At 63.1% G+C, this 112,848-nt stretch carries 102 protein-coding genes, 2 tRNA genes, 13 pseudogenes and 1 riboswitch (2 of these 118 running past the window's edge); of the genes and pseudogenes, 39 read left to right on the forward strand and 78 right to left on the reverse strand.

The window, feature by feature from the left end; all coding sequences use genetic code 11:
- Positions 1-649 carry the 5' portion of an EAL and HDOD domain-containing protein gene (locus ACHMW6_RS23270; RefSeq protein ID WP_395400297.1) on the reverse strand. Its footprint begins 296 nt before the window's first position, so the window shows 649 of its 945 coding nt (coding positions 1-649); it begins with the start codon at positions 647-649; its stop codon lies beyond the left edge, outside the window.
- A gap of 61 nt (positions 650-710) precedes the next feature.
- Positions 711-1,655, reverse strand: coding sequence for a LysR substrate-binding domain-containing protein (locus ACHMW6_RS23275; protein WP_395400299.1), 945 nt, complete (start codon positions 1,653-1,655; stop codon positions 711-713).
- Positions 1,656-1,762: 107 nt separating this feature from the next.
- Here ACHMW6_RS23275 and ACHMW6_RS23280 point away from each other — a divergent pair, with 107 nt between their 5' ends.
- From ACHMW6_RS23280 to ACHMW6_RS23295, 4 genes are all read left to right on the forward strand, one after another.
- Positions 1,763-2,464, forward strand: coding sequence for a pirin family protein (locus tag ACHMW6_RS23280; RefSeq protein ID WP_395400301.1), 702 nt, complete (start codon positions 1,763-1,765; stop codon positions 2,462-2,464).
- Between the two features lie 73 nt (positions 2,465-2,537).
- Entirely contained in the window at positions 2,538-3,182 is a 645-nt protein-coding gene (gene ribA, locus ACHMW6_RS23285) for a GTP cyclohydrolase II (protein WP_395400303.1), read from the forward strand.
- Between the two features lie 3 nt (positions 3,183-3,185).
- A complete protein-coding gene (locus ACHMW6_RS23290; RefSeq protein WP_395400305.1) occupies positions 3,186-4,544 on the forward strand; it encodes a serine protease in 1,359 nt (452 codons plus the stop codon).
- Positions 4,541-5,515, forward strand: coding sequence for an FHA domain-containing protein (locus ACHMW6_RS23295; RefSeq protein ID WP_395400307.1), 975 nt, complete (start codon positions 4,541-4,543; stop codon positions 5,513-5,515). The genes ACHMW6_RS23290 and ACHMW6_RS23295 overlap by 4 nt, the downstream gene beginning before the upstream one ends.
- A gap of 62 nt (positions 5,516-5,577) precedes the next feature.
- Here the strand turns inward: ACHMW6_RS23295 and ACHMW6_RS23300 are convergent, their stop codons facing one another.
- The 4 genes from ACHMW6_RS23300 to ACHMW6_RS23315 are packed head-to-tail and all read right to left on the reverse strand — an operon-like array spanning position 5,578 to position 7,632.
- Positions 5,578-5,988, reverse strand: coding sequence for a VOC family protein (locus ACHMW6_RS23300; RefSeq protein WP_395400309.1), 411 nt, complete (start codon positions 5,986-5,988; stop codon positions 5,578-5,580).
- Positions 5,989-6,001: 13 nt separating this feature from the next.
- Positions 6,002-6,883: a hypothetical protein gene (locus ACHMW6_RS23305; RefSeq protein ID WP_395400311.1), complete on the reverse strand. Its 882-nt coding sequence runs from the start codon at positions 6,881-6,883 to the stop codon at positions 6,002-6,004.
- Between the two features lie 13 nt (positions 6,884-6,896).
- The gene (locus ACHMW6_RS23310) at positions 6,897-7,193 is read right to left on the reverse strand and encodes a hypothetical protein (protein WP_395400313.1); all 297 of its coding nucleotides are present in this window, start codon (positions 7,191-7,193) and stop codon (positions 6,897-6,899) included.
- Between the two features lie 13 nt (positions 7,194-7,206).
- The gene (locus ACHMW6_RS23315) at positions 7,207-7,632 is read right to left on the reverse strand and encodes a MarR family winged helix-turn-helix transcriptional regulator (RefSeq protein ID WP_395400315.1); all 426 of its coding nucleotides are present in this window, start codon (positions 7,630-7,632) and stop codon (positions 7,207-7,209) included.
- 42 nt (positions 7,633-7,674) lie between these two features.
- On the opposite strand from ACHMW6_RS23315, the gene ACHMW6_RS23320 reads away from it, so the two are divergent.
- Positions 7,675-8,199 (forward strand): PaaI family thioesterase, encoded by a 525-nt coding sequence (locus ACHMW6_RS23320; RefSeq protein ID WP_395400317.1) that lies wholly within the window; start codon positions 7,675-7,677, stop codon positions 8,197-8,199.
- A gap of 101 nt (positions 8,200-8,300) precedes the next feature.
- Here ACHMW6_RS23320 and ispF read toward each other — a convergent pair.
- From ispF to ACHMW6_RS23455, 27 genes and pseudogenes are all read right to left on the reverse strand, one after another.
- Positions 8,301-8,793, reverse strand: a pseudogene (gene ispF / locus ACHMW6_RS23325) (2-C-methyl-D-erythritol 2,4-cyclodiphosphate synthase).
- Entirely contained in the window at positions 8,790-9,482 is a 693-nt protein-coding gene (gene ispD, locus ACHMW6_RS23330) for a 2-C-methyl-D-erythritol 4-phosphate cytidylyltransferase (protein WP_395400318.1), read from the reverse strand. Before ispD ends, ispF begins: the two are co-directional and overlap by 4 nt.
- Positions 9,483-9,484: 2 nt before the next feature.
- Entirely contained in the window at positions 9,485-10,198 is a 714-nt protein-coding gene (locus ACHMW6_RS23335) for a hypothetical protein (protein WP_395400320.1), read from the reverse strand.
- A 4-nt stretch (positions 10,199-10,202) separates the two neighbouring features.
- Complete coding sequence (locus ACHMW6_RS23340; RefSeq protein ID WP_395400321.1) at positions 10,203-10,760, reverse strand: NUDIX domain-containing protein; 558 nt, start codon at positions 10,758-10,760, stop codon at positions 10,203-10,205.
- 67 nt (positions 10,761-10,827) lie between these two features.
- Positions 10,828-11,129 (reverse strand): annotated as a pseudogene (locus ACHMW6_RS23345) (DUF2818 family protein).
- Positions 11,129-12,613, reverse strand: a complete 1,485-nt coding sequence (nuoN, locus tag ACHMW6_RS23350) for an NADH-quinone oxidoreductase subunit NuoN (RefSeq protein ID WP_395400323.1) — start codon at positions 12,611-12,613, stop codon at positions 11,129-11,131. Before nuoN ends, ACHMW6_RS23345 begins: the two are co-directional and overlap by 1 nt.
- 22 nt (positions 12,614-12,635) lie before the next feature.
- Positions 12,636-14,147 carry an NADH-quinone oxidoreductase subunit M gene (locus ACHMW6_RS23355; protein WP_395400325.1) on the reverse strand — a complete coding sequence of 504 codons (1,512 nt, stop codon included), beginning with the start codon at positions 14,145-14,147 and terminating at the stop codon, positions 12,636-12,638.
- A 23-nt stretch (positions 14,148-14,170) separates the two neighbouring features.
- Positions 14,171-16,220: pseudogene (nuoL, locus tag ACHMW6_RS23360) on the reverse strand (NADH-quinone oxidoreductase subunit L).
- 35 nt (positions 16,221-16,255) lie between these two features.
- A complete protein-coding gene (gene nuoK, locus ACHMW6_RS23365) occupies positions 16,256-16,564 on the reverse strand; it encodes an NADH-quinone oxidoreductase subunit NuoK (RefSeq protein WP_135200508.1) in 309 nt (102 codons plus the stop codon).
- Positions 16,561-17,190, reverse strand: coding sequence for an NADH-quinone oxidoreductase subunit J (locus ACHMW6_RS23370; protein WP_395400327.1), 630 nt, complete (start codon positions 17,188-17,190; stop codon positions 16,561-16,563). The genes nuoK and ACHMW6_RS23370 overlap by 4 nt, the downstream gene beginning before the upstream one ends.
- Positions 17,191-17,207: 17 nt before the next feature.
- A complete protein-coding gene (gene nuoI, locus ACHMW6_RS23375) occupies positions 17,208-17,696 on the reverse strand; it encodes an NADH-quinone oxidoreductase subunit NuoI (RefSeq protein ID WP_395400329.1) in 489 nt (162 codons plus the stop codon).
- Between the two features lie 15 nt (positions 17,697-17,711).
- Positions 17,712-18,794 (reverse strand): NADH-quinone oxidoreductase subunit NuoH, encoded by a 1,083-nt coding sequence (nuoH, locus tag ACHMW6_RS23380; RefSeq protein WP_395400331.1) that lies wholly within the window; start codon positions 18,792-18,794, stop codon positions 17,712-17,714.
- A complete protein-coding gene (gene nuoG, locus ACHMW6_RS23385; RefSeq protein WP_395400333.1) occupies positions 18,794-21,127 on the reverse strand; it encodes an NADH-quinone oxidoreductase subunit NuoG in 2,334 nt (777 codons plus the stop codon). Before nuoG ends, nuoH begins: the two co-directional genes overlap by 1 nt.
- Before the next feature lie 12 nt (positions 21,128-21,139).
- Complete coding sequence (nuoF, locus tag ACHMW6_RS23390; RefSeq protein WP_395400335.1) at positions 21,140-22,438, reverse strand: NADH-quinone oxidoreductase subunit NuoF; 1,299 nt, start codon at positions 22,436-22,438, stop codon at positions 21,140-21,142.
- Positions 22,435-22,914 carry an NADH-quinone oxidoreductase subunit NuoE gene (gene nuoE, locus ACHMW6_RS23395; RefSeq protein WP_395400337.1) on the reverse strand — a complete coding sequence of 160 codons (480 nt, stop codon included), beginning with the start codon at positions 22,912-22,914 and terminating at the stop codon, positions 22,435-22,437. Before nuoE ends, nuoF begins: the two co-directional genes overlap by 4 nt.
- 10 nt (positions 22,915-22,924) lie before the next feature.
- Positions 22,925-24,180: pseudogene (locus ACHMW6_RS23400) on the reverse strand (NADH-quinone oxidoreductase subunit D).
- A complete protein-coding gene (locus ACHMW6_RS23405; protein WP_395400339.1) occupies positions 24,180-24,773 on the reverse strand; it encodes an NADH-quinone oxidoreductase subunit C in 594 nt (197 codons plus the stop codon). Before ACHMW6_RS23405 ends, ACHMW6_RS23400 begins: the two are co-directional and overlap by 1 nt.
- A 14-nt stretch (positions 24,774-24,787) precedes the next feature.
- Positions 24,788-25,264: a NuoB/complex I 20 kDa subunit family protein gene (locus ACHMW6_RS23410; RefSeq protein ID WP_395400341.1), complete on the reverse strand. Its 477-nt coding sequence runs from the start codon at positions 25,262-25,264 to the stop codon at positions 24,788-24,790.
- A gap of 3 nt (positions 25,265-25,267) precedes the next feature.
- Positions 25,268-25,627: an NADH-quinone oxidoreductase subunit A gene (locus ACHMW6_RS23415; protein ID WP_161025933.1), complete on the reverse strand. Its 360-nt coding sequence runs from the start codon at positions 25,625-25,627 to the stop codon at positions 25,268-25,270.
- A 182-nt stretch (positions 25,628-25,809) separates the two neighbouring features.
- A tRNA-Leu gene (locus tag ACHMW6_RS23420) sits at positions 25,810-25,894 on the reverse strand.
- 95 nt (positions 25,895-25,989) lie between these two features.
- Positions 25,990-26,418, reverse strand: a complete 429-nt coding sequence (gene secG / locus ACHMW6_RS23425; protein ID WP_395400343.1) for a preprotein translocase subunit SecG — start codon at positions 26,416-26,418, stop codon at positions 25,990-25,992.
- 309 nt (positions 26,419-26,727) lie between these two features.
- Entirely contained in the window at positions 26,728-27,474 is a 747-nt protein-coding gene (gene tpiA / locus ACHMW6_RS23430) for a triose-phosphate isomerase (RefSeq protein WP_395400345.1), read from the reverse strand.
- A gap of 52 nt (positions 27,475-27,526) precedes the next feature.
- A complete protein-coding gene (locus ACHMW6_RS23435; RefSeq protein WP_395408695.1) occupies positions 27,527-28,507 on the reverse strand; it encodes an NAD(P)H-quinone oxidoreductase in 981 nt (326 codons plus the stop codon).
- Positions 28,508-28,549: 42 nt separating this feature from the next.
- Complete coding sequence (locus ACHMW6_RS23440; protein WP_395400347.1) at positions 28,550-29,131, reverse strand: TMEM165/GDT1 family protein; 582 nt, start codon at positions 29,129-29,131, stop codon at positions 28,550-28,552.
- 4 nt (positions 29,132-29,135) lie between these two features.
- Positions 29,136-29,314: riboswitch (yybP-ykoY riboswitch) on the reverse strand.
- A gap of 100 nt (positions 29,315-29,414) precedes the next feature.
- Positions 29,415-29,969, reverse strand: a complete 555-nt coding sequence (locus tag ACHMW6_RS23445; RefSeq protein WP_395408696.1) for a tetratricopeptide repeat protein — start codon at positions 29,967-29,969, stop codon at positions 29,415-29,417.
- Between the two features lie 124 nt (positions 29,970-30,093).
- Positions 30,094-30,861, reverse strand: a complete 768-nt coding sequence (locus ACHMW6_RS23450) for a GIN domain-containing protein (RefSeq protein WP_395400349.1) — start codon at positions 30,859-30,861, stop codon at positions 30,094-30,096.
- Between the two features lie 263 nt (positions 30,862-31,124).
- Entirely contained in the window at positions 31,125-32,414 is a 1,290-nt protein-coding gene (locus ACHMW6_RS23455) for a cellulase family glycosylhydrolase (RefSeq protein ID WP_395400351.1), read from the reverse strand.
- A gap of 58 nt (positions 32,415-32,472) precedes the next feature.
- Between ACHMW6_RS23455 and ACHMW6_RS23460 the strand changes: the two genes are divergently transcribed.
- From ACHMW6_RS23460 to ACHMW6_RS23475, 4 genes are all read left to right on the forward strand, one after another.
- Positions 32,473-33,846, forward strand: coding sequence for a c-type cytochrome (locus tag ACHMW6_RS23460; RefSeq protein WP_395400353.1), 1,374 nt, complete (start codon positions 32,473-32,475; stop codon positions 33,844-33,846).
- A 75-nt stretch (positions 33,847-33,921) separates the two neighbouring features.
- Positions 33,922-34,317 (forward strand): OsmC family protein, encoded by a 396-nt coding sequence (locus tag ACHMW6_RS23465; RefSeq protein ID WP_395400355.1) that lies wholly within the window; start codon positions 33,922-33,924, stop codon positions 34,315-34,317.
- Between the two features lie 145 nt (positions 34,318-34,462).
- Positions 34,463-34,885 carry a hypothetical protein gene (locus ACHMW6_RS23470; protein ID WP_395400357.1) on the forward strand — a complete coding sequence of 141 codons (423 nt, stop codon included), beginning with the start codon at positions 34,463-34,465 and terminating at the stop codon, positions 34,883-34,885.
- Positions 34,886-34,893: 8 nt separating this feature from the next.
- On the forward strand, positions 34,894-35,292 hold the full coding sequence (locus ACHMW6_RS23475) for a hypothetical protein (protein ID WP_395400359.1): 399 nt from the start codon (positions 34,894-34,896) through the stop codon (positions 35,290-35,292).
- A gap of 64 nt (positions 35,293-35,356) precedes the next feature.
- Here ACHMW6_RS23475 and pnp read toward each other — a convergent pair whose 3' ends face one another.
- The gene (gene pnp / locus ACHMW6_RS23480) at positions 35,357-37,480 is read right to left on the reverse strand and encodes a polyribonucleotide nucleotidyltransferase (protein ID WP_395400361.1); all 2,124 of its coding nucleotides are present in this window, start codon (positions 37,478-37,480) and stop codon (positions 35,357-35,359) included.
- 171 nt (positions 37,481-37,651) lie between these two features.
- Positions 37,652-37,918, reverse strand: a complete 267-nt coding sequence (rpsO, locus tag ACHMW6_RS23485; protein ID WP_395400363.1) for a 30S ribosomal protein S15 — start codon at positions 37,916-37,918, stop codon at positions 37,652-37,654.
- Positions 37,919-38,061: 143 nt separating this feature from the next.
- Here rpsO and ACHMW6_RS23490 point away from each other — a divergent pair, with 143 nt between their 5' ends.
- The 3 genes from ACHMW6_RS23490 to ACHMW6_RS23500 all read left to right on the forward strand — a co-directional run bounded on the left by ACHMW6_RS23490 (position 38,062) and on the right by ACHMW6_RS23500 (position 39,868).
- On the forward strand, positions 38,062-38,394 hold the full coding sequence (locus ACHMW6_RS23490; RefSeq protein WP_395400364.1) for a hypothetical protein: 333 nt from the start codon (positions 38,062-38,064) through the stop codon (positions 38,392-38,394).
- Positions 38,395-38,577: 183 nt separating this feature from the next.
- Positions 38,578-39,033 (forward strand): hypothetical protein, encoded by a 456-nt coding sequence (locus ACHMW6_RS23495; RefSeq protein WP_395400366.1) that lies wholly within the window; start codon positions 38,578-38,580, stop codon positions 39,031-39,033.
- 22 nt (positions 39,034-39,055) lie between these two features.
- A complete protein-coding gene (locus tag ACHMW6_RS23500; protein WP_395400368.1) occupies positions 39,056-39,868 on the forward strand; it encodes a vanadium-dependent haloperoxidase in 813 nt (270 codons plus the stop codon).
- 86 nt (positions 39,869-39,954) lie between these two features.
- Here ACHMW6_RS23500 and ACHMW6_RS23505 read toward each other — a convergent pair whose 3' ends face one another.
- The 6 genes from ACHMW6_RS23505 to ACHMW6_RS23530 form a co-directional block, all read right to left on the reverse strand.
- Positions 39,955-40,266, reverse strand: coding sequence for a hypothetical protein (locus ACHMW6_RS23505; protein WP_395400370.1), 312 nt, complete (start codon positions 40,264-40,266; stop codon positions 39,955-39,957).
- Positions 40,267-40,362: 96 nt separating this feature from the next.
- Entirely contained in the window at positions 40,363-41,523 is a 1,161-nt protein-coding gene (locus tag ACHMW6_RS23510; protein ID WP_395400372.1) for a hypothetical protein, read from the reverse strand.
- A gap of 1 nt (position 41,524) precedes the next feature.
- Entirely contained in the window at positions 41,525-42,928 is a 1,404-nt protein-coding gene (locus ACHMW6_RS23515) for an MBOAT family O-acyltransferase (protein WP_395400374.1), read from the reverse strand.
- Between the two features lie 84 nt (positions 42,929-43,012).
- On the reverse strand, positions 43,013-44,551 hold the full coding sequence (locus ACHMW6_RS23520) for a 2-isopropylmalate synthase (RefSeq protein ID WP_395400376.1): 1,539 nt from the start codon (positions 44,549-44,551) through the stop codon (positions 43,013-43,015).
- A gap of 39 nt (positions 44,552-44,590) precedes the next feature.
- Positions 44,591-45,442 (reverse strand): CDP-diacylglycerol--serine O-phosphatidyltransferase, encoded by an 852-nt coding sequence (pssA, locus tag ACHMW6_RS23525; RefSeq protein WP_395400378.1) that lies wholly within the window; start codon positions 45,440-45,442, stop codon positions 44,591-44,593.
- 157 nt (positions 45,443-45,599) lie between these two features.
- Positions 45,600-46,355 carry an SIMPL domain-containing protein gene (locus ACHMW6_RS23530; RefSeq protein WP_395400380.1) on the reverse strand — a complete coding sequence of 252 codons (756 nt, stop codon included), beginning with the start codon at positions 46,353-46,355 and terminating at the stop codon, positions 45,600-45,602.
- A gap of 149 nt (positions 46,356-46,504) precedes the next feature.
- Between ACHMW6_RS23530 and ACHMW6_RS23535 the strand changes: the two genes are divergently transcribed.
- Positions 46,505-48,124: an alkaline phosphatase family protein gene (locus ACHMW6_RS23535; protein ID WP_395400382.1), complete on the forward strand. Its 1,620-nt coding sequence runs from the start codon at positions 46,505-46,507 to the stop codon at positions 48,122-48,124.
- A gap of 134 nt (positions 48,125-48,258) precedes the next feature.
- Here the strand turns inward: ACHMW6_RS23535 and ilvC are convergent, their stop codons facing one another.
- Genes ilvC through ACHMW6_RS23550 form a run of 3 tightly spaced genes read right to left on the reverse strand, consistent with a single transcriptional unit; the run spans position 48,259 to position 51,520 of the window.
- Complete coding sequence (ilvC, locus tag ACHMW6_RS23540; protein ID WP_395400384.1) at positions 48,259-49,275, reverse strand: ketol-acid reductoisomerase; 1,017 nt, start codon at positions 49,273-49,275, stop codon at positions 48,259-48,261.
- Positions 49,276-49,304: 29 nt separating this feature from the next.
- On the reverse strand, positions 49,305-49,796 hold the full coding sequence (ilvN, locus tag ACHMW6_RS23545; protein WP_395400386.1) for an acetolactate synthase small subunit: 492 nt from the start codon (positions 49,794-49,796) through the stop codon (positions 49,305-49,307).
- 2 nt (positions 49,797-49,798) lie between these two features.
- A complete protein-coding gene (locus tag ACHMW6_RS23550; protein ID WP_395400388.1) occupies positions 49,799-51,520 on the reverse strand; it encodes an acetolactate synthase 3 catalytic subunit in 1,722 nt (573 codons plus the stop codon).
- A gap of 472 nt (positions 51,521-51,992) precedes the next feature.
- Between ACHMW6_RS23550 and ACHMW6_RS23555 the strand changes: the two genes are divergently transcribed.
- From ACHMW6_RS23555 to ACHMW6_RS23575, 5 genes are all read left to right on the forward strand, one after another.
- Positions 51,993-52,562 carry an RNA polymerase sigma factor gene (locus ACHMW6_RS23555; RefSeq protein WP_395400390.1) on the forward strand — a complete coding sequence of 190 codons (570 nt, stop codon included), beginning with the start codon at positions 51,993-51,995 and terminating at the stop codon, positions 52,560-52,562.
- Positions 52,559-52,966, forward strand: coding sequence for a DUF3619 family protein (locus ACHMW6_RS23560; protein ID WP_395400392.1), 408 nt, complete (start codon positions 52,559-52,561; stop codon positions 52,964-52,966). Before ACHMW6_RS23555 ends, ACHMW6_RS23560 begins: the two co-directional genes overlap by 4 nt.
- Positions 52,967-53,788 carry a DUF3106 domain-containing protein gene (locus tag ACHMW6_RS23565; RefSeq protein WP_395400394.1) on the forward strand — a complete coding sequence of 274 codons (822 nt, stop codon included), beginning with the start codon at positions 52,967-52,969 and terminating at the stop codon, positions 53,786-53,788. It begins immediately after the preceding gene.
- Positions 53,775-54,305, forward strand: a complete 531-nt coding sequence (locus ACHMW6_RS23570) for an RDD family protein (RefSeq protein ID WP_395400396.1) — start codon at positions 53,775-53,777, stop codon at positions 54,303-54,305. The genes ACHMW6_RS23565 and ACHMW6_RS23570 overlap by 14 nt, the downstream gene beginning before the upstream one ends.
- 121 nt (positions 54,306-54,426) lie before the next feature.
- Positions 54,427-55,230 carry a class I SAM-dependent methyltransferase gene (locus tag ACHMW6_RS23575; RefSeq protein WP_395400398.1) on the forward strand — a complete coding sequence of 268 codons (804 nt, stop codon included), beginning with the start codon at positions 54,427-54,429 and terminating at the stop codon, positions 55,228-55,230.
- Here ACHMW6_RS23575 and ACHMW6_RS23580 read toward each other — a convergent pair.
- The 13 genes and pseudogenes from ACHMW6_RS23580 to ACHMW6_RS23640 all read right to left on the reverse strand — a co-directional run bounded on the left by ACHMW6_RS23580 (position 55,214) and on the right by ACHMW6_RS23640 (position 65,015).
- Positions 55,214-55,504, reverse strand: coding sequence for a DUF2007 domain-containing protein (locus ACHMW6_RS23580; protein WP_395400400.1), 291 nt, complete (start codon positions 55,502-55,504; stop codon positions 55,214-55,216). The two genes, ACHMW6_RS23575 and ACHMW6_RS23580, sit on opposite strands and share 17 nt — an antisense overlap.
- A gap of 39 nt (positions 55,505-55,543) precedes the next feature.
- Positions 55,544-56,638: a DUF4214 domain-containing protein gene (locus tag ACHMW6_RS23585; RefSeq protein ID WP_395400402.1), complete on the reverse strand. Its 1,095-nt coding sequence runs from the start codon at positions 56,636-56,638 to the stop codon at positions 55,544-55,546.
- An 89-nt stretch (positions 56,639-56,727) separates the two neighbouring features.
- Entirely contained in the window at positions 56,728-57,408 is a 681-nt protein-coding gene (locus ACHMW6_RS23590) for an RNA pseudouridine synthase (RefSeq protein ID WP_395400404.1), read from the reverse strand.
- Positions 57,405-58,478, reverse strand: a complete 1,074-nt coding sequence (ltaE, locus tag ACHMW6_RS23595) for a low-specificity L-threonine aldolase (protein WP_395400406.1) — start codon at positions 58,476-58,478, stop codon at positions 57,405-57,407. Before ltaE ends, ACHMW6_RS23590 begins: the two co-directional genes overlap by 4 nt.
- Positions 58,475-59,458, reverse strand: a complete 984-nt coding sequence (locus ACHMW6_RS23600) for a class I SAM-dependent methyltransferase (RefSeq protein WP_395400408.1) — start codon at positions 59,456-59,458, stop codon at positions 58,475-58,477. The genes ltaE and ACHMW6_RS23600 overlap by 4 nt, the downstream gene beginning before the upstream one ends.
- On the reverse strand, positions 59,445-59,639 hold the full coding sequence (gene iscX / locus ACHMW6_RS23605) for a Fe-S cluster assembly protein IscX (protein WP_395408697.1): 195 nt from the start codon (positions 59,637-59,639) through the stop codon (positions 59,445-59,447). The genes ACHMW6_RS23600 and iscX overlap by 14 nt, the downstream gene beginning before the upstream one ends.
- Positions 59,640-59,656: 17 nt before the next feature.
- Complete coding sequence (gene fdx, locus ACHMW6_RS23610) at positions 59,657-59,998, reverse strand: ISC system 2Fe-2S type ferredoxin (protein ID WP_395400410.1); 342 nt, start codon at positions 59,996-59,998, stop codon at positions 59,657-59,659.
- A gap of 79 nt (positions 59,999-60,077) precedes the next feature.
- Complete coding sequence (gene hscA, locus ACHMW6_RS23615; protein ID WP_395400412.1) at positions 60,078-61,979, reverse strand: Fe-S protein assembly chaperone HscA; 1,902 nt, start codon at positions 61,977-61,979, stop codon at positions 60,078-60,080.
- A gap of 34 nt (positions 61,980-62,013) precedes the next feature.
- Positions 62,014-62,529, reverse strand: coding sequence for a Fe-S protein assembly co-chaperone HscB (gene hscB / locus ACHMW6_RS23620; RefSeq protein WP_395400414.1), 516 nt, complete (start codon positions 62,527-62,529; stop codon positions 62,014-62,016).
- A gap of 5 nt (positions 62,530-62,534) precedes the next feature.
- The gene (iscA, locus tag ACHMW6_RS23625) at positions 62,535-62,858 is read right to left on the reverse strand and encodes an iron-sulfur cluster assembly protein IscA (RefSeq protein WP_395400416.1); all 324 of its coding nucleotides are present in this window, start codon (positions 62,856-62,858) and stop codon (positions 62,535-62,537) included.
- Positions 62,859-62,885: 27 nt separating this feature from the next.
- A complete protein-coding gene (gene iscU, locus ACHMW6_RS23630) occupies positions 62,886-63,269 on the reverse strand; it encodes a Fe-S cluster assembly scaffold IscU (RefSeq protein ID WP_395400418.1) in 384 nt (127 codons plus the stop codon).
- A gap of 35 nt (positions 63,270-63,304) precedes the next feature.
- Positions 63,305-64,570 (reverse strand): IscS subfamily cysteine desulfurase, encoded by a 1,266-nt coding sequence (locus ACHMW6_RS23635; protein WP_395400420.1) that lies wholly within the window; start codon positions 64,568-64,570, stop codon positions 63,305-63,307.
- Between the two features lie 18 nt (positions 64,571-64,588).
- A pseudogene (locus ACHMW6_RS23640) lies at positions 64,589-65,015 on the reverse strand (Rrf2 family transcriptional regulator).
- Between ACHMW6_RS23640 and ACHMW6_RS23645 the strand changes: the two are divergent.
- Positions 64,914-65,135, forward strand: a complete 222-nt coding sequence (locus tag ACHMW6_RS23645; protein WP_395408795.1) for a hypothetical protein — start codon at positions 64,914-64,916, stop codon at positions 65,133-65,135. The pseudogene ACHMW6_RS23640 and the gene ACHMW6_RS23645 sit on opposite strands and share 102 nt — an antisense overlap.
- Before the next feature lie 142 nt (positions 65,136-65,277).
- Here the strand turns inward: ACHMW6_RS23645 and ACHMW6_RS23650 are convergent.
- The 4 genes and pseudogenes from ACHMW6_RS23650 to ACHMW6_RS23665 form a co-directional block, all read right to left on the reverse strand.
- Positions 65,278-66,033 (reverse strand): annotated as a pseudogene (locus ACHMW6_RS23650) (uracil-DNA glycosylase); the annotation flags it as partial.
- 129 nt (positions 66,034-66,162) lie between these two features.
- Positions 66,163-66,474: a c-type cytochrome gene (locus tag ACHMW6_RS23655; protein WP_395400422.1), complete on the reverse strand. Its 312-nt coding sequence runs from the start codon at positions 66,472-66,474 to the stop codon at positions 66,163-66,165.
- Between the two features lie 10 nt (positions 66,475-66,484).
- A complete protein-coding gene (locus ACHMW6_RS23660; RefSeq protein ID WP_395400424.1) occupies positions 66,485-67,705 on the reverse strand; it encodes a molybdopterin-dependent oxidoreductase in 1,221 nt (406 codons plus the stop codon).
- A gap of 34 nt (positions 67,706-67,739) precedes the next feature.
- Positions 67,740-68,177, reverse strand: coding sequence for a hypothetical protein (locus ACHMW6_RS23665; RefSeq protein ID WP_395400426.1), 438 nt, complete (start codon positions 68,175-68,177; stop codon positions 67,740-67,742).
- Positions 68,178-68,493: 316 nt separating this feature from the next.
- Between ACHMW6_RS23665 and ACHMW6_RS23670 the strand changes: the two genes are divergently transcribed.
- From ACHMW6_RS23670 to ACHMW6_RS23695, 6 genes and pseudogenes are all read left to right on the forward strand, one after another.
- Positions 68,494-71,994, forward strand: a complete 3,501-nt coding sequence (locus ACHMW6_RS23670; RefSeq protein ID WP_395400428.1) for an ATP-binding protein — start codon at positions 68,494-68,496, stop codon at positions 71,992-71,994.
- A gap of 87 nt (positions 71,995-72,081) precedes the next feature.
- The gene (locus tag ACHMW6_RS23675; RefSeq protein WP_395400430.1) at positions 72,082-73,296 is read left to right on the forward strand and encodes an efflux RND transporter periplasmic adaptor subunit; all 1,215 of its coding nucleotides are present in this window, start codon (positions 72,082-72,084) and stop codon (positions 73,294-73,296) included.
- Positions 73,293-73,977, forward strand: a pseudogene (locus tag ACHMW6_RS23680) (ABC transporter ATP-binding protein). The gene ACHMW6_RS23675 and the pseudogene ACHMW6_RS23680 overlap by 4 nt, the downstream one beginning before the upstream one ends.
- Before the next feature lie 8 nt (positions 73,978-73,985).
- Complete coding sequence (locus ACHMW6_RS23685) at positions 73,986-75,143, forward strand: ABC transporter permease (protein ID WP_395400432.1); 1,158 nt, start codon at positions 73,986-73,988, stop codon at positions 75,141-75,143.
- Complete coding sequence (locus ACHMW6_RS23690; protein ID WP_395400434.1) at positions 75,143-76,309, forward strand: ABC transporter permease; 1,167 nt, start codon at positions 75,143-75,145, stop codon at positions 76,307-76,309. Before ACHMW6_RS23685 ends, ACHMW6_RS23690 begins: the two co-directional genes overlap by 1 nt.
- Before the next feature lie 60 nt (positions 76,310-76,369).
- Positions 76,370-78,088, forward strand: coding sequence for a diguanylate cyclase (locus ACHMW6_RS23695; RefSeq protein ID WP_395400436.1), 1,719 nt, complete (start codon positions 76,370-76,372; stop codon positions 78,086-78,088).
- 84 nt (positions 78,089-78,172) lie between these two features.
- Here the strand turns inward: ACHMW6_RS23695 and maiA are convergent, their stop codons facing one another.
- Genes maiA through ACHMW6_RS23710 form a run of 3 tightly spaced genes read right to left on the reverse strand, consistent with a single transcriptional unit; the run spans position 78,173 to position 80,382 of the window.
- Positions 78,173-78,820: a maleylacetoacetate isomerase gene (gene maiA, locus ACHMW6_RS23700; RefSeq protein WP_395400438.1), complete on the reverse strand. Its 648-nt coding sequence runs from the start codon at positions 78,818-78,820 to the stop codon at positions 78,173-78,175.
- Positions 78,817-79,839, reverse strand: coding sequence for a fumarylacetoacetate hydrolase family protein (locus ACHMW6_RS23705; RefSeq protein ID WP_395400440.1), 1,023 nt, complete (start codon positions 79,837-79,839; stop codon positions 78,817-78,819). The genes maiA and ACHMW6_RS23705 overlap by 4 nt, the downstream gene beginning before the upstream one ends.
- Before the next feature lie 12 nt (positions 79,840-79,851).
- Positions 79,852-80,382, reverse strand: a complete 531-nt coding sequence (locus tag ACHMW6_RS23710) for a VOC family protein (protein WP_395400442.1) — start codon at positions 80,380-80,382, stop codon at positions 79,852-79,854.
- A gap of 121 nt (positions 80,383-80,503) precedes the next feature.
- Between ACHMW6_RS23710 and ACHMW6_RS23715 the strand changes: the two genes are divergently transcribed.
- Together ACHMW6_RS23715 and ACHMW6_RS23720 are read left to right on the forward strand one after the other, a co-directional pair.
- Positions 80,504-81,340 carry a LysR family transcriptional regulator gene (locus ACHMW6_RS23715; protein WP_395400444.1) on the forward strand — a complete coding sequence of 279 codons (837 nt, stop codon included), beginning with the start codon at positions 80,504-80,506 and terminating at the stop codon, positions 81,338-81,340.
- Positions 81,341-81,348: 8 nt separating this feature from the next.
- Positions 81,349-81,927, forward strand: a complete 579-nt coding sequence (locus ACHMW6_RS23720) for a gamma-glutamylcyclotransferase (protein ID WP_395400446.1) — start codon at positions 81,349-81,351, stop codon at positions 81,925-81,927.
- A 23-nt stretch (positions 81,928-81,950) separates the two neighbouring features.
- On the opposite strand, the pseudogene ACHMW6_RS23725 reads toward ACHMW6_RS23720, so the two are convergent.
- Positions 81,951-83,104, reverse strand: a pseudogene (locus tag ACHMW6_RS23725) (PA0069 family radical SAM protein).
- Between the two features lie 130 nt (positions 83,105-83,234).
- Between ACHMW6_RS23725 and ACHMW6_RS23730 the strand changes: the two are divergent.
- The 3 genes and pseudogenes from ACHMW6_RS23730 to ACHMW6_RS23740 all read left to right on the forward strand — a co-directional run bounded on the left by ACHMW6_RS23730 (position 83,235) and on the right by ACHMW6_RS23740 (position 88,436).
- A pseudogene (locus tag ACHMW6_RS23730) lies at positions 83,235-83,817 on the forward strand (DUF2760 domain-containing protein).
- Complete coding sequence (locus ACHMW6_RS23735; RefSeq protein WP_395400448.1) at positions 83,814-85,655, forward strand: Hsp70 family protein; 1,842 nt, start codon at positions 83,814-83,816, stop codon at positions 85,653-85,655. Before ACHMW6_RS23730 ends, ACHMW6_RS23735 begins: the two are co-directional and overlap by 4 nt.
- A pseudogene (locus ACHMW6_RS23740) lies at positions 85,652-88,436 on the forward strand (Hsp70 family protein). Before ACHMW6_RS23735 ends, ACHMW6_RS23740 begins: the two are co-directional and overlap by 4 nt.
- On the opposite strand, the gene ACHMW6_RS23745 reads toward ACHMW6_RS23740, so the two are convergent.
- Entirely contained in the window at positions 88,420-89,031 is a 612-nt protein-coding gene (locus ACHMW6_RS23745) for a tRNA-uridine aminocarboxypropyltransferase (protein WP_395400450.1), read from the reverse strand. The pseudogene ACHMW6_RS23740 and the gene ACHMW6_RS23745 sit on opposite strands and share 17 nt — an antisense overlap.
- 124 nt (positions 89,032-89,155) lie before the next feature.
- On the opposite strand from ACHMW6_RS23745, the gene ACHMW6_RS23750 reads away from it, so the two are divergent.
- A complete protein-coding gene (locus tag ACHMW6_RS23750; protein ID WP_395400452.1) occupies positions 89,156-89,494 on the forward strand; it encodes a hypothetical protein in 339 nt (112 codons plus the stop codon).
- Positions 89,463-90,293 carry a hypothetical protein gene (locus tag ACHMW6_RS23755; protein WP_395400454.1) on the forward strand — a complete coding sequence of 277 codons (831 nt, stop codon included), beginning with the start codon at positions 89,463-89,465 and terminating at the stop codon, positions 90,291-90,293. The genes ACHMW6_RS23750 and ACHMW6_RS23755 overlap by 32 nt, the downstream gene beginning before the upstream one ends.
- A gap of 5 nt (positions 90,294-90,298) precedes the next feature.
- Here the strand turns inward: ACHMW6_RS23755 and ACHMW6_RS23760 are convergent, their stop codons facing one another.
- The 4 genes and pseudogenes from ACHMW6_RS23760 to ACHMW6_RS23775 form a co-directional block, all read right to left on the reverse strand.
- Positions 90,299-90,721, reverse strand: coding sequence for a hypothetical protein (locus tag ACHMW6_RS23760; RefSeq protein ID WP_395400456.1), 423 nt, complete (start codon positions 90,719-90,721; stop codon positions 90,299-90,301).
- On the reverse strand, positions 90,687-91,352 hold the full coding sequence (gene tssA, locus ACHMW6_RS23765; RefSeq protein WP_395400458.1) for a type VI secretion system protein TssA: 666 nt from the start codon (positions 91,350-91,352) through the stop codon (positions 90,687-90,689). The genes ACHMW6_RS23760 and tssA overlap by 35 nt, the downstream gene beginning before the upstream one ends.
- 10 nt (positions 91,353-91,362) lie before the next feature.
- Positions 91,363-91,899 (reverse strand): annotated as a pseudogene (locus tag ACHMW6_RS23770) (AAA family ATPase); the annotation flags it as partial.
- A 432-nt stretch (positions 91,900-92,331) separates the two neighbouring features.
- A complete protein-coding gene (locus tag ACHMW6_RS23775) occupies positions 92,332-93,078 on the reverse strand; it encodes a M15 family metallopeptidase (RefSeq protein ID WP_395400460.1) in 747 nt (248 codons plus the stop codon).
- 166 nt (positions 93,079-93,244) lie between these two features.
- Between ACHMW6_RS23775 and ACHMW6_RS23780 the strand changes: the two genes are divergently transcribed.
- Positions 93,245-93,859 carry a hypothetical protein gene (locus tag ACHMW6_RS23780; protein WP_395400462.1) on the forward strand — a complete coding sequence of 205 codons (615 nt, stop codon included), beginning with the start codon at positions 93,245-93,247 and terminating at the stop codon, positions 93,857-93,859.
- Here the strand turns inward: ACHMW6_RS23780 and ACHMW6_RS23785 are convergent.
- A complete protein-coding gene (locus tag ACHMW6_RS23785) occupies positions 93,843-94,598 on the reverse strand; it encodes an alpha/beta fold hydrolase (protein WP_395400464.1) in 756 nt (251 codons plus the stop codon). The genes ACHMW6_RS23780 and ACHMW6_RS23785 overlap by 17 nt on opposite strands.
- A gap of 263 nt (positions 94,599-94,861) precedes the next feature.
- On the opposite strand from ACHMW6_RS23785, the gene ACHMW6_RS23790 reads away from it, so the two are divergent.
- Entirely contained in the window at positions 94,862-95,182 is a 321-nt protein-coding gene (locus ACHMW6_RS23790; RefSeq protein ID WP_395400466.1) for a DJ-1/PfpI family protein, read from the forward strand.
- Here the strand turns inward: ACHMW6_RS23790 and ACHMW6_RS23795 are convergent.
- Positions 95,179-98,382 (reverse strand): DUF748 domain-containing protein, encoded by a 3,204-nt coding sequence (locus ACHMW6_RS23795; RefSeq protein ID WP_395400468.1) that lies wholly within the window; start codon positions 98,380-98,382, stop codon positions 95,179-95,181. The two genes, ACHMW6_RS23790 and ACHMW6_RS23795, sit on opposite strands and share 4 nt — an antisense overlap.
- A gap of 82 nt (positions 98,383-98,464) precedes the next feature.
- Between ACHMW6_RS23795 and ACHMW6_RS23800 the strand changes: the two genes are divergently transcribed.
- Entirely contained in the window at positions 98,465-100,006 is a 1,542-nt protein-coding gene (locus tag ACHMW6_RS23800) for a methyl-accepting chemotaxis protein (RefSeq protein WP_395400470.1), read from the forward strand.
- Here ACHMW6_RS23800 and ACHMW6_RS23805 read toward each other — a convergent pair.
- Positions 99,993-100,307: a glycoside hydrolase family 95-like protein gene (locus ACHMW6_RS23805; RefSeq protein WP_395408698.1), complete on the reverse strand. Its 315-nt coding sequence runs from the start codon at positions 100,305-100,307 to the stop codon at positions 99,993-99,995. The genes ACHMW6_RS23800 and ACHMW6_RS23805 overlap by 14 nt on opposite strands.
- Positions 100,299-102,454: pseudogene (locus tag ACHMW6_RS23810) on the reverse strand (glycosyl hydrolase family 95 catalytic domain-containing protein); the annotation flags it as partial. The pseudogene ACHMW6_RS23810 and the gene ACHMW6_RS23805, both read right to left, overlap by 9 nt.
- A gap of 228 nt (positions 102,455-102,682) precedes the next feature.
- On the opposite strand from ACHMW6_RS23810, the gene ACHMW6_RS23815 reads away from it, so the two are divergent.
- Positions 102,683-104,524: a tetratricopeptide repeat protein gene (locus ACHMW6_RS23815; protein WP_395400472.1), complete on the forward strand. Its 1,842-nt coding sequence runs from the start codon at positions 102,683-102,685 to the stop codon at positions 104,522-104,524.
- Between the two features lie 3 nt (positions 104,525-104,527).
- Here the strand turns inward: ACHMW6_RS23815 and ACHMW6_RS23820 are convergent, their stop codons facing one another.
- Entirely contained in the window at positions 104,528-105,700 is a 1,173-nt protein-coding gene (locus ACHMW6_RS23820) for a hypothetical protein (RefSeq protein WP_395400474.1), read from the reverse strand.
- 84 nt (positions 105,701-105,784) lie between these two features.
- Positions 105,785-106,435: a hypothetical protein gene (locus ACHMW6_RS23825; RefSeq protein ID WP_395400476.1), complete on the reverse strand. Its 651-nt coding sequence runs from the start codon at positions 106,433-106,435 to the stop codon at positions 105,785-105,787.
- A 526-nt stretch (positions 106,436-106,961) separates the two neighbouring features.
- Between ACHMW6_RS23825 and ACHMW6_RS23830 the strand changes: the two are divergent.
- Both ACHMW6_RS23830 and ACHMW6_RS23835 read left to right on the forward strand, forming a co-directional pair.
- Positions 106,962-108,184: pseudogene (locus ACHMW6_RS23830) on the forward strand (IS110 family transposase).
- A gap of 240 nt (positions 108,185-108,424) precedes the next feature.
- Positions 108,425-109,894, forward strand: a complete 1,470-nt coding sequence (locus tag ACHMW6_RS23835; protein WP_395400478.1) for a serine hydrolase — start codon at positions 108,425-108,427, stop codon at positions 109,892-109,894.
- A 37-nt stretch (positions 109,895-109,931) separates the two neighbouring features.
- Here ACHMW6_RS23835 and ACHMW6_RS23840 read toward each other — a convergent pair.
- Both ACHMW6_RS23840 and ACHMW6_RS23845 read right to left on the reverse strand, forming a co-directional pair.
- Positions 109,932-110,007: transfer RNA gene (locus ACHMW6_RS23840), tRNA-Asn, on the reverse strand.
- Between the two features lie 59 nt (positions 110,008-110,066).
- Entirely contained in the window at positions 110,067-112,253 is a 2,187-nt protein-coding gene (locus ACHMW6_RS23845; RefSeq protein ID WP_395400480.1) for a TonB-dependent receptor, read from the reverse strand.
- 342 nt (positions 112,254-112,595) lie between these two features.
- On the opposite strand from ACHMW6_RS23845, the gene ACHMW6_RS23850 reads away from it, so the two are divergent.
- Positions 112,596-112,848, forward strand: the beginning of a protein-coding gene (locus ACHMW6_RS23850) for a TonB-dependent receptor plug domain-containing protein (protein ID WP_395400482.1). It continues 371 nt past the right edge of the window; the window shows 253 of its 624 coding nt (coding positions 1-253); it begins with the start codon at positions 112,596-112,598; its stop codon lies beyond the right edge, outside the window.

A 112,848-nucleotide genomic window follows, 5' to 3' on the forward strand; every position in this document is an offset into this window, starting at 1 on the left:
CCTGGGCCGCCTTGCCCTGCCCCGTCGCGCGCGCCAGCAGCTCCAGCATGCGCGCCCGCACGGACACGCGCGCCAGCAGCATGGCCGAGCGCAAGTCGCCGTCGCGCGCCGCGAACAGCATCAGGTTCAGCCAGCGCCGCAGCTGGGCGCGGCCGAGGATGAGGATGGCCTGGTTGAAGCTGGTGATCCTGCGTCCCGTGCCCATGCCCAGCGAATTGACCAGCTTGAGCAGATGGTAGGACAACGTGGGGTCGCGCCGCAGCAGCGCCTCGATTTCATGGTTTTCCGCGTCGTTGCCGACCAGCTGGACCAACTGCAGCGCCAGCGCGCGCGAAGCGGCCTGCGATCCGCTTGGACGCTCCGGCGGCTGCAGGGCCCAGTCGCCCTCGATCCAGTCGATTTCCGGCGCCGGCAGCAGCACGCTGTCGTCGGTGCGCAGCACGCGCTGCGCCGGCAGTGGCTGCCACCCGGCGGCAGCCAGCGAGGCCGCCTCACCGCGGTAATAGCAGGGCAATTTCTGCGCCAGCTCGGCCAGCGCTTGCGGCAAGCCATCCTGCGGCGCACCGGAAAACACCAGCGCTGCGGGTTTGCCCTGGCGGTTCGCCAACAGGTTCAGGAAAACGGGAGACACGGCCAGGGAAGCATTCATCCCGGTATGGTACTCCGAAACAGTTGGCACTCGTCAACACTACTCTGGGTAGATGCACAGCTCAGACAACAGCACCTTGACTAAAAGCAATACCTGGCAAGTGCAGGCAGAGACGTTCGAACAGGCCCGGTCCCTGCATGCGGCTCAGCCACCACTCCAGCGCGGCGCCCGTTTCGCCCGTGCGCCAGGCCAGGTAGAAGGTTTCGTCCGGCTTCGGTTCCTCCACCTGCTTTTCGACCAGCAGCCCGGCAAGTATCGCGGCGCGCGCGCATTGCTCGGGCAGGAAGCCGAAGCCCAGGCCGCCGATCTGGTAATCGAACTTGGCCTGCATGGTGGGCACGGTCAGGCTGTCCTGCCCCATCAGCACGCCCACGGTGCGCGCCGCGGACTGGCGCGAGGAGTCCGCCATCACGACGGCGCGGTGGTATTGCAGCTGCTCGCGCCCCAGCACGCCCTGCTCCTTCGCCAGCGGATGGGAAGGCGCCACGCAGAAGTTCCATTTCAGGCTGCCGATCGGCTGCGAGATATAGCCGCCGCCGGCCGGGCCGTCGCCGGGCGCGCCCACGATCAGGTCCACGCGCCGGTCCAGCAGGGCTTCCCAGCTGCCGGACAAGGCTTCCTGCACCACACGCAGGCGCGTCTGCTGGGCCACCTGGTAGAAGGCCTTGACGTCCTCGCGCAGCACGGCGGCCGTGAACATGGAATCGATGCCGACGGCGATTTCCGTTTCCCAGCCCGAAGCGACGCGGCGCACGCGCGATTCCAGGTCCTGCGCCGCCTTCAGCAGGTAGCGCCCCTCCTTCAGCAGCTCGCGTCCGGCCCGGGTCAATTCAACGCGCGGGCCGATGCGCTCGAACAGCTGCACGCCCATATCGTCTTCCAGCTTGGCGACAGTATAGGAAATGGTCGAAGGCACACGGTGCATCTCCTTGGCGGCGGCGGAAAAGGACCCGCGGCGGTCGATGGCGTCCATGATCAGCAGGGCATCCAGGCTCAGTCTCAGCATGTTCGATTTTTTCGATGATAGCTCGGCAAATTTTCCGTTTTTTAATCTCGGAAGGGGCACATATACTGTGAATCATCCATTCGAAATTATCGCACAAGGAGCTGATCATGTTGCAAATTCGTAAAAGTGAAGAACGCGGTATCGCCAACTTTGGCTGGCTCGACTCCCGCCACACCTTTTCCTTCGGCCATTACTATGACCCGAAGCACACCGGGTTCGGCCCCCTGCTCGTCATCAATGAAGACAAGGTGACTCCGGCCCAGGGCTTCGGCACGCACGGCCACCGCGACATGGAAATCATTTCCTACGTGCTGAGCGGCGCGCTGGAGCACAAGGACAGCATGGGCAACGGTTCGGTGCTGCACTACGGCGACGTGCAGCGCATGAGCGCGGGTACCGGCGTGCGCCACAGCGAGTTCAATCACTCGCACGATGAAGGCGTGCACTTCCTGCAGATCTGGATCCAGCCGGACCAGGTCGGCATCCAGCCTTCGTATGAGGAAAAGCACTTCACGCCGGAGAGCAAGACCAATACGCTGCGCCTGATCGCCTCCAGCGACGGCCGTGGAGGCTCGGTGCTGATCCACCAGAATGCGTCGATCTACGCCGCCATCCTGGATGGTTCGACCGATCTGGAACACAAGCTGGAAACGGGACGCCAGGCTTATGTGCACGTGATCCGCGGCACGGTGAATGTCAACGGCACGCCGCTGCGGGGTGGCGATGCCTTGAAAATCACCGATGACAACCTCATAACGCTGAAAGAGGGCAAGGCTGTAGAGCTCCTGCTCTTCGACCTGCCGAGCTAAGAAATGCTATGATCGCAGGGCGTACCAGTCTGTAAAGATTGGTACGCCCTTTACTCGTTTTGGAAAGATACTCATGCTGCCCGCCGTAGAAAAAGAAGAACTGGACTATGTGACCTCCTGCGCGCTGCCTACGCCATGGGCCCAGTTCACGCTGCACGCCTTCGTTGAGCATGCAACGGGCAAGGAACACCTGGCCATGGTGCTCGGCGATATCGGCAACGGCCAGCCGGTGCTGGCGCGCGTCCATTCCGAATGCCTGACCGGCGACGTGCTGTTCTCGCAGCGCTGCGACTGCGGCGCCCAGCTGGAAGGCGCGCTGAAACGCATTGCGGACGAAGGCCGCGGCGTGCTGCTCTACCTGCGCCAGGAAGGCCGCGGCATTGGCCTGATCAACAAGATGCGCGCCTACCGCCTGCAGGAAGCGGGCCTGGACACCGTGCAGGCCAACGAACAACTGGGCTTCAAGCCGGACCAGCGCAACTACGCGCTGGTGGAACCGATGCTGAAGCAGTTCGGCGTGACGGCCCTGCGCCTGATGACCAACAACCCACGCAAGATCGCCGCCATGGGCAACCTGGGTGTCGATGTGGTCGAACGTGTGCCGCTGCTGGTCAATCGCAATGCCTTCAATCAGCGCTATCTCGATACCAAGGCGCTCAAGCTGGGGCATATGATGCATGCCACCACTCCACCTGCTGCCGAAGACGGCGAACTCTAAGGCATGAACTTCACCAAGCTTGCTTTATCACTGACTTTGACCTGGGGCTGCGCCAGCGCACTGGCCGCCCCGCCTCCCCTCCCCGGCCAGCCGCCGCAAGCGCCGCGCCCGCAGCAGCAAGCCGGTGACGAAGCTGCGCTTCCAACGCCTTCCAGCTCAGCCCAGAAACTGTATTCCAGCGCCAAGGCCGACCTGCTGCAGGTGCGCTCGCTGCTGAAAAGCGGCCGCACCCAGTCCTCCGTCGGCTCCGGCTTCCTGGTCGGCACCTCGAATCTGGTGCTCACCAATTACCACGTGGTCTCGCAATTCGCCCTCGATCCGGAAACCTACATCGGCGAATGGGTGGACACGGCAGGCCAGCGCGGCAATATCGAACTGCTGGCGGTGGACGTGCTGCACGACCTGGCCGTGGTGCGCGTGAACCGCTACGGCACCGGCGTGTTCTCGGTGCCGGAGAAGCCGGTGCAGCTGTCGCAGGGCCAGTACCTCTACTCGCTGGGCAATCCGCTGGACCTGGGCTTCGCCATCTCCGAAGGCGCTTACAACGGCGTGATCACGCGCAGTTTCTACGACCAGCTGCTGTTCACGGGCCCGATCAACGCGGGCATGAGCGGCGGCCCGAGCGTGACGGCCAATGGCGAAGTGGTCGGCGTGAACGTGTCCAAGCGTCTCGACGGGGAGCTGGTGAGCTTCCTGGTGCCGGCCCGCTACGCGCAGGAATTGCTGAAGAAGGTCACGCCGGACCTGAAGCCGCCCAAGGATTTCACGGCCGTCGTGGCGCAGCAGCTGCTGGCGCACCAGAAGGCCATGATCGACCAGCTGTTCTCCACGCCGCTGACCATGAAGGCCATGGGGCCTTATGAAGTGCCGGTGCGCGAATCGGAACAGATGCGCTGCTGGGGGCGCTCCAACGTGCGCGGCGACAAGCCCTTCTCGGTGGACATCACCAACTGCTCGATGGAGTCGGCCATCTTCGTCTCCGGTTCGCTGCAGACGGGCGCCGTCTCCATCCAGCACCAGTACATGCGCAGCGCCGGCCTTGACCCGATCCGCTTCGCCCAGCTTTCTTCCGCATCGTTCAAGAACGAAGCCTTCGGCAGCCACCGGGACAGCCGCCTGACCGGTCCCACCTGCACCGAAGAATTCATCCGCAACGACACCCTTCCCATGCGCGCCGTGCTGTGCGTGAAGGCTTACCGCAAGTTCGAAGGCTTGTACGACTTTTCCCTGCTGATCGGCAGCACGGATGACAGCATGATGAACCTGCAGAGCCGGATGGATGCGCGTGGCGTATCCTACGAAAACGGCATGCGTGCCTCGCGCGCCTTCCTCAAATCGGTGGCGCGCGGAGGCAAGAAATGAAGGGGCCGTACTTCATCGAGACGCTGGCCCGTAACGGCGATGTGCTGCACCGGCATCGCGTGGCCGAACTGCCGATCACGCTGGGCCGCGGCTACAACAATGATTTCATCCTGGACGATGCCCACACGGCGGCGCGCCACGCGGTAGTGGATGTGGGTGAAGACGGCGGTCTCGTGATGCGCGACCTGGGCAGCGAAAATGGCATCGTCGTCCAGGGCAAGAAATACCGCATTTCGCCGATCGACGGCACGACCGTCGTCCGCCTGGGCCATACCCGCCTGCGCATCCGCGATGCCGATTATCCGGTGGAGCCGGAAGTCACCGACACCACGATGCACGCCTGGGAAGGCGGCGTGCCCGCCATTGCGGGCCTGGCGCTGATCGCCCTGTTCACCAGCGCCGAAGAAGCGCTGTCGGACGCGGGCAATTTCCAGGCCGTGAATTATCTGCTGGTCATCGCCAGCGCGCTGGGCGTGGGCCTGGTGTGGAGCGGCCTGTGGGCTCTGGCCAACCGCCTGTTCGGCGGCCATGCGCGCCTGGGACGCCACCTGTTCATCCTCGGCTCAGGCCTGATTGCGCTGGGCGCGTGGAAAGCCATCAGCAGCGTGCTGGCCTATGCCTGGTCGGCGGAGGTCTTCACGCGCTTCGGCAACCATGTCGCGATCCTGATCCTGTGCATCATGATCTGGTTCCACGTGGGGACCATACGCCCGCACCGCCGGCGCAGCTTCGTGCGCACCATCGGCATCATGATGGCGCTGGGCTCGGGCGTGGTCCTGATGAGCAATTACCAGTCGACCGGACGGCTGTCGGACGAGTTGTATATGTCCGTTCTGCTGCCGCCGTCGCTGCGCCAGAGCCCCGACCACAGCTTGGATGAATTCATGGGCAACGCGGCCCGGCTGAAGGCGGAAGCGGATGCGGACCGCAGACGCTCGGTCAAGAACGACGATAACGACGACGAGGATTAAAACCCACGGCGTGAACCCGGTGTCAGGCACATCGTGCCTGACACCTGCTTTTTGCCGTTGGTTTAAGGATGCACCGGCGGCCCTTTGAGTTCGACCGTATTCCCTTCCGGGTCGTTGACGTAGATCGACGGCCCCTCCCCTTCGGCGCCGTAGCGCGATTCGGCCGGCCCATGCGGCACGTCGTGCTGCGTCAGGTGCGCGCTGATCGCCGCCTCATCGAACGGTTCAACGCGGAAGCAGAAATGGTCGACGTTGCGGCCTTCCTTGCCGGGCGGAGCGCCGCCCATGCGGCCCAGTTTCTGGTCCACCGGCACCAGGTCCACCAATGAGCTGCCGGCACGCAGCTGGACCAGGCCAATCGCATCCTGGCGGCGCTCGATGGTGCAGCCGAGGACTTCGGTGTAGAAGCGGATCATCCTGTCCAGGTCCACTACGCGCAGCACGATGTGGTCGATTTCGCGGATCTTGATCAATGCAGTCTCCTTTTCAGATTTTCGGCACCGGGTTGACCCCGGAGCCCGGTTCATATCTGGTGCCGCGCCACTGGTAACGCAAGCGCTCGAATATGCGCTGTGCGGGATTGTCCCTGGCGCTGTGGGCGCCGCTGAAGTCGACGATAAAGGCGCCCGGCATCGCCTGCGCTTCCTCGATGTTCCAATGGCCCTCGATCTTGAAGCAGTCGCCCGGCGGCGCCATGACGGCGTTCGCCGCCGGATCACCGGGACGCAGGCCGGGCAGCTCGGGCCGCAGGCGCTGCACGCAGTCGGGGCGGGCATAGACATTGTCCGCCGCCAGCGGCATGTCGGCGATGCCGGCCGGCTTCACGCCATCCTTGCTCACTTCGTAGACGGAAATCCAGCGTCCGCAATAGCCCTGCCAGCAACTGCCGTATTCCGCCACCAGCCCCTGCACAGCGGCCGACAGACGCACCGGCTCCATATGGGCTGCGCCCTCGAAGCCCTTCAGGTCGAAGGGTTCCTGGCGCTTCAGCAGCTTCCAGCCGGAGGGGGTGGTGCTGAAGGTATAGGCGGCCAGCCCGGCGGGCGTGGCATGCGACCACTGCGCCATGCCATCGTCGGCTGCCGGCTGCATCGTGGCCAGCAGCACGTAGCGCCCGGGCGCGGCGCGCAGCACCAGCGTGGGCGCGACGATGACCTTGCGCTGCTTTGCTTTCGATGGCGTATCGGACGTCCAGCGCTGGGTGAGTTTTGTCAGCGGAATGGTCTGCACGCGCCCCTCGGTATCGTCCGCCCATTTCGGGAAGGCGACCGCAATCAGGTCGCCCATCGAAGGCATGTCCTCCTCCGGCGCTTGCGCCGCGGCGGGAATGGCGACAGCGAGGACGGCGGAGGCAAGCATGCGAAGCATAAGGGCTCCTTGATCAGATGCGGACGCGGCGGCGGTCGTCGAGGAAGGTCTGGGTCTGCTGCGGCGTGAGCACCTTGAACGGATCGCCGTGGTACACGTAAAGATATTGCTGGCCGCCGAGGCGGTCGGTCAGCTTGGCTGAAACGAGGAATTGCGTGCCCGCCGGATAGTCCTCGCGCAGCGCCCGCGGGCATTGCACGCGCAGCTCGGAACTGTAGGCCTGGCCATTGAGCGGGCGCACGCGCACCTGCCCATCGTCGTCAAGAAAGGATTCAACCGCGATGTCGCGGTAAGCATAGATGTCGCGCATGGCGACAATGTTATCACTGCTGCAGCAGAGGCGCGACGCGCGCCATGGCGAAACCAATTTCGGCGTGCAGGGATTTCGTGCCCTCGTCGCCCAGCGCCTGCTCCAGCTCCGCCTGCGCCTTGCGCCAGGCCGCCTTCGCCTCGCGGATCTTCGACCGGCCCTCTGCCGTGATCGTGATGACGCGCACGCGCGCATCCTTGCCCGCAGCTTGCGCCACCCAACCGGCATCGGCCAGCGGCCGCAGGTTGCGCGTCAGCGTCGTGCGTTCCATGCCCATCAGGGTAGCCAGATGGGTGATCGGCAACGCTTCGTGCTCGACGTGGCGCAGCAGCGCGAACTGCGTGGCCTTGATGCCGGCAGCGGCCAGGTGCTGGTCGTACAGGCGCGTGACCGAGCGGGCCAGTTTGCGCAATGCATAGCAGGTGCAGGTAGGGTCCATTGCTGTAGTATAGTGTAATTACACGTATTTTAGGAGCCGGGCATGGAAGGCAAGAGCACACTGGAAAACTGGATGGATGAAGAAGCGGCGATGCGCCAGCGCGTGGCGCCGGCCGGCGTGGCGGACCGCGAACAGTTGCGCGGCAACGCGGGCCTGGACTTCCTGCAGAAGATCGGCGACGGCGAACTGCCTCCGCCCCCGATCGCGGAGCTGATGGGCTTTGTGCCGATCGAGGTGGAACACGGCCGCATCATTTTCCAGGGCACGCCGGGCCCGCAGCATTACAACCCGAGCGGCGCGGTGCACGGCGGCTACGCGGCCACCTTGCTCGATTCGGCCGTCGGCTGCGCGGTGCACAGCACGCTACCCGCCGGCATGGGCTTTACCACGCTGGAGCTGAAGGTGAACTATGTGCGCGCGATGACGGACAAGACCGGGCCGGTGCGCGCCGAGGGCAAGGTGATCACGGCCGGTAAGCAGGTGGCCGTGGCCGAAGGCCGCATCACGGATGCCAACGGCAAGCTGTATGCCCATGCTACGACTACCTGCCTGATTTTTCCTATCTAGAACCCAAGGCAGAAGCTGGTGTCAGGCACAACGTGCCTGACACCTATCCGGGGCCGCGTGCCAGGGTGTCAGGCACATCGTGCCTGACACCAGCTTTTGCATCAGGTTTTCAGCACCAGCAGCGCCACCGCTTCCCGCGTTGATCCCCTCCTCCCGCCCCAGGTACCCCAATTTCTCATTGGTCTTGGCCTTCACATTCACATGACCCACCGGCACGCCCAGGTCGGCGGCGATGTTGGCGGCCATGGTCGCGATATGCGGCGCCATCTTCGGCCGCTGGGCGATGATGGTGCAGTCGATATTACCGATGTCATAGCCGGTGGCCCGCACGCGCTTGGCCGCTTCGCGCAGCAGCACGCGCGAATCGGCGCCGCGGAATTCCTCGGCGGTGTCCGGGAAATGCTTGCCGATATCGCCCAGGGCAGCGGCGCCGAGGATGGCGTCGGTGATGGCGTGCAGCAGCGCATCGGCATCCGAGTGGCCGAGCAGGCCGCGCTCGTGCGGGATGTCGACGCCGCCGAGAATCAGCTTGCGGCCTTCGACCAGGCGGTGGCTGTCATAGCCCTGGCCGATGCGGAATGGCAGTTGGGTCATTGTTCTTCTTCCTTCAGATACATTTCAGCGATACGGATGTCCGACGGCAGCGTGACCTTCAGGTTACGCGGGTGGCCTTCGACCAGCTGCGGCGACAGGCCAAGCATTTCGACGGCGCTGGCATCGTCGGTAATGGCGTTCGGATCGGGCGCCGAGCCGAGGGCGCGCAGCAGCAGCTCATAGCTGAACATCTGCGGCGTCTGCGCCAGCCACAGGCCGTCTCGCGGCGTGGTCTGGACCTTGCCGCCGCGCGTGGTCTTCACCGTGTCCACCACCGGCAGCGCGAGCAGGCCGCCGGCTGGATTGTTGCCCACCTCCCCGATCAGCTTGCGGATCAGGGCCGGCGTGAGGCCGGGACGCGCTGCGTCGTGCACCAGCACCATGTCCTGATCGCCCACCTGCCCCGCCAATGCGCGCAGGCCGTTCAGGATGGAATCCATGCGCGTGGCGCCGCCGCAGCGCAATACGGTCACGCGCGGCGGCAGCGTGATTGCGCCAACGTAGCCGTCGTCGGGGCTGACGACGATGTACGTATGCGCCACCAGCTCGCTGGCGGCAAACGCCGCGGCGGTGTGTTGCAGCATCGGCTTGCCGAGCAGCGGCAGGTACTGCTTCGGGCTGGCCGCCGCCATGCGTGCGCCGACGCCGGCGGCAGGGATCAGGGCGATATAGCGTGGTGTCTCTGTCATTCTCAGTTGGCGCGCCCGCCGGGGCGGCGCGTCTTTTTCAGGATGGTTTGAATCTCGCCGTTGCAGGCCTTGCTCAGCCGCGCATATTCGGCCGGCGAATCGATCTGCGCCTGCAGCAGTTCGACCTTGTTCATTTCGGCCTTGATGAAGGGCATCCAGCCGCTGTCGATTTCATGGGCCAGCGCCGAACGCGCCGTGCCGGACGGTGCATACAAGGGCTTGCCCTCGAAACGTTTGGCCAGCGCATCGCGCACAACCTTTTCGACCTTGGGCAGCTGGTCCATATAAGTCTGCATATGCCGCATCTCGTGCGCCAGGATCACCTCATAGCCGCAAGTCCCCGGCGGGAACTCGTTGCCGACATACACGCGCACCGGCGCATAAGTGAGCTCCACCTTGATCTGCGGCGCCACGCATTCGTAGCCACTGGCGGGGTCCTGCAGCATGGGGCCATCGAGGCCGATCTGCACGCGCGATTCGGTCTTGGTCAGGCCCAGCACATAACCGTTAGGCGGCAGCACGCCGCCTTTCATGCGGCTCAGGGCCTTGTAGGACAGCTGGGTGTTGACGGAGTAGCCGTTCTGGCGGGCGGACAGCACGGAGACGGTCTTGCTGATGGTGTCCTCGCAGCGAACCTGGAAGGGCGTGCGCTCGGCCGCCCCTGCGCTGCCCGTTGCGAGCAGCGCCGCAAGCAGCAGCAGGCGCCACGGCTTCATCGCCTCAGTCCAGTTTCCAGCTTCCGGTGCGCAGCTTGTCCAGCCAGAAGGCGCCGATGACGGTCTTGACGTCGGTGATCTTGCCGCTGCGGACCCAGTCCAGCATGTCGTCCACGCTGGCCGTAATCAGTTCGATGAATTCGCCGTCGTCCAGTTTCGTCTTGCCTTCGGTCAGGCCGCGCGCCAGGTAGATGTCCAGGTGCTCGTCCGAATAGGCGATGGCGTTGTGGATGGTGGCGACGAATTGCCAGTCGTTGGCGGTATAGCCGGTTTCCTCTTCCAGCTCGCGGATGGCGCAGGCCAGCGGGTCCTCGCCCGGATCGATCTTGCCGGCCGGGAGTTCGATGAACACGCGGTCCAGCGGGTAGCGGAACTGGCGCTCCAGCAGCACGTGGCCGTTATCCAGCACTGGCAGCACGACCACGGCGCCGGGATGCTTGATGTATTCGCGCGAAGTGATTTCGCCGTCCGGCAGCGACACGCGGTCGCGGTGGACTTTCAGGAAGCCGCCGTCATAGGCGAGCTGGCCGTCGATTCTGGTTTCTTCGAGGTGTTTATCCACGCTGACTCCAATTAATGCCACAACCGCAAACCCAAGTGGCTGCCACGGCGTGGCAGCCACCAGATTTTCAGGTCTTGTGGTGTTTACGCAGGTAGCGTACCACGAAGCCGGGGAAAGCCAGGACGAGGAAGACGAAGGCGCCGATCCAGTAGAACTCCCACGTTTGCGGGAAACCGGTGCCGATGCGGGATCGAGGGCCATGCCGATCGCGCCGACGATCAGGTAGTAGACCGCCAGCTCACCCAGGCGCACCACGAACAGCTTGCGGGACACCGGGATGAGGGCGAATACCTTTTCGTTCACGAAAGGCAGGTTGGCGGCCACCACTGCGAGCAGGATGACCAGCCAGCTTGAAGCATTTACATCCATTACGAAGCCAGGGTCTTGGCCATGGCGGTCATGCAGGCGTTCAGCAGCGGACCAGGGATCATACCCAGTGCCACCACGGCCAGGCCGTTCAGTCCCAGCACGATTGCCTTGTCGCCGTAGACGATGATCGGCGCATTCTCGGACGGCTCATCGAACCACATATTCTTCACCACGCGGATGTAGTAGAACGCACCCACCAGCGAGAACATCACGGCGAACACGGTCAGCCACACCTGGCCGGTGGCCAGCACGGACTGCAGCACGGCGAACTTGGCGGCAAAGCCCATCATCGGCGGCACGCCGGCCAGCGAGAACATCAGCACGGACATCAGCAGTGCATAGCCCGGGCTGCGCTTGGACAGGCCCTTGAAGTCTTCCAGTTCTTCCGCTTCGAAGCCCTGGCGCGCCAGCACCATGATCAGGCCGAAGGTGCCGACGGTGGTCAGCACATAGGTGATCGAGTAGTACATGGCGGCGCTGTAAGCCGCGGCGGCGTTGGCCGGGGACTGGCCCACCACGCCGGCCATCAGGCCGAGCAGCACGAAGCCCATCTGCGCGATGGTGGAGTAAGCCAGCATGCGCTTCAGGTTGGTCTGGGCGATTGCGGTCAGGTTGCCGATGGCCAGGGACAGCACGGCCAGGATCATCAGCATCTGCTGCCAGTCGAATGCCATCGGCAGCATGCCTTCCACCAGCAGGCGCACGCAGATGGCGAAGGTCGCCAGCTTCGGCGCGCCGCCCAGCAGCAGGGTCACGCCGGTCGGCGAACCCTGGTAGACGTCAGGCACCCACATGTGGAAGGGCACGGCGCCCAGCTTGAAGGCCAGGCCGGCCACCAGGAACACCAGGCCGAACACCAGGATGGTCGGGTTCACGGTGCCGGAGCCGATCTTCTTGGCCACCTCGGTGATTTCCAGCGTGCCGGTCGCGCCGTACAGCATGGACATGCCGTACAGTAGGAAGCCGGAAGCCAGCGCACCCAGGATGAAGTACTTCATTGCCGCTTCGGTAGCGCGGGCATTGTCGCGGCGCAGAGCCACCAGGGCGTACAGGGCCAGCGACATCAGTTCCAGGCCGAGGTAGACCGACAGGAAGCTGTTCGCCGAGATCATGACCATCTGCCCCATCACGGAGAACAGGGCCAGCACGTAGAACTCGCCGCCCAGGGTGCCGCCCAGCATGCCGCGGTCATGCGCGTACTGGCGGGAATACACCAGGGTCATGCCGGTCACCAGGTAGGTGAACAGCTTGAGCAGGTTGCCCATCGGGTCGTTGATGAACATGTTCGAGAACGCGTACACCGTGGTGCCTGCGCTGAAATCAGCGAAGGTGAAGAAGGCGCAGCCAAGCAGCGTCGCCAGCGACAGGCCGTAGGTGATCGCGCGTTTGCTCTCGTTCAGGAACATATCGATCAGCAGGATCGCCGAAGCGGCGACCAGCAGAAAGACCTCTGCGGAGAGCGGGATCAGGTTAGTGTTATTCATGAAAACTTGGTCCTATTTGCAATCAGTGTGCTGCGACGGCAGCCAGCTTGCTCTGTGCGACATGCTGCAGCAGGTCGGCCACGGAAACTTGCATCACGTCGGTGAACGGCGCCGGGTAGAGGCCCATGTACAGGGTGGCCACCGCAAGGATGCCCAGCATCAGGAATTCGCGGCCATTCAGGTCGGTCATTTCTTCCACATGCGGGTTGGTGATGGCGCCGAAGATCACGCGCTTGGCCATCCACAGCGAGTAAGCCGCGCCCAGGATCAGGGCGGTGGCGGCCAGGATGCCGGTCACGAAGTTGAACTGCACGGCGCCCAGGATGACCATGAATTCGCCGACGAAGCCGGAAGTGGCCGGCAGGCCGCAGTTGGCCATCGAGAACAGGATGAACAGGGCTGCGAACTTCGGCATCTTGTTCACCACGCCACCGTAGTCGGCGATCTGGCGCGAGTGCATGCGGTCGTACATCACGCCGATGCAAAGGAACATTGCGCCGGACACGAAGCCGTGCGACACCATTTGCATGATACCGCCCTGCATCGACATGTCGTTGAACATGAAGAAGCCCAGGGTCACGAAGCCCATGTGGGCGATGGACGAATATGCCACCAGTTTCTTCATGTCCTTCTGCACCATGGCCACAAGGCCAACGTAGATCACGGCGATCAGGGACAGCACGATCACGAAGCCGGCCAGGTCTTTCGACGCGTCAGGCACGATCGGCAGCGAGAATCGCAGGAAACCGTAGGCGCCCAGCTTCAGCATGATCGCGGCCAGCACGGCGGAGCCGCCGGTCGGCGCTTCCACGTGCACGTCCGGCAGCCAAGTGTGGACCGGGAACATCGGCACCTTCACGGCGAAGGCCATGAAGAAGGCGAAGAAGATGGCTACCTGCTCGGTCATGTTCAGCGGCAGCTTGTGCCACGCCAGGATGTCCCAACTGCCGGACTTGTTGTACAGGTAGATCAGTGCGACCAGCGTCAGCAGCGAGCCGAAGAAGGTGTAGAGGAAGAACTTGAACGCTGCGTAAATGCGGTTCGAACCACCCCAGACGCCGATGATGATGTACATCGGGATCAGGGTCGCTTCAAAGAAGAAGTAGAACAGCAGGCCGTCCATGGCGGCGAACACGCCGATCATCAGGCCGGACAGGATCAGGAACGCGCCCATGTACTGGGCCACGCGCTCGGTAATCACTTCCCAGGCGGAGATCACCACGATAATGGTGATGAAAGCCGTCAGCGGGATGAACCACATCGACAGGCCATCGATGCCCAGCGTGTAGTAAATGTTGAAGCGCTCGATCCAGGCCGATTTTTCGACGAACTGCAGGCCGTGCGCCGTCTTGTCGAACTGCGTGAACAGCGGAATGGTCGGCAGCAGGGAAACCACCGAGCCGACCAGCGACAGCACGCGCACCATGCCGGCACGGGAATCGCGGCCGATCGCCAGCACGATCAGGCCGAACAATACCGGCAGCCAGATGGACAGGCTGAGGTAAGGAGGAAGATTATTAATCGTTGACTGCATCTTTTATCTCTTTGCGTCAGCTGTTAAGCGTGCCAAAACGGCAGGAAGTACACCAGGAAGCCCAGGATACCGATGATCATCACGAACGCGTAGTGATAGATGTAACCGGTCTGCAGCACCCGGGTCAGCGAGGAGAACCAGCCCACCACTTTCGCCGAGCCGTTCACCACCAGGCCGTCGATCAGGGTGCGGTCGCCCACATTCCACAGGCCCTCACCCAGCAGGCGTGCGCCGCGGGCGAAGAAGGCTTCGTTGAACTTGTCCATGTAGTACTTGTTGTCCAGCAGCGTGTGCAGCGGCTTCAGCGCGTTGTAGAACGCTTCCGGTACTTTCGGATTGATCATGTAGCAGTAGTAAGCCGAAGCCACGCCAGCAATCGCCAGCCACAGCGGCAGCGAAGTCAGCGAGTGGATCGCCATCTGCAGCGCGCCAGGGAATTCTTCCGCCAGTTCGTGCATCGCATGGTGGTTTTCACCAATGAAGATCACGCCCTTGAAGAAGTCGCCGTACAGCATCGGGCCGATGGTCAGGTAGCCGATGATCACGGAAGGAATCGCCAGCAGGATCAGCGGCAGCGTCACCACCCATGGCGACTCGTGCGGCTTCTCGCCCGGCGCCAGGCCGTGGTGATGGTCCGGATCTTCATCCGCTTCGTCCCGCGTGGTGCGACTCGTGCGCGTGGTGGTGTTCCTGGCCGAAGCGCTCCTTGCCGTGGAAGACCAGGAAGTACATGCGGAAGGAATAGAAGGCGGTCACGAACACGCCGGCCAGCACGGCAAACTTGGCGAAGCCGGCGCCCGGCAGGTGGCTCAGCATCGTGGCTTCGATGATCGAATCCTTCGAGTAGAAGCCGGAGAAGAACGGCGTACCGATCAGCGCCAGGGAACCCAGCAGCGAGGTGATCCAGGTGATCTTCATGTACTTCGACAGGCCGCCCATATTGCGGATGTCCTGGTCGTGGTGCATGCCGATGATGACGGAGCCTGCGCCCAGGAACAGCAGCGCCTTGAAGAAGGCGTGGGTCATCAGGTGGAACACGGCCACCGAGTAGGCCGAAGCGCCCAGCGCCACGGTCATGTAGCCCAGCTGCGACAGAGTCGAGTAAGCGACCACGCGCTTGATGTCATTCTGGATAATGCCCAGGAAGCCCATGAACAGCGCGGTGATGGCGCCGATCACCATCACGAAGGACAGTGCGGTATCGGACAGTTCGAACAGCGGCGACATGCGGGTCACCATGAAGATGCCGGCGGTCACCATGGTCGCCGCGTGGATCAGTGCGGAGATCGGGGTCGGGCCTTCCATCGAGTCCGGCAGCCAGACGTGCAGCGGGAACTGGGCCGACTTGCCCATTGCGCCGATGAACAGGCAGATGCAGGCCACGGTGATCAGCATCCAGCTGCTGCCCGGCAGGTGCAGGGTCGCCAGGTATTCGCGCTTGGCGAACACTTCCTGGTAATCCATCGAACCGGAATAAGCCAGCAGCAGGCCGATGCCCAGGATGAAGCCGAAGTCGCCCACGCGGTTGACCAGGAAGGCCTTCATATTGGCGAAGATCGCGGTCGGGCGGGTGTACCAGAAGCCGATCAGCAGGTAGGACACCAGGCCCACAGCTTCCCAGCCGAAGAACAGCTGCAGGAAGTTGTTGGACATCACCAGCATCAGCATCGAGAAGGTGAACAGCGAGATGTAGGAGAAGAAGCGGTTGTAGCCTTCGTCATGCTCCATGTAGCCGATGGTATAGATGTGCACCATCAGCGACACGAAGGTCACCACGTTCATCATCATCGCGGTCAGCGCATCGATCTGGAAACCGACGGCCAGCTTGACGCCGGCCACGGTCATCCAGCGGTACACGTCACCGTTGAAGGTCGCGCCATCCATCACCTGCAGCAGGGTCTGGAAGGAAATCAGGAAAGCGATCAGCACGCCGAGGATGGTCGCAGTGTGCGACACCTTGCGGCCGACGACATTGCCGAAGAACTTGGTGCCCAGCAGGCCCGCGATTGCGGAACCTGCCAGCGGCGCCAGTGGTACGGCCAGTAGGAGGGTTGGGTTAAGTTGCCCCGTCATGATTAACCTTATGTCTATTCTTCGAGGTTACTAACTCAGCCTTTAAGGCTATCCAGGTCTTCCACATTGATGGTGTCCAGATTACGGAACAGCACCACCAGGATCGCGAGGCCGATCGCCGATTCGGCGGCGGCCACGGTCAGGATGAAGAAGACAAAGATCTGCCCGGCCGCATCGCCCAGGTAATGCGAGAACGCGATGAAGTTCATGTTCACTGCCAGCAGCATCAGTTCGATGGCCATCAGCAGGATGATGACGTTCTTGCGGTTCAGGAAAATACCGACGATCGAGATCGCGAACAGGATCGCGCCCAGGACCAGGTAGTGTGCGAGCGATAAAGTCATGGTGCCTCCTTCGTGGCCGCTTCGACCGGAGCGTGGACGACAGCGTCCATCTTCACGATCTTCAGGCGGTCGTTACGCTTGACGCGGACCGCATCGGCCGGGTCGAAGTGCTTGGTGTCTTTGCGGCGGCGCAGGGTCAGGGCCACGGCGGCAACGATTGCCACCAGCAGGACCACCGCTGCAACTTCGAACGCATAGATGTATTCAGTGAAAATCGCCAGGCCCAGTGCCTTGGTCTGGCCGATGGTGTTCGACGCCGCAGGCGCCTGGGCGCTTGCCACGCCGAAGGAGCGCCACAGCACGGAAGCCATCTCCAGCACGATCACGCCGCCGATGATGGAAGCGAGCGGCAGATAGTTCCAGAACCCTGCCCTCAGCTTGTCGAGGTCGATGTCGATCATCATCACGACGAACAGGAACAGCACCATCACGGCGCCGACATACACCAGCACCAGCACGATGGACAGGAATTCGGCTTTCAGCAGCATCCAGATGCCGGCCGCCTGGAAGAAGGCCAGCACCAGGTACAGTGCAGCATGTACCGGGTTGCGGGCCGTGATGACGCGCATCGATGCCAGCACCAGGATGGCAGCGAACACGTAGAACAATACGGTTGTGAAGTTCATTAGTTTAGCCTCGGCGATCAGCGGTAAGGAGCGTCGGCAGCGCGGTTGGCGGCGATTTCCGCTTCGTAGCGGTCGCCCACGGCCAGCAGCATTTCCTTGGTGTAGTACAGGTCGCCACGCTTTTCGCCGTGGTATTCCAGTACGTGGGTTTCCACGATCGAGTCGACCGGGCAGGACTCTTCGCAGAAGCCGCAGAAGATGCACTTGGTCAGGTCGATGTCGTAGCGCGTGGTGCGGCGCGAACCGTCGTCACGCTGCTCCGACTCGATGGTGATGGCCATCGCCGGACACACCGCTTCGCACAGTTTGCAAGCGATGCAGCGCTCTTCGCCGTTCGGATAACGGCGCAGTGCGTGCAGGCCGCGGAAACGCGGCGAAATCGGCGTCTTCTCTTCAGGGAACTGGACGGTGATCTTCTTGGCAAACATGTATTTGCCGGTCAGCGCCATCCCCTTGAACAATTCGGTCAGCATGAAGCTGCCGAAGAAATCTTTCAATCGGTCCATTCTGTATTCGCTCTCTTACTTCCAAATATTCCAGGAGGTCTGCATCCAGGTCGCCACGAACACCAGGTACACCAGGGTCAGGGGGATGAACACTTTCCAGCCCAAACGCATGATCTGGTCATAGCGGTAGCGCGGGAACGTACCGCGGGTCCAGATGAACAGAGACACGATGAAGAAGGTCTTGATGAACAGCCAGAAGAAGCCGCCGAACACGCCGCCGATTTCCAGCGCCGCGATCGGAGCGGACCAGCCGCCCAGGAACATGACCGATGCCAGCAGGCCGATCAGGATCATGTTGGCGTATTCCGCCAGGAAGAACATCGCGTAAGCCATGCCGCCGTATTCGACCATGTGGCCGCCGACGATCTCGGATTCGCCTTCCACCACGTCGAACGGGTGGCGGTTACATTCGGCCAGGCCGGAAACCAGGTAGACCACGAAGATCGGCAGCAGCGGCAGCCAGTTCCAGGACAGGAAGTTGATGCCCATGGCAGCCATGGTGCCCTTCTGCTGGCCGGCCACGATTTCGGAGAAGTTCAGCGAGCCGGAAACCATCAGCACGATCACCAGCGCGAAGCCCATCGCGATTTCGTAGGACACCATCTGCGCCGATGCACGCATCGCACCCATGAAGGAGTACTTCGAGTTGGAAGCCCAGCCGGCGATGATGATGCCGTACACTTCCATCGAGGCGATCGCCATGACCAGCAGCAGGCCGGCATTGACGTCCGCCAGGGCGGCGCCCGGCGCGAACGGCACCACCGACCAGCAGGCCAGCGCCGGCATGATGGTCATCACCGGACCGATGAAGAACAGGGACTTGTTCGACTTGGTCGGGGTGATGATCTCTTTGAAGAGCAGTTTCAGCGCGTCGGCGATCGGCTGCAGCAGGCCGTTCGGGCCCACGCGGTTCGGGCCGATACGGATCTGGATCCAGCCCAGCAGCTTGCGCTCCCACAGCGTCAGGTAAGCCACGAGGCCCATCAGCGGCAGGGTCACACACAGGATCTTGATCATCGTCCAGATGAAGGTCCAGAAGGTACCCAGGTTGGCTTCGCCCGCGGCTTTAATCGAATCAATCATTTCTGGCAGAGCCATTACTTGCCCTCCCCTGCTTTAGCAACGGTAATCGGACCGAACATATCGCCCAGTGCGGCGGTCGATACGTGTGCGGCAGCTACGCGCACGACATTGGCCGGCAGCGCGGCGTCGATGGCGGCTTCCAGGATGGCCGAGCCGGAGCCCTGGGTCACCTGCACCTTGTCGCCGGACTTGATGCCCAGCTTCTCGGCGGCTGCCACGGACAGGCGCGCTTTCGGCGCGGCTGCGTCGGCGGTTGCCTGCAGCGGGCCGGAACGGCGGGCCAGCGCGTCGGCGAAGTAGATCGGCACATCGGCCAGGCGTTCCAGCTTGTCGCCGGCGCCGGCAACGGCGGCTACCGGTGCTTTCTTCGCAGTGTTGTTCAGCTGGGCCGACAGGTCGGTCACGCCGTTCTCGAACAGCTCGTCGCGGATCGCTTCCGAGGTTTCGTAGTCGAAACCGCCCAGGCCCAGGATGTTGCCCAGCACGCGCAGCACCTTCCAGGCCGGACGGGCTTCGCCCAGCGGCTTGACGGTGCCGTTGAAGCTTTGCAGGCGGCCTTCGGCGTTGATGAAGGAGCCCGAAGTCTCGGCGAAAGGCGCAACCGGCAGCAGCACGTCGGCATAGTCCATGCCGTGCTTGAAGGCGGACATGACCACCACCATTTCCGCGCCCTTCAGCGCAGCAACGGCAGCCTGCGGATTCGCGGCATCCAGTTCCGGCTCGGCGTGCAGCAGCACGTAAGCTTTCTTCGGTGCGGAGAAGGCCGGCGCGGCGTTCTTCGCCACGGCGCCCACCACGTAGCCGCCCACAGTGTTGGCAGCTTCGGTCAGGTAGCCCAGCTTGGCGCCGGTCTGCTCGGCGATCCACTGCGCAGCAGCGTGCAGCGCCGAAGCCTGCGGATGCGCGGCAGCGGCATTGCCCAGGAAGACGGCCTTGGCTGCATCGCCTGCGGCCAGCGAAGCGGCAATCGCTTCCGCTTCAGCGGAAACGGCAGCGCCGTCGAAGCCGGCCGGAGCGGCCACGCCCTTGGCCTTGGCCACGGCAGCCACCACGCCGGACAGCGCGGCCAGCCAGTCGGAAGGCGCAGCGGTGATGGTGTTGGCGGTGTTGATCAGGTTTTCTTCATTGGCGCCATGCAGCACGGACAGCTTGGCGCCAGCCTTCACGGCGGCGCGGATGCGGGTCGCGAACAGCGGGTGATCCTTGCGCAGGAAGGAACCGATGACGAACATGGACTTCAGCTTGCTGATCTCGGCGATCGGCATGCCCAGCCACGGCTTGATCTCGCCGTCCAGTGCGAAGTCGCTCTGGCGCAGGCGGAAATCGATGTTCTCGGAACCCACGCCGTGCATGACCTTCTTCAGCAGCGCCAGTTCTTCCACGGTGGCCTGGCCGGTGCCGTAGGCAGCCAGCGCATCGGCGCCGTGTTCATGCTTGATGTTCTTCAGGCCGTGCGCCACGTATTCCAGCGCCACTTGCCAGTCCACTTCCTTCCACTCGCCGCCCTGCTTCAGCATCGGCTGGGTCAGGCGTTCGGCGGACTCCAGGCCTTCGTAGGAGAAGCGGTCCTTGTCGGAGATCCAGCACTCGTTGACGGCGTCGTTCTCCAGCGGCAGCACGCGCTTGACCTTGCCCTGCTTGACCTGGACGATCAGGTTGGCGCCGGTCGAATCGTGCGGCGATACAGATTTGCGGCGCGACAGTTCCCAGGTACGGGCGCTGTAGCGGAACGGCTTGGAGGTCAGTGCGCCGACCGGGCACAGGTCGATCATATTACCGGACATCTCGGAGTTCACCGCTTCGCCCACGAAGGTGGTGATCTCGGAGTGTTCGCCGCGGCCCAGCATGCCCAGCTCCATTACGCCGGCCACTTCCTGGCCAAAGCGCACGCAGCGGGTGCAGTGGATGCAGCGCGACATTTCCTGCATCGACACCAGCGGACCGGCGTCCTTCGGATGCACGACGCGCTTTTCTTCTTCGTAGCGCGATTCGTTCTTGCCGTAGCCCACGGCCAGGTCTTGCAGCTGGCACTCGCCGCCCTGGTCGCAGATCGGGCAATCCAGGGGGTGGTTAATCAGCAGGAATTCCATCACGGACTTCTGGGCCTGCACGGCCTTGTCCGAGTGGGACTTGACCACCATGCCCGCCGTGACCGGCGTGGCGCATGCTGGCAGAGGCTTGGGAGCCTTTTCCACTTCAACGAGGCACATGCGGCAGTTTGCTGCGATCGACAATTTCTTGTGATAGCAGAAGTGCGGGATGTAGGTGCCCAGCTTGTTGGCGGCGTCCATCACCATGCTGCCCGCAGGGACTTCTACCTTTTTGCCGTCAATTTCGATTTCAACCATGATAATCGCAGCTTAGTAAGCCGATACAGGCACCAGGCAGTGCTTGTGTTCGACGTGATATTCAAATTCTTCGCGGAACTGCTTGACGAAGGCGCGGACCGGCATTGCGGCAGCATCGCCCAGCGCGCAGATGGTGCGGCCCTGGATGTTGTCGGCGATGGAGTTCAGCATGTCCAGATCGGAGGCGCGGCCCTGGCCGTTCTCGATGCGATGGACCATGCGGTACATCCAGCCGGTGCCTTCACGGCACGGCGTGCACTGGCCGCAGGACTCTTCGTAGTAGAAGTAGGCCAGGCGTTCCAGCGCCTTCACCATGCAGCGCGTCTCGTCCATCACGATCACGGCGCCCGAACCGAGCATGGAGCCGGCTTTGGCGATCGCGTCGTAATCGAGGTCGGTCTGCATCATGATCTCGCCGCGGATCACCGGCGCGGAGGACCCGCCCGGGATCACGGCCTTGATCTTCTTGCCGCCGCGCATGCCGCCGGCCAGTTCCATCAGCTTGGCAAACGGAGTGCCCAGCGGGACTTCGTAGTTACCCGGACGCTCGACGTCGCCCGAGATCGAGAAGATCTTGGTGCCGCCGTTGTTCGGCTTGCCCAGCGCGAGGTAGTTCTCGGCGCCCATGTTCAGGATGAACGGAACGGCCGCGAAGGTCTCGGTGTTGTTGATGGTGGTCGGCTTGCCGTACAGGCCGAAGGACGCCGGGAACGGCGGCTTGAAGCGCGGCTGGCCCTTCTTGCCTTCCAGCGATTCGAGCAGCGCGGTTTCTTCGCCGCAGATGTAGGCGCCGTAGCCGTGGTGCGCGTGCAGCTGGAAGCTGAACTCCGAACCCATGATCTTGTCGCCCAGGAAGCCGGCGGCGCGCGCCTCTTCCAGCGCTTCTTCAAAGCGCAGGTATTCCTGGAAGATCTCGCCGTGGATGTAGTTGTAGCCCACGGTGATGCCCATGGCGTAAGCGCCGATGGCCATGCCTTCGATCAGCGAGTGAGGGTTGTAACGGATGATGTCGCGATCCTTGAACGTGCCCGGTTCGCCTTCGTCGGTATTGCAGACGAGGTATTTCTGGCCCGGGAACTGGCGCGGCATGAAGGACGATTTCAGGCCGGTCGGGAAGCCCGCACCGCCGCGGCCGCGCAGGCCGGAGGTCTTCAGCTCGGCAATGATCTGCTCGGGCGGGATCTTCTCTTCCAGGATGCGGCGCAGCGCCGAGTAGCCGCCACGCTTCACGTAGTCGGCCAGGTGCCAGTTGTCGCCGTTCAGGTCTTTCAGGATCAGGGGATTGATGTGACGGTCGTGCAGCGAGGTCATTTCTTCAGTTCCTCCACCAGGGCGTCGATCTTGTCGTTGCTCATGAAGGAGCACATACGGTGGTTATTGACCAGCATGACGGGTGCGTCGCCGCAGGCGCCCATGCACTCGCCTTCCATCAGCGTGAACTGGCCGTCTTCGGTGGTGCCGCGGAAGTCGATGCCCCACTTCTGTTTCAGGTGCTCGGCCGCCTTCACGCCGCCGGACAGCGCGCACGGCAGGTTGGTACACACGGTGATCTTGTGCTTGCCGACCGGCTTCAGGTTGTACATATTGTAGAAGGTGGCCACTTCCTGCACGGCGATGGCCGGCATGCGGATGTAGTCAGCCAGTTCCTTCATCACTTCCGGAGAAACCCAGCCCAGTTCCACCTGGGCGTGGGCCAGTGCGGCCATCACGGCCGACTGGCGCTGGTCGGCCGGATACTTGGCCAACTCGCGGTCGATTTTTTTATAGCATTCTTGGGATAACAGCATTCTTCTTCCCTTATCGGTCGATTTCGCCGAAAACGATGTCCTGGGTACCGATGATGGTCACTGCGTCGGCAATCATGTGGCCACGCGACATTTCGTCCAGACCCTGCAGGTGGGCGAAGCCCGGTGCGCGGATCTTCATGCGGTACGGCTTGTTGGCGCCATCGGAAATCAGGTAGATGCCGAATTCGCCCTTCGGGTGCTCCACCGCGCTGTACGCTTCGCCCGGCGGCACGTGGAAGCCTTCGGTGAACAGCTTGAAGTGGTGGATCAGCGATTCCATATTGGTCTTCATGTCCACGCGCGACGGCGGCGCCACCTTGCGGTTGCTGGTCATGACAGGACCCTGGTTCGCGCGCAGCCAGGCCACGCACTGCTTGATGATCTTGTTCGACTGGCGCATCTCTTCGATACGCACCAGGTAGCGGTCATACGAGTCGCCGTTGGTGCCGATCGGGATGTCGAAGTCCATCTTGTCATACACTTCGTACGGCTGGTTCTTGCGCAGGTCCCACAGCACGCCCGAGCCACGCAGCATGGCGCCGGTGAAGCCCATGGCTTTCGCGTCTTCCGGCGAAACCACGCCGATGCCCACGGTACGCTGCTTCCAGATACGGTTATCGGTCAGCAGGGTTTCGTATTCGTCGACATAGGTCGGGAAACGCTTGGTGAAGTCTTCAATGAAGTCCAGCATCGAGCCCTGGCGGTTCTCGTTACGCTCGGCCAGCGCCTTTGCGTTGCGGATCAGCGAGGCCTTGTACTGCGGCATCGCTTCCGGCAGGTCGCGGTAGACGCCGCCCGGACGGTAGTAAGCCGGCGTGCATGCGCGCGCCCGATACCGCTTCGTAGCAGTCCATCAGGTCTTCGCGGTCGCGGAAGGCGTACAGGAAGGGGCCCATGGCGCCCACGTCCAGCGCGTGCGCGCCCAGCCACAGCAGGTGATTCAGCAGACGGGTGATTTCGTCGAACATCACGCGGATGTACTGGGGCGCGGATCGGCACTTCCAGGCCGAGCAGCTTCTCGATCGCCATCACATAGGCGTGCTCATTGCACATCATCGACACGTAGTCGAGGCGGTCCATGTAAGGCACGGACTGCAGGTAGGTCTTCTGTTCGGCCAGCTTTTCGGTGGCGCGGTGCAGCAGGCCGATATGCGGGTCGGCACGCTGGATCACCTCACCGTCCAGCTCCAGCACCAGGCGCAGCACGCCGTGCGCTGCCGGGTGCTGCGGACCAAAGTTCAGGGTGTAATTCTTAATCTCAGCCATTATTTCATCCCGTAGTTTTCTTCGCGGATCACGCGCGGTACGTTTTCGCGCGGTTCGATCGTCACAGGCTGGTAGACCACGCGCTTCTGCTCCTGGTCATAGCGCATTTCCACGTAGCCGGACACCGGGAAGTCCTTGCGGAACGGGTGGCCGATGAAGCCATAGTCGGTCAGGATGCGGCGCAGGTCGTTGTGGCCTTCGAAGATGATGCCGTACAGGTCGAACGCTTCGCGCTCGAACCAGTTGGCGGCACGCCAGATCGGGGTCACGGAGGCCACGATAGGCAGCTCATCGTCCGGCGCGAACACGCGCACGCGCAGGCGCCAGTTCTTTTCCACGGACAGCAGGTGGGTCACGGCTGCGAAACGCAGGCCATCCCAGGTGCCTTCGCCGTAGCTCTGGTAGTCAACGCCGCACAGGTCGATCAGTTCTTCAAAACGCAAAGCTGCGTCGTCGCGCAGCTCTTGCATTACCCGGTAGTAGTCACCAGATTTGACAGTGATCGTCACCTCGCCCAGCGCGACAACGATTTTGGCCCGCTCGCCCAGCGTGGTTTCGAGGGCGGCGACCAGGTTTTCCAGATGTGTAGTCATATGTTGTACAGCCCTTAGCGCGCGATCGTGTTGGTCTTCTTGATCTTGTTATGCAGCTGCAGGATGCCGTACAGCAGCGCTTCCGCGGTTGGCGGGCAGCCCGGCACATACACGTCCACCGGCACGATACGGTCGCAGCCGCGCACCACGGAGTAGGAGTAGTGGTAGTAGCCGCCGCCGTTGGCGCAGGAGCCCATCGAGATCACCCAGCGCGGATCCGGCATCTGGTCATAGACCTTGCGCAGCGCAGGGGCCATCTTGTTGCACAGGGTGCCTGCCACGATCATCACGTCGGACTGACGTGGCGACGGACGGAACATGAAACCGAAACGCTCCAGGTCGTAACGGGCCGCACCAGCATGCATCATCTCCACCGCGCAGCAAGCCAGACCGAACGTCATCGGGTACATAGAACCCGTACGCGCCCAGTTAATCAGCTTGTCGGCAGTCGTGGTGATGAAGCCTTCGTTCAATACGCCTTCAATAGCCATGGCTTATTCCCAATCAAGGGCACCTTTCTTCCAGATATACCAAAAACCGACCACGAATTCAGCGATGAACACCATCATCGTCACGTAACCCTGCCAGCCCAGTTCGCGCATGGATACGCCCCAGGGGAAGAAGAATGCCGTTTCAAGGTCGAACAGAATGAACAGAATTGCGACGAGGTAGTAACGCACGTCGAATTTCATGCGCGCGTCTTCGAAGGCTTCGAAGCCGCACTCGTAGGGAGACAATTTCGCCGCATCGGGCTTGTTGGGACCAAGGATATGGCCCAGTACTTGCGGAACTACGCCGACACCGAGGCCGACTAAGAGGAACAGGAGGACGGGGAAATAATTTTCGAGGTTCACGATATGGTCTGCAGCTTTTGTTGAACGATCGGTTGGGGAGAAGCACTGCGATGATTTGCGGTGCATTTAACGCTCGACCCCAATCAAATGCTGAGACCAGGATCAAACGACACATCCTCGTAAAAAAACCAGCTTAGCCATGGATTGGAGCCCATGTGCCCTTGCTGGCTTTTCTGAATTTCTGGTGCCGACGACGAGACTCGAACTCGTACAGCTTGCGCCACTACCCCCTCAAGATAGCGTGTCTACCAATTTCACCACGTCGGCATAAGGCCGCTATTCTACTCTTCTTTCACGCCGTTGTTAATGCGTATTGCGCAATATCAAGAAGAAAAGCGGCAAAAATTTCAAAATTGCCAGTTTTACTTCGCCGGAGCCGGGGCGGGCGCCGCCGGAGCCGAAGCTGCAGGCGCAGCAGCCGGAGCCGCCTCACCCGCAGGCGCTGCTGCTGCCGGAGCAGCAGCCGGAGCTGCCGACGGAATGGCAGCCGAACCCTTGACCGGCGCCGGCACGGTCACGTTTTCCATCACGCCGCCGCCGGCGCTCACGCCGCGCTGGTTCGCCAGCATCGACAGGCCCAGGGTGGCGGCGAAGAAGATCGCTGCCGCCAGTGCGGTGGACTTGGACAGGAAGTTCGACGAGCCGGTGGCGCCGAACAGGCTGCCCGAAGCGCCGGAACCGAAGGCCGCGCCCATGTCGGCACCCTTGCCGTGCTGAAGCAGCACGAGGCCGATAATGGCAATCGCGGACAGGACCTGCACTACGATGATCAGATTGAACAAAGAGTTCATGCTATTCCATTCTCAATTAAAGAAATTACAAGCCAATTACTTGGGGCTCATCCAACTTCGGAAACACCCCGGCCGCTCACGGCGGATCAATGATCCCCCTACAGCCTGCGGCCTTAAACCATCCAAGGCGCGGACAATTCACCAGCCACGCGGCCTCAAACCATCCAACGGCGCGGACAATCCACCCGTCACGCGCCCTAATCCATTCAACGGCGCGGACAAGCCATCCGTCACGCGCCCTCAAACAATCAACAGCGTGATTAATCCACCGTTGCGTAGGGCGGATCATTGATCCGCCGTGTTTTCCCGTCACGCGGCCTCGATAATGCCCAGGAAATCCTCGGCCTTGAGGGCCGCGCCGCCGATCAACCCGCCGTCAATATCAGGCTGAGCCAGCAAATCCTTCGCATTCTCCGGCTTCATGCTGCCGCCATACAGGATCTGCATGCCGGCGGCCGCCGCCGCATTCCGTTCAGCCACCTGCTTGCGCAGCAGTGCGTGCACTTCCTGCGCCATGGCCGGGGTAGCCGTCTTGCCGGTACCGATGGCCCACACGGGCTCATAGGCCAGCACAATCTTTTCCAGCGCGGCCGTGTCCAGCACGTCCAGCACAGCCTGCAGCTGCAGGCAGACGGTCACGGCCGTCTTGCCCGCTTCGCGCTGCTGCAGCGTTTCGCCGACGCAGACCACCGGCACCAGGCCGGCGTTCACGGCAGCCAGCGCCTTCTGCGCCACCAGCTCATTGTTCTCGCCGTGGTAGGCGCGGCGCTCGGAGTGGCCAACGATGGCAAACTTGCTGCCAAAATCCAGCAACATCGACGCCGCCACCTCGCCGGTATAGGCGCCGGCAGCGTAGGCGGAAACGTCCTGCCCGCCCCAGGCGACCGGCGTTTCAGCCAGTTCAGCCTCACATTGTGCCAGATAGGGAGCCGGAACGCAGACGGCCGCATCGGCCTTGCCAGATTTGAAACCGGCCACGATGCCGGACAGCAGGACGGAATTCGCGGCGCGGGAGCCATTCATCTTCCAGTTGCCGATAACAAGTTTGCGTCGCATGACTGCCTAAAATTTAATAACCCGCAATTGTAGCCCGCCTGGGGAAGACCGGTCAAACCACCTGCAACATGATCTTGCCCACGTGTTGGCTCGACTCCATCAGCGCATGCGCGGCCGCCGCCTGCTCCAGCGGGAAGCTTTCATAGATTACGGGCTTGACATCCCCCGCTTCCAGCAGCGGCCACACCTTTTCCTTCAACTGGCGCGCGATGGCCGCCTTGAAAGCCACGGAACGGGGCCGCAGGGTGGAACCGGTCACGGTCAGCCGGCGGCGCAGCACCTGGCCGAGATCAATCTGGGACTTGCCGCCGCCCAGCAGCGCAATGATGGCGATGCGGCCATCGTCGGCCAGGCAGTTGATTTCGCGCGGCAGGTAGTCGCCGCCCACCATATCCAGGATCACATCGACGCCGATATCGCCCGTCAGCTGCTTGACCACGGCAGCGAAATCCTCGCTGCGGTAATTGATGCCGCGCTCGGCGCCCAGGGCTTCGCAAGCGCGCGCCTTCTCGTCGCTCCCCGCGGTGGCAAACACACGGTGGCCGAGGGCGCTGGCCAGCTGAATGGCCGTCACGCCGATGCCGGAGGTGCCACCCTGCACCAGCAGGGATTCGCCCTTGCCCAGCTGGGCGCGATCGAACACATTGCTCCAGACGGTAAAGAAAGTCTCCGGCAGCGAGGCCGCCTCCAGCGGCGACATGCCGCGCGGCACAGGCAGGCACTGCTCGACAGGCGCGGTTACGTACTCGGCATAGCCGCCACCCTGGACCAGGGCGCAGACCATGTCGCCGATCTTGAAGCCGGTGGCGCCCAAGTCGCCATCGACAATCTCGCCCGCCACTTCCAGGCCCGGCAGGTCGCTGGCGCCCGGCGGCGGGTTATAGGAGCCCAGGCGCTGGAACACGTCCGGGCGGTTGACGCCGGCCGCGTGCACGCGGATGCGCACCTCCCCTTCCCTGGCCACCGGCAGCGGACGTTCGCACAGCCGCAGCACGTCGGCCGCCCCGGGTTTGCTGATTTCGATTGCGCGCATCATCGCCTGCCCTCCCATGAGTAAAGCGACAATTTTACCGCGTCAGAAACCGAAGCGTTCTCCCATGCCCGTCAGGGTGGCAATGCCCAGCAGTGCGAACATGACGGCGGCCACGCCATGCACCAGCTTCATCGGGATCTTGCGCGACAGGCGGTCGCCCACGAAAACGGCAGGCACATCCGCAATCAGCATGCCGAGGGTGGTGCCGGCCACGACAATCAGGGGCGCGCCGTAATGGGCGGCCATGGCCACGGTGGCAATCTGCGTCTTGTCGCCCATTTCGGCAAGGAAGAAGGCGACCAGGGTGGCGCCGAAGACGCCGAAGCGGGTCGCAGGCGTGCTGTCTTCGTCTTCGTCGATCTTGTCCGGGATCAGGGTCCAGGCCGCCATGCCGAGGAAGCCCAGGCCGAGTACCCAGCGCAGCACTTCCGGCGTCAGCACGGACGTGATCCAGGCGCCCAGCGCCCCGGCAATACCGTGGTTGACGAGGGTGGCGGCCAGGATGCCGAGCACAATGGGCACGGGTTTGCGGAATCGGGCGGCGAGCAGGAGTGCGAGGAGCTGGGTCTTGTCGCCGATTTCAGCAAGGGCGACAACGCCGGTGGAGACGAGGAGTGCTTCCATTGATATTTCCCAGGCCGGGCACGGACGAATGACCACAACACGCCCCCGGCCTAAAAATCGGCGGCGTTGTGGTCAAAGGTCTTGCCAAGTTTCGGGACCGCATACGCCATGGCCTGTGGGCCAAGTGTGTTGACGCATGCCTCTTCGGGAGACGAAGAGCGGCTACTCCCCAATGACGGGCGAGATTTTAAATCAGTGTGCCGCCATAGTCAAAAGAAACCCACGGCATAAAACAAGTGTCTGCCACGATGTGGCAGACACTAGGGTTACGCCGTGGGTTTTGTCAGCCGCCGCCAGTTCGGGAGGCGCGCGGCAGCGGCGTCCCCGGCTTCCAGCTCGAGGAGAGCGCCTGCCCCTCCTCGATCTGCTCCGGCGTCATCGCCTTCACAACGGCCGCGCGCTGCTCGGCCGCATTCGCCGAGCCATTGGCCGCCGCCAGGTTCCACAGCATATAAGCAATCACATTATCCTGCGGCATGCCGCCGATGTGATACCGGTACATCAGCCCCAGCACCTGCTGCGCGTCCGCATGCCCCTGCTCGGCCGCCTTGCGGAACCACACCACGGCCTGCTTATGGTCCTGGATCACGGCATTGCCCGTGTAGTACATGGCGCCCACCACATACTGCGCATCGGCCTTGCCCTTGGCAGCGGCCTTGCGGTGCCAGGCCAGCGCCTGCTTATAGTCCTGCGGCACGCCGCGGCCCATGTAATACATCAGGCCGAGCAAGTGCTCGGCATCCGCATTCCCCGCCTTGGCCAGCGGCAGAATCTCCTTGTAGGCCAGCGTATAGTTCTTGTTGTTATACGCCATGGCCCCTTCGGCAAAGCCGGCCATGGCCGGGAACTGTAGCCCCAGCACGATGCCGATCGCCAAGTAAAACGCCTCTTAATTTTTTCATGGTGCTTTGTATTTATCCGTTCTTTGCACTGCTGAATCTGTCTCTGCCCCGCGCGGGCCGCTACTTCCAGCTGACCTTGCCCAGCCCATCCACGCTGACGTTACGGTTCTGAGGCTTGCCGTACACGGTCACCGATCCCAGTCCGCTCAGGTTCAACGTTGCGTTGCTCCTGGCGTTGACGGTGGCGTTGCCCAGTCCGCTCAATTCAAGGTTCACATCGTCCACCTGGAACTGCTGCGCATTCAGTCCGCCCAGCCCGCCTAGTGTCGCCTTCAGCTGCTTGCTGCGGCCGCCGATTGTGATGTAGCCGGCGCCCTGCAAATCCAGATCCACGTTATCGTTTTCAGTCACCCACACATGCATGCTGCCGACGCCGCCCAGGTTGGCCTTCAGCTGCTTGTAGTCACAGACCACTTTCATGCTGCCCGCCCCGTCCAGGGTCAGGTCGATCTTGTCGCCGGTGAAGCCGCTGACTTCCGTCGTGCCCACCCCTTCCGAAACCAGCTCCCTCAGCTGCGGCAGCACCAGTTCGACACGCACGGTGGACTGCCGGTTCAGCTTGACGCCATGGGTTTCGGTATCCAGGTGCAGGGTGTCGCCCGTCTGCACGGCAGTGACCTTGGTCACGTAGCGCTTGTCGCCGATGATGTTGAGCTGCGGGGTCGAACCTTGTCGCAACTTCAGGTCGATCACGCCATCCAGCTTGACGCGCACGACCCGGGCATCGATCACACGGTTTTCCGTGGTGGTCTCATCGGCGGCTTGGGCCACTCCCAGGAAGGTACACAGGGTAGTGAACAGCAGGCCAATGGTGAAAGTCATCTTCATCTCGAAATCCTTTTGGTTGTCAGCGTCAGAGGTTGGCGGCAACCATCATGTAAGGGAGTTCAAGCGCGCTCAAGGCGACCAGCACGACGCTGCCTATCGTGGCGACAGCGACGACCAGGGTATTTTTTGCGGTTTTCATCTTGAATCCCCCTTTCTTTATAACCAGTTTTTCTATGCTTGCATCTTATCGATATCGCTCCGCCCCATCACTGGAATTGCGACGAAATGCAAAAAACGCGGATCAGGCGTCAAAAACCGGTGTTTTAGGGCATAAGGGGCTTACTCAGCCGTGTCAGGCGCGCCGAATACTCGCGCAGCACGGCCAGGGTGCCGGCGTCCGAATCGAAGACGGAGAACAGGCCCTGCTCCTCCTGCGGCGGGTCACCGAGGAAGTCGTTGCCCTCCTTCCACCAGAAATCGGCATTGGCGGCCCGCCCTGCCCCGCTCCAGGCCCAGAAATTAAAGCCGGCGATGGGGTCGCCTTTGGCGGCACGGCTGGCGACGGTTTCCAGCACCTCGCGGTAGAAGCGGTCGCGCTGGGTGGTGCCGGCGCTCAGGGCGAAGGCGCCGCCGTCGCGGTCCCAGCCGAATTCTTCCAGGACGATGGGCTTGCCCAGCCGCTTCGCGGCGTCGATATGCGCGTTCAGGTAAGCGCTGCTTTTGGCCCAGGCGTTATCCCAGCTTGTGACCCAGCCCCAGTTCTTTGGCCACAGGTGGTAGGTCAGGTAATCGACGCCCGGCGCACGGTGGGCGCGCTCGAACAGCTCCGCATCGCGCGCCGAGCCGATCACGCCCTCGCTGCCGGTGCTGACCAGATGGTTCGGGTCCAGGCCGTGGATGTAGGCGGAGGTGTCGGCGATCCACTGCACATAACTCGCCTTCTCTTCCATACCGGCCTTGCTGTTGCCGGGCCGCGGCTCGTTGGCCAGCTGCCAGGCCATGATGGCCGTGTCTTCCGCATAGCGCTTGCCGGTGACAGTGTTCGTGCGCTGCACGATGGCGCGTATCACGCGGCGATACTCCTCCTGGGCCTTCGTGCTCTGGTAGAAGCGCGCGGTCGCCGCGATGAAGCCTTCGTAGTCCTTGGTGATGTTCGGGTCGATGGCCGGCGTGCCCTCGAACCAGTTCAGGTACTGGGTCATGCCGCCGGACCATTGCCAGAAGTTGTTCAGGTAGAGCACCACCGTCATATCGCGCTTCGCCAGTTCGGCCATGAGGAAGTCCAGGCCTTGCAGCAGCTGCTCGTCGTAGCGGCCCGGCGCGCTGGTGGTGGCGGGCTTCACGGCGCTCGGCATCGCCGTCCGTTCGGACACGGCCAGCACGCGCACATTATTGATACCCAGCGCCTTCAACGCATCCAGTTCCTTCGCCAGCCGTGCACGGTCGCCCGGCTTGCCGGCCGCGCCCAGGTAGCCGCCATACCAGAGGTTGGCGCCGGCGACGTAGTACGCCCTGCCCTCGCGCTCGAAGTGCGTCCCCTTGACCCTGACGAAATCCGCGGCCGCTGCGTTCAGCGCAAACAGGCAGGCCAACAACGTAAGCATCTTCCTCATTCTCTATCCTTTTTCCTTTATGATGCGGGGCATTGCAAATCACAGCCGGAGAAAAATAATGAACAAAGCGCTCGTCGGTGCAGCCTTGCTGTTCCTTGGAGTGTCCGCCCATGCCGCCGACATCGCGGCGTCGGCGAAACTGTACCAGACCTATTGCGCCTCCTGCCATGGCGTTGAGCTGCAAGGCGCCGAAGGTCCCAGCCTGACCGACGCCAAATGGATCCACGGCGAGCCGACCAAGGCGAATCTGGTGAAGATCATCAGCAAGGGCGTGCCCGACAAGGGCATGCCGGCTTGGGCGGGCGTGCTGACCAAGGAGCAGATCGCTCAAGTTGCTGATTACGTTTCGCCCAAGTCCGCCGCCGCGCGCAAGGCCGCCAAGCCTGCCGCTGCCGCCAATCCGCTGGCGGGCCTGAAGCTGCCGAAGGGCTTCAGCATCTCGATCTATGCGGACAAGGTGGAGAGCGCGCGCGAGATGGCCGTGTCGCCAAGCGGCATCGTGTACGTGGGCTCGCGCAAGCCGGGCAAGGTCTACGCGCTGATCGATGAAAACAAGGACGGTGTGGTCGACAGGATCGTGACCGTGGCCGAAGGCCTGGACAAGCCGAACGGCGTGGCCTTGCTGAACGGCGACCTGTATGTGGGCGAGATCTCGCGCATCATCAAGTTTGCGGACATCGACCGCACCTACGCGTCCAAGCCTTCCTACAAGGTGATCAAGGACGACCTGCCAAAGGAAGGCTGGCACGGCGAGAAGTACATCAAGGCCGGGCCGGATGGCAAGCTGTATGTGCCGATCGGCGCACCCTGCAACGTCTGCAATAAGGAAGACGAAGCCTACTCCAAGATCTGGCGCATGAATCCGGACGGCAGCAACTGGGAGCTGGTGGCGCGCGGCGTGCGCAATACCGTGGGCTTTAACTGGCATCCGGAGACGAAGGAACTGTGGTTCACCGATAATGGCCGCGATGAGATGGGCGACAACACGCCATCCTGCGAACTGAATGTCGCGCCCAAGCTGGGCATGCACTTCGGCTTCCCCTATTGCCACGGCGGCGTGGTGCCGGACCCCGACTTCGCCAAGGGACGCACCTGCGAAGAGTTCACCCCGCCGGTGGCCAAGCTCGGCCCCCACGTGGCGCCGCTGGGCATGGCCTTCTACACCGGCACCGCCTTCCCGCAGGCTTACCGCAACCAGCTGTTCGTGGCCGAGCACGGGTCCTGGAACCGCGCCAACAAGATCGGCTACCAGGTGCGCCTGATCACGCTGTACGGCAACCAGGTGGTGAGCGACACCGCCTTCATCGACGGCTTCCTGCAGGGCGAGGAAGTCAGCGGTCGCCCGGTCGATATCGCCGTGCTGGCCGACGGCTCGATGCTGGTCTCGGACGACCACGCCAACCGCATTTACCGCATTACCTACAAACCCTGATCAGCCAGCGCGCCCGGTGCCTCCACGCCGGGCGCCGCGGTTTAGAATAAGGGCACCTCTCCGTTGGAGCATCGCGTGAAAATCTCAGCTACCGTCCGCAACTCATACAAGATCCACGAGACGCGCGTGAGCACAGACGGCGTTGCGCAATCCCTGGATGTGCCGATGAAAAGCGCCGGCAAAGGGTCGGGGATTAATGGCGGAGAGTTTCTGATGCTGGCCATCGCCACCTGCTATTGCAATGACCTTTACCGCGAAGCAGAACGCTTACAAATAGCAATTAATAGTATCGAAGTGGAAGCCAGCGCCGACTTCCCAGGTCCGGGACTTGCCGCGACAAATATCCGCTATTCCGCCCGCGTTCTCTCCACCGCTCCAGACGACGTCATCGAGGATTTATTGCGACGTACCGATTCGATAGCTGAAATACATAACACGATTCGCAGCGGCGTCCCTGTTCAGTTAATCTGACTCATTTTCAGCTTATTAATTGACGAATCGCTCTACGCTCCCCTATAAAAAAATATTAATGCCCTGCTGTGCTCCCTCGCCCTATATTGAAAAAGCTGGATGCAATAAGTCCAGTTGAAGACAAATCATAAAGAAGGGGGTCGCCATGAAAGGGAAGATAGCCCTGATGGGCCTGTGTTTTTGCGCGCTCACCACGTCACTGTGGGCGCAAACCGATGTGGAACGGGTGGTGATTCCGGCATTAAAAAGTGCCGAAATTAAAGGTTATTTCACTTCGCAATCCGACTTCAAAGTTTATAAAGGGGAGTATGCGCTGTCTAATGGAAAAACCATGACGCTCAGCCGTTTCCAGACCCGCATGTATGCCCAGGTGGGATCTCAGACCAGGCATGAAATTGTCCGCACCGGAAACGGAAAATTTGTGGCGCTGGATAAGACCATGGAAATGCACCTTAACGAACAGGACAACGGCGATATCAATGGCAACATGACTTATATCGATGAAGACATCCAGAAAACGGCCGGCCTGCCACCGGAAGCCGCGATCGTCTCGGTAGCCATGCGCTAGGGTGCGCCATGTTACGCGCACTTCCACTGCTTGCCTGCGGCCTGCTGGCCGCCGGCGCCTACGCACAGCAACAAAACACGCCGGAGCGCGTGCTGGTGCCCGCTACCCGGGCAGATGCTCCGCCCTACTTCATCTTTCCGGATGACCTGGACAACTACAAGGGCGAATATTTCCTGTCCAACGGCAAACGGATGTATATCAGCAGGTTAGATAAACGCCTGTTTGCACAGGTCGGACGCCAGCGCGAGCACGAGATCCGGCCCGTTGCTGAGCACAAATTCGAGGCCGTGGACGGCAGCATGTCGCTGCACATAGAAATCTCGCGGCGCGGCCATGTCAGCGGCACCATTTCCTACCTGGACGAGGAGGCGCCCAGCCGGACAGTTGCCAGCCTGAACGTTCCCTAGCCCGGTTATAAAAAAGCCGCCAGGCTTGCGCACTGGCGGCTTTTTTACAGCGGTAAGGCTGGGATTACTGTGCAGCGGCGGCAGCGGCTTCTTCAGCAGCAGCTTTCATGGACAGTTTCAGGCGTCCGCGGTCGTCAGTCTCGAGGACCTTCACGCGTACCTGCTGGCCTTCTTTCAGGTAGTCGGCAACGGCGTTCACGCGCTCGTTGGCGATCTGAGAGATGTGCAGCAGGCCGTCTTTGCCCGGCATCACTTGCACGATGGCGCCGAAGTCCAGCAGCTTCAGGACGGTGCCGTCGTAGCACTTGCCCACTTCCACGGAAGCGGTCAGCTCTTCGATGCGGCGCTTGGCTTCCTGGCCGGCGGCGGCGTCCACCGAAGCGATGGTCACGATGCCTTCGTCGGTAATGTCGATCTGGGTGCCGGTCTCTTCGGTCAGCGCGCGGATGACAGCGCCGCCCTTGCCGATCACGTCGCGGATCTTCTCAGGGTTGATGCGGATGGTGATCAGGCGCGGTGCGAAGTCCGACAGCTCGGTCTTCACATTCGGCATGGCCTTCTGCATTTCGCCCAGGATGTGCTGGCGGCCTTCTTTTGCCTGAGCCAGTGCAACCTGCATGATTTCCTTGGTGATGCCCTGGATCTTGATGTCCATCTGCAGCGCGGTAATGCCATTGGCGGTACCGGCTACCTTGAAGTCCATGTCGCCCAGGTGGTCTTCATCGCCCAGGATGTCGGACAGGACGGCGAAACGGCCGCCTTCCTTGATCAGGCCCATGGCGATACCGGCCACGTGCGCCTTCATCGGCACGCCGGCATCCATCAGCGCCAGGCAGCCGCCGCAGACGGAAGCCATGGACGAGGAACCGTTCGATTCGGTGATTTCGGACACCAGGCGCACCGAGTAGGAGAACTCTTCCGGCGCCGGCAGAGCGGCAACCAGCGCGCGCTTGGCCAGGCGGCCGTGGCCGATTTCACGGCGCTTCGGCGTGCCAACACGGCCGGTTTCGCCGGTGGCGAACGGAGGCATGTTGTAGTGCAGCATGAAGTCGTCGGTGTATTCGCCCATCAGCGCGTCGATCTTCTGCGAGTCGCGGGCGGTGCCCAGGGTCGCTACGACCAGTGCCTGGGTTTCGCCGCGGGTAAACAGGGCGGAACCGTGGGTACGCGGCAGGACGGAGGTACGAATCGAGATCGGACGCACAGTCTTGGTGTCGCGGCCGTCGATACGCGGCTCGCCTTCCAGAATCTGCGAACGCACAACCTTGGCTTCCATTTCGAACAGGATGTTGCCAACTTCAACGGAATCCGGTGCTTCGGCGCCGGCAGCGGCTGCCTCGGCAGTCAGGTCAGCCTGCACTTCGGAGGACATGGCGCGCAGCTTTTCGGTACGGGCCTGCTTGTCCTTGGTCTGGTAGGCTTCGCGGATCTTGGTTTCGGCGAAGTGCGCCACGCGGCCGATCAGGGCTTCGTTCTTGGCCGGAGCGGTCCACTCCTGCTCAGGCTTGCCGCCGTCGCGCACCAGTTCGTGGATCGCGTCGATCACGACTTTCATCTGTTCGTGGCCATATACCACGGCGCCCAGCATGATTTCTTCGGACAGCTGCTGCGCTTCGGATTCCACCATCAGTACGGCGGATTCGGTACCGGCCACCACCAGGTCCATCTGGGAGTCTTTCAGCTGGGAGGCAGTCGGGTTCAGGATGTACTGGCCGTTCTGGTAACCCACGCGCGCGGCGCCGATTGGGCCGTTGAACGGTACGCCAGCCACGCACAGGGCGGCGGAGGCGCCGATCATGGAAGCGATGTCCGGATCGATCTCAGGATTCACGGACAGAACGTGCACGATCACCTGCACTTCGTTCATGTAGCCCTCTGGGAACAGAGGACGGATAGGACGGTCGATCAGACGGGAAGTCAGTGTCTCCTTCTCCGAAGGGCGGCCTTCGCGCTTGAAGAAACCGCCAGGGATTTTGCCCGCTGCGTAGGTCTTCTCGAGGTAGTCAACGGTCAACGGGAAAAAGTCCTGGCCCGGCTTGGCGTCTTTGCGCGCCACCACGGTAGCCAGCACGACGGTGTCGTCCATCGACACCATCACCGCGCCGGAAGCCTGGCGAGCGATTTCGCCAGTTTCCAGCGTCACGGTATGTTGGCCGTACTGGAAGGTCTTCGTTACTTTGTTAAACATGGGTAATCCCTTTCTATTTGCCGACAGATTTTCAGGAGCTGTCGTTGCACCTCACCACGGGCAGCTTGTGGCCGCCTTTACTGCAAAAAAATTAACGGTCCAAAAAGGCAAAATGCCTGCGACAGCGAACTGACGCAGGCATCTTCTTAAACCGGGTAACGCAAGTATTACTTACGCGAGACCGAGTTTAGCGATCAGGTCGCGATAACGGTTTGCGTCCTTGCCTTTCAGGTAGGACAGCAGGGACTTACGACGGTTCACCATCTTGATCAGGCCACGACGGGAGTGGTGGTCTTTGGTGTGCTCTTTGAAGTGGGTGTTCAGCTCGTTGATACGTGCGGTCAGCAGAGCAACCTGAACTTCTGGGGAGCCGGTGTCGTTTTGGCCACGGGCGTTGTCGGCGATGATAGCTGCCTTGTTGATGTTTTCAACAGTCATGATTTACCTTTCACATGCGATGCACGGAGTCGCAACCCTGCACATCGTGAACTTCGTTAATGAAACTCCAGCCGGATGGCCGGACGCGGAAGTATAACCGGATTAGGCGTCCATGGCTACGCTTTATGGCTAGAATGTGCTCCATGGGGACCAATTTTTTCTTCGCCGTTGTCATTTCAGCAGCATTACTGAGCGGTTGCGCCACCGCCCCCTCCCCTTATGTGCCCCGCACGGACGCTGCCTTCGCCGCTGTCCCGATCGGCAAAGCCACCAAGGATACCATCCTCGCCACTTTCGGCCCGCCGGACGAAACCATGTACCTGCGCCTGCGTGATTTGCAGGTGTGGAGTTACCGTTATCGGCAGTCCGACGTCTGGTATTCAATGATGCACATTCATTTCGACCACGACGGCGTTGTACGGGAAATGCTTAGTGGTCCCGACCCGGAGCGCGAGGAACGCCGTTTCGGCTGGTAATTTTTGATTACCCCAATAACCTCAAATATATTATCGGTGCAAACACCGGTATTTTTTATGCAAGCTCACTTAATTAAATATAGCTTGTATATTTTTCCGCTCTGCCTATCCTGAAATTACTTTTTTGATATCGCTCCACAAGGGCAACAAAAAGAAGGAGCGCGTTATGAACATTCTGAATCGATGCAGAGTGGTGGCTACTGCTGTGCCGCCGTTATTCCTGGTCGTAGCCTGCGGGGAAGCGGGATAGAAAGTCCGACCGTGCCAAGCGCACCACCCAGCGTTACGCTGGCAGCCACCAGCAATAATGTCGTGGCTTATTGGACCGATATTGGCGCCGCCACCGTCAACGCCAGTTCAACGACAAGCACCACGCCGGAGGAAGCGCGTCCGGTATTGCAGACCGACCTGGCCACGATGCACGCGGCGATTTACGATGCCGTAAATGCCATTGACGGCCGTCATAAACCCTTGATCGTTACGCCAAAATCCCCGGCTGCCGGCGCGTCGATGGAAGCGGCAGCCAGTGCAGCGGCCTACGGCGTATTGCGGGCATTATTCCCCGAATCGCAGCGCGCAATATCAAACCGCGTACGACAATCATATTGCAACCATCCCGGCGGGCGACGCAAAAGATAAGGGCCTGGCTATCGGCGCGGAAGTGGCCGCGGCCGTGGTGGCCAATCGCGCCAATGACGGACGCGCTGTGGTGCTGGCGCCTTATGTGCCCGGCACAGCGCCCGGCAAGTTCCGTGGCGCCAATCCCGTCAGCCGCTTTTCGCCGTATATCAAACCGTTCACGCTGACCAGCGCATCGCAGTTCCGCTCCCCCGCACCGCCTGCGCTGGACAGCGCCGCCTACGCGACGGACTTCAACGAAGTCAAGTCGCTGGGCGGAACGGTCAGCTCGAGCCGCACGGCCGAGCAACTCGAGGTGGCGCGCTTCCATACGGAGCCGCCACCTGTTTTCCTGACGCGGAATTTCGGCCGCTTCGCGCGCACCACGGACGGCATCCCGGAAGCAGCCCGGCTGATGGCCATCATCTACGTCGGCTTCTCGGATGCCAGCAATGCCTGCTTCGAGGCGAAGTACTTTTACGAAGCCTGGCGTCCGCTCAGCGCAATCCCGCTGGCCGACACCGACAATAACGCCGCCACAGCAGCCGACGCGACCTGGACGCCCGTCGTGCCGACGCCCAACCATCCGGAATATCCCGCCGCGCATTCCTGCACTGCCGGCGCCCTGGGCGAGCTGCTGCGCCAGTACTACGGCACCAGGTCGGTGACTTTCACGCTCAACAGCCTGGTCACCAACACCACGCGAACCTACACGAGCACCGATGCGCTCGCGGATGAAGTCACGATGGCCCGCATCTGGGGCGGCATGCACTTCCGCTATTCGACGCTGGCGGGAGCGGAACTTGGCAGGGCGTCTGCCAACTACACGATGCAGAATAATTTCGCGGCGCGCTGAGGGGAGGAAAACAGGTGATGCCCGCCCCGTTTTGGAGGCGGGAACGGGCATCGGTGCTGCCAGGAGGAAGACTTACGATTTAAGACTTACTGGGTACGTTCATTGTGCTTCTTGCGTGCGATGGCGCGGCTGTCGCGGTCCGCTTCGCGCTCCAGCGCGCGGCGCTCCTTCTTCGTCACCACGCCATCGGCCTTGGCGACCTTCTCGTCATGCTGCAGCTTCGCTTCGCGGCGCTCGAGGCTCTGGGTTTCTTTGGCGGTCAGTTCGCCGGAGCGGACGCCTTGCGCGATACGTTCCTGCTGATGCGCTTCGCGCGCATCCAGACGCGGCGTGGCAGTCTGCGCGAAAACAGGCAGGGCGATGGCGGAGATCACTGCGGTCAGGAGAAGCTTTTTCATTTTCTGGTCCCTTTCGAAGCGGGCGGAGCGCCCATGTGCAATTAACGCGCGCGGCGCCGCAACCGCAGACGCGCGAGTGTAAGCAATTGCAACGACTTAGCGGGATGCTCTTGCGCTGGCGGCGCCGGCGAGTGCGCTATCGCGCGGGTGATCGTCACGGTAGCGCCACAATGCTGTGCGCAGGCGTGCGAGATGGTCGTCCATTCTTTCGGGCAGCAGTTCGGCGCCGAATCCATCCGCCGCCTCGCCACCGCCTTCCAGCCGCGCCAGCACCATGCGGCCCACATTTTCGCGGTAATGCGATGGCTCCCAGAAGTAGCGCATCTCCGGCTGGCCGCTGGTCTGCGGCAGGGGCTCCGTGGTCACGCTGTTGAAGCCGGAAAAATCGTAGACCCGCGTGTCGCAACCCCGTGCCCGCAATTGGGCCGCTGTGGCGGCCAATGCACGCAGCCATTCCTCCATTTCCCTGCCGCGTCCCATGCGGTACAGCGCATCGATGGTGATCGCATGCGTAGGATTGACGTAGAGCCGCAAGCGGGAGCTGCACAGGTCTTCCAGCACCTGCATGAATGCCGGCATGGCAGCATGGCCGCTGCCATACAGTCTCAGGAAGTCGGCCGTGCGCGGCAGCACGCTGCCGCTGGTGCCGCCATTGCGCACCACGGCCATGCGCACACAGTTGTGATCCTTCTGTCCGTTTCTTGAGAGGCTGTGCGCGCACACGCCCGGGTATTGGCCTGCAAGCATGAGCAGGGAATCCTGCGTCATATCGAGGCTGATGCTGCGCTTCAGGTCGCGCGCGCTGCGGCGCCACATATAAGCGGGTCCGCCGCCGGCCAGTGCGTCATCCACATCCGTATTGCCGACTGCCAGCGTAAATGAAGGCAGATCCAGGCCCCACACCACCGTCGTGAGCGGGCCCACGTTCGAGGCGTAGCGCACAATCTTGATCTCGTCGCCCAGGTTGGCGCCGGACAGAGCGCCATTGAATACGCGGCGCCCGGCAAATTGCGGCGCATCGACCGGCAAGCCAACCTCAGTGCGCGAATTGCCAACATACAGGACCTGCGGCTGGTAACGCGACAGCGCGTACACCTTGCCCCAGGCTGTCAGCTTTTCGATATGCGGCCCAAGCCGTTCGAGCTTGGGGCTATCCCACTGATGCAGCAGGTAGGGGTCGACGCTGTAGTTCAGCGCCCCAGTTGCGCCGGCAAGCAGCACGGGCAAACCGCAGGCGATGGCGAGGTAGGCGCGCATGTCAGAACTGGAAGTAGAGGAATTCGCTGCTGCGATTCATGCTGAACAGGCAGACGGTCAGCAATGCCGCGCAGCCCAGCGCCCAGCGCGTGCTGGGCTGCCAGCGCCAGCGGCCCGCCTCGCCGCGCGCAAACAGCTCCTGCGTATTCGGTGCGAAGAAGGCCAGCAGCATGGCCAGCGCCAGCATGGGCAGGCCGGCCGTATCGAGCGTCAGCCAGCGTATGCCCTCCCCTCCCAGTTGACGGGGCAGCGCCAGGCCGTTGAGGCCCGCCAGGCCGCGCAGCATGTCCCAGGTGACATCCATATTCGGCGCGCGGAACGGCACCCATGCCAGCAACACGACGAGGAAGGTCAGCGGCCAATGCCACCAGCGCGGGCCCGCGTTGGGGAAGCGCGCATGCCAGCTGTGATGAATCACGAGATAAAGCCCGTGCAGGCCGCCCCACAGCACGAAGGTCCAGCCGGCGCCGTGCCACAAACCTCCCAGCAGCATGGTGATCATCAGGTTGCACAGCCGGCGCGCCGGCCCCTGGCGGTTGCCGCCCAATGGGATGTAGAGATAGTCGCGCAGGAAGCGCGACAGCGTCATATGCCAGCGCCGCCAGAATTCGCTGATATTGCGCGACTTGTAGGGCGAATTGAAGTTCAGCGGCAGCCGCACGCCGAACAGCAGCGAGAGGCCGATAGCCATGTCCGAATAGCCGGAGAAATCGAAGTAGAGCTGGAAGGTGTAGGCCAGCGTTGCCAGCCAGGCTTCCGTCAACTGGGGATGGGCGCCGGCGCTGAATGCCGGGCCGACCATGGGCGACAGGTTATCTGCGATCAGCACTTTCTTGGCCAGGCCGACGATAAAGATCGACATGCCCAGCGCCAGGTTTTCGATCCGCAGCCGCGCGTTCTCCGGCGCGGAAAACTGCGGCATCATTTCCTTGTGATGCAGCACCGGACCGGCCACCAGGTGCGGGAAATAGCTGACGAAGAGCGTGTACTGCACCGGGTCGGTTTCGCGCGCTTCACCGCGTGCGCAGTCAACGAGAAATGCGATCTGCGTGAAGGTGAAGAAGGATATGCCTATCGGCAGCGTGATATCGAAGCTGGTACTGAACAGGAAGTTCGCGTATTTGAACCAGGCCAGCGCCAGCAGGTTGACGGCCACGCCGGCCTGCATCAGGCGCTTGCGCCGCAAGCCCTGCGCGGAAAGGATGGCGCGCGCCGCCTGGAAGTTGAAGCAGATCGAGAGCAGGAGCAGCGGCAGGAATCTGACGTCCCACCACGCGTAAAAGACCAGCGACATGAAGGCCAGCCAGGCCATCGCGGCGCGCAGGCCAACCCATCCCAGCAAGCTGTAAACCAATAGCGCTATCGGCAGGTATATGAATACGAAACCATAGGAATTGAACAGCATGGGACTTCCCCTGCTTGCATTGGCTCGTTGTCAATATACTATGATGACTTAGCATACACAACCAACTCAGCAAGGGAAGCGCTCCTACAGTTGCGGATTCACCCGTTCGTTTTTTGAGTGCAACTTATTCAGTCCGGAAAGATATGCCTTGGCGCTGGCCACGATGATGTCCGGGTCGGCACCCACGCCGTTGACGATGCGGCCCGCGAGGGAGAGGCGCATCGTCACTTCGCCCTGCGACTGCGTGCCGGGGCTGATGCCGTTGATGGCGAACAGCACCAGCTCGGCGCCGCTCTGGGCCTTGCATTCGATGGCGTTGACCACCGCGTCCACCGGACCGTCGCCCGTGCCTTCGCAGGTGTATTCGTGGCCCTCCATCGAGAACACGACTTTGGCGCTGGGCAGCTCGCCCGTTTCCGAACGCTGCGACAGTGACACGAAGCGGTAATGCTCGCCCTCGGCCGCCTGCTCTTCATCCGACACCAGCGCCATGATGTCCTCGTCGAAGATTTCGGACTTGCGGTCGGCCAGCTCCTTGAAGCGGCTGAAGGCCGCGTTGATCTCGGCTTCGGAATCGAGTTCGATGCCCAGCTCCTGCAGGCGCTGCTTGAAGGCGTTGCGGCCGGACAGCTTGCCTAGCACGATCTTGTTGGCGGTCCAGCCCACGTCTTCGGCGCGCATGATCTCGTAGGTTTCGCGCGCTTTCAGGATGCCGTCCTGGTGGATGCCGGATGCGTGCGCAAAAGCATTGGCGCCAACGACCGCCTTGTTTGGCTGCACGGCAAAGCCGGTGATCTGGGACACCATCTTCGACGCCGCCACGATCTGCGTGGTGTCGATGCCGCATTCGAGGTTGTAGTAGCCGCCGCGCGTGCGCAGCGCCATCACGACTTCCTCCAGCGCCGTATTCCCTGCCCGCTCGCCCAGGCCGTTGATGGTGCACTCGATCTGGCGCGCGCCGCCGATCATTACGCCTGCCAGCGAGTTCGCCACGGCCAGGCCGAGGTCATTGTGGCAGTGGACCGACCAGATGGCCTTGTCCGAATTGGGGATGCGCTCGCGCAGGCGGCGAATGGATTCGCCGAAGAGTTCGGGCACGGCGTAGCCGACGGTGTCCGGGAAGTTGATCGTGGTCGCGCCTTCGGCAATCACCGTCTCCAGCACGCGGCACAGGAACTCCTCTTCCGAACGGCTGCCGTCTTCCGGGCTGAATTCGATATCGTCAGTGAACTTGCGGGCGAAGCGGATGGCCTGCGTCGCCTGTTCCAGCACCTGGTCCGGCTCCATGCGCAGCTTCATTTTCATGTGCAGCGGCGAGGTGGCGATGAAGGTGTGGATGCGCTTGCGTGCCGCCGGCTCCAGCGCTTCGGCGGCGCGGGCGATGTCGCGGTCATTGGCGCGCGACAGGGAGCAGACGGTGGATTCGCGGATGGTGGAGGCAATGGCGCGGATCGATTCGAAGTCGCCTTGCGAGGCGGCAGCGAAGCCCGCTTCGATCACGTCCACGCGCAGGCGTTCGAGCTGCTTGGCGATGCGGACCTTTTCTTCGCGGGTCATCGATGCGCCGGGCGACTGCTCGCCGTCGCGCAGCGTGGTATCGAAGATGATGAGGCGGTTGGTCATGGTTCATTCTCCCGGATGAAAAAGCCGCCTCGGTTGGCGTTAGCGGCGTTCGCTTTGGTCTACGGGTTCGTGCGCCGTCTGCACGATGCTCACGGGCTTGCCCTTGGCCAGCCGCACGAAGTACACGACATAGCCGGACAGGCCATACAGCACGAAGAGCGGGAACAGCACCTTCGGCGGGTCGATCGAGATCAGCGCGAAGAACAGCGCGATCAGGAACACGGCGATGAAGGGCACGGACTTGCGGAAGTTGATGTCCTTGAAGCTGTAGAACGGCACATTGGTGACCATGGTCAGGCCGGCGAAGATCGCGATGGTCCAGGCCTGCCACGGATAGATGACGCCGTCCACTTCGAGGTCGACCAGCAGCAGCACGAAACCGGCCACCAGGGCCGCGGCCGCGGGGCTGGGCAGGCCCTGGAAGTAGCGCTTGTCCACGACCTCGATATTGGTGTTGAAGCGGGCCAGGCGCAGCGCGGCGCCGGCGCAGTAGACGAAGGCGGCGATCCAGCCCAGCTTGCCCAGGCCGCGCAGCGCGAATTCGTAGATCACCAGCGCCGGGGCGGCGCCGAAGGAGACCATGTCGGAAAGGGAATCATATTGCGCGCCGAATTCGCTCTGGGTATTGGTCAGGCGGGCGACGCGGCCATCGAGGCCGTCCAGCAGCATGGCCACGAAGATGGCCCAGGCGGCGTGCTCGAAACGCTGGTTCATGGCCATGACGATCGCGAAGAAGCCGCAAAACAGTGCGCCGGTGGTGAAGGCATTCGGCAGCAGGTAAATGCCGCGCGAGCGGGGACGTGCGCCTTCGCCTTGATGACGACGCGCAAATCGGCTGAACAGCGACTTGCCGCCAGGCTGCTTGGCTCGGCGACGGGGGAATTTGGCCATACTCTTCCATTTTGTTATTGCCCGGCAACGCGCCGGGGTGTCGCCTATTATAGTGGAGGAGCATGCACGGCGGATCAATGATCCGCCCTACAGCCCCTGCGGGGCCGAGAGCCGTCGCGGCGTGTAGGGCGGATCATTGATCCGCCGTGTGTGCGTACTACTTAAACTTGACCTTGCCCACGACGCGCATGTCCAGGGTGGTCTCGCCCGGCTCAAAACTCGGCTCCGCCACCTCCTGCGCGGCATCCTTGGCAAACGAGCGCGCCATCATCGGCGCGGCGGCAGCGACCTCGCCGCGGGCGTAATTGCCCGAGCCCTCGAAATCGATGGTATCCAGCTGCGCATCGCCCAGCGGACGCCCCATCGCATTGGCGATCGACGCAATGCGCTCATTCAGGTTCTTGTAGGTCGCCGCAATGCGCTGGTCCTCCAGCTTGCGCGTGGCGGCCGGGCTCAGGCCGAAGTGGATGCCGTTCAGCGTGAGGATTTTCTGCGCCGAGGACACCGTCTTCGGCAGCCCGCCCAGGCTGGTCGTGGTCAACTGCACATATTGGCCGACGCGCCAGGCCGTCGGCACACGGGGCTTCTGCGGCGACGTCATGGGACGCGGCGGCTCTTCCGGATAGACCGGGTAAGTGTAATAGCCCTGGGTCTTGAGCTGCGCCTGCGGGTCTTCCTTTTTCAGGATTTCCAGGCCCTGCTTCATTTTCTGGTTGACGCGGGAGGCGGCGGCGGACTTGTCCTTGTCCTGTTCCTCGATGGCGAAGGTGGCCACGGCCTGGTCGTTCGGCGCGGTGACCTGTCCGTAGGCCGGTACGATCACGGTGGCGCCACTGGTCGGCACGGATTGCGCGGTGGCGGCCGAGGCGCCCAGTACCAGGGCGGCAGCGGCGGCGGTTTTGAGTAAGCTCATTATTGTTCTCCCAAGTGGTAATGGGCGCACTTTAACCGAAATTTTCCTGGCCCCAACTCCAAGATAGTGAACGTTTGTAACAGGCATGAAATGATTACGCCTCATGCTCATGGCATCATCGCAGTCGCTTTTCCTTAACAATAAACCCTATGAGCAAATATCTCCTGCCTACCCTGGCGCTGGCCGCCAGCCTCGGTGCGCATGCCGCGCCGGCCAAACAAGAACCGCAACCGAAACTCGTCCTCGTCATTGCCGTGGACGGCCTGCCGCAGGAGCAGGTGACCCGCTACCGCAGCCAGTTCGGCGAAGGTGGGTTCCGCCGCCTGCTGGACCACGGCGCATGGTTCAATAATGCGCACCAGGCGCACGGCGTGACCGTGACGGCTGTCGGCCACGCCGCCATCCTGAGCGGCGCTTACCCCTACCAGCACGGCATCATCGGCAATAACTGGATCGACCCGGTTACGCTGAAGAGCGTCTACTGCACCGAGGACACCGCCCACAAATACATCGGCAGTGAGGTCACCGAGCCTTCCGACGGCACCTCGCCAAAGAACCTGCGTGTCGACACCCTGGGCGACCAGCTGCGCTACGCCACCGGCCAGAAAGCGAAAGTGATCACCGTGTCCGGCAAGGACCGCGGCGCGATCCTGATGGCGGGCAAGAACGGCACCGCCTACATGTATATGGAAAAGTCGGGCAACTTCGCCAGCTCCACGTACTACATGCAGCAGCATCCGCAATGGGTGCAAACCTACCAGGCCGGCAAGCCGCAGGAGCGCTATTACGGCAGGACCTGGCGTCCGATGCTGGCCGATTCCGCCTACGCGGGCGACGCGGGCGAGCTGCCGAATCTGGCCATGTACAGCGAGAGCGGCGCACCGGATGCGGTGTACTACAAGCGCCTGAAGGAAAGCCCCTTCCTCGACGAGTTGACCGTCGACTTCGCGAAAGCCGCGATCGAGGGCGAAAACCTGGGCAGGAATCCTGCGGGCGTGCCGGACCTGCTGGGCGTGAGCTTCTCGGCGCACGACCTGGCGAACCACGCACAGGGCCCGGAGAGCAAGATCTCGCACGACCACCTGCAGCGCCTGGACCGCATGCTGGCCGGCTTCTTCTCCTACCTGGACAAGCGCCTCGGCATGGATAACGTGCTGGTCGTGCTGACCGCCGACCATGGTTTCCCGAACGTGCCCGAGTTCTCGTCCGGCACCCAGCACATCGAGGCGCAGCGGATCGACAGCAAGAAGCTGGTGGCCGAGCTGAATGCCCACCTGACCGCGAAGTACGGCATCGACAAGATGGTGTCAGCCTATCTGATGCCGAACATTCACCTGGACTACGCTCAGATCGCAGCGGGCAAGCTGTCGCGTGAAGAAGTCGAGAACGAGGCGGCGCGCTTCGTGCTGAAGCAAACGGGCATCGCCGACGTGTTCACTCGTACGCAATTCGAAAACGGCGCCGTGACCGGCACCCGCATTGCAACGCTGATGCGGCGCGGCTGGAACCGCGAGCTGTCGGGCGACCTGATGCTGGTCGTGAAGCCCTACTGGTACTTCGGCAGCGGCACCAGCGGCACCTCGCACGGCGCGCCGTATGCTTACGATACCAATGTGCCGCTGATCATGATGGGCAAGCAGTGGGTGAAGCCGGGCGCTTATTCCCAGTACGCGGAGGTGGTGGACATCGCGCCTACCCTCTCCTTCCTGCTGCGCGTGCGGCCGCCGGCCGGCGCCGAAGGGCGCGTGCTGTCCGAAGTCCTTCGCTAAAACCCACGGCATACACCAGGTGTCTGCCACATCGTGGCAGACACCAGCTTCGCGCCTCTGGTTTTTGCAAGCCCAACGGCGCGCAAGCATAAAAAAAACGGCCCCGAAGGGCCGTTAATTCCTGCTCGGGACAATCAGTTCTTGGACTGATCGACCAGCTTGTTCTTGGCGATCCAGGGCATCATTGCGCGCAGTTTGGCGCCGACTTCTTCGATCTGGTGCTCGGCGGTCAGGCGGCGGCGGGAGATCAGGGTCGGGGCGCCGGCCTTGTTCTCGAGGATGAAGCTCTTCGCGTATTCGCCGGTCTGGATATCCTTCAGGCACTGGCGCATCGCTTCCTTGGTTTCCGCAGTCACGACCTTCGGACCGGTCACATACTCGCCGTACTCCGCGTTGTTGGAGATCGAGTAGTTCATGTTGGCGATGCCGCCTTCGTAGATCAGGTCAACGATCAGCTTCAGCTCGTGCAGGCACTCGAAGTAAGCCATTTCAGGCGCGTAGCCGGCTTCCACCAGGGTCTCGAAACCTGCCTTGATCAGTTCAACGGTACCGCCGCACAGCACGGCCTGTTCGCCGAACAGGTCGGTCTCGGTCTCTTCGCGGAAGTTGGTTTCGATGATGCCGGCCTTGCCGCCGCCGTTGGCGGAAGCGTAGGACAGGGCGATGTCACGGGCGGCGCCGGACTTGTCCTGGTACACGGCGATCAGGTGCGGCACGCCGCCACCCTGGGTGTAGGTGCCGCGCACGGTGTGGCCCGGGGCCTTCGGTGCGACCATGATCACGTCCAGGTCGGCGCGCGGCACAACCTGGCCGTAGTGCACGTTGAAGCCGTGGGCGAAGGCCAGCACGGCGCCCTGCTTGATGTTCGGCTCCACGTTTTCCTTGTACACCTGGGCGATGTTCTCGTCCGGCAGCAGGATCATCACAACGTCGGCGGCCTTCACTGCCTCGTTCACTTCGGCGACCTTCAGGCCGGCCTTCTCAACCTTCTGCCAGGAAGCGCCGCCGCGGCGCAGGCCGACAGTCACGTTCACGCCGGATTCGGTCAGGTTCTGTGCGTGGGCGTGGCCCTGGGAACCGTAGCCGATGATGGCAACGTTCTTGCCTTTGATGAGGGAGAGGTCAGCGTCTTTGTCGTAGAAAACTTTCATGGTCATTCCTTGGTGTGAATTCGGTTCAATTAAACTTTGAGGATGCGTTCGCCGCGGCCGATGCCCGAGCCGCCGGTACGGACGGTCTCGAGGATCGCTGCACGATCGATGGCGTCGATAAAGGCGTCAAGCTTGCTCTTCGCGCCGGTCAGCTCGATGGTGTAGGTCTTTTCGGTCACGTCGATGATGCGGCCGCGGAAGATGTCGGCGGTGCGCTTCATTTCTTCGCGCTCCTTGCCCACAGCCCTGACCTTGATCAGCATCAGCTCGCGCTCGATATGCTGGCCTTCGGTCAGGTCCACCACCTTCACCACTTCAATCAGGCGGTTCAGGTGCTTGGTGATCTGCTCGATGATGTCATCGGACCCGGTGGTCACGATCGTCATACGGGACAGGGTTGCATCCTCGGTCGGCGCCACGGTCAGCGTTTCGATGTTGTAGCCGCGCGCCGAGAACAGGCCCACCACGCGCGACAGTGCGCCTGCTTCGTTTTCCAGAAGTACAGAAATAATATGTCGCATGATTACAGGTCCTCCGAGCCAAGCAGCATTTCGGAGAGGCCCTTGCCAGCCTTCACCATCGGCCACACGTTTTCACTCTGGTCGGTAATGAAGTTCATGAAGACCAGGCGGTCCTTCATGCCAAACGCTTCTTTCAGCGCGCCGTCCACATCGCCCGGCTTCTCGATGCGCATGCCGACGTGGCCATAGGCCTCGGCCAGCTTTTCGAAGTCCGGCAGCGAATCCATATAGGACTCGGAGTAGCGCGAGCCGTAGTCGATCTGCTGCCACTGGCGGACCATGCCGAGGAAGCGGTTGTTCAGCAGGATGATCTTCGGCGTCAGGTGGTACTGCTTGCAGGTGGCCAGTTCCTGGATATTCATCTGGATCGAGCCTTCACCCGTGATGCAGGCCACGGTGGCGCCGGGGTTGGCCATCTGCACGCCCATGGCGTAAGGCAGGCCCACGCCCATCGTGCCCAGGCCGCCGGAATTGATCCAGCGGCGCGGCTTGTCGAACTTGTAGTACTGGGCTGCCCACATCTGGTGCTGGCCCACGTCCGAAGTGATGAAGGCGTCACCTTTGGTGATGTCGAACAACGATTCGACAACCTGCTGCGGCTTGATCACCAGGTCGGAAGTCGAATAGGCCAGACACTTGCGGCCGCGCCATTCGTCGATCTGCGCCCACCACTTCTTCAGCGCCGGCGCGTTCGGCTTGGCGTCGCCTGCGTCCAGCTGGGACAGCAGCTCGATCAGCACATCCTTCACGTTGCCGACGATAGGAATGTCGACTTTCACGCGCTTCGAGATGGAAGACGGGTCGATGTCGATATGGATGATCTTGCGCGGGTTGGTGCTGAAGTGCTTCGGATTGCCGATCACGCGGTCGTCGAAGCGGGCGCCGATGGCGATCAGGACGTCGCAGTTCTGCATCGCCATGTTCGCTTCATAGGTGCCGTGCATGCCCGGCATCCCGACGAAGTTCGGATCGGAAGCGCGCGAACCGCCCAGGCCCATCAGGGTGTTGGTGACCGGGAAGCCGAGCTTCTCGACCATGCGATTCAGTTCATTCGATGCGTGCGCCAGGATCACGCCGCCGCCCGTGTAGATCATCGGACGCTCGGCAGCCAGCAGCAGCTGGACCGCCTTGCGGATCTGGCCCGCATGCCCCTTGTCGACCGGACGGTAGGAACGCATCTCGATCTCTTTGGGGTAGTTGAATACGTGCTTGTGCATGGAGATATCCTTCGGGATATCGACCAGCACCGGACCGGGGCGACCGGTACGTGCGATGAAGAACGCCTTCTTGATGGTCTCGGCCAGGTCTTTCACATCCTTCACGAGGAAGTTGTGCTTGACGACCGGACGGGTGATGCCGACGGTATCGCATTCCTGGAAGGCGTCCTGACCAATGGCGTGGCTCGGCACCTGGCCGGAGATCACAACCATGGGGATGGAGTCCATGTAGGCGGTGGACAGGCCAGTCACGGCATTGGTCACGCCCGGGCCGGAGGTCACGAGGGCCACGCCGACTTTGTTCGAGCTGCGCGAATACGCATCGGCTGCGTGGATCGCGGCCTGCTCATGGCGAACGAGGATGTGCTGGAATTTGTCCTGCTTGAAGATGGCGTCGTAGATGTACAGGACGGCGCCGCCGGGATAGCCAAAGACGTGTTCAACGCCCTCTTCTGCGAGGCAACGGACAACGATCTCGGCGCCCGTGATGGGAGCTTCGGTATTCATGAAACATTCCTTTCAAGGTCCATAGGAGATTGATCGGATGCTCTTGCCTAGCGAAGCAGGTGTTCCCGTTGCACTACCCCAAGCGTCCCTTCTTTCTGCGGTCACACCGACCCTTCCCCCATGCGTAGCTGGAGTACAAGCCGGGGCTAAACGCAACTCGTTTGGCCGAGGTCTATGCAGCGGTTTTGTACCTACCTCTCGCGCTTGTGGCACGGGTTAGAGCAAACTGCTGACAAATGAAAGCTGGTCGCATCAACACGGCTTTGTGTGCCTGTGCCGAATGACCGGGGAGCTTCGTGGTATGCAAAGCGTTCCATACGGTACTGCGTTGCACCATTCTGGTCAAGAATTATTATGCTAAAAGTTCATTTTTGGTGCAAAACAGTATAAAAACCTGCGGGAAACAGCATTTCTTTGCTAACATTGCGGATTGTCCTAACAGATCTCATCCGCGCTGCAACCTTCCTGACGCATGGCCACAGACAAAGAATTATCGGATTTTCTCGAGAACGTCGAGCGGCGTGCATTCAAACAAGCCGTGTATGCAGTCCGGCGGGATGAAGCGGCACTGGATATTGTTCAAGATGCAATGATCAAGCTGGCCGAAAAGTACGGGGACCGCCCCGCGGCCGAGCTGCCCCTGCTGTTCCAGCGGATTCTGCAAACCACCATCCTGGATTTTTTCCGTCGCGAAAAAGTTCGCAACACCTGGGTTTCTTTGTTTTCCGGCCTCGGCCCCTCGAATGATGAGCACGAGGACTTTGATATACTTGAGTCGTACGAGGCCGAAGAAGGCACCCAGGCAGCGGAGTCGAGCGCTGACCAGGTTGAGCGCGCACAAATCTTGCAATTAATTGAAGATGAAGTGCAAAAGCTTCCGGCGCGTCAACGGGAAGCCTTCCTCATGCGTTACTGGCAGGATATGGATGTGGCTGAAACGGCCGAAGCAATGGGATGTTCCGAAGGGAGCGTGAAAACGCATTGCTCACGAGCAACTCACACTCTCGCCGCAGCGCTCAAAGCCAAGGGAATTAAACTATGAACACCGAAGACATCAACTTTGCCTACCGGGTGCGCCACGCGCTCAACGAAAAGCTAGACGATCTGCCGGCCTCGACTACCGACCGTCTGGCTGCTGCGCGCAAAGCCGCGCTGGCCCGGAAGAAGGCGGACGCGCCTGCGCGCGTGCGCGTCACCCGAACTGCCCCGGCCGTCGCCGGTGGCGCTGCTTTCTTCAGCAATCCTTTTGCCTGGATCAAGAATGTGGGCGTGGCCCTGCCCCTGCTGCTCGTGATGGGCGGCATGGTCGGTGTCTATCAATTTGAACAGCAGCAATCGATCGCCGAGCTGGCCGAAATGGATGCGGCCGTGTTGTCGGATGAACTGCCGCTGTCCGCTTACCTGGATCACGGCTTCAACGCCTACCTCGAAACCCGCGAGCAATAAATGGCGCGTGTGAGCGGTCGGACAATCTGGATTGCCGGCGCCGTCGGCCTGACCCTGGCCCTGGCGGCGTGTTCGCGCCAGGAAGCCGCGCAACCGGCCCCCGTGGCGGCGCCTGCCGCCGCGCCGGCGTCTGCCGTGGTCGGCGAAAAACCGCATTGGGATGACCTGAAACCGGCACAGCAGCAAGCCCTGGCCCCGCTGAAGGACAGCTGGGAAGAGCTGGGCCCGGTACGCAAGCAGAAGTGGATCGAAATCGCCAACCGCCTGGGCAAGATGAAGCCCAGCGAAAAGGAGCGCGTGCAGGAACGCATGGCCGAGTGGGTCAAGCTGAGCCCGGCCGAGCGCAAGGCCGTGCGCGAGAATTACGCCCGCACCCAGAAAATTACGCCAAGCCAGAAATCGGCGCAGTGGGAACTGTACCAGCAGCTGACTGAAGAGCAGAAGAAAGCCCTGGCGGACGCTGCCGCTGCCAAGCGCCCGCAAGTCGCCAAGCCGCCGACTCCGGCGCAGGCCAAGATTGTTACGCCGCCGCCGGTCAAGCCGCACGGCCAGGGCCTGGTGCCCGCGCCAGGCACCGTGCCGGCGGGCATTGTTGCCCCTGGACCGCTCACGCCGCCGGTGGTGAGCACGCCGCCGGCTGCCGATCCGAATGCCCCGATGCCGGGTTCTGCGACGGTAACGCCGGGCGCCGCCGGCGCCGCGGTGGTGCCAATGCCGCCGGGCAGCACGCCAATGGACCCGGCCGCGCCGCAGATTCCGGCCTCCGGCTCCGTACAAACGGCCGCTCCGGCCCAGACTGCACAACCGAATGTCAGCAAATAACGCTTCGTCCGGCATTACCACTCCCACCGTCAAACGCCGCCTGATCTCGATGATCTACGAGATCCTGCTGGCGTTTGCCGTGCTGTTCCTGCCCCTGCTGATTGTCGAATTCGCTACCCGTGCCGCGGTCACGCCTTTCGCATGGCATGCCCGCCAGGCAACCACCTTCCTCGTGCTGGCCGCCTATTTCGTCCACCAGTGGACGCGCAAGGGCCAGACCCTCGCCATGCAGACCTGGCGCATCAAGCTGGTCATGCCGGGGCGCGACCATGTGCCCCTGCACGCCGCCGTGGTGCGCTACCTGCTTAGCTGGATGTGGGTATTGCCGGCGGTGCTGGTTTCCTTTGTGCTCAAACTGGAGCACTGGTATGCGCTTTATGCACTGATTGCCGGCGTCCTGCTGTGGTCCCTGACGGCCTTCTTCGACAAGGACCGCCAGTTCCTGCACGACCGCCTGTCCGGCACCCGCCTGGTCCAGCTGCCCAAGCCCGAGAAGAAGAAAAAAACCGCCGCCTGACTCGCTTGCCCAACCTATCGTGCGTGCCTGGTCTTAACGAAAGCGGGCGCCTTCCCCGCTTGCCCATCCTATCGTGCGTGCCTATTCTGAACGAATAAGGCCACCATAATAGGAGACGATCATGGCAACTGAGGATGCACTATTCGCCGGCTCCATTCCTGAATTGTATGAGCGCTTTTTGCTGCCGCTCATCTTCGATCCCTACGCTGAAGACTTGATCCGGCGCATTGTGCAGCGCACACCTGCGAGCGTGCTGGAAGTGGCGGCAGGGACCGGAGCGGTCACACGAAAGATGATGCTGCGCCTGCCCACGGATACCCATATCATGGCCACGGATTTGAACCAGGGCATGATTGACCAGGCGCGCCGCCAGTGCAAGGCGGCAAACATCGAATGGCGGCAGGCCGACGCAATGAAGCTGCCCTTCCCCGACGCCAGTTTCGACCTGGTGGTTTGCCAGTTCGGCGCCATGTTTTTTCCCGATAAGGCGCGCGCCTTTGGCGAGGCGCATCGCGTGCTGCGGCCGCGCGGCGCCTTCCTGTTCAATGTGTGGGACACGCTCGAGCGCAACGAGTTCGCCCGCACCGTGCACGACACCGTAGCCGCCCGCTTCCCGCACGACCCGCCGCGCTTCCTCGCGCGCACCCCTTATGGTTACAACGATCTCGCCACCATCCGGCGCGACCTGGCGGAGGGCGGATTCACATCGATCGACCATGCGGTCGTGTCCTCGCGCAGCCATGCGCCGTCGGCCCGCATTCCTGCCACAGCCTTCTGCCAGGCGACGCCGCTGCGCGCCGAAATCGAAGCGCGCGGCAATCTGGACGAGACAACGGGAGCGGTTGAATGCGCGCTGGAGCGGCGCTTCGGCAATGGCATCATCGAAGGCCAGATCCAGGCCATTGTGTTCAGTTGCGTGGCGTGAACGGATAAACGTTGGTGCCGCCGACGTCGGCATCGTCGCCGAGGGCAAGATCGCCGCGTTCGAACGCCTGCAGGACCTCCTGCGCCGCCGGCAGGTCCTGCTCCGGCACCAGCACCCGAACGCCGCCAATGGCGGGCGCCAGCAGCAGATTGGACTGGACATACTGATCGTCCACCACCACGGCCGCAATGCCCGCCGCCTGCAGGCAGCCGCAGACGACATGCGCTTCCGTCGGAATCAGGTAGCGCGCCACCGTGCAAAATTCGCTGTGCATACTGTCCCCTCCCTGCGGACAAGATATCACAAGCGCGAGTCAACCCCAGTGGATATAGTCAATCCCGTTCTGCATGCTGCCGATCAGGTGCGCATAGTTTTCCTGGCTTTCGCTGAAGCCCAGCAGCACGCCGGCCTTCGAGTCTTCCCTGGAGTCGAGTACGTGCACCCAGAAATTCAGGCCTTCCTGGTCCGGCGCGCGGTGCAGCACGTTGTAGTAAAGCTGGGTAACGAAATCGAGGTTGCTCGGCTGAGCGCCATATAAGCGGTGGAATTCGTCCGAATAGACAAAGCCATTCGCGACCGACTTCAGCGGCTCGCCGTGATCGAGTTGTGCGATCCAGAAGCCCAGGCCAGGCAAGTCGGGCTTGCGGTCAAAGGCGGCCTGGTACAGCCGGTAGGCTTCACCGGCAGCGCCGTCGATATCGAAAGCGACATCCACGTCCTTGAAGCTGGCGCGTTCGATATTGGAGAGTATGTCGGTGCCGTTATTTCCAGCCAGGCCGGTGACGATGAAGCGGTCGCCATAGGCATGGATGGAGAATTCGGAACGGTTGCCGTTGTAGAAGGCTTCGTCGAGGCCCGCACCGCCGTCGAGGTAATCATCGCCGCGGCCGCCGAACAGCGAGTCGTTGCCGCCGTAGCCGAAGATATTGTCGTTGCCGGCCGTGCCATCGAGCTGTTCGCCGAACCGGCTGCCGTCGATATTGTTGCCGTTCAGCGTCGCCAGGTCCTCGCGTATCGTCAGGCTGACGGCTTGCTGGCCGCTGTGCGCGCCCTGCACCCACCAGGCATCGACGTAGTAAGTGCCGCTATAGGGCGCAACAAAGCTTACGTGGTCGGTGCCCCACTCGCCGGTGCCGTCGTCTTCCGCGATGGCGCGGCCATTGTCGTCAAACACCAGCAGCACGCCGGGGTCTCTGTAACTCGAGGATTCCAGCGAGTAGATGGCGCCGGCAACGGCGGTGAAGCTGAACACGGGGTGATAATCCGCGCCGGCATAATTGGCGCTGTATTGCGCGGCATTGTCGTAACCCGGCACGCTGCCGTTGTACGGCGTCAGCGACAGCCTGGGCGCGGTCGCCATTTCGTGCGGGGTCAGGTCGGCGTAGTAAGGAATCGTGCTGTAGCTCATCGCAATCTCCTGTTTGACGATTCCATATTAGCCAGCCACAAAGCGCGCCATCGCAAGACTTACATTCTGTTTCGCCGCTTACAGCCTGCTCAGAAACGCTCGTGATTGTGCAGGTAGCGCCACTGCCCTTCCGGCAGGCCGGAGAGCGCAATGCGGCCGATGCGCAGGCGCTTCTGGGCGGTGGCGCGCAGGCCCGCCTCGGCGCACAGCTTGGCGATCAGTGCCGGCTTTGGCGGCTTCACGGCGAAACGCAGGCGATTTTCGTTTTGCCAGCTCACTTTGCCGCTCCCCTGGTTCAGCAGCTGCAGGCCGCCTTCAGCGATTTTCCCCTCGACGTCCACGATGATCTCCTGCTCCATCGTCGCGCCCTCTTCCACCAGCTTGCGCTGCACGCGATAGTCCTGCGTGAACACGAACAGGCCGCTCGCTGCGGCGTCGAGCGGCAGGCAGGCGGTCAGGTTGCGCAGGTGGCGCTGCAGGAAACGCGTACGCTGGGCTTCGGCGCTGCGCGCTTCGGGCGTCAGGCAGGCCAGGGCATCCACGCCTGCGGGCTTGTGCAGCAGGATGGTGGCCGGGGCGATTTCGAGCAGCGTAGCATCCGGCGCCAGCGTGACTTGCTGGTGCGGAGCGACGCGCGCGCCCGGCTCTTCGACGACCATACCGTCCACGCTGACAAAAGCGCCTTCGATATAGATCTCGGCTTCGCGCCGCGAACAGGGAACCATTTCCGCCACGCGCTTGGCGAGGCGGATTGTCGTATCTTCAGTCATTTGAAGTAATCGGTGAATACAGCAGCAACGCGCTCGACGTCCTGGCGGTTGACGTCCAGGTGGGTGACGAGGCGCAGCGTGGGCGCCATGGAGACGCGGATGCGCTCCGCCTGTAGTGCCTTGTTCAGGCCCTCGCAGGCTTCGCGCGGTAGTGTGACGAAGAGAATGTTCGTTTGCGGCTGGCTGACCTGGATCGCGCCAATCCGGCCCAGTGCGCCGGCAAGCCAGGCGGCGTTGTCATGGTCCTCAGCGAGGCGCTGGACATTGTTCTGCAGGGCGTACAAGCCCCCTGCTGCAATCACGCCGGCCTGGCGCATGCCGCCGCCAACCATCTTGCGCCAGCGCTTGGCTTCTTCTATCAATTCTTTTGTGCCGCACAGCACGGAGCCGACCGGGGCGCCGAGGCCTTTCGACAGGCACACGGACACGCTGTCGAAGCCTTGCACCGCTTCGCGCAGGCTGATGCCCTGCTTCACCGCGGCATTGCAGACGCGCGCGCCGTCGAGGTGCGTTGCCAGTCCGCGCGCATGGGCCAGCGCGGTAGCCTGCGCCACGTATTCACGCGGCAGCACGCGGCCGCCGATCGTGTTTTCCAGCGCCAGCAGCTTGCTGCGGGCGAAGTGCACGTCGATCGGCTTGATAGCGGCTTCGATGTCTTCCAGGGCGATGCTGCCGTCGGCGCGATTGGTCAGGGGTTGCGGCTGGATGCTGCCCAGCACGGCCGCGCCGCCGCCTTCATATTTGTAGGTGTGCGCTTCCTGGCCGACGATGTATTCGTCGCCACGGCCGCAATGGGCCAGAAGCGCGATCAGGTTGGTTTGCGTGCCCGATGCCGCGAACAGGGCGGCTTCGTAGCCGAATTGTTCGGCGGCGTAGTCTTGCAGGGCATTGACCGTAGGGTCGTCGCCGTAAACGTCATCGCCGACGGGCGCGGCGTGCATGGCGTCGCGCATGGCGGCGCTGGGCTGGGTGACCGTGTCGCTGCGCAGGTCGAGCCAGCGTTCGCCGGCCTCCAGCGCGGACAGGCTGCCGGCGCCGCTCGGCGCGGCAGCCGGGTAGCCGGCGCTCATGGCGTCACCTCGGGCGTCGCGGCGGGCTGCCCGGCGACGTCGGCCACCGGCGCGGCAGGGGCGGGCTCGCCGGTGTAGAAGCGATCGGACATTTCCTGCAGGCCGACGGTCGACAGCACTTCGGCCAGCCGTTCGGCCGGACGGCGGCGCGGCAGATTCTTGTACGTCGCCACGATCAACTCATTCTTCATCGAGTGTTCCCAGCCAACCAGCTCGGTCACGGTGACCTGATAGCCGTGCGCTTCCAGCTGCAGGCAGCGCAGCACATTGGTGATCTGGCTGCCGAATTCACGCGTATGGATCGGATGGCGCCACAATTCGGTCAGCACATTCTTGCCCAGCGACTGTCCCTTGTTCTTGCGCAGCACGGACGCCACTTCCGCCTGGCAGCAAGGCACCAGCACGATATGTTTGGCGTGCTTCTTCAGCGCGAAGTCGATCGCGTCATCGGTCGCGGTATTGCAGGCGTGGAGCGCGGTGACGATGTCGATCTGCTCCGGCAGCGCCGATGAAGTCGTGGACTCGGCAACCGACAGCGGCAAAAAGCTCATGCCAGGAAAATCGAACTTGCGCGCCAGCTCTTCCGAGCGTGCGACCAGTTCCTCGCGCGTCTCGATGCCGTAGATGTGCGAAGAATCCTGCAGCGCCTTGAAGAACAGGTCATAGATGATGAAGCCGAGGTAGGACTTCCCTGCCCCGTGATCGACCAGCGAGACCGAACCCTTCTCCGACAGCACGTCATTCAGCAGCGGCTCGATGAACTGATACAGGTGATAAACCTGCTTCAGCTTGCGCCGCGAATCCTGGTTCAGCTTGCCGTCGCGCGTGAGGATGTGCAGCTCCTGCAGCAGCGCGACCGACTGGCCAGGCTTCACTTCGGGGATATCGGTGACCGTGGTGGGCAGCGGTGCGCGAGGCGAAGCGGCCGCAGAAACGGCAGCGGCGCCTTTCGCGCCGCCGGTAGTCTTATTGCGCTTCATCGATCCACGCCTGCTGGATCGCTTCCAGCACCTTCTCGCCGCCGCGCTTGTGATCGTCGTCGAAGTCTTCCAGGTCGACGATCTTGTTGTGCAGATCGGTGAAGCGGATGGTGGTGGGGTCAATGTCCGGGTACTTGTCGTACAGGGCTTCGGCGATGGCCGTGATATCAGTCCATTTCAGCATGGTGCGCTCCGCGATCAGTGGCCGCCTTCGCTGGCGTGGTTGATGGTGTATTTCGGAATCTCGATCACGAGGTCTTCATCGGCCACGATGGCCTGGCAGGACAGGCGCGACACCGCTTCCAGGCCCCAGGCCTTGTCCAGCAGGTCCTCTTCCGTTTCGGACGCTTCGTTCAGCGAATTGAAGCCCTCGCGCACCAGCACGTGGCAGGTCGTGCAGGCGCACGATTTTTCGCAGGCGTGTTCGATATGGACATCGTTGTCCAGCAGGACATCGCAAATGGATTTGCCGGATTCGGTTTCGATCACGGCGCCTTCAGGGCACAGCTTGGCGTGTGGCAGGATGACGATTTGTGGCACTTCTTTTCCTCGGTTTATGCGTTGTCGGCGGAGCTCGGCGGATCAATGATCCGCCCTGCAGCCCTTTGGGCCTGTCCGTTTAGCCTTCTACGACCTGGTCCAGCGTCTTGCCGGACAAGGCCTTGCGCACGCTGCGGTCCATGCGGCGCGATGCGAATTCTTCGGTGCCGCGGGCCAGCGCTTCGTACGCGGACTTCACGGCGTAGTGGTCGGCCTCGCCGCCGCCGGACTTGACCAGCACGTCCATCGTGGCGGCCATCAGCGCGTCGATGTCCGCGCGCTCTTCGTCGGACAGCAGTTCGCCATCCTCATCCAGCGCGGACTGGGTCGCCAGCATGATGCGTTCGGCTTCCACCTGCTCTTCGCGCAGGGCGCGGGCTTTCATGTCGTCGTCGGCGGAGGCATACGATTCCTGCAGCATGCGCGCCACTTCGTCGTCGCCCAGGCCATAGGAAGGCTTGACGGTGATCGACGCTTCCACGTTCGAGCGCAGTTCGCGCGCGGAGACGGACAGCAGGCCGTCCGCGTCCACCTGGTAGGTGATGCGGATGCGCGCCGCGCCGGCCGCCATCGGCGGAATGCCGCGCAGCTCGAAGCGCGCCAGGGAGCGGCAATCGCTCACCAGTTCGCGCTCACCCTGCAGCACGTGCACAGCCAGCGCGGTTTGCCCGTCCTTGAAGGTGGTGAACTCCTGGGCGCGGGCGCAAGGAATGGTGGAATTGCGCGGGATGATCTTCTCGACCAGGCCGCCCATGGTTTCAATGCCCAGCGACAGCGGGATCACATCCAGCAGCAGCCAGTCATCGCCCGGCGCACGGTTGCCCGCCAGCAGATTGGCCTGGATGGCGGCGCCCAGCGCCACCACCTTGTCCGGATCGATGTTCGCGTGCGGGATGGTGTGGAAGTATTCGCCCACGGCGCGCTGCACGTGCGGCATGCGCGTGGCGCCGCCCACCATCACCACGCCGTCAATATCGTCGGCATCGAGGTCGGCGTCGCGCAAGGCTTTCTTCACAGCGTTCATGGTCTTGGCGACGAGGTGCTTCGTGATCTCGGCGAATTTCTCGGCCGTGATCGTGATGTGCACTTCCTCGCCGGAGCGCAGGGCCGCATCCACGGTCACTTCGGACTTGGTCGACAGCAGTTCCTTCGCTTCGCGCGCCTTTACCATCAGCGTCGCCGTATCCTCGTCGTTCAGCGGGGACAGTTTTTCCTGCTCGTGAATCCAGCAGAACAGGCGGTGGTCGAAGTCGTCGCCGCCCAGCGCGGAATCGCCGCCGGTGGACAGCACCTCGAACACGCCCTTGGTCAACTTCAGAATGGAGATGTCGAAGGTGCCGCCGCCCAGGTCATAGACCGCAAATCGGCCTTCGGACTCATTATCCAGGCCATAGGCAATGGCCGCGGCAGTCGGTTCGCTCAGCAGGCGCAGCACGTTCAGGCCCGCCAGCTGGGCCGCGTCTTTCGTGGCCTGGCGCTGGGCTTCGTCGAAATAAGCCGGCACCGTGATCACGGCGCCCACCAGGTCGTCGCCCAATGCATCTTCGGCGCGCTGGCGCAGCGTGGCCAGGATCTGGGCCGACACTTCGACCGGCGATTTTACGCCGGCCACGGTCTTAATTTTGACCATGCCGTGACCGCTCTCGCGGTCACCATCGACAAAGTCGTAAGGCAGGTTCTCGGCGTAGGCGATGTCCTTCAGGCCGCGGCCCATGAAACGCTTCACGGACACCACGGTGTTCTTCGGATCGGTGGTCTGGTGGACCTGGGCCTTGTAGCCGATATTGGCGTGGCCATTCGGCAGATAACGCACCACGGAAGGCAGCAGCGGGTGGCCATCCTCGTCGTTCAACACTTCGGGGATGCTGCTGCGCACGGTCGCAACCAGCGAGTTGGTGGTGCCGAGGTCAATGCCTACCGCCAGGCGATGCTGGTGCGGGGCGGTGGACATGCCCGGTTCGGAAATCTGCAGAAGAGCCATTGTGAAACCTGTCTTGTTTTTTCTACGCCGAGGCTCAGGCCTCAAGCGCGTCGTAAGCGAAGCGGACTTCTTCGCCGAATTTTTCGAGGAACATCAGCGCCCGCACGCCGGTGGCGGCCGCGTGGAAATCACGCTCGTTCAGATGCTGCTCGACATCGTGCAGCTGCTGCTTGCGCGCTGCGCGCAGCTGGCCATCCAGCTTGTCAAGCAGATCGCCGTCCTTGTTGGCGCGCGCCTCTTCCAGCTCCTCGCGCCACTCCATCTGCTGCATCAGGAAGTCCATCGGCATGGCCGTGTTGGACTCGACCTTCAAGTCCGTGCCATTCAGCTCGCACAGGTAGGTCGCGCGCTTTTGCGGGTTCTTCAGCGTCTGGTAAGCCTCGTTGGCGCGCGTGGCCCATTGCATGGCGACGCGCTTTTCTGCATCGGTCGCGTTCACAAAGCGGTCGGGATGGACCTGGGCCTGCACCTCGCGATAGGCCGCATCCAGGGCGGCCATATCGACGGCGAATTGCTGGGGAAGATGGAAGAGGTCGAAGTGGTTTTGCACGATGCTTATACGCGGAAGCTTTCGCCGCAGCCGCAGGCGTCTTTCTCGTTCGGGTTGTTGAACTTGAAGCCTTCGTTCAGGCCTTCGCGGGCGAAGTCCAGCTCCGTGCCATCGATGTACGGCAGGCTTTTCGGATCAACGAAAACCTTCACGCCATGCGACTCGAAGACTGCATCCTCGTCCGCCTTTTCGTCCACGTACTCCAGTTTGTAGGCCAGACCGGAGCAGCCGGTCGTGCGAACGCCAAAGCGCAGGCCGATGCCCTTACCGCGGCGCTCCATATAGCGGTTGATATGCTTGGCTGCTTTTTCGGTCAATGTGATTGCCATAATTCCTCCGCGGCTGCCTGGTGCAGATTAAGCGCCGTGCTTTGCCTTGTAGTCGTTCACAGCTGCCTTGATGGCGTCTTCCGCCAGGATGGAGCAGTGGATCTTCACTGGCGGCAGGGCCAGTTCTTCAGCGATCTGGGTGTTCTTGATGGCCAGTGCTTCGTCCAGCGACTTGCCCTTCACCCATTCGGTGATCAGCGAGCTGGAAGCGATCGCCGAACCGCAACCGTAGGTCTTGAACTTTGCGTCCTCGATCTTGCCGTCGGCGCCGACCTTGATCTGCAGCTTCATCACGTCGCCGCAAGCCGGTGCGCCGACCATGCCCGTACCTACGGTATCGTCGCCCTTTTCAAAGGAACCGACGTTGCGCGGGTTTTCGTAGTGGTCGAGAACTTTTTCCGAGTAAGACATTTGATGCTCCTAGTTTAATTGGTCACGCTTCGCGCTTAGTGCGCGGCCCACTGGATCGAGTTCAGGTCGATCCCGTCCTTGTACATTTCCCACAGCGGGGACAGCTCGCGCAGCTTGCCCACCTTGGACTTCAGCAGTTCGACGGCAAAGTCGATGTCCTTCTCGGTGGTGAAGCGGCCGATGGTGAAACGGATGGAGCTGTGCGCCAGTTCGTCGCTGCGGCCCAGGGCACGCAGCACATAAGATGGTTCCAGGGAAGCCGAAGTGCAAGCCGAACCGGAGGACACGGCGATGTCCTTCACGGCCATGATCAGCGATTCGCCTTCCACGAAGTTGAAGCTCACGTTCAGGTTGTGCGGCACGCGGTGTTCCATGTCGCCATTGACGTAAGTCTCTTCGATTTCCTGCAGGCCCTTGGCCAGACGGTCGCGCAGCGCCTTGATGCGGCTGGTTTCGCTGTCCATCTCTTCCTTGGCGAGGCGGAAGGCTTCGCCCATGCCCACGATCTGGTGCACCGGCAGCGTGCCGGAGCGCAGGCCGCGCTCATGGCCGCCGCCATGCATCTGCGCTTCGATGCGCACGCGCGGCTTGCGGCAGACATACAGCGCGCCAATGCCTTTCGGACCGTAGGTCTTGTGGGCGGTAAAGGTCATCAGGTCCACTTTCAGGTCCTGCAGGTCGATCTTGATCTTGCCGGTGGCCTGGGCGGCGTCGCAGTGGAAGATGATGCCCTTGCTGCGGCAGAAGGCGGCGATTTCCTTGATCGGCTGGATCACGCCAATTTCGTTATTGACCATCATCACGGAGACCAGAATGGTGTCCGGACGCACGGCGGCAGCGATCTGCTCGACGGAAACCAGGCCATTATCCTGCGGGTCCAGGTAGGTGGCGTCGAAGCCCTGGCGTTCCAGTTCACGCACCGTGTCCAGCACTGCCTTGTGCTCGGTCTTCACGGTGATGATGTGCTTGCCCTTGGTCTTGTAGAAGTTGGCCGCGCCCTTGATGGCGAGGTTGTTCGATTCGGTGGCGCCGGAGGTCCAGATGATCTCGCGCGGGTCGGCGTTGATCAGGGCGGCCACATGGCCGCGCGCCTCTTCCACGGCCGCTTCCGCGGTCCAGCCGTACATATGGCTGCGGGAGGCCGGGTTGCCGAATTGTTCGCGCAGGTAAGGAATCATTTTGTCCGCAACGCGTGGATCGATCGGCGTGGTGGCCGAGTAGTCCATGTAGATCGGGAAGTGCGGTGCAGTGTGGAACTCTACCGGTGCTACCTGGGCGACATTCTTTTCGGGGGCGTTCATCTATTTACTCCAATTCGGTTAACCGAGGGCTGCCTGATTGTTGCGGTGCATGACCACGACATTCTGTTCAGCGTTCTTTGCTTTTTGCTGATCGACCAGGTCTTGCAGGGACACGGAATCCAGGTAGTCGACCATTTTTTCATTCAGGGTGGCCCACAGTTCGTGGGTCATGCAGCGGGCGCCGCTCGCGTGATCGGCGCCGTGGCAGTTTTCCTTGCCGCCGCACTGGGTTGCATCGAGCGGCTCATCGACGGCGATGATGATGTCGGCCACCGTTACCTTGTCCGCCCGGCGCGCCAGGCTGTAGCCGCCGCCCGGGCCGCGGGATCGATTCCACGATTTCATGGCGGCGCAGCTTGCCGAACAGCTGCTCAAGATAGGACAGCGATATCGACTGCCGCTGGCTGATGCCAGAGAGCGTCACAGGACCCTTGCCCTGGCGCATGGCCAGGTCAATCATCGCAGTCACAGCAAAACGGCCTTTGGTAGTCAGACGCATCACAACCTCGGTTCAACTCAGTTAAAATATCGTTCTGTTCACGAGATTCATTTCCCGATTACTTGAACGATTTAGTCAAGTATAACAGACTTGGGATTTCCTTGTCAGACGCGCTTCGAAGCGCCTGTGGGGGCGCATGCATTCGGCGGATCAATGATCGCCCTACAGCCCCTGCGGGGCCAAAATATTGATCCGCCGCCATTGTTGGCTTCAACAACTTCATTGGCCCGAACAACGCGTGCATTTGCTTATTGGCAATAAACGACACATTGTACGGATGCTCGCAGGCGATCTGCGGCAGCGCCTGCACCTCCGGCAGCTTGTTGAGCTGCTCCGCAATCTTCCCCCACAGCACTAACGTCGGCTGCTTCGCGGCCAGCGCGCGCAGCACGGTCTCGAACAAAGGCAGCCAGGCTTTCGCATCCTTGACGGGCGCCACGTGCGGGCGAAACACCAGCGATGCATTCAGCAGCAGGAACCCGTGCCCGATCAGCCGCTGCTGCACCTCGGCCAGGGTCTGGATCGCTGCACCGGAGCGGGCGCGGCTGGCCACGGCAGCCAGCGCTTCGCCATTGGTCTTGTCCTCGCTAAGCTGGCCATCGGCGACCAGCAGCATTTTCATGAAGTTGCGCAGCGAGGTCGCCTTGTTGACGGGCTTCGACAGCCCCCCGCCCTCCTCGTCCGACCACAAGCCCTTCACCGCGCCATCCATGAAGCAGACGCCGGTCGCGCTCTCGGCGCGCGGATAAGGGCCCTCGCCGACCAGCACATAGCGCACCTTGTCCAGCGGCTGGGAGAAGGCCGCGAAGAGGCGCAGCTCGGTAGGCAGGTAGCTATCCAGCGCCAGCTCGGGCAGATAGGACGGGTTCGCCTTCGCCATCGCTTCCAGTCCGTCTTTCAAAACGGCGTGCCAGGACGAGTCGGCGCGGTCGAGCGCCTGCAGGATTTGCGGTGGGATGGTCATTCGGACAGCTTTATCTACGGGGAAACGTGAGATTGTAGCGCATGCGTGCTGGCGGCGCTTGCTGTAAACCCACGGCCAAAACCTGGTGTCAGCCACATCGTGGCTGACACCTGTTTTACGCCTTTGGTTCTATTTGGCTTTCTCGGCGCCGTAAGTCTTGACCAGGTAGTCGACCATGGCGGGAATATCCTCATCAGCGAACTGTGCGCCGAACGGTTTCTTCATCTTCTTCACGGTCGCCTCCCAGTAGGCCCGCGCCGACGATGGCGGCTGCATCTGGGAGTAGTGCGCGGAATGGCACAGCAGGCAGTTGGTCTGCACCAGCTGATAGCCCGGCAGCTGGCTGGGCTTGTACGCGGCCGTTTCGGGTGGCAGCACGATCTCGGCGGCCGAAGCCACGCAGCAGCCGGCGGCAAGAGCAAGAGCAAGCAAAGCTTTCATGGTCCCTCCCTCAGGCCGCCACGATGCGCGTGGTTTCAACGGTATTGCGCATATAGCCCGCCGCATTCCACAGCCCCGCCATCGGCTGGCTCTGTCCGATGCGGTTGACTGCGCGCACCATCAGCTCATGCGTGCCTTTGGACGGCTTGAACGGCGCGCTCCATTCGCGGAAGGAATAGCGCCCCAGGTCCTGGCCCAGCGTGGCCGCTTGCCAGGTCTTGCCGCCGTCGGCGGAGAAGGCGACTTCGGTAATACCCTGGCCGCCGTCGAAGGCAATTCCTTTGACCACCAGCGCCTTGCCCGCCTTCACCCGGGCGCCGTCCGGCAGGCTGGTGATGAAGGAACGCACATTGAAGCGCGCGATCGGCACCGTGCGCGCCGGCGCGGTGCCTGGCTGCACGCAGGCGCAGGGATTGTCCGGAATGCGGTAGGCCGAGGCCATCCAGAAACCGTCATACGGTTTATCCAGCACCGTGATGTCGGACAGATGCTTGATCCAGTAAGTGCCGTAATAACCCGGCACCACCAGGCGCAATGGATAGCCGTTGAGCATGGGCAGATCGGCGCCATTCATCTGCCAGGCCAGCATCACCTCGCCATCCAGCGCATGGTCGATGTTCAGCGCCTTGACGAAATCCGGACCGTCGCCGGCCGGCGGCGTATCCAGGCCGTTGAAGGCCACCTGCACCGCGCCCGCCTTCACGCCGGCCTTCTCCAGCAGGGTCCTGAGCGGCAAACCCTTCCAGCGCGCATTGCCCATCGCACCATTCGACAATTGGCCGCCATTGGCGCGCGGCGCGAAATGCGCGCGGCTGTTGCCCGAGCACTGGTTGACGGCCACGATCTCCACCGCGTCGCCGAGCTGGCGCAGATCCGCCAGCGACAGGTCCAGCGGCGTGTTCACGTGCCCGCCCACCTTGAGCCGGTATGCGTCCGGATCGATGGAGGTGGGAATCGCGCTCCAGTGGTAGCGCACGAAGAAGGCATCGTTGGGAGTCAGCACACCTTCACTGAAGACTGCGAAAGGTGTTTCCAGCTGGGGCGGCCTGCTGGTCAGCACGATCAGGGGACGCTTCTGCGGAAACGCCGCCAACTCGCGCTCGCCGTTGTCGAACGGCAATTTTATTCGCGCCGTGTCCGCCAGCGCTGCAAGGCCATGGCCGCCGAGGACCGAGGCCGCGCCGGCCCAGCCGGCATGTTTGAGGAAGTCCCGCCTGCGATATGCACACATGTCTGCCTCCCCTCGAAAGGATCAGGCAACTTTATCACAGTCCTGAAAGCAAATCGTTGGCATTAAGAATCGCCCAGGCGATCTCGGGGTGTTTGTCCAGGCAACGGCGAATTGCTGCGGGAATGGCTTGCCGCGTCTTGCGGCACAGGCCAGGTTTCTGTTCCAGCTCGATCTGGAAACCGCGTACCGTGCGCACTTCGTTCGTACCCGGCAGTATGCTTACGTTTATGCCCAACTGTTCCTCCAAGCGCTGGCCAATACGCATCAATTCCGCGTAGGTGGCAATGGCCTCGATTCTTTCGACCAGCCGTTTCTCCTCCTCCTTCGTCAGTCGCAGGATGCGCAGGTCGGCTTGCGGGTCGCCCAGCAGCGATTCGCGCTCGCACACGCAGGCGCCGGGCGGACACTCTTTGCGGATTGGAAAAGCAGGTGAATGCACAATGAATTCAGGCTTCGGCAGCAGATCGGACAAGTATCCTTTGCATGGGCCGCTGCTGTCAAACCCCCCGCTTGTCCGTGGTGCATTCCTGTCATACAGTAGCTGTTCGTCCATTGGATTGATAAAGACGGTAACAACGTGAGCCAACTTCCGCAGTTTCTTGCCGCCCCCGGTACGCTGGGCCGTCTGATCGGGGAATTCGACTGGTCGGCCACGCCTCTCGGGCCGCTGGAGAACTGGCCGCAAAGCCTGCGCACCACCGTCAGCCTGATGCTCAACACCACCCACCCGATCTGGATCGGCTGGGGGACCGGAAACGACTTTCCTCTACAACGACGCCTATATTGCGGTGCTGGGCGAGGCCAAGCATCCGTGGGCGCTCGGCCGGCCTGCCAGCGAAGTGTGGTCCGAGATCTGGGACTATTGCCAGCCGCTGGTCGACAAGGTCTTCCAACAGGCCGAGGCCACCTATGTCGGCGAAGAGCAGCTGTTCATGAACCGCGGCGGCTGGCTGGAAGAGAAGTACTTCACGTTTTCCTATAGCCCGATCGTGGATGAAACGGGCGGCGTGGGCGGGCTGTTCTGCCCGTCCGCGGATGTCACCAGCAGCAAGCTGAATGCACGCCGGCTGGCGACCCTGTCGTCGCTGTCCGCTTCTGCGCTGGGCGAGCACACCATAGCCAGCGCCTGCGACAGCGCGATGGCCGCCATCGCCGCCAATCCGAACGATATTCCCTTCGCCGCCCTGTATTTATGCGACGGGGAAGGCGGCCCCGCACGCGCGCAGCAAACGGTTCGCCTGCCCGCTCCATCGCCGCTGCCGGACCAGATGACGCTGGCCGGCGCCGCTGAACTGCTGCGCGTCGGCCATCTGCAGGACTTGCCGCCCGGCCCCGCCAGGCAGCGCGTGAACGAAGCCCTTGCCCTGCCGTTGGTACTGCCCGGCCAGGCGCATGATGCGGGCGTGCTGGTGCTGGGTGTCAGCCCCGCGTGCCGGCTCGATGAACACTATCGCAGTTTTCTCGAGATGGTGGCGGGCCAGTTCGGCGCCGCGCTGCAGAACGCCACCGCCGTCGAAGAGCAGCGGCGCCGCGCCGAAGCGCTGGCGGAGCTGGACCGCGCCAAGACGGCTTTCTTCAGCAATGTGAGCCACGAGTTCCGCACGCCGCTCACGCTGATGCTGGCGCCCATCGAGGACGCCATCGAAGACAGCGAGAACCGTCTCTCCGCCGCCCAGCACGAGCGCCTGCAGCTGGCCCACCGCAATGCGCTGCGCCTGCAAAAGCTGGTGAACACCCTGCTCGACTTCTCCCGCGTACAGGCCAACCGCATGCACGTGGCCTTCGTCGAGACCGACCTGGCCGCCCTCACCTGCGACCTTGCCAGCAGCTTCCGCTCCGTGCTCGAAAGTGCGGATCTCACCCTCACGACGGATTGCCCGCCCCTCTCCTCGCCGGCATGGGTGGATGTGGGACTATGGGAAAAGATCATCCTCAACCTGCTCTCCAACGCCTTCAAGTTCACCTTCGAGGGCGGCATCACCGTCCAGGTGCGCGAGCAGGATGGCCAGGCCGTGGTTGAAGTGCGCGACACGGGCGTGGGCATCGCGCCCGAGCACCTGGACCGCATTTTCGAACGCTTCCAGCGCGTGGAGGGCACGCGCTCACGCACCCATGAAGGCTCGGGCATCGGCCTGGCCCTGGTGCGCGACCTGGTCGAGCTGCATCACGGCAGCATAGCAGTGGCCAGCGAGCCCGGCGCCGGCGCCACGTTCACCGTCAAGCTGCCGCTGGGCCGCGCCCATTTGAGCGACGAGGAAATCAGCGCCCAGCCGGACGCCAGCAACCGCGGCGCGCGCGAAGCCTACACGCTGGAAGCCATGCGCTGGCTGCCCGAAGCCATTCCCCAGCAGCCTTTCCTCGACCTGGCGGACGACCGCAGCGTGCTGACCGTGGGCGCCCACGTACTGGTGGCCGACGACAATACCGATATGCGCGACTACCTGGCGCGCCTGCTGCGCCAGCGCTGGCGCGTGACCGCCGTCAGCAACGGCCGCGAAGCGCTGGCCGAGGCCGGGAACAGCAGGCCGGACCTGATCATCTCGGACGTGATGATGCCGGAGCTGGATGGCTTCGGCCTGATTGCCGCCCTGCACGAAAGCGAAATCCTGCACGACGTGCCGGTGATGCTGCTCTCCGCCCGCGCCGGCGAGGAAGCGCGCATCGAAGGCCTGAACGCCGGTGCGGACGATTACCTGGTCAAGCCCTTCTCCGCCCGCGAACTGCTGACCCGCGTCGATAACCAGCTGGTGCGCTCGCGCATCCGCCAGATCGAGCGCTCCCACGCCACCCGCATGGCGTCCGTCTTCATGCAGGTACCGGCCGCCATTGCCATCCTGCGCGGTCCCAGCCTGGTGTATGAATTGATCAATGAGCGCTACTGCGAAATCATTGGCGGCCGCGAGGTACTGGGCATGCCGCTGCGCCAGGCCTTCCCGGAACTGGAGAGCCAGGGCCTGTGCGAGGAGCTGGAGGGCGTGCTGGCGACGGGGCAGGCGGCCGAGGGCCGTGCGCGGCGCGTGATGCTGGCGCGCGGTCCGCACGGCGAAACCCAGGAATGTTATTTCGATTACGTGCACCAGCCTATCCGCGACGGCCACGGCGCCATCGACCGTGTGGCCCTGGTCGCCTTCGAAGTGACGGAACTGGTGCGCGCGCGGCGCGACGCCGAAATCGCCAACCGCACCAAGGACGATTTCCTTGCCATGCTGGGCCACGAGCTGCGCAATCCGCTCTCGCCCATCCTGATTGCCCTGGAGCTGATGCGCCTGAAAGGCATCGGCGCCCTGACCAAGGAGCACGCCGTGATCGAGCGCCAGGCCCAGCACCTGGTGCGCATGGTGGACGACCTGCTGGACGTGGCGCGCATCGCCCAGGGCAAGATCACGCTGCGTCCCGAGCGCGTGGAACTGGCGAAGCTGGTGGCGCAGGCGGTGGAAACCGTGAGCCCGCTGCTGGAAGAGCGCCAGCACTTCCTCAAGGTCGATGTGCCGGTGACGGGCATGGAAGTGACGGCCGACCCGCTGCGCTTCACCCAGGTGCTGAGCAACCTGCTCACCAATGCGGCCAAGTACACCAATAACGGCGGCCAGATTTCGGTCAGCGCCAGCGCGGAAACCGGCGATGCCGTGGTGCGCGTGCGCGATAACGGCATCGGCATCGCGCCGGACATGCTGTCGCAGCTGTTCGACAAATTCGTCCAGGAGCGCCAGGCGCTGGACCGCTCGCGCGGCGGCCTTGGCCTGGGCCTGGCGATTGCGCGCAGCATCGCCGGTCTGCACGGCGGTACGGTGTCCGCAAGCAGCGACGGCATCGGCAAAGGCAGCGAGTTCGTGCTGCGCATGCCGCTGGCGCCCGCCGTGCGGCCAGCCCAGGCGGCCAGGGCCGCGCCGGTTACAATGCTTGACGGCGATGGCGCATCCAGGCCGCAGCGCCGCCGCGTGCTGCTGGTGGACGACAATCCGGACGTGCTGGAGGGCTTGCGTACCCTGCTCGAGGTGCATGGCCACCAGGTGGAAACGGCGGCCGATCCGGCCAGCGCCCTGCGCACCAGCCAGCACTTCGCGCCGGACATCGCCATTCTCGACATCGGCCTGCCCGGCATGGACGGCTACGAACTGGCCGCCGAACTGCGCCTGCAGCCAGGCTTTGCGTCCACCCATATGGTGGCGCTGACGGGCTACGGGCAGCCGGCCGACCGCAAGCGCTCGCGCGCTGCAGGCTTCGCCGCCCATCTCGTGAAGCCGGTCAGCGCCAGCCAGCTGTACGCCCTGCTGAACGAGCCCGTTTGACCGGACCGGCCCGTGGCAGGGGCGCTTGCGGACGGGGCAATTGTGTAGCACTATTGGCAACCATAGCGACTTCCCAGTGAGGCGGATGTGGCGGCACCTGATATTTCAAAGCTGAAGATCGAACGCGGCGCCACTCCTTCGGCGCCGCTGCGGCGGCCACGCCGCTGGAAATGGCTGGCCATCGGCGCTGTCGTGCTGGCCGTGGCCGGGGCGCTCGTGGCGCGCGTCGGCGGCGGCAAGGCGGATGTGGACATCGTCACCGTGGCCCAGGCCTGGCCTTCCCAGAACTACACCCTGCTCAATGCCACCGGCTATGTGGTGGCCCAGCGCAAGGCGGCGCTGTCCTCCAAGGCCACCGGGCGCCTGGAGTGGCTGGGCGTGCTGGAAGGCAGCCGCGTGAAGAAGGATGAAGTGGTGGCGCGCCTGGAAAACCGCGACGTCAGCGCCACCCTGGGCCAGGCCGAGGCCAACGTCAAGCTGGCCCAGGCCAACCTGCTGCAGGGCGAGGCCGAACTGGCGGACGCGCGCAACGCCTGGCAGCGCGCGCAGGACCTGCTGCAGCAGAAATTCATTGCCGCCGCGGCCTACGATTCCGCGCTGGCCCGCTACAACAAGGCCAAGGCGGCCATCAGCGCCCAGCGCGCGGCCATCACGGCGGCCCAGGCCAATGCCCGCGCGGCCCAGGTGGCGGTCGACCAGACCGTGATCCGCGCCCCCTTCGACGGCGTGATCCTGACCAAGAACGCCAATGTGGGCGACAACATCACGCCTTTTTCATCCGCCGCCGACAGCAAGGGCGCGGTGGTGACCATTGCCGACATGGGTACCCTGGAAGTGGAGGCCGACGTTTCCGAATCCAGCCTGTCGAAGATCCGCATCGACCAGCCGGCCGAAATCCAGCTCGATGCCTTCCCCGAGCTGCGCCTCTCCGGCACGGTGTCGCGCATGGTGCCAACGGTGGACCGCAGCAAGGCCACTCTGCTGGTCAAAGTGCGCTTCAACGACCGCGATCCGCGCGTGCTGCCGGACATGAGCGCCAAGGTGGCTTTCCTGTCCAAGGCCGTCCCGCCGGAAGACCGCATTCCCGTCACCGCCGTGCAGCCTGCGGCCATCGTGCAGCGCGAAGGCAAGTCCGTCGTCTTCGTCGTGACCGACGACAAGGCCAGGCTGATGCCCGTCATGGCGGGCCGCAAGGTGGGCGAACTGGTCGAAGTGCGAGGCCTGAAACCGGGCGACAAGGTGGTGCTCAAGCCTTCCGACAAACTGCAGAACGGCCAGCCGGTCGCCGTCACGAAAAAATGAACGCCCTGGTCCAGATTGAGCATCTGGTGAAATCCTACCAGCGCGGCGGCCAGGTCGTGCCCGTGCTGACCGATATCACGCTGGACATCCAGCGCGGCGACTTCACGGCCCTGATGGGCCCTTCCGGGCTCGGGCAAGAGCACCCTGCTCAACCTCATCGCCGGCATCGACAAGCCGGACAGCGGCGTGCTGCGCGTCGCCGGCCTGGATATCGCGGCCATGTCCGAAAGCGCGCTGGCGGCGTGGCGCGCCTCCAATGTGGGATTCATCTTCCAGTTCTATAACCTGATGCCCGTGCTGACCGCTTACGAGAACGTGGAATTGCCGCTGCTGCTGACGTCCCTCAGCCGGCGCGAACGGCGCGAGCGCGTGGAGCTGACGTTGTCCATGGTCGGCCTGTCGGACCGCATGGACCACACGCCGAACGAACTGTCCGGCGGCCAGCAACAGCGCGTGGCCATCGCGCGCGCCATCGTCACCGATCCCGTGCTGATCGTGGCGGACGAACCCACGGGCGACCTCGATCGCCATTCCGCCGCCGAGGTGCTGTCCCTGCTCAACCAGCTGAACCGGGAACTGGACAAGACCATCATCATGGTCACGCACGACGCCCATGCCGCCCAGCAGGCGCGCAAGCTGGTCCACCTGGAAAAAGGCGAGCTGCTGGACGCAGCGGCCTGACGCCTGCCATGTATCTGCTGAAGCTGATCGCCCGCAACGCCATGCGCCACAAGCTGCGCACCATCCTCACGGTGCTTGGCTTGATGGTGGCGACCATTTCCTTCGGCTTCCTGCAAACCGTTGTCAACGCCTGGTATGCCGGCGCGGAAGGCGCGGCTGCCACCACGCTGGTCACGCGCAACGCCACCTCGCTGGTGTTCCCCCTGCCCCTTTCCTACGAGGCGCGCATCCGCGCCGTCAACGGCGTAACGGGTGTGGCCCACGCCAACTGGTTCGGCGGCATTTACCAGGACCCGAAGAACTTCTTCGCCCAGTTCGCAGTCTCCGCCGAAAGCTATTTCGACATCTACAGCGACTACCTGCTTCCCGAAGCCGACCGTACCGCCTTCCTGCGCGACCGCAAGGGCGCCATCGTGGGCCGCAAGCTGGCCGACCAGTACGGCTTCAAGGTCGGCGACGTCATCCCCATCAAGGGCACCATCTATCCCGGCACCTGGGAGTTTGTGCTAAGAGGCATCTACGACGGCGCCAAGACCACCACCAATACGGCCACCATGTTCTTCCACTGGGATTACATCAACGAGTCGATCAAGCGCCAGGCGCCGCGCCGAGGCAACCAGGTCGGTGTGTTTGTAATCGGGATCCGCCAGCCGGAGGATGCGGCCATGATCTCGAACGCCATCGACGCCCAGTTCCGCAACTCCCTGGCCGAAACCCTGACGGAGACGGAAAAGGCATTCCAGCTCGGCTTCGTGTCCATGTCCGAAGCGATCGTGGTGGCGATCCGCGTCGTGTCCTTCGTGGTCATCGTCATCATCATGGCGGTGATGGCGAACACGATGGCGATGAGCGCGCGCGAACGCCTGTCCGAATATGCAACGCTGAAAGTACTGGGCTTCGGGCCCGGCTTCCTGACCATCCTGATCTTCGGCGAATCCCTGCTGCTGGCCATGGTCGGCTGCCTGCTGGGCGTTGGGCTGCTCTTCCCGCTGGCCAGCGGCTTCGCCAGGCTGATGGGCACCATGTTCCCTGTCTTCGAAGTCTCGCTATGGACGGTGCTGCAGCAGATCATTGCGGCGCTGGCCGTCGGCGCCGTGGCCGCCATTGCGCCGACGCTGCGCGCCACAAGGGTGAACATCGTTGAAGGCTTGCGGAGCATAGGCTGATGAAAATCCCCTTCTCCTATATCGCCCGCAATCTGTGGACGCGGCGCCTGACCACCGTGCTCACTTCCGGCGGCCTGGCCCTCGTCGTCTTCGTGTTCGCCACGGTGCTGATGCTGGATGAAGGCTTGCGCACAACGCTCGTCACCACGGGCGAATACAACAATGTGGTGGTGATCCGCCGCTCGGCGGAAACCGAGGTGCAGAGCGGCGTGGACCGCAAGCAGGCGTCGGTGGTCGCCAGCCATCCCGCCATTGCGCTGGGCGCCGATGGACAGCCGCTGGTCTCCAAGGAAACCGTCGTGCTGATTTCCCTGCCCAAGCGCGGTTCGGACAAGCCCTCCAATATCGTGATCCGCGGCGTGAGCGATCGCGGCGCGCTGATGCGGCCGCAGGTGAAACTGAGCGAAGGCCGCATGTTTGCGCCCGGCGCGTCCGAAATCATCGCCGGCGCCAGCATTGCGCGCCGTTTCGTGGGCGCGGGCATCGGCGAAACGCTGCGCTTTGGCCAGCGCGAATGGACGGTGGTTGGCCTGTTCGATGCGCAGAACAGCGGTTTCGATTCCGAGATCTGGGGCGATGCCGAGCAACTGATGCAGGCCTTCCGCCGCACCGCTTTCTCCTCGGTGATCGTGCGCCTCAACGATACGCGCGAGTTCGAACGCTTCAAGAAGGACATCGAATCCGATCCCCGCCTCACGCTGGAAGCCAAGCGCGAACAGGTGTTCTATGCGGACCAGTCGAAAGCCCTGTCCAACTTCATCAGCTACCTGGGCCTGGCGCTCTCCATCATCTTCTCCATCGGCGCCATGATCGGCGCCACCATCACCATGTACGCCTCGGTCGCCAACCGCGTGGGCGAAATCGGCACGCTGCGCGCCCTCGGCTTCCAGCGCCGCAGCATCCTGGCTGCTTTCCTGGCCGAAGCCATGCTGCTGGCCCTGGTCGGCGGCGGGGTGGGCCTGTTCTGCGCCTCCTTCATGCAGTTCCTGTCCTTCTCCACGACGAATTTCCAGTCCTTCTCCGAACTGGCTTTCGGCTTCAAGCTGAATTCCGCCATCGTGATCAAGACCATCCTGTTCTCCCTTCTGATGGGCTTTATTGGCGGCTTCCTGCCGGCCGTGCGTGCGGCCCGACTGAAAATCGTGGACGCGCTACGCGCCGCCTGATAATTCATTGTCAAAATTGTTGTTTTACTGCCACTAACATTGCCTTGCAGGAAATAAATCGTGCTACACTTTTCCCATATGGCAAAAATGTGCATTCCTGTCCCGCTGCTGCGCCTGCTGGCGCTCTGCTGCTGGCTCGCGTGCGCGCTGCCGGCACCGGTGCAGGCAGCTGGGGCCTACGGGGAGCGCCAGGTCCTGATCCTGTATTCACTGGGATCGGATTCGGTGTCGACCTGGCAGAAGCTGGTGCACAAGGGCCTGTACGATGAACTGGGCCGGCGCAATCTGGGCAGCATCCCGGCCATCTTCGAAGAACGCTTCGACGCCAACTTGGTGGGCGAGTCGCAGGCGCTGGAGGGCATGGCGCCTTACCTGCGCACGAAGTATGCCGCCGTCAGGTTCGACGCCATCATTACCGAAAACGCTGTCGCCGCGGCTTTCCTGGCCGCCCATCCCGAACTCTTTCCCAGCGTGCCGCGCCATTACGTCAACCACGGCCACCTGGGCTGGCAGCCTTCCGACGGCGCCGGCTACGAGGTGCGTTCCGATTTCGCGCGCGCCATTGGGGTGATCCCGCAGGTGGCGCCGCAGGTGCGGCGCATTGCGGTGGTGGGCGACCAGTCAGCGCGCTGCCAGGAGTGGGTTTCAGCGATCCGCGCCGTGGCCCGGGATTACAACAAGCGCATCGCCTTCGAATACTGGGATAACCAGACCTTCGAAGACTTGCAGCGCGCCGTCCATGGCCTGGACCGCAACACGGCCCTCTTCCTGCTGATGGCGAACCGCGACAGCGCTGGCGCCATCATGGCGCCGGGCGAACTGGCGCGCACGCTGGCCGCGTCCACCGAGGCGCCCGTGTTCACGCATACGGAGTCGATGGTGCAGCCCGGCGTCGTGGGCGGCTATGTGGTCAGCGGCGAGAACGTGGGGCGCATGATCGCGCAAATCCTGCTGGGCGAGCCGCCGGTGCTGGAGCGCCTGCAGGGCTATCTGTTCGATTATCCGGCGCTCAAGCGCTTCCACCTGCGTAACCTGCCGCCGGAAGCGCTGCTGCGCAACCGGCCGGAAGATGTGTGGGACCTGTACCGCTGGCAGATCATCGGCAGCATCACGCTGATCGTGCTGCAGGGCGTGCTGATTACCTCGCTGGTGCTGGTGCTGCGCGACCGCCGCCGCACGCTCGGTGCGCTGGCCGATGAACGCAACAACCTGGAAGACCGCGTGCTGCAACGCACGCTGGAACTGCTGATGGCGAACCAGAAGCTGGAGCAGCTGGCCACGACCGATCCGCTGACCGGCATCGCCAACCGCCGCAAGATGACGGAACAGATCGCGCACGAGCTGGAACGCGCGCGGCGCTTCCATCATCCCCTGTCTCTGCTGATGATCGATATCGACCATTTCAAGCGCATCAACGATACCTATGGCCATGAGGTGGGCGACAAGGCGATCCTCGCAGTGTCGCTGCTGCTGACGCAAACCATGCGCGGCATTGACCTCGCGGCGCGCTTCGGCGGCGAGGAATTCGTGCTGCTGATGCCGGAAACGCATGCGGAAGTGGCGGCGCTTGCGGCGGAGCGCTTGCGCGAGGCGATGTCGGCCTTGCGCGTGCCGGCCGATGGCGGGGCGGAGGTGGCGCTGACGGTCAGTATCGGGGTTTCGTGTGCGGATTCCTGCGGAGCGCAGGATACGCCTTCGTCACTGCTCGTGCGGGCGGATAAGGCGCTGTACCGGGCCAAGAAGGAGGGCCGCAACTGCGTGAAGACGGCGGATCAATGATCCGCCCTACGCCGTGCGCCAGATCATGCGCCACCCGAACGTGTAGGGCGGATCATTGATCCGCCGTGCGTGCCGTCACGCGGCTTACGCTTCGGTGTCGGGCTGGTTGGACGGATGCGCGGCGACGAACGCGGGCAAATTCACGCAATGCTCGTTGATGCGCGCGATATTGGGGAACTGCGCCATATCGATATTGAAGCGCTGGGCGTTGAAGACTTGCGGCACGAGCAGGCAATCGGCCATGGTCGGCGTATCGCCGTAGCAGAAGCGTCCCATGTCGCCGTCGCGCTCCAAGTGCGCTTCGAGGTCGCGCATGCCGAGGATATTCCAGTGCTTCCACCACTCGTTCTTGGCCTCCTCCGTAAAGCCCAGCGGTCCTTTCAGATGCTTCAACACACGCAGATTGGTCAGCGGATGCGTGTCGCAGGCGATGGTCTGGGCCAGCGCGCGCACGCGAGCGCGGCCGACTGCATCCTGCGGCAGCAGCGGCACCATGGGATGCTCCTCGTCCAGATACTCGATGATGGCCAGCGACTGCGTCAGCACCACGCCGTTATCCTCCAGCGCCGGAATCAGCGCGCTCGGATTCACATCGGTATAGGCTTGCTTGCGCTGCTCGCCGCCGTCGCGCAACAGGTGAACAGGTATGGCGTCGTACTCCAGGCCCTTCAGGTTCAGTGCAATGCGCACGCGGTAGGCAGCCGAGCTGCGGAAATAGGTGTACAGCTTCATGCACGCTCCCCATAGTTGCGGACAGTCTGTTCGATGGCGCCAAAGATGCTCTTGCCCGTCTGGTCGTTCATTTCGATGCGCACGGTGTCGCCGAATTTCAGGAAGCTGGTTTGCGGCGCGCCCGTTTCGATCGTCTCATACATGCGCACTTCGGCCAGGCAGCAATAACCCACGCCGCCATTGGCGATGCTCGATCCGTGCAGATCGCCCTGCTTGTTGGAGACGGTACCCGAACCGATGACGGAACCGGCGCACAGCTCGCGTGTTTGCGCCGCGTGCGCCACCAGCTGGGCGAAGCTGAAGGTCATGTCCACGCCCGCATTCGGCTTGCCGAAAGGCTGGCGGTTGATCTGCACCAGCAGCGGCAGGCGCAGCCTGCTCTCTTCCCAGTGGCGCCCCAGCTCATCGGGCGTGACGGCCACCGGCGAGAAGGCGCTGGCCGGTTTGGAGTTGAAGAAGCCGAAGCCCTTGGCCAGTTCGTTCGGGATCAGGTTGCGCAGCGAAACATCGTTGACCAGCATGACCAGTCGGATGGCCTGCGCCGCTTCCTCCACGCTCGCACCCATCTTCACATCGCCGGTCACCACGGCCACCTCCGCCTCCAGGTCAATGCCCCAGTCTTCGGACAGCGCGTACACCGGGTCGCGCGGGCCCACGAAGGAATCCGAGCCGCCCTGGTACATCAGCGGGTCCGTGTAGAAGGACGGCGGCATGTCCGCATTGCGCGCCTTGCGCACCAGCTCCACGTGGTTGATGTAGGCGGAACCGTCCGCCCACTGGAAAGCGCGCGGCAGCGGCGAGTGGCACTGCTTCTCGTCGAAAGGCTGGGCGCCGGACGCGCTGCCCTGGTTCAGCAGGGCATAGATCTGCTTCAGGTGCGGCGCGGCGGTATTCCAGTTGTCCAGCGCGAACTGCATGGTCGGCGCGATATTCGGCACGGCCTGGCAAAATTTCAGGTCGCGCGATACGACGACCAGGCGGCCGTCGCGGCTGCCATCTTTCAGGGTTGCGAGCTTCATTTTCTTCCTTGCTTATTCTTGCGGAGCGTGCATCCAGGCGGCGTGCTTGGGCGCCTTTTTCGTTTTAGACCATTCTTCGAGCATTTCCCACTTTACCGCGTCCAGCTTCTGCATCATCTCCGGCGTGCCGGTGTTGACGGCCAGTTCCAGGCGGTGGCCGTTCGGGTCGAAGAAGTAGATGGACTTGAAGATGGTGTGGTTGACAGGGCCGATCACGTCGATGCCCGCAGCCATCAGGCGCTCCTTGGTCGCCAGTAGCTCATCCATGGACTCCACTTCCATCGCCAGGTGCTGCACCCAGGCCGGGGTGTTCTCGTCGCGGCCCATCACGGGCTGGGTCGGCAGCTCGAAGAAGGCCAGCACGTTGCCGTGGCCGGCGTCCAGGAACACGTGCATATAGGGGTCCGGCGCCTTGGTGGACGGCACCTCGTCTTCGGCGATGGCGAGCACGAAGTTCATATCCAGGTGCTTCACGTACCACTCCACGGTCTCTTTCGCGTCCCTGCAGCGATAGGCGACGTGGTGGATCTGCTTGATTTTCATGGCGGGTCTCCTCTGTATTTCGACATTAAACTCCCGTTTCAGCTATCATACAAACGATATTTTCATGCCCATTTATCAGATTTTCCGATGAGTCCAACCGTCCGCCAGATGCGCGCCCTCGTTGCCGTGGCCCGCACCGGCAGCTTCACGCTCGGCCGCCGAACTGCTGCATGTGACCCAGTCCGCCCTCTCCGGGCAAATCAAGGAACTGGAGCAGTTGCTGGGCGTGCGGGTGGTGGAGCGCAATACGCGCCGCGTCCAGCTTTCCGAAGTGGGCCGCGAGCTCTTTCCCCTGTTCGACAAGATGTTGCAGGACCTGGATGGCGCCATGGCCGATATCGCCAGCCGCAAGGCGCTGAAAAAAGGCATGGTGCGCGTGGCGGCGCCGCAGATGATGTGCTGTACGCTGCTGCCGGAAGTAATCGCGGCCTATCGCGAGGCCTACCCGGGCGTCCAGGTGCAGCTGATCGACGTGCCGGTCGATAATGTCTCGCCGCGCGTTTCCAGCGGCGAGGTGGACGTGGGCATCGGTCCGGAACGCGATATCGGCGCCGAGGTGGATGCCCAGCTGCTGTTCGAAATGCCCTTTGTCGCCGTGTTCCCGGCCGGCCATCCCCTTGCCTCGCGCAGCGAGGTACGCTGGGAAGACCTCAACGCCCATCCGCTGATCGCCCTGCAAGGCCAGTTCACCGAGCGCCTGCTGCGCGAAATGCACACGCTGTCGCCCTACAATGAAGTGACCTTCATGACCACGGCGCTGGCCATGGTCGCCGCCGGCCTTGGCGTGACTGCCTGCCTGCCCTATGCTGCGCCCATGGTGCGGCGCTATGGGCTGGAAATGCGTCCCCTGATCGAGCCTGAGCTGACCCGCAAGTTTTTCATCTATACCAAGTCCTCGCGCACGCCCTCACCCGCTGCGGAACGCTTCATCAGCTTCCTCGGCGAACACGCCGTATAATTTGCCGCATGTCTCACGATACCAGCGCAATCAACAAGACCATGGACAAGTTCGACGGCCACCACAGCGTGTGGCTGTTCGGTTACGGGTCCCTGATCTACAAGGCCGACTTCCCCTTCATCGAGCGCCGCCCCGCCAGTATCAATGGCTGGACGCGCCGCTTCTGGCAAGGCTCGCACGACCATCGGGGCACACCCGAGTCGCCTGGCCGCGTTGCCACGCTGATCCCGGAGGAAGGCGCCGTCTGCCACGGCGCGGCCTACCTCGTCACACCCGAGGAATTCGCCCACCTGGACCACCGCGAAAAAAACGGCTACCTGCGCCTGGCCATCGACATCCATTTCGATGACGGCGGCGCGGAAGAAGGCCTGGTCTACATCGCCACCGCCGACAACGCCGCCTACCTCGGCGACGCCCCCATCGAGGAAATCGCCCGCCACATCGCCGCCGCCTCCGGCCCCAGCGGCCCCAACACCGAATACCTGGTACGCCTGGCCCAGTCGCTGCGCGAAATGGGCCACCACGACGAACACGTGCACGCCATCGAGGACCACCTGGCCCGTCTCCAGCCCCTTGCCGACGGCTGATCTGGCGCAGCTGCTGTCGCCCGTCAGAACAGGTCCATCTGCCCCGCTGCGGCCGCGGCTTTGGCGCGCGGGCCAAGCGGCGGCACGACCAGCGGACGCTTGAAGCGCGTGCAATCGAGCTGGCGGAAACGGGTGCCGCGGCCCAGCATGCCGAGGCGCTTGACCGACTTTTCAATGCGCTGGTGGATCAGGTCCGCCCAGATGCCCTCGCCGTGCATGCGGTTGCCGAAGGTGGCGTCGTAATCCTTGCCGCCGCGCATATCGCGGACGCGGTTCATCACGCGCGCCGCGCGGTCCGGGAAGTGCGCTTCCAGCCATTCCTTGAACAGCGGGCTCACTTCCCACGGCAGGCGCAGCACCACATAGCTCGCCATCACAGCGCCGGCGTCGCAGGCGGCCTTCATCACCTTCTCGATATCCGGCTCGGTCACGAATGGAATGATGGGCGCGATGCTGACGCCGACCGGAATGCCGGCCTTCGCCAGGGTTTCGATGGTGCGCAGGCGGCGCGAGGGCGCGGCGGCGCGCGGCTCCAGGGTGCGGGAAATCTTGCTGTCCAGCGTGGTGACGGTGATCGACGCGGCGGCCAGGTTTTGCTGCGCCATGGCGCCGAGAATGTCGACATCGCGCTCGATCAGCGAGGATTTCGTGATCAGTCCGACCGGGTGTTCGCATTCCTGCAACACTTCCAGCACGCGGCGCGTGAGCTTGTATTGCCGCTCGCAGGGCTGGTAAGCGTCCGTATTCACGCCGAGGGCGATCGCCTCGGGCACATAGCCCGGCCTGGCCAGTTCGCTGCGCAGCAGTTCGGCGCGTTCACCTTGGCGAACAGCCGCGTTTCGAAATCCAGCCCCGGCGACAGGCCGAGATAACTGTGCGAGGGCCGCGCGAAGCAATAGATGCAGCCGTGTTCACAGCCGCGGTAGGGGTTCAGCGACACATTGAACGGGATGTCCGGCGACTGGTTGCGCGTCAGGATGGATTTCGCCGTTTCGTCCGTCACGTGGGTGCGCCAGGCCTTCGGCTCCTCAACCTCGTGCTCCCAGCCATCGTCATACGCTTCGCGCCCGAACACTTCGTAGCGCCCTTGCAAATTTGTCACTGCGCCGCGCCCCTTCTGCGCCTTCAGCGACTGGGGCGGCAACATCACCTGCCCTTCAAATTCATCATCCTGCATGAGCTGCCCCGATACTGTATATATATCCAGTATTCTATGCCTGCCGGCGGGCGGCTGCAAGCTGGGTGTCTGGTCAAACTGGTATCATTCGCACTTCCCGGGGATGTCTCCCTCCTACCAAGAGCAATAAATGACCAAATCCACTACGCTGCCCTCCTTCTGGAGCCGGATTTCCCTCGCCATCGGCGCCTTTTTCAGGACGCTAGGCGATGCCGAATTTGCCGCGCGAGTGCGTGACGCCGACCTGGCGCCCACCGCAGCCCCAGTTCCCGCACCGGCGCCTGTTGCGCCGCAAGCTGCACCGGCCCCAGCCGCCGCGCCCCCTGCGCGAAGCCACGCCCGATGCAGCCCTGCAGCTTCTCAGCCTGCTGCAGCGCGAAGCCCGCCTGATCGATTTCACGCAAGAGAGCCTGAGCGGCTATGCCGACGCCGACATCGGCGCCGCCGCGCGCGTGGTGCACGAAGGCTGCGCCAAGGTGCTGCGTGAGCACTTCAGCATCGAAGCCGTCCGCAATGAAGCGGAAGGCAGCCGCGTCACGTTGCCGGAAGGCTTCGACGCGGCAGCCGTGCGCTTGACCGGCAATGTGGTCGGCAAGGCGCCGTTTACCGGCACGCTGAGCCACCGCGGCTGGCGCGCAACCAGCGTGCGCCTGCCGAAACTGGCCGAAGCGCATGACGCGAAAGTCCTGGCGCCGGCGGAGGTGGAATTATGAGCGATCCGCGCTACGCCATCGGCATCGACCTTGGCACCACGCACAGCGCCCTTTCCTATGTGGACCTGGGCGGCAGCGACGGCGAGAAAACCCAGCACGGCGTGCTGCCGGTTCCGCAGCTGACCGCGCCGGGCACCGTGGAAGAACTGCCGCTGCTGCCGTCCTTCCTCTACCTGCCGCACGCCGATGAACTGGCCGAGGGTGAAGTGGCCCTGCCCTGGCCGGCCACCGCAGGCCAGGTGACGGGCGAAATGGCGCGCAGCCGCGGCGCCACCACGCCGATCCGCCTGGTGTCCAGCGCCAAAAGCTGGCTGTGCCACCCTGGCGTGGACCGCCGCGCCGCCATCCTGCCCAGCGATGCGCCGGAAGAAGTGTCGCGCGTGTCGCCGCTGGAAGCGTCCACCCGCTACCTGCAGCACTTGCGTTCGGCCTGGGACAACGCCCATCCGGACGCGCCCTTCATCGAGCAGGCCGTCACCGTCACCATTCCCGCCTCCTTCGACCCGGCCGCGCGCGAGCTGACGGCCGAAGCGGCGAAGGCCGCCGGCTATGAAGGCCTGACCCTGCTGGAAGAACCGCAGGCCGCCCTGTACAGCTGGATCCAGGGCAGCGACGGCCGCTGGCGCAAGGAAGTGAAGCCGGGCGACATCATCCTCGTGGTCGACGTGGGCGGCGGCACCAGCGACTTCTCGCTGATCGCCATCCTGGAACGCGACGGCAAGCTGGAACCGCACCGTGTGGCCGTGGGCGACCATATCCTGCTGGGCGGCGACAATATGGACCTGGCACTGGCCCACTTGGTGGCGCGCAAGCTGTCCGCCAACGGCACCCAGCTCGATGCCTGGCAGCTGCGCGCGCTGACCTACGGCTGCCGCGCCGCCAAGGAAAACCTGCTGGCCAATGCCGACGCCCAGACCTGGCCTATCGTGGTGCCGAGCCGGGGCTCGAAGCTGATCGGCGGCTCGATCCGCACCGAACTGACGCGCGAAGAAGTCACCACCTTCATCACCGACGGCTTCTTCCCGGTGGTCGATGCGTCGGCCCGACCGGCCCAGCGCGCACGCGCCGGCCTGACTCAGCTCGGCCTGCCCTATGCGCAGGATGCCGCAATCACCCGTCACCTGGCCGCCTTCCTCGGCCGCCAGGTCGGCGCCACCGCCGAACTGGAAGGCTTCACGCCGAACGAAGCGCACACTTTCCTGCATCCGAGCGCGGTGCTGTTCAACGGCGGCGTGTTCAAGTCCGAACTGCTGGCCCAGCGCGTGATTGACACCATCAACGGCTGGCTGGCCTCCGAAGGCTCGGAGCCCGCCCGCATGCTGAGCGGCGCTGACCTGGACCTGGCCGTAGCGCGCGGCGCGGCTTATTACAGCTATGTGCGGCGCGGCGCCGGCGTGCGCATCCGCGGCGGCACGGCGCGTTCCTATTACGTGGCCGTCGAGTCGTCGATGCCGGCCATTCCGGGCATGGAGCCGCCCATCCAGGCGCTGTGCGTGGCGCCGTTCGGCATGGAGGAAGGCAGCGAGCTGGAACTGCCGGGCCAGGAATTCGGCCTGGTGGTGGGCGAGCCGGTGCACTTCCGCTTCTTCGGCTCCTCCGTGCGCCGCCAGGACCAGATCGGCGACGTGCTGGATCACTGGGGTCAGGAAGAACTGATCGAGCTCAATGAAATCCAGGCCGAGCTGTCGCCGGAAGGCCGGCAGGCGGGCGATGTGGTGCAGGTGCGCCTGCATGCCTACGCCAGCGAAGCGGGCACGCTCGAACTGCTTGCGGTGTCCCGCGACGGCCAACGCTGGAAGGTGGAGTTCGACGTGCGCGGCACTGCGGAAGGTCAATGACCTATTTAGTCGGCATCGACCTGGGCACCACGAACACGGTGCTCGCCTACGCGGCGCCTGGCGCCGCGATTGAACTCTTCCCCATCCAGCAGCTGATCGCCCCCCGGCGAATATGCGGCGCAGACGCTGCTCCCTTCGCTGCGCTATCACCCGGCGCCGGGCGAACTTCCCGGCGGCGACGCGCCTGTGATCGGGCAACTGGCGCGCAAGCTCGGCGCGCAGGTGCCGGGACGCCTGGTTGCCAGCGCCAAGAGCTGGCTGTCGCATCCGGATGTGGATCGCATGGCGCCCATCCTGCCCTGGGGCGCGGAGACGGACGTGCCCAAGGTGTCACCGGTCGAGGCGAGCGCCAGCTACCTCGTCCACCTGCGCAGTGCCTGGAATGCGCGTTTCCCCAAACAGCCGCTGGAACGCCAGCAGATCGTGCTGACCATTCCGGCCTCCTTCGACGAGGGTGCGCGTGCGCTGACGCTGCAGGCGGCGCGCATGGCCGGGCTGCCGTCCGTAAAACTGCTGGAAGAACCGCAGGCGGCCTTCTACGACTGGCTGCATCGCCACCGCGCTTCGCTGGCCACCGAACTGGCTGATGCCCGGCTTGTGCTGGTTGCCGACGTTGGCGGCGGCACCACGGACTTCAGCCTGATCAGCGTGAGCCTGTTGGACGGCCAGCCGCAAATGACGCGTATCGGCGTGGGCAACCACCTGATCCTCGGCGGCGACAATATGGACCTGGCCCTGGCGCGTCTGGCCGAATCGCGCCTGCCTGGCGCCGGCGCCGGCGCCCGTCTCACTGCCGGCCAGCTGGCGCAGCTGACCGAACGCGCCCGCTCCGCCAAGGAGCTGCTGCTCGCACCTGGCGCGCCGGAGCAAACCACCGTCACCCTGCTCGGCTCAGGCTCGCGCCTGATCGGCGGCAGCCGCTCCGCCGCGCTGACCCGAGCCGAAGCCGCACAGATTGTGGTTGACGGTTTCTTCCCCTTCAACGAGCAGCAGGAAGACGCCAAGCGCACGCGCGGCGGCATCGTCGAATTCGGCCTGCCCTATGCGAGCGACCCGGCCGTCACGCGCCACCTGGCCAGCTTCCTGCGCCAGCACGCCGCGGCCGCGCGCGAGGCGCTTGGCCTGCCGGATGACGGCAAGCTGCCCGTGCCCGATACGCTGCTGCTGAACGGCGGCGTGTTCCGCGCCGAAGCGCTGGCGCAGCGGCTGGCGGAAACGCTGTCCGGCTGGCGCGGCGCGCCTGTACGCGTGCTGCACAACGATAATCCGGACGTGGCCGTGGCGCGCGGCGGCGTCGCCTATGCGCTCGGCAGACAGGGGCTCTCGCCCACCATCGGCGGGGGCTCGCCGCGCAGCTATTACCTGCTGCTGGATGGCCCGCGGGCGCCGGGCGTGTCGCGCCGCGCCGTGTGCATCCTGCCGCGCGGCGCCGAAACGGGCCGCGAAATCCGCCTGGAAGACCGCAGCTTCGCGTTGCGTCTGGGGCGGCCGGTGCGCTTCCATATCGTCTCCACCATCACAGACGAGCACCAGCCGCTGGCCGGCGAACTGGCCGAACTAAAGCCGGATGATTTCGTCCAGCTGCCCGTGATCGCCACCGTGCTGCGCGACAGCGGCGACGCCTCCGCGCGCAAGGAAATCCCGGTGCAGCTGGCGGCGTCGCTCAGCGAAGTGGGCACGCTGGAGGTGCATTGCGTCTCCACCGACGAGCAGCGCTGGCTGCTGGAGTTCGATCTGCGCGCCGGCGCCGCTGCAGGCGACGAAGCGGCCGACGAAGTCTCCGCAGGCCCTGCCCTGCCCGCGCGCTTCAGCGACGCCATCGAAAAGATCGACCGCATCTTCGGCTCACGCGCCCAGCAGGTGGAAGTGAAGGAAGTGCGCCAGCTGCGCAGCCAGCTCGAACACTTGCTGGGCAGCCGCGAACGCTGGGAAACCCATACGCTACGCGGCCTGTTCGATGCACTGATCGAACGCGCCAAAGGCCGCCGCCGCTCGCCCGAGCATGAGCGCGCGTGGTTGAACCTGAGCGGCTTCTGCCTGCGTCCCGGCTTCGGCCACCCGCTGGACGAATACCGCATCGAGCAGCTGTGGGCCCTGTTCCCGCAAGGCGTGCAGCACCACAAGGACCCGCAGGTCACCGCCGAATGGTGGACGCTGTGGCGGCGCGTGTCCGGCGGCCTCGATCCGCAAGCGCAGCTGCGCCTGCTGGACGATTTCGCCTTCAACCTGCAGGCCGATGCCTCGGAGCGCGGCAAGCGTCCCGTAACGCTGGTCAACGGCAGCGAGGACGATATGCTGCGCCTGGGCGCATCGCTGGAGCGCATCCCTTCCGCGTACAAGGCTGAAATCGGCGACTGGATGATGGGCGAACTAGCCAAGGCACCCAAGCTGGCGGCCAAGGATGCCGCCAAGGCTGCGGCGCTGTACACGCGCTACCTGTGGGCGCTGGGCCGCGTTGGCGCACGCCGTCCCTTCCACGGCAGCGCGCACGATGTGGCGCCGGCGGTAACGGTTGAAGGATGGCTGCAGGAGCTGCTGAAGCTGGACTGGCGCAAGATCGAGCCGGCCGGCTTTGCCGCCGCCCACCTGGCACGCATGACGGGCGACCGCGCGCGCGATATCAATGACACGCTGCGCGCCGAAATCGTCAGCCGTCTCGAAGCCGCCAACGCTCCGCCCAGCTGGGCCGCCATGGTGCGCGAGGTGGTGCAGCTGGACCAGGCCAGCGAGCAGCGCATGCTGGGCGAGGCGCTGCCGCCGGGACTCAAGCTCCTCGGCTGACGGCCGCGCCGCGCGCAGCCAGCGCCTGCTGCTGCGCGACGAAATTATCGAAGGCGGCGATCAGCGCATCGTATTTGTGCTCGTCGCCTTCCAGTTGCGCCAGCGCGTAGGCGGTTGCTTCCAGGGTGGAAAGCTGGTCCGGCTTGTGCGCCTTGCGGATCAGGTAGTGCGACGGCGGCGTGCCGCGCAAGGGCAGGCGCGGCATCGCCTGCAGCGCCGGGTTCAGGTACAGCATCTTGCGGCTCTTGCGCCAGGTCGCATCCAGCACGACCAGCACCAGCTCCCCCGCCCGCCACGCCGGGTCGAACGGCGGCGGAGGTGCGATCCCCAACGTCCGGTCGCCCGGCGTTTCCGGATACAGCAGCACCGCGCGCCGGCCGCCCGTCGGCAGCGTCTCGAACGCTTCCCCCACTTCCAGCCTGCTGCCCTTCAGGCACAGATGCAGCAGCCGCCCGCTGTTCTTCGCGTTCGCCACTTCCATCGGATGTTGCAGGATCAGGACTTCCGCCGCGCTGTGCACCGGCGCCACCCACCGGCAGATACACGCCATCTGTGGACGCAGGCAGTTGGGGCAGACAAGTCGCTTCGCTTTCATGCCGGCATTCTACCTGTTGCGCTTTTGGTCTATGTGGACATTCGAGAGATTTCCGATAGGAATGCAGGAGCAGAATTGATGATCAACGTAGGAGAAATCCTACTTTCATCCAGTCGGAGGGCTGATGTCACGCCGTTTCTTGCTCATCCCAGGTTTCGCCATGGTGGCAATGTGCAGCGGCTGCTCACACACATGGATCGATGCCCATGGAAATCGCAATGTGATCGGGCTTGTCAAACTGACGCTGCCTGCCGCGAGCGCCAGTCCGCCGGCAGCAGACTGGATCCGTACACAGACCGTGGGCTTCGCCCTCAGCCGTTCCGAATTCGCCAGCCAGCTGGAGTTCGGTTATAGCGACAACACGCTGGCTATCGTCCGCAACAACAGCTGCGCCTTCATAGGGCCGCTGCCGCCACTCAAAGGAGAAGACTATGCATCCCATCCAGACAATCAGCAGCATTAGCTGCCTGGCGCTGCTGGCTGCGTGCAGCACGCCTACTGGCCAGGTGGTATTTGTCACAAAGACTTCGCTGGGCATCGACGCTGAGCAAACCACACCCGGCGTCAGCGTCGCTTATGACCGATTCGAAGGCTATATGGCCCCGCGCTATGACCACAGCAATATCCCGCCTGTCTACGCCACCTTCAACACCGATGGCGGCATCGTCGACCGGAACATCAAACATACGTATGCGACCGGCAAAGCCGCGAAGAGCATTGCAGATAATCAGGCGATCGCTCAGAGCGCGCTGTCCGGAGCACAAGCCGCAGAAAGCCTCCGGGAGCGGGCAATGCAGCGCGAGGCCGAGGCCGGGCGGGGCCAGGTACAAGCCAGCCAATCCCCACCGCCGTCAGATCCTCCCGCCATGTTCTTCGGCACCACCACGACGCTGGGCCTCAAATTTGGTTTCACCGGCCCGGCTGTCGATACCTTTGTGCTCGGGTTCAAACGCAAGGAGCTCGCCGTCATCCCCCAGGGTAAGGACACTACACAGTTCCCATCCGTGGTGGCAATCTACAACAGCAACGTAAAACATGATCCGCATGCACAGGGCCCGAATGCGAAGTTCGGTATCGGACAACTGCTGGCTACAGGCGACGCCGCCGAATCCGTAGCGAACAACGTCGACATCAACAAGGAAATCGCGTCAGAGGCACGCGCACTGATGGCACTGGGTGAGCCGCCAGCACCACCAGCGAATCGCCGTGCATCGACCCAGCTCGATGCACCGATTACGCAGGCGTCACTAGGCGGCCGCTGACAACGCTAGGCGGCGCCGAGCAATTCGTCCAGTTGCGCGGCCAGCGCGGGGTCCTTGACGACGGCGTGCAGCCATTCGTGCAGGGGCATGTCGCCCCAGGATGCTGCCTTGTCGGCAAGGTATGCGACCGGGCTGTGGGGTTCGGTTTTCCGGAAGAAGTCGGCGATCTGGCGCAGTTGGGCGAGTGCTTGCGCGCGGGTCATGGGCGCGCCGCCGGCAGCGCGGGAGCGGATGGCCATGCCGGCGGGAGCAGCGCCCGGCCAGCCGTCGGCCAGGTCGCCATCGGAGGCTGCGGCCTCCGCGGCAGGCGTCAGCAGACCGATGAAATCGATCGCGTGCTGCAGCGCCTCGCGTGCCGCCGAGAACGAGGGACCATCGACGCCTACGCGCGCATCAACGGCTTGCTCCAGCGCGCGCAGGGCGGACAAACAGTACTCGGCATCCGCCAGCAGCCCCGCATTGAAGGCTTCGGAGTTGCGCCGGCGCTGGCTGTCCAACTCTGCGACGGTTGGCCCGTCGTCCGCTGAGCTGGCGGTGCTGTCGCCCCAAGCGCCAGGCTCGGCACGCTCCCGCGCGTGCCGCCCGCTGGCGCGCCCGGTCGAAGTCCATCATCGTGACGGCGCCGTCCTCCGAGACCGGCATGTGCTTGACCAGCCGTGGCGTCTGCGCCAGCAGCCAGGCCAGATTGCCGACGCGCTGCTCATAGTCACCTGGCTCGCCCAGCGGATGCAGGCGCTCCCAGTATCGCTCGCACAGACCGGCCATCAGCGCAAAGCCATCGGCCAGCCCACGAAAGTGCAGCGTGCGCGCCTGCGCTTCCGCCAGCCAGACGGCCAGCTTCAGGTCTTTGCTGCGCGACTGGATCAACGCGGCGCACTGGGAAGCGACCAACGGCCAGTCCGCCTCCCTCAGCGCCACAGCCCACTCGCCTTGCGCCAGACCCGGTTCATCGTGCTGTCGGGCGCGGGCAATTGCGTCCAGCTCCGCGCTGAAGGAAATGTCCTCGCCGCAGGGCTCCGCCACGCTGACGGGAATCAGAAGCTGTTCGATGCCGGCCATGCATGCCTCCTCATTTGATGGTGAGCCTGAACTGGCCGTGCCGGTTGGCGCTGGCCTTGATCTTCGAAACGGCCGTGCCCTCGGCCATGCGCGCCAGCACGGCGTCCGCGATATCGGGCAGCAGCGTGCAATTCAGGATGCTGTCCACATTGCGCGCGCCGGAATCGACTTCGGTGCAGCGGGCCAGCACGGCTTCCAGCAGCGCATCGTCCCAGCCGAATTCGGCGTGGTGGTTGTCGTTCACACGCTGGCCGATGCGGCCCAGCTTAAGGGCGATGATCTGGGCCAGCACATCGTCGCCGATCGGGTAGAAAGGCACGACTTCCACGCGGCCCAGGAAGGCGGGCTTGAAGTGACGCGCCAGTTGCGGGCGTACCAGTCCGTCCAGGTCCTCCGGCGTAGGCTGCTCTGTTTTCGGCTTGTTCATGCAAGCCTGCATGATGGCGCCGGAGCCGAGGTTGGAGGTCATGATGATGACCGTATTGCGGAAGTCCACCGCGCGGCCCTCGGCATCTTCCATGAAACCCTTGTCGAACACCTGGTACCACGGCAGCTCGTAAAGGGCGCGACTGCCGGACACGATGCCCAGCCTGGACTGGCGTATCGTGCCGATGGCTTTCAGCATCGTTTCGCGAATGGCGGCGATATCGTCGCGCTGCTGCTGGCCCGGCTCGGATGGCGGCGGCTCCATCGCTTGCGCCAGTTTCTCCGCCTTGCGTGCCGCGAACACGCGCCGCAACCACCACGATGCAAGCCACAGCAGCAGGCAGGCTGCTATTGCGGCGACGGCCCAGATCAGCGCCAGTTCAAGCAGTTCCGCGCCGAGATAGAAGAAGGCGGCGAGCGCGATGAAACCGATAACGGTGAAATTGCGGCTGTCGGTCAGGAAGATCCAGATTCGTCGCAGCATGATGGCTCGCTAAGGTTGGGCAGGCCGGTCGATGGTGCCACCAAGCCTGCCCCACGCCTTTGAGCAAGCTCAATTCCCATTGCGCGGTTTGCGCAGCTCGATGTGGCCGAAGTCCATCATGGTCCAGCGTCCGCCCCAATTCAGCCCCAGCGACTCGGCCACTTCGCCATACAGTTGATAGCCGCGCATCGCCCACGGATCGCGTTCCGAGATCACCAGCTTCCCATCGCGCAGGAAGGCACAGTCGGCGGCGAGACCGAACTGGTGATAACTCTGGAATGCGCGGGCGTTCGTCACGCTGCTGCCGGCATCGGCCAGCTGGTTCTGCCGCTCCGGGCTGCGGTAGCCCTCGAGCAGGGCCATGTCGTAGCCATGCTGCTCGCGCATGATCTTGAACACTGCCAGCAGGCGCCGGGAAAAGTCGGCATCGAGCAGCGTCCAGTTGCGATTGGCGCCGGCGAGCATGGGACGAACCAGGGTGACTTCGGCCGATGCGAAAGCCATCGGCGGCAACGCAGGTGGCGGCACCAGCCGCTCGCCGCGCAGCAGCGATTCAAGGTGTGCATTGACCACGCGCTCTTCCGAGCCAGGCAAGGCGACCTTGCTGCCAGCAAGCCAGACGGCCAATGGCGGCGCGACTATCAGCGCTGTTGCAGCCAGCAGCAGCCGGTAGTGCCGGCGAATGAAGCCCGGCAAACGCTGCGGCAGCAGCAGGCGAAAGCCGCGCTGCAATGCGTCACCGACGTCCGGGAACAGCAGCAGCCAGCCGGCGCCGCAGACCAGCAGAAACAACATGCCCACAATAATTGGCAACATGGTGCGCTCCATCAAAACGGATCGACGCGCGAAACGCGACACTTGCTCATCGTAGGCCGGGGGAGAAGGTTTCGCTTCGGCGCAGATCAAGTCCTGGAGGTGTTACGTGGATCCGTCAAAACGCATACTCGATCAGTTGGAACAAGGCCACAGCGGCGCTCGACCCATGCCTGCTCAAGCGCCGCGGCGCCACGCTGTTTATGCCTGCGGACTGGTGATCGTAGTGTCGGCGCTGGCGGCGGGCGTGGTTGGCTGGGGAACGGATGCGGGCTCACCGCCAGCATCCACGCGCGGAACCGTTATCAGGCCTGTGGCGGCGCAAGCTGTCAGGAGCGAGCAGGCAGTGGAACGGCTGGCTGCGGCGATCGTGAATGAGCCTTTGCAGCAGCGTGCCCTCGCGCAGGCGCGGCAGCCGGACCGCGCTGCCCCTGTGCGCGCTGCAGCGGCAGACGCTCTGGCGGGCGCGGCGCCGAGCCGCGGGCCGACGCGAGTGCCGGCGCGCGTTGCAGTGCGGGGTGGTGAGGCTGCGGCGGGGCGCGCGCCGGGGGCGCCGGGGATGGCGGCGACGGCAGATAGCGATGTCGCCCTGCTGGCCGCGTTGATGGCGCACGCAAGCGGCGCAGACGCCGGCGGGCATATGGCCGGGGTGGCGGGACCGGCGGCTGCGCAACTGCGCCGCTGCGCGCGTCTCAGTGGGGCGCAAGCCACGCAATGCCAGGCCCGCGCCTGCGCCGGGCACTGGGGACAGTCCAGCGCCTGCCGCGTTACAGTTGCTGAATGAACTCCGCCATGTAATCGACCAACGCGTCCGGCTGTTCCAGATGCGGGCTGTGTCCACAATCATCGACAACCAGCTTGCTCGCATTGACCGCCTGGGCGGCAATCGCATCGAGCTGGGAGCAGGAACCGTACTGGTCGTCCCTGCCCTGCATCGCCAGCAGAGGACACTCGATCGAGGGCAGCAGGTATTCGATATTCCAGTTCACGAACGCCGGCTCCAGCCAGGTATCCGCCCACGCAAAGAACACGGCTTCCGCCTTGTCGCCGTGGTAGCGGTGCAGCCCGCGCAACTTGCCCGCGCCATGCGCATCGCGTGCCACGCGCACACCCTCCAGCGTAAGCGGCTCCACGAACACGTGGGCTGCCACCGTGACCACGCCGCGCAAGCCGGACGGGCGCGCCGCCGCGTGCATCAGCGCGATGCTGCCGCCGTCCGAGTGCCCGACCAGGACATAGTCGCGGCCCGCCACCAGCCGCGCCAGCACCTGCGGCAACTCGATCAGCGCCGACTCGTGCAGGTAATGGATACTGCGGCGTTGCCTCATCGGCGACGACTGCCCGTAGCCCAGACGGTCATATACCAGCCCGGCGCAGCCCGTCGCTTCGCACAGGCGGCGCGGAAAATCCTTCCACATGGCCGTGCAGCCCAGGCCTTCGTGCAGGAACACCAGCACGGGACGCGCCGCGTCGCCGTCGAAAGTTTCGTAGTACAGCGAGTCCTCCCCCAGTTGCAGCATCATGATGCGTTCTCCCGGCAATAAGCACCTATTGTTGCACGCTTTCTGTACGTGCGCGCGCATCCGCCCTCCCCCGGCCATGGCACTGTGGCGCGATATACCTTCCTCGAGGAACACGGCGCCAAAGTCACGCTGGTATCACCCAAGCCGCAGGGAGAGCAAGTGCAGGGATTCAATCACATGAAGCAAGGCGACAAGTTCAAGGTTGAAATGGACGTGCGGGACGCGCGGCCGGGGAATTCGACGCACTGGTACTGCCGGGCGGCGTGGCCAATCCGGACCAGCTGCGCCTGAGCAGGGAGGCCATCACCTTCATCCGCGAATTCGCGCGCGAGGACAAGCCGATCGCCGCCATTTGCCACGGCCCCTGGACCCTGATCGATGCGGACATTGCCAAGGGCAAGCGCATGACGAGCTGGCCCAGCCTGCAGGTGGACCTGTGCAATGCAGGCGCCGACTGGACCGACGAGCAGGTGGTGGTGGACGGCAAGCTGGTCACCAGCCGCAAGCCGGATGACCTGCCGGCGTTCAACCAGGCCATCCTGCGTGAATTGACCGGTGGCGGCGCGCAGGCCGCGCGGGCTTAGTGCAGCGCGAAGTCGACCCGGCTGGGCGAACCCTTGTCTTCCTTCGACGCCGGCTTCGCACCAATCAGGAAGATGCGTTCGCCGGGGACCTGCCCCGTGGTGATCAGCCAGTCGCGCGCGGCCTGGGCGCGGCGGTTGCCCAGCGCCAGCAAGTCATCGTCGTCGATCGTCGTGTTGGCGAGAATGAGCTTTTCCATTTCCTCGGGCGGGATGCTCTTTGTCAAGCCGATGACGTTGCGCGGCTTGGCGAAGGTCTCGTCCTTGTACACGCGAGCCAGCAGCGCCGGGCGCTCTTCCTTGCTGACCGTGACGCCGCCCTCCGGCAGCGCGCCGCCGCGGGCCTGCAAGTCCTTGCTCTTCAGCGCGCGCAGCTTGCGGTCCAGCGAGGCGTGCTTCATCGCGTCCAGTTCGGACGGGTCATAGCGGCCCGTGATATCGAGCTTCAAGCCAGGACGCTCGGTCAGCGCCTTGGCCAGGGACTTCAGCTTGCCCTCGCCTGCCGGCAGCACGACTGCACGGCCGCTGTCGAAATCGAGCGTGGACAGCTCTTCGCCGCTGCCGCCAAACAATGAGCCGATCAGCGCAAACGGCGCGGTCACGGTCTTCATGATGGCGTTGCCGATAATTTTCAGGACGATGCCGCCAATCGAAAATTGCGGATCATCGAGCGAGCCGCCGATTGGCACATTGATGTCGATCACCCCGTTGCGGTCACTGAGCAGCGCAACGGCGAGATTCACGGGGAGCCTGGTCGCTTCCGGGTTGGTGCTTTCCTTGCCGAAGGTGAGCTGGTCCAGCACGAGGCGGTTCTCGGCTTTCAGTTGCCGGTTCTCCAGCTGGTAGGCGACTTCGAAAGTCAGCTTGCCCTTCTCGATGCCGTAGCCGACGTATTTGTCCGAGTAAGCCGACAGCTGCGCCAGTTCCATGCCGCGCACATCGGCGCGCAGGTCGAGCGACAGATCACGCTTCAGCGGGTTGATCTTGCCGGCGATGGACAGCGGCGCGCTGTTTACATTGCCGCGCAGGTTGACGTTGGCGCTGGTCGCAGCGTCGGACGAGAGGCCGGTGACGCTGCCGCCAAGTTCGCGCAGGTTGGCCGTGTAGTTCGGTTTGATGAAGTTGTCCGTGAAGCGCACACGCCCGCCGCTCAGATCCAGCTTTGCAATGCGGATCGGTGGCAGCGGTTCAGCCGGTGCCGCCGGTGCTTTCGCCTGCTCGGCCGCGGCAGCCTTGCGCTCGGCTTGCGCGGCGCTGGCGGTTTTGGCGCGCTGGCCGGCCTCGGTCAGGCTGCGCTCCGCCTCGCCCTCCTTGCGCGTGACGTCCTGCACATTGATGCGGCCCGTCGGGTCGATGATCACGCGCGCGAAGAAGTCGGCCAGTGCAACGCGGTTCACGTTCAGCGCGAAGGGGCTGAATTGCATGTCCATGCCTTCGAAGGCGAGCGACTTCCAGCTCAGGAAGTCGTTGGCGCTGGCCTTGTCCACGGTATCGAGGCGGTTCACGCTGACATCGCCTTTCAGGCTGCCTTTACCCTGCGCGAACTTCAGCTGGGTCTTGCCGCTGATCGCGGCCTGCTTCAGACGCAGGTTCACGTAATCGGTCACGTACGGCTGCAGCGGCAGCAGGTCGAAATTCTTCACGTCCAGCGCGAGGTCGGTGTCGAACGGTGCAAACGCCAGCTTGCCTTTGATACCCAGCTGGCCGGACTTGTTGACGGTGGCCTTCAGGTCCACCGTGCTGCTGGCCTTCGGCGCAGTCGAGTAGTCCTGCATCGCCAGGGTGATTGCGGACAGGTTGAAGATGGCCGGGTCGGCGTGGCAGCAACCATCCTCCACCCGCGCGGACCAGTTGCTCAGGTCGAGGCTGGCGATCGTGAACAGCGATTGCTTGTCCGCGTACTTCTGTGCCTGCGACTTGTTCGGCGCTGCGGCCGGCTTGGCGGTGCTGCGCCCCTGACGGTACTCGATATCCGCCGAATTGGATTCGATCGCACCGATGGCGTATGTGTTCTTCGCCAGGTCTGCGGTGAAATCGCGGGCGGTGAGGCCAAGCTTGCGCACGGCCGCTTGCATGGGATCGTCCGCATAGCGCAATGCAGCATCGCGCATCACCAGCTCTTTCAGCGCAATCTGCACGCCCGGCCCTGGCGCTGCCGGGGGCGCCGCGGACGCCGCAACAGCCGGTGCGGCAGGCGGCGCAAACATGCGTTCGAGATTCAGCCGGCCATCGCGGCCACGCTGGACCGACAGATCCAGCCCGTCCACGCCAACGCGCGTGATCTCGAACCGGCGCCCCAGCAAATCCATCTTGCCAAACTGCGCGGACAATTCGCCCAGCTTCAGCACCTGCTCGCCCTCCGCATCGCTCAAGATGAGCGATTTGAGCGCAGCGCGGCCGTCGAGCACAATGGTTGCAGGTTTGTCCTTGGGCTGCACGAAAGCCAGATGCAGCGCCGTATTCAGACGCGCGCCACTCAGCTTGAACGCCGGCTTATACGGCATATAACCGAGATAGCCGCCCACGTCCACATCATCCAATGTCAGGTCCAGCGCGTAATCCTTTGGCTCAGCAAACGGACGCGCCTTGCCCTTCATCTGCAGCGGTGCACCGTTCACGCGCGCGCTGAACAGGGGCTCGACGAACAGCGTTACGTCAGCCGGCAGCGAGGACACAAAGGGCAGCCCCAGGGCCAGGTCCGCCACCTTGTGCGTCACGCCGGCGGGCTTGTCCTCGAACTCGATGCTGCCCTTCTCCAGCTGGATATTATTCAGCGAGAACCTGGCCGGCTCCGGCGATGGCGGCTGGGCTGCGATCAGTGCCAGAATGTCATCGATGCTGTAGTGATTCTCATCTCGCCGCACCAGGTGCACATAAGGACCGGTGAGGCGTATCTCCTGCACCACGGGCGCGAGCTTGGTGAGCGACTGCCACGACACGTCGACACCCAGGCGTTCGAAGCGGGCGAAGACGGCATTCCCCTCCGGCTCCATCATCCTGAAATCGAGGATGGTGGCGCGCAGGGTGAAGGGGTTGAATTCGACTTTCCCCAGTGTTAGCGGGCGATGCAGCTTTTCGGCAGACAGTTTTTCCGCCTGCGACTTGACGATGGCCGGCACGGCGAGAAAGCCGATGCCTGTGTAGGCCAGCACCAGACCAGCCAGCACGCCGGGAATGAGAAACTTGAGCGATGGCTTTTTCATACCCAGAATTATCCCTCATCGCCATGCCCCTGCGGTATATTGAAACGCACAAAGAGAAAACACTTATCGGGGAGACAAGATAATGAATCAATTGAAGATCTCGGTGCGTCTGTTCCTGCTGGTCGGCTTCATGTCTCTGCTGCTGGCAATCCTTGGCGGCATTGGGCTGTACGGCACGAGCAAGTCCAACGAGGCCTTGCGGGCGGTGTACGAGGACCGCACCGTGCCCACCGCCTACCTGGCTTCCGTCAACCGCCAGAATCTGCGCAACCGCATCGCCCTCGCCTACGCCGTACTCGATGCAAAACCTGAAGCGATCCCCGCCACGCTGAAGCAGATCAGCGAAAATATGGATGTTATCGACAAGGCCTGGAAGTCCTACCGCGCCAGCCATCTGACCGAAGAAGAAGGCAAGCTGGCGGCAAAATTCGAAGAAACGTACGGCAAGCTGCTCACCGAGGGCATCAACCCCGCCATCTCCGCGCTGCAGGCTGGAGACCTGGACAAAACCCGCGAATACGTGGTGCAAAAGCTGCGCAAGCTGAATACACCCGTCGCGGAAACGCTGGATACGTTAATCAAACTGCAAACCAGCATCGCCAAGGACGAATACGACGCCGCCGTTGCCCGTGGCGCCACCCTGCACACCATCTCCCTCGCCTCTATGGTGATCGGTATCGTCCTCGCCTGCTTTGTCGGCTACCACCTGGTGCAGAACATCACGCGCTCCATGCACGCGGCGGTCAACGCAGCGGAGGCCGTGGCAAAGGGCGATCTGGGCCGCCAGATCAAGGTCGATGGCAAGGACGAAATCGCGCAGCTGCTGAACTCCCTGCAGCACATGCAGGCCTCGCTGGCCGGCGTGGTGCGCCAGGTGCGTGACGGTTCCGATGCCGTGCTCAACGCCTCCACCGAAATCGCCCAGGGCAACCAGGACCTGAGTGCGCGCACCGAAAGCCAGGCCAGTGCGCTGCAGGAGACGGCAGCGTCGATGGAAGAGCTGAACACCACGGTGCGCCAGAATGCGGACAATGCGCGCCAGGCCAACAGGCTGGCGCAGGAGGCCAGCGCGGTGGCGGCGCAAGGCGGCGAAGTGGTGTCGCAGGTAGTCGATACGATGCGCGGCATCAGCGACTCCAGCCACAAGATCGCGGACATCATCAACGTCATCGACGGCATCGCCTTCCAGACCAATATCCTGGCCCTGAATGCCTCGGTTGAAGCGGCGCGCGCCGGCGAACAGGGACGCGGCTTTGCCGTGGTGGCAGGCGAGGTACGTTCGCTTGCCGGCCGCAGCGCCGAAGCGGCGCGCCAGATCAAGAGCCTGATCACGGACAGCGTGCAGCGCGTGGAATCCGGCGCCAACCTGGTGGACAAGGCTGGCGAGACCATGAACGAAGTCGTACAAAGCATCCGCCGCGTGACGGAAATCGTGGCCGAAATCAGCGTTGCCAGCAGCGAGCAAAGCACGGGCGTGAGCCAGGTCGGCGAGGCCGTCACGCAGATGGACAACGCCACCCAGCAGAATGCCGCACTGGTGGAGCAAATGGCGGCCGCCGCCAGCGTGCTGCGCGACCGCTCACAGGAACTGTCTCAGTCGGTGCGCGTGTTCAAGCTGGCCTGAACTCTGCACGCCCGCGCGCGTCGAGCGTCACGCCGGCGACGCGGCCCCGATAGCGCACCGGCACCGTGGTGCCGGGCTTACCGCGCAGCGCCAGCCGCTTCAGCTTCCCGCCAGTCCATTCCACATCCGCCTCGATGCCGCCCCGTGCACGCACCCCGTACACGGCGCCTTCCGGCCATGCCGACGGCAGCGCCGGCAGCACATGCACTTCCCCGCCCCACGATTGCAGGAACATTTCGAGGATGCCGGCCGTGCCGCCGAAGTTGCCGTCGATCTGGAACGGCGGGTGGGCGTCGAACATATTCGGATAGGTGCGCTCCGGGCCGAGCAAGCCAAGCAGGATGGAGTGCGCGCGGTCGCCTTCGCCCATGCGCGCCCACAGGGCCAGGCGCCAGGCGGTGGCCCAGCCGGTGGACTTGTCACCGCGCGTGTTGAGCGTGACCTTCGCCGCCTTCACCAGTTCCGGCGTGTCGCGCAGATTGGCCTGCTCGGACGGATACACGGCGTACAGGTGCGATACGTGGCGATGCTGTTGCTCCGGCGCTTCGGCGTCCCAGTCTTCCAGCCATTCCTGGAACTGGCCCTGGGCACCGATGCGATCCGCCGGGAGGCGCGACTTTGCCGCGGCGACGGCCGTGGCGAATTCGGCGTCGCTGTCCTTCAGCAGGCCGTGCGCGGTCAAGGTATTGGCGAACAGGTCGCGCAGGATCTGGCGGTCCATGGCCGGACCGGCGCAAATGGCCACATCGGCCGGGTGTTTGTTTTCGGGCGAGATCGAGGGGGACGTGACCAGGCCGCGTCCCTTCGGGTCTTCGACCAGCGTATCGACGAAGAATTGCGACGCGCCTTTCAGCAGCGGGTAAATGCGGCGCAGCCATGCTTCGTCGCGGTGGTAGTCGTAGTGGTCCCACAACGTCTTGCATAGCCACGCGCCGCCGCTGGGCCAGATACCCACAGCGGGCCATCGATCGGCGCCGAAGCGCGCCACAGGTCCGTGTTGTGATGGGTGACCCAGCCGCGCGCGCCGTAGCACTTCTGCGCAGTCACGGCGCCGGTGACGGCCAGGCCTTCGACCATGCGCAGCACAGGTTCCACACATTCGCCGAGGTTGGCCGGACCGGCGGGCCAGTAGTTCATCTGCGTGTTGATGTTGATGGTGTACTTGCTGCCCCACGGCGGATTGGTGCCTTCGTTCCAGAGTCCCTGCAGGTTGGCAGGCTCGCTGCCGGGGCGCGAACTGGAGATCAGAAGATAGCGCGCGTACTGCACGTACAGTGCGGCCAGCGCCGGATCGTCGGCCGTCTCCGCTGCCGCGATGCGCTCGTTTGTCGGCTTGCCGCCCAAAGTCGCCGCGCTCCCCGCACCGCCCAGCCGAATCGACAGCCGCCGGAACAGCGCCTGATGAGCCTTCACGTGATCGTCGCGCAGGCGCGCATAGGTCTTGCGGGCCGCCGCGCTGGTCTGGCCGCGCACCCTGGCAACCGGATCGCCGCTCACGTCATCAAAGTTCACATAGCTCGTAGCTGCGCCGATCAGCAGCGTCACATTGCGCGCGCCCCGCACTTGAAGGCGGTCGCCTTCGACCGTAACTTTGCCGTCGCCCACAGCCTGCACGCGCACCGCATACTTCAGCGCCGCCAGCACGCCCGACGATTCAATATTGCGCCCCTCAATCAGCAGCGCGCCATCCCCGTCCGCGTGCACCACCAGGCCCGCCGGCCGTTCCCCCGCCCGCAACGCCTCGCGTTCACTAGCCGCGCCCGCAGCGCCAGGCGCACTGGCCGCCTGCGCGCCACCCGAGCCGTCGTACTTGGTCTCGCCATACTTAGCTTTATCCGGATGGCGATAACCCACATCAAAGTCCAGCGTCCCGCCACCGGACGCGGTCAGGCGCATCACCACCACCTGATCCGGCTGGCTGACAAAGACTTCCCGTGAATACTTCGCGCTGCCTGCAGCAAAGCGCGTCAGGCAAATCGCCGTATCCAGGCTGAGGGAACGACGATAGCCGGAGGCAGCGAGCGGACGCACAAAGTCCAGCAAAAGATCTCCGGCCGCGCCATAAGGCATCTGCTGGTGCGCAATCATCTTGGAGCCGCACAGATCATGCGCTTCCTTGAACTTGCCTTCATCGATCAGCGCGCGGACGCGCGGCAGCGCCGCCAGCATGTCCGTCGGATTCGAATCGTTCGGACCGCCGGCGAACAAGGTGTCCTCATTCAGCTGCAGGCGCTCCTGGGCCACGCGGCCATAGACCATGACCCCCAGCCGGCCATTCCCGACCGGCAGCGCCTCCAGCCACGGACCGGCGGGCTTGTCGTACCAAAGTTCGAGATCCTCGCGATTGCCGCGCGCGGTGGCGGTCACCGTCGCCCCTGCCAGCCCCGGAAAAGCCGCCGCCAGCCCAAGCGACACCATCAACTGCCGCCGCGTCACATTCACGCCCATCCTGCCTCCTTATCTTATAAATCCGAAAATTATCCAACTCAAGCAGCTGCGAAGACCTATCACTTATTTCACGCAAACTATGCCAAAAATGCTATGTATTCACAGCACCACGCCAATAGCGAAAACCGCCATCGCCACTTATATTTTTTCTCACGCCACGGCACGGGGCTTTGCGGCTGCGCACCTGTCGTTTAGCATCGTCTGGTTAAAAAGGAAAGACTTGTGCTGATGAAGAATCCCACCATGCCGCCCCGCCCTGACGTGATCGATGCCTTGCGAGGCGCCACAGCCATCGCCGCGCTGACCCTGCTGTGCGCGCACACGGCCAGCGCCCAGCAGGCCAGCCCGGCGCCGGCAGAGCAGCGCATCACGGTCCAGGGCCAGAAAAACCCGTCCGTGTGGTTCAAGGCAGAAAGCCAGCACTTCGTGGTTTATTCCGACGCTTCCCAGCCGGACGTCGCCGAGCTCTTGCACAATATGGAGCGCCTGGATTTCCTGCTGCGCGTCTATACCAGCGCCTACTTCAAGGCCCAACCGCGCGAACCCAAGCTCACCCTGTATTACCACAACAAGGTCGGCGCCCTGGCCGAGCACGCCGGCAAGGCGCCCGCCGACGCCATCGGCCTGTACAACAGTTGCAGCGGGGGCGTGCAGGCTGCCGGCGTAAAGCTCGACCCCATTGTTCAGATCGAGAATGCGCGCCTGATCACGGCCCCGGCCAACGACACCCTGTCCTTCCTCTTCGAAGGCTATGCCCGCCACTTCCTGTACCGCCATACCGACATCCGCGCGCCGCTCTCGTTCATCGAGGGCTTCGCGCAGTATTTTGCCAATGCCCGCTTCTCCGACAATCAACTGGTCGTCGGCAAAACGCCCCTCAACATCGGGCGCTACCTGAACTTCATCGAAGACGGCCACCGCTACAGCCTGACCTATGCCGACGTGTTCGACGACAACGACAGCAAGGGTCACAATTACGCAGGCGAGGCCGGGGTCAAGCTGGAATTCACGGCCCGTTCGTGGCTGCTGACTCACTTCATGCTGTCTTCGGAAGAGAACCGCACCCGGCTGGCGCGCTACCTCAACCTGGCCAACGGCGCCGTGTCCAACGCCAAGGCTTTCGAAACGGCCTACGGCATCAAGCCGGACCAGCTCGGCGAGATACTGTGGCGCTATCGCCGTACCTCTGCCCAGGTAATGCAGGTGGCAGTGCCCACCCTGCCCACCGCCCAGATTACATTTACCGGCCTGCCCGACGCGGTGACCAGCTATGTGATGATGGATGCCAGGCTGAGAGCTTGCCCCAGCCGCGCCACCGGCGAAGCCCTGCTGCGCAAGATGATCGCCAATCCCGGCGGCACCCCCAATCACCCGCTGGCCCGCGCCGCACTCAGCCGCGCCCAGATCGACTGGGGCAATCCGCAGGACGCCATTCCCTACCTGAGCACGCTCGTCCGCGAAGACAAAGGCAATTCAGAAGCCCTTTATCTGCTGGGCCTGGCAAACCTGCGCATCGCGAGCCAGCAACAGGGCGCCGCCAAGGCCAGCACGCTGGAAGCTGCCCGCCGTCACCTGGTCGACGCCGTCAATGCCGACGCGGCATCGGCCGAACCGGCTTATGCATTGCTCCGCAGCGAACTCGATTCCGGCGAGGAGCTCACTGAAACAGCCATGACGGCCGCGCAGCTAGCCTTGAGCAATGGACGCGAAGTCAGCGAATACGCCCGCGCCGCCGCACTCATGCACGCTTACGCCGGCAACAGTGCCAAGTCGCGCCAGGCTCTCAATATGCTGGCCCACAACCGGCGCGATCCCGCCATGGCCGCGTGGGCCACCGAATGGCAGGAGCGTCTGTTGGCCGGGGTAGACCGCAACGAACTGCTGGCCGAACTGCGCCGCCTGCCCGCGCAGGATGCCGCGTTCAAGGAATGGACGATTGCGAACGATAGCGTCATGCAGGCAGTCGTCAGCGGCGCCGGCGTCGAAAACGCACGTCACTATCTGCAAGGCCAGCCCACCAACTTCGAGAGCCCGGAAAAGTCGATCAACAACACGCCATTTACCCGCTGAGGACTATGCCGGCGGCAATAACGCCGCCAATGCGTTTGCATAGGCGTTGCGTGCAGTCTGGTTAATCGCCACATCACGCTGCAATTCCGCAAGCTTGGCGTCGGTCGCTTGCAGCATCGCCAGTTCTCGGCGCGCCGCTTCGGAGAGGCTGGACAGGCTATATTCAACGCCGTCGATCTTAATGAATTCACTGGTGCTCATGTTCTGGACCTTCGTGGCAAAGGAAATGTGTGTGGAGTGAACCGTGATTGGCCGCAGCGCAGTCTCGGGAAGCAAAGTATCGTTGATCGCCGCCACAGACCTGATGACATCAGCAATGCTGCGTCCGGAGACATGCCACCGCTTGCGGCGATAATCCCGGCAGGCGCGCAACGCCAGGTCGCGCCCATGCTCCGGATTGTCCGGCAGCGTCCCGGCGATGTCTGCCAGCCCTGCCCTGGCTCTTTTGAACAAATCAGACGGCATGGCTGCATCGCACAGCACCGCCTCGCTCGGCTCGAACCGCCCCGTCTGCGTCAGCGACACCATATACAAGGTAGCCTCGCCCAGCATCACCCGGCCGTCCACCGCGACATAAAGCAGCGGACAATACGGCGCCCATTCGGGCAGCAAATGGTTCGGATAAACCTGCACTTGCCAGTAGCGCTCTGCGACGCGCGCAAAATGCCTGTAGTCGGCAATCGGTACGAAGCGCGCTTCGGTGAAGGGAAGTATTTCCACCTTGGGCTTGGTGGGCGTCACGGTGTCATTGGAGACATCCAGATACAGCGTTCCCAATTGAAAGGCGTTCTGGAAGAATTCGCCGCGCAAATCGCCCCAGACCTGGCGCAACTCGCCTCCCGCCCGGCGAAACGCCAGGAAGGCCGTTCGCCCCGACTGAGCGGATGGGCTCAACGCCAGCGTATGCAAGTCCTGCCGCTGCAACTGCCGCTGGGCGGCCTGGGAGATTTCCAGGCATTGGCCGTAGGGATACGGCCGCCCCTTCTTGATGGGCAGCGAAAACTCCAATTGCGCATCGACTTGCGACCGCACTGCCAGAAAAAAGGCTTCCAGCTCAGTCAGAACCGGCAACAGATGCCGCTCAGTCAGCACCGCCTGACGTGATTGATCAACCAGTCGCGCCTCGTTCGGAAGCAGGACGCGGCGATCAGCAATCGAGGTCGAGAGTTTATGCAAGTAAGCCCTGGCAATATAGGTTCAGAGAGAAATATATTACCAAAAGTACAAAACCCTAAGTGCAGGGCCGGGCTTTTAATTGATTCATGACGGATTGCCGGGAGAACGGTTCGCCGCACGGCGCTTGCGGCGGCCATCTCGTCCGCCGCCGCTCTTGCGCTGCATGCCATTGCTATTCATTGCAACCGGAGCGTCCGGCGCGGCTGGCTTGGTTTGGCGTGGGGGCCGCAGATCAAAACTGCGCCTACCGCCAGCCGCGCCGGGGGCTGCGCGGCGCTCCGCAACGCGCCGCTCCCGCTCTTGCGACCGGCGCTCGGCCAGAGCACTGTCTCCAATCAGGCGCGCTATCGCCGCTATTCGCGCTGACCGGCAGACATCGGCCAGCAGCCATTCTTCACTGCCGGGCAAGCAGAGCCAGACGGCCTTCCATGCATTGCGATTGCCGCTGCCCTGAAGATTTGCAAAGCGCGACGGCGACATCGCATGCTCGCCATACTTGATTTCGCCGCCTTCCACCTTCGCGAAATATTTGTGACCGCCAAAGCTGGCGCGCAACCGTGTTCCATCGGGAAGGAAGACCTGCTTCCATTGGTATCCGGTCCCGGACGGTTCCGCTGGCTGCGCCTCGGCCGCCGCTGCCGGCCGTACGTAGTTGCGTATCGCCTCGCAAATAAACGGCTCCAGTGCTAAAGAATCCGACCAGCATTGGCCGGTGAATTCGCCCAGGGTTTCCAACAGATCGCTGGGCAAGCGAATCGGGTAATGGAGCGTAGACATGATGGGTCTCCAAAAGTCGGTTTTACTAAGCGCTACTACTTCCTTCCAATGCCTGCTAAAACGTACTGGCTGTTACTAAAATTTCCCTTCAGAACGCGAATCGGCACTAAATGCTTGTGGCCTGTGTTCATTGGAGTGGGGCAGCGCGAATTAGTTCCCCGACTAGCGCAAACTCCGACGCAATAGCGACGACCAGCACGGAGTAGCAAGGGATATCGCGTTTTAGTAACAGGCATGGCGGAGCACACCGCCGCCCCGGAGGATGAAAGAAACTAGACTGGGGAGAGAAAGCGGCGGATCGAGATCGTTGTGTTTTTTGGCGGTCAGACCCCGTTAGTAACATGATCCCTTGACCTGATCCGTACCCCGGATTGCTTCCTAGAGAGCGCACGCTAAAAAGGCCGTGGGCGCTTCGGTGCCCTCAGGCAGACTTCAGGCCACATCCGCCGCTTTCCTCCATCAGTGTAAAACAGCGGGAGGTCATGTGGAACTGCAAACACTCTACAAACGCGTGATTGGCCTGGATGTGCACCAGAGCCAAATCACTGCCTGCGCCTTAATTGAGGAAGCCGACGGTACGCAACGGATTGAGCAGCGGCAATTTGGTGCCTTCAAGCGACATCGCCAGGAGCTCGCAGCTTGGGCAGCCGCTCTGAAGCCTGACGAAGTCGTGATGGAAAGTACCGGCATTTACTGGAAGAGCCCTTATGCAGCGCTGGAAATGGTGGGCATTCAGGCCAAAGTGGTCAATGCGCGTCACGTCAAGAATGTCCCTGGGCGAAAAACCGATGTGGCAGACGCGCATTGGCTGGCCATGCTGGCGCGGGCAGGCCTGCTACGCGCCTCTTTCGTGCCACCCACTGCATTGCGCGAATTGCGTCTTATCGCGCGACAACGACAAAAACTGGTTGGCCAACTAGCTTCGGAAAAGAATCGCCTGCATAAAATACTGAGCGATGGCGGCATCCGCCTGAGTGTCGTCGTCAGCGATGTGTTTGGACAATCGGCCCGTGCCATGGTCAAAGCCATTATTGTAGGTAAGGCGCCCCATGAAATACTCGATCTGGCTGGGCGCCGCTTTAAAGCCAGCAGAGAAGAACTGTTCGACGCTGTGCAAGGAGACTTGAGCCGGAGTCACCGCTTTGTACTGGATGAGCTAATGCGACATATCGACGAAATTGAGGCACGCATCGCTCGCTTCGACGCACGCCTGCTCAGCGAACTGGCCAATGAGCAGCCCAAGCTAAAATTGCTGCAGACCATGCCCGGTATCGATCTAATAGGCGCAGCCATGCTGCTGGTAGAAATCGGTACTGACATGTCGCTGTTCAACAGCGCTGACCGCCTCGCCTCCTGGGTGGGTATCTGTCCGGGCAATAACGAATCTGCTGGTAAGCGGAAAACTGGCAAGGCCGGCAAAGGCAACAACTACATCCGTCGCCTGCTGTGCGAGTTTGCACATGCTGCCAGCCGCACCAAATGCGTCTTCAAATTGAAGTTCAAGCCATGAAATTGCGACGAGGGTATAAGCGCGCTATCGTCGCCGTCGCTCACAAGATGCTGCGCACCATCTATTACATCCTCAGGCGCGAACAACCTTATCGCGATAGCAGTGCCGATTATGAGGCCATGTCGGTGCAGCGCAATGCCCCGCGCTGGTTCAAGGCGCTCAACAAATTTGGATACATCAAGCCAGTTCAAGCCTGATTGCCGTCCGAGTTAATACCACACTGGCCTTTGGTGAGTCAGGTACTAGCTCGCCCTGATACCTGATTCTTTCACGCTAAAAACCGAAAAATCAAGTGCCCCTCCCTATACGGGCGCGGCGCGCGGATGGCCCGATTTTTGCCGTCTATTCCTCGTTTGCCGGCTTTCGTCGCGCAGGAATTGGCTGGCCGTGGCCGGTCGCGTACAGTCACGCACATACCAACTCCAAGGACTCTTCCAATGAAGCCTATCCGGATCGCCCTGGCCGCCGTGCTCGCTTGCCTGGCGGGCGCCGCCGCGGCAGCAGCGCCCGACAAGCGCGTGCAGGCACTGGACCGCATCGCCACCAGCTACCACGCCCTCGGCCAGCTCGATGGCGCCGTACTGGTCGCGGACAATGGCAAGATCGTCTACCAGCGCGCCTTCGGCCTGGCAAACCGCGAATGGAACGTGCCGCACACCACGCATACGGTCTTCCGGATCGCCTCCCTCACCAAGCAGTTCACCGCCACCCTGATCCTGCAACTGGCCGAACAAGGCAAGCTAAGCCTCGACGACAAGATCGGCCAGTACGTGCCGGAGCTCGCGCCGGAAATCGGCAACCGCGTCACCCTGCACCAATTGCTGAACCACACCTCAGGCATCGTCGATTACGCCAACTTCCCCGGCTTCTGGGCCAATCGCCTTGGCGAAAAAGTGCCGAAGGCGGACTTCCTGGCGATCATGAACCGTCCGTTGGAATTCGAACCGGGCAGTCAGGGGCACTACAGCAGCTCTAACTACACGCTACTGGGCTGGGTGGTTGAAAAGCAGACCGGCAAGCCGTTCGGCACAGCGCTGGACGAGATGATCCTGCACCCGCTCGCAATGCGCGAAACCGCCTACGACGCCCCCGACCGCATCATTCCGCACAAGGCGTCCGGCTACGTGCGCGCGCTTGGCTCCTATCAGCCCGCCGCCCCGCTCTGGATTCCCAACGTGGGCGCCGGTGGCGGCGTGGCCAGCACTGTCGGCGACTTCTTCAAGCTTGATCGTGCGCTGGCCGGCGACAAGTTGCTCAAACCCGAATCGAAGCGGCTGATGTTTACGCCTTATGTCAAGGACGACGTCTGGGGCGACCTTGGCTACGGCTACGGATGGCTGATCGGCACGCGCACCATTGCCGGCAAAGCCCGCCTGGTGCATGAACACGGCGGCAACGCCAACGGCTTCCGCACGCTCGTTACGCGCTATCCGGAGGACGGCAAGCTGGTGCTGATCTTCCTCAACGAAGGCAATGGCAACAAAGGCCCGGAAATCTACAGGATGCGCAGCGATTTCAGCGACGCACTATACGGCAAGCCTGTCGCGCCACCCAAGCCGTCGCTCCACGATTTGCTGACCGCGGAAATCCGCCGCAAAGGCGACGATGCCGCGCTGGCAAACGTCACCGCCCTCCTCGCGCGCAGCGGCAAACCGGACGATGGCAACGGCCTGAACATGCTGGCCTACCAGTATGCGGAAGCCGGCCAGCCCGCAACCGGCATCGCCGTCCTCAAGCTGGCCGCCAGCCTCTTTCCGCAAGACGGCAACCTGTACGACTCGATGGGCGAGCTCTACCTGGCGCAGGGCGACAAGGAAAAAGCCACGGCCGCCTACCAGCGCGCCGTCGAACTGGAACCGAAGAACACCAACGCCGCCGAGGTACTGGACAAACTGACAAGGAAATGAAAAAAGCCCCGTGATCGCTCACGAGGCTTTTGAATTCTGGCTCCCCGACCTGGACTCGAACCAGGGACCTGCGGATTAACAGTCCGTCGCTCTACCGACTGAGCTATCAGGGAAAAGAGGCCATATCATATACAGCCTCGAACCGCCTGTCCAGTGTCAGGCGGCAAGTCCTTTAGAAGGAACCTTTGAACTGCACGCCCCACTGGCGCGGCTCGTTGGTGAAGCCGGTCAGGTTGTTGAAGTCGATGGCGCCGGTGATGCGCTGCTGGTCGGTGATGTTGCGGCCGAAGACAGCCACTTCATACTTGCCGCCCTGCCAGTTGTAGCCCACGCGGACGCCGCCTTCGGTCAGTGGCTTGCCGGTGAATTCAGCTGCTTCGTACAGGAAGAAGTTCACTTTCGAGCGCCAGGACCAGTCGGTCAGCACGAACAGGTTGCCGTCGGCCAGCGGGTAGTTGTAGCGGGCGGTGGCGTTCAGGATCCACTTCGGCGCCTGCGGCAGCGAATTGCCGTCGATGACGACACGGCCGGCCGCGTTGATCGGATCGAGCACGGTGCAGGTCGGGCACTTGTTGACGGACAGCGCAGGATCGCGCAGTTCGGTGAAGTTGTAGGAAGCCGATGCGGACACCTTGAAATCGTTGGTGACGAAGCCTTCGATTTCGCCTTCCACGCCGCGGCCCTTGGTCTTGGCTGCGTTGATCAGGCGGGTCACGTTCGAATTGCCGCCGACCACGGTCAGCTGCTGGTTCTTCACATCGTAGTCGTACACGCTCAGGGAAGCGCGGGCACGGCGGTTCCACAGGTCGGCCTTCACGCCGGCTTCGTAGGACGTGATGGTTTCAGCGTCAGCCACGGTGATCGGCACCGAGGTCGAAGCGGCAGCGATGGACGGTGCGCGGAAGCCGGTCGCAACGCGGGCGTACACGCTCACGTCGCTGTTCAGCTTGTAGGTGCCGCTCAGGTCCCAGTTCAGCTTGTGCTTGCTCTCTTCGACACCGCGCGGGCCCACCAGCACGATATTTGTGGCTTCCAGCGTGTTGAACTCTTTCTTGTCGTTGGTGTAGCGCAGGCCGCCGCGCACGGTGAACGCGTCGTTCACGGCGTAGTTCACGGAACCGAAAGCCGCCCAGGCCTTGTTCTTCTGCTGGGACTGCACGCGGCTGGTACGGGTGCCGGCGACGTTGTAGTTGTCCTGGCCGGCGGTGCCGTCTTCGTCGAAGTAGTACAGGCCGGCCTGCCAGTTCAGCGGACCAACGTATTTCGATTCGACGCGGAATTCCTGCGAGTACTGCTTCAGGTCAGGCACGAAGCTGGCGGTCTCCACCTGGAACGGCACGGCCGGTGCATTGGTCGGGTTGCCGCCGTCGATGTCGCCGCGCGAATCGTACTTGCTGATGGTTTCGTAGCCGGTGATCGAGTACAGCTTGTGCTGGCCCAGGTCCCAGCTCAGGCGGACGTTGGCGCCGCGGGTTTGCAGGCGCTGGCCTTCCTGGCCATTGATGGCGATCTTCTCGTCATCGTAGCCGTCCACGAAATCGTTGGTGCCCTTCTTGATGATATTGGCGCGGAACAGGCGGGAGTTGCCGGTCGTGGTGCGCTGGTGCACGTTGAACAGGGCGTTGAACTGGCCGTTCGGCTGGTACAGGAACTGCACGCGCTCGGCGTGTTCGTTATAGCCTTCCAGCGCATCCTTCTCGCCGGTGAAGGTGTTGGAGACGTAATCGTCACGGTGGCCGCGCAGCGTGGAAACGCGCATTGCCCATTCCTTCGACAGCGGAATATTGGCCGCGCCGTCGATATTGGCGGTGCCGTGGGTGCCATAGGACAGGTTGTAGTAACCCTCGATGCCCTTCAGCGAAGGCTTGGCGGATTCAAACTTGACCACGCCGGCCGGGGTGTTGCGGCCGAACAGCGTGCCCTGCGGGCCGCGCAGCACTTCCACGCCGGCCAGGTCGAACATCGGGAAGCCCTTCAGGATCGGGTTTTCCTGCACGATGTCGTCATAAATCAGGGAAACTGGTTGCGATGCAAAGACGCTGAAGTCGGCATTGCCGTAGCCGCGGATGTAGAAGCGTGGGAACACGCGGCCGGTCGAGGATTCGATATTCAGCGACGGAGTCTTGCCAGCCAGTACGCGAATGTCCTGGCCGCCGGACAGCAGGATGTCCAGCTTCTCATCCTTGATCATCGACACGGAGACGGGAACTTCGCGGATATTTTCAGCGCGGCGCTGAGCGGTGACGGTCACCACTTCCAGCTTGCCGGCTTCCGGCTGTGCTTCCTGCGCGATAGCGGCCAGGGGCATGACTGCGGACAGAGCCAGGAGACGTTTGTGCATCTTGGACAGTTTGATCATTCTGATTCCTAGTTGTTCATGAAGGTGATGTCTCCTGTCCTCCCTGGTCTTGTCGCCGAGTAAAACTGGTATTTTTTAACATTTAATGCTGCCTTATCAAGCAGCTTAAAAAATGAGCGCGCATTATATACCCGCTATACGATTTCAGCCATACGACGCTTGGCGATCTATGCTAAGTCAGCGCAACCAGTGAGCGCTGTTCGCCGCACTCCTTTCGGTAACTGTGTCACAGAACTGCAACAATTCTTAACTTAATTTAACAATTTTTTTGCATTGGTTTCACATTGTTGCGATAGTCATGCGGCTCTGCAAAGGGCAAACACGGCGGATCGATGATCCGTCGTGCGTGCGCCGTCCGCGGCGCGAATCATTCATGAATCGCACGGAGTAATTTTGATCAAGCATCCCAGCCTCAAGCAAGGCGCACTTGCCATCATCCTGGCATTCGGCGCAAGCGATCTGGCCCTGGCTCAACAAGCAGCCACCCAGCCAACCGCAACTGTCTACGTTACCGGCTCCAACCTGAAGCGCACCGCCAAGGAAACAACGAGCGTCGTCCAGACCATCACCGCGCAGGACATCAAGGACACCGGCG

It is taken from the genome of Pseudoduganella sp. UC29_106, from assembly GCF_044055365.1.
Taxonomy (GTDB): Bacteria; Pseudomonadota; Gammaproteobacteria; order Burkholderiales; family Burkholderiaceae_D; genus Rugamonas.

Bases quoted from the DNA above. Each gene is read 5' to 3' on its own strand.
- ACHMW6_RS23275 (WP_395400299.1), bottom strand. From the start codon at position 1,655: ATGCTGAGACTGAGCCTGGATGCCCTGCTGATCATGGACGCCATCGAC.
- ACHMW6_RS23280 (WP_395400301.1), top strand. From the start codon at position 1,763: ATGTTGCAAATTCGTAAAAGTGAAGAACGCGGTATCGCCAACTTTGGC.
- ribA (WP_395400303.1), top strand. From the start codon at position 2,538: ATGCTGCCCGCCGTAGAAAAAGAAGAACTGGACTATGTGACCTCCTGC.
- ACHMW6_RS23290 (WP_395400305.1), top strand. From the start codon at position 3,186: ATGAACTTCACCAAGCTTGCTTTATCACTGACTTTGACCTGGGGCTGC.
- ACHMW6_RS23295 (WP_395400307.1), top strand. From the start codon at position 4,541: ATGAAGGGGCCGTACTTCATCGAGACGCTGGCCCGTAACGGCGATGTG.
- ACHMW6_RS23305 (WP_395400311.1), bottom strand. From the start codon at position 6,883: ATGCTTCGCATGCTTGCCTCCGCCGTCCTCGCTGTCGCCATTCCCGCC.
- ACHMW6_RS23310 (WP_395400313.1), bottom strand. From the start codon at position 7,193: ATGCGCGACATCTATGCTTACCGCGACATCGCGGTTGAATCCTTTCTT.
- ACHMW6_RS23315 (WP_395400315.1), bottom strand. From the start codon at position 7,632: ATGGACCCTACCTGCACCTGCTATGCATTGCGCAAACTGGCCCGCTCG.
- ACHMW6_RS23320 (WP_395400317.1), top strand. From the start codon at position 7,675: ATGGAAGGCAAGAGCACACTGGAAAACTGGATGGATGAAGAAGCGGCG.
- ispD (WP_395400318.1), bottom strand. From the start codon at position 9,482: ATGACAGAGACACCACGCTATATCGCCCTGATCCCTGCCGCCGGCGTC.
- ACHMW6_RS23335 (WP_395400320.1), bottom strand. From the start codon at position 10,198: ATGAAGCCGTGGCGCCTGCTGCTGCTTGCGGCGCTGCTCGCAACGGGC.
- nuoN (WP_395400323.1), bottom strand. From the start codon at position 12,613: ATGAATAACACTAACCTGATCCCGCTCTCCGCAGAGGTCTTTCTGCTG.
- ACHMW6_RS23355 (WP_395400325.1), bottom strand. From the start codon at position 14,147: ATGCAGTCAACGATTAATAATCTTCCTCCTTACCTCAGCCTGTCCATC.
- nuoK (WP_135200508.1), bottom strand. From the start codon at position 16,564: ATGACTTTATCGCTCGCACACTACCTGGTCCTGGGCGCGATCCTGTTC.
- ACHMW6_RS23370 (WP_395400327.1), bottom strand. From the start codon at position 17,190: ATGAACTTCACAACCGTATTGTTCTACGTGTTCGCTGCCATCCTGGTG.
- nuoI (WP_395400329.1), bottom strand. From the start codon at position 17,696: ATGGACCGATTGAAAGATTTCTTCGGCAGCTTCATGCTGACCGAATTG.
- nuoH (WP_395400331.1), bottom strand. From the start codon at position 18,794: ATGGCTCTGCCAGAAATGATTGATTCGATTAAAGCCGCGGGCGAAGCC.
- nuoG (WP_395400333.1), bottom strand. From the start codon at position 21,127: ATGGTTGAAATCGAAATTGACGGCAAAAAGGTAGAAGTCCCTGCGGGC.
- nuoF (WP_395400335.1), bottom strand. From the start codon at position 22,438: ATGACCTCGCTGCACGACCGTCACATCAATCCCCTGATCCTGAAAGAC.
- nuoE (WP_395400337.1), bottom strand. From the start codon at position 22,914: ATGCTGTTATCCCAAGAATGCTATAAAAAAATCGACCGCGAGTTGGCC.
- ACHMW6_RS23405 (WP_395400339.1), bottom strand. From the start codon at position 24,773: ATGACTACACATCTGGAAAACCTGGTCGCCGCCCTCGAAACCACGCTG.
- ACHMW6_RS23410 (WP_395400341.1), bottom strand. From the start codon at position 25,264: ATGGCTATTGAAGGCGTATTGAACGAAGGCTTCATCACCACGACTGCC.
- secG (WP_395400343.1), bottom strand. From the start codon at position 26,418: ATGAACTCTTTGTTCAATCTGATCATCGTAGTGCAGGTCCTGTCCGCG.
- tpiA (WP_395400345.1), bottom strand. From the start codon at position 27,474: ATGCGACGCAAACTTGTTATCGGCAACTGGAAGATGAATGGCTCCCGC.
- ACHMW6_RS23435 (WP_395408695.1), bottom strand. From the start codon at position 28,507: ATGCGCGCAATCGAAATCAGCAAACCCGGGGCGGCCGACGTGCTGCGG.
- ACHMW6_RS23440 (WP_395400347.1), bottom strand. From the start codon at position 29,131: ATGGAAGCACTCCTCGTCTCCACCGGCGTTGTCGCCCTTGCTGAAATC.
- ACHMW6_RS23445 (WP_395408696.1), bottom strand. From the start codon at position 29,969: ATGGCCGGCTTTGCCGAAGGGGCCATGGCGTATAACAACAAGAACTAT.
- ACHMW6_RS23450 (WP_395400349.1), bottom strand. From the start codon at position 30,861: ATGAAGATGACTTTCACCATTGGCCTGCTGTTCACTACCCTGTGTACC.
- ACHMW6_RS23455 (WP_395400351.1), bottom strand. From the start codon at position 32,414: ATGAGGAAGATGCTTACGTTGTTGGCCTGCCTGTTTGCGCTGAACGCA.
- ACHMW6_RS23460 (WP_395400353.1), top strand. From the start codon at position 32,473: ATGAACAAAGCGCTCGTCGGTGCAGCCTTGCTGTTCCTTGGAGTGTCC.
- ACHMW6_RS23470 (WP_395400357.1), top strand. From the start codon at position 34,463: ATGAAAGGGAAGATAGCCCTGATGGGCCTGTGTTTTTGCGCGCTCACC.
- ACHMW6_RS23475 (WP_395400359.1), top strand. From the start codon at position 34,894: ATGTTACGCGCACTTCCACTGCTTGCCTGCGGCCTGCTGGCCGCCGGC.
- pnp (WP_395400361.1), bottom strand. From the start codon at position 37,480: ATGTTTAACAAAGTAACGAAGACCTTCCAGTACGGCCAACATACCGTG.
- rpsO (WP_395400363.1), bottom strand. From the start codon at position 37,918: ATGACTGTTGAAAACATCAACAAGGCAGCTATCATCGCCGACAACGCC.
- ACHMW6_RS23490 (WP_395400364.1), top strand. From the start codon at position 38,062: ATGGGGACCAATTTTTTCTTCGCCGTTGTCATTTCAGCAGCATTACTG.
- ACHMW6_RS23495 (WP_395400366.1), top strand. From the start codon at position 38,578: ATGCAGAGTGGTGGCTACTGCTGTGCCGCCGTTATTCCTGGTCGTAGC.
- ACHMW6_RS23505 (WP_395400370.1), bottom strand. From the start codon at position 40,266: ATGAAAAAGCTTCTCCTGACCGCAGTGATCTCCGCCATCGCCCTGCCT.
- ACHMW6_RS23510 (WP_395400372.1), bottom strand. From the start codon at position 41,523: ATGCGCGCCTACCTCGCCATCGCCTGCGGTTTGCCCGTGCTGCTTGCC.
- ACHMW6_RS23515 (WP_395400374.1), bottom strand. From the start codon at position 42,928: ATGCTGTTCAATTCCTATGGTTTCGTATTCATATACCTGCCGATAGCG.
- ACHMW6_RS23520 (WP_395400376.1), bottom strand. From the start codon at position 44,551: ATGACCAACCGCCTCATCATCTTCGATACCACGCTGCGCGACGGCGAG.
- pssA (WP_395400378.1), bottom strand. From the start codon at position 45,442: ATGGCCAAATTCCCCCGTCGCCGAGCCAAGCAGCCTGGCGGCAAGTCG.
- ACHMW6_RS23530 (WP_395400380.1), bottom strand. From the start codon at position 46,355: ATGAGCTTACTCAAAACCGCCGCCGCTGCCGCCCTGGTACTGGGCGCC.
- ACHMW6_RS23535 (WP_395400382.1), top strand. From the start codon at position 46,505: ATGAGCAAATATCTCCTGCCTACCCTGGCGCTGGCCGCCAGCCTCGGT.
- ilvC (WP_395400384.1), bottom strand. From the start codon at position 49,275: ATGAAAGTTTTCTACGACAAAGACGCTGACCTCTCCCTCATCAAAGGC.
- ilvN (WP_395400386.1), bottom strand. From the start codon at position 49,796: ATGCGACATATTATTTCTGTACTTCTGGAAAACGAAGCAGGCGCACTG.
- ACHMW6_RS23550 (WP_395400388.1), bottom strand. From the start codon at position 51,520: ATGAATACCGAAGCTCCCATCACGGGCGCCGAGATCGTTGTCCGTTGC.
- ACHMW6_RS23555 (WP_395400390.1), top strand. From the start codon at position 51,993: ATGGCCACAGACAAAGAATTATCGGATTTTCTCGAGAACGTCGAGCGG.
- ACHMW6_RS23560 (WP_395400392.1), top strand. From the start codon at position 52,559: ATGAACACCGAAGACATCAACTTTGCCTACCGGGTGCGCCACGCGCTC.
- ACHMW6_RS23565 (WP_395400394.1), top strand. From the start codon at position 52,967: ATGGCGCGTGTGAGCGGTCGGACAATCTGGATTGCCGGCGCCGTCGGC.
- ACHMW6_RS23570 (WP_395400396.1), top strand. From the start codon at position 53,775: ATGTCAGCAAATAACGCTTCGTCCGGCATTACCACTCCCACCGTCAAA.
- ACHMW6_RS23575 (WP_395400398.1), top strand. From the start codon at position 54,427: ATGGCAACTGAGGATGCACTATTCGCCGGCTCCATTCCTGAATTGTAT.
- ACHMW6_RS23580 (WP_395400400.1), bottom strand. From the start codon at position 55,504: ATGCACAGCGAATTTTGCACGGTGGCGCGCTACCTGATTCCGACGGAA.
- ACHMW6_RS23585 (WP_395400402.1), bottom strand. From the start codon at position 56,638: ATGAGCTACAGCACGATTCCTTACTACGCCGACCTGACCCCGCACGAA.
- ACHMW6_RS23590 (WP_395400404.1), bottom strand. From the start codon at position 57,408: ATGACTGAAGATACGACAATCCGCCTCGCCAAGCGCGTGGCGGAAATG.
- ltaE (WP_395400406.1), bottom strand. From the start codon at position 58,478: ATGAGCGCCGGCTACCCGGCTGCCGCGCCGAGCGGCGCCGGCAGCCTG.
- ACHMW6_RS23600 (WP_395400408.1), bottom strand. From the start codon at position 59,458: ATGAAGCGCAATAAGACTACCGGCGGCGCGAAAGGCGCCGCTGCCGTT.
- hscA (WP_395400412.1), bottom strand. From the start codon at position 61,979: ATGGCTCTTCTGCAGATTTCCGAACCGGGCATGTCCACCGCCCCGCAC.
- iscA (WP_395400416.1), bottom strand. From the start codon at position 62,858: ATGGCAATCACATTGACCGAAAAAGCAGCCAAGCATATCAACCGCTAT.
- iscU (WP_395400418.1), bottom strand. From the start codon at position 63,269: ATGTCTTACTCGGAAAAAGTTCTCGACCACTACGAAAACCCGCGCAAC.
- ACHMW6_RS23635 (WP_395400420.1), bottom strand. From the start codon at position 64,570: ATGAACGCCCCCGAAAAGAATGTCGCCCAGGTAGCACCGGTAGAGTTC.
- ACHMW6_RS23645 (WP_395408795.1), top strand. From the start codon at position 64,914: ATGGCGGCGCAGCTTGCCGAACAGCTGCTCAAGATAGGACAGCGATAT.
- ACHMW6_RS23655 (WP_395400422.1), bottom strand. From the start codon at position 66,474: ATGAAAGCTTTGCTTGCTCTTGCTCTTGCCGCCGGCTGCTGCGTGGCT.
- ACHMW6_RS23660 (WP_395400424.1), bottom strand. From the start codon at position 67,705: ATGTGTGCATATCGCAGGCGGGACTTCCTCAAACATGCCGGCTGGGCC.
- ACHMW6_RS23685 (WP_395400432.1), top strand. From the start codon at position 73,986: ATGTATCTGCTGAAGCTGATCGCCCGCAACGCCATGCGCCACAAGCTG.
- ACHMW6_RS23690 (WP_395400434.1), top strand. From the start codon at position 75,143: ATGAAAATCCCCTTCTCCTATATCGCCCGCAATCTGTGGACGCGGCGC.
- maiA (WP_395400438.1), bottom strand. From the start codon at position 78,820: ATGAAGCTGTACACCTATTTCCGCAGCTCGGCTGCCTACCGCGTGCGC.
- ACHMW6_RS23705 (WP_395400440.1), bottom strand. From the start codon at position 79,839: ATGAAGCTCGCAACCCTGAAAGATGGCAGCCGCGACGGCCGCCTGGTC.
- ACHMW6_RS23710 (WP_395400442.1), bottom strand. From the start codon at position 80,382: ATGAAAATCAAGCAGATCCACCACGTCGCCTATCGCTGCAGGGACGCG.
- ACHMW6_RS23720 (WP_395400446.1), top strand. From the start codon at position 81,349: ATGTCTCACGATACCAGCGCAATCAACAAGACCATGGACAAGTTCGAC.
- ACHMW6_RS23735 (WP_395400448.1), top strand. From the start codon at position 83,814: ATGAGCGATCCGCGCTACGCCATCGGCATCGACCTTGGCACCACGCAC.
- ACHMW6_RS23745 (WP_395400450.1), bottom strand. From the start codon at position 89,031: ATGAAAGCGAAGCGACTTGTCTGCCCCAACTGCCTGCGTCCACAGATG.
- ACHMW6_RS23750 (WP_395400452.1), top strand. From the start codon at position 89,156: ATGTCACGCCGTTTCTTGCTCATCCCAGGTTTCGCCATGGTGGCAATG.
- ACHMW6_RS23755 (WP_395400454.1), top strand. From the start codon at position 89,463: ATGCATCCCATCCAGACAATCAGCAGCATTAGCTGCCTGGCGCTGCTG.
- tssA (WP_395400458.1), bottom strand. From the start codon at position 91,352: ATGGCCGGCATCGAACAGCTTCTGATTCCCGTCAGCGTGGCGGAGCCC.
- ACHMW6_RS23775 (WP_395400460.1), bottom strand. From the start codon at position 93,078: ATGTTGCCAATTATTGTGGGCATGTTGTTTCTGCTGGTCTGCGGCGCC.
- ACHMW6_RS23780 (WP_395400462.1), top strand. From the start codon at position 93,245: ATGCCTGCTCAAGCGCCGCGGCGCCACGCTGTTTATGCCTGCGGACTG.
- ACHMW6_RS23785 (WP_395400464.1), bottom strand. From the start codon at position 94,598: ATGATGCTGCAACTGGGGGAGGACTCGCTGTACTACGAAACTTTCGAC.
- ACHMW6_RS23795 (WP_395400468.1), bottom strand. From the start codon at position 98,382: ATGAAAAAGCCATCGCTCAAGTTTCTCATTCCCGGCGTGCTGGCTGGT.
- ACHMW6_RS23800 (WP_395400470.1), top strand. From the start codon at position 98,465: ATGAATCAATTGAAGATCTCGGTGCGTCTGTTCCTGCTGGTCGGCTTC.
- ACHMW6_RS23805 (WP_395408698.1), bottom strand. From the start codon at position 100,307: ATGTTCGACGCCCACCCGCCGTTCCAGATCGACGGCAACTTCGGCGGC.
- ACHMW6_RS23815 (WP_395400472.1), top strand. From the start codon at position 102,683: ATGAAGAATCCCACCATGCCGCCCCGCCCTGACGTGATCGATGCCTTG.
- ACHMW6_RS23835 (WP_395400478.1), top strand. From the start codon at position 108,425: ATGAAGCCTATCCGGATCGCCCTGGCCGCCGTGCTCGCTTGCCTGGCG.
- ACHMW6_RS23845 (WP_395400480.1), bottom strand. From the start codon at position 112,253: ATGATCAAACTGTCCAAGATGCACAAACGTCTCCTGGCTCTGTCCGCA.